At 69.1% G+C, this 115,343-nt stretch carries 103 protein-coding genes, 1 pseudogene and 1 riboswitch (1 of these 105 running past the window's edge); of the genes and pseudogenes, 54 read left to right on the top strand and 50 right to left on the bottom strand.

Going from position 1 to position 115,343, the window contains the following annotated elements; translation table 11 throughout:
• From SBI80_RS07385 to fadD5, 4 genes are all read right to left on the bottom strand, one after another.
• On the bottom strand, positions 1 to 499 hold the 5' end (the start) of the coding sequence (locus SBI80_RS07385; protein ID WP_318973833.1) for an MCE family protein. Its footprint begins 731 nt before the window's first position; the window shows 499 of its 1,230 coding nt (coding positions 1-499); the start codon lies at positions 497 to 499; its stop codon lies beyond the left edge, outside the window.
• 3 nt (positions 500 to 502) lie between these two features.
• The gene (locus SBI80_RS07380; protein ID WP_318973832.1) at positions 503 to 1,372 is read right to left on the bottom strand and encodes an MlaE family ABC transporter permease; all 870 of its coding nucleotides are present in this window, start codon (positions 1,370 to 1,372) and stop codon (positions 503 to 505) included.
• Between the two features lies 1 nt (position 1,373).
• On the bottom strand, positions 1,374 to 2,174 hold the full coding sequence (locus tag SBI80_RS07375) for an MlaE family ABC transporter permease (RefSeq protein WP_318973831.1): 801 nt from the start codon (positions 2,172 to 2,174) through the stop codon (positions 1,374 to 1,376).
• Positions 2,175 to 2,398: 224 nt separating this feature from the next.
• Complete coding sequence (gene fadD5, locus SBI80_RS07370; protein ID WP_318973830.1) at positions 2,399 to 4,042, bottom strand: fatty-acid--CoA ligase FadD5; 1,644 nt, start codon at positions 4,040 to 4,042, stop codon at positions 2,399 to 2,401.
• Between the two features lie 153 nt (positions 4,043 to 4,195).
• Between fadD5 and SBI80_RS07365 the strand changes: the two genes are divergently transcribed.
• Entirely contained in the window at positions 4,196 to 4,888 is a 693-nt protein-coding gene (locus SBI80_RS07365; protein WP_318973829.1) for a GntR family transcriptional regulator, read from the top strand.
• On the opposite strand, the gene SBI80_RS07360 is transcribed toward SBI80_RS07365, so the two are convergent.
• On the bottom strand, positions 4,889 to 5,329 hold the full coding sequence (locus SBI80_RS07360; RefSeq protein WP_318973828.1) for an SRPBCC family protein: 441 nt from the start codon (positions 5,327 to 5,329) through the stop codon (positions 4,889 to 4,891).
• Positions 5,330 to 5,356: 27 nt separating this feature from the next.
• Positions 5,357 to 5,812, bottom strand: coding sequence for an acyl-CoA thioesterase (locus SBI80_RS07355; protein ID WP_318973827.1), 456 nt, complete (start codon positions 5,810 to 5,812; stop codon positions 5,357 to 5,359).
• A gap of 65 nt (positions 5,813 to 5,877) precedes the next feature.
• Here SBI80_RS07355 and SBI80_RS07350 point away from each other — a divergent pair, with 65 nt between their 5' ends.
• Positions 5,878 to 6,978, top strand: a complete 1,101-nt coding sequence (locus SBI80_RS07350; protein WP_318973826.1) for an alcohol dehydrogenase catalytic domain-containing protein — start codon at positions 5,878 to 5,880, stop codon at positions 6,976 to 6,978.
• Here the strand turns inward: SBI80_RS07350 and SBI80_RS07345 are convergent.
• Complete coding sequence (locus tag SBI80_RS07345; RefSeq protein ID WP_318973825.1) at positions 6,975 to 7,628, bottom strand: TetR/AcrR family transcriptional regulator; 654 nt, start codon at positions 7,626 to 7,628, stop codon at positions 6,975 to 6,977. The two genes, SBI80_RS07350 and SBI80_RS07345, sit on opposite strands and share 4 nt — an antisense overlap.
• 169 nt (positions 7,629 to 7,797) lie before the next feature.
• Here SBI80_RS07345 and SBI80_RS07340 point away from each other — a divergent pair, with 169 nt between their 5' ends.
• Positions 7,798 to 7,911 (top strand): hypothetical protein, encoded by a 114-nt coding sequence (locus tag SBI80_RS07340; protein WP_318974354.1) that lies wholly within the window; start codon positions 7,798 to 7,800, stop codon positions 7,909 to 7,911.
• 12 nt (positions 7,912 to 7,923) lie between these two features.
• Here the strand turns inward: SBI80_RS07340 and SBI80_RS07335 are convergent, their stop codons facing one another.
• From SBI80_RS07335 to SBI80_RS07325, 3 genes are read right to left on the bottom strand one after another with little or no spacing between them, the layout of a single operon-like run.
• On the bottom strand, positions 7,924 to 8,697 hold the full coding sequence (locus tag SBI80_RS07335; protein ID WP_318973824.1) for an ABC transporter ATP-binding protein: 774 nt from the start codon (positions 8,695 to 8,697) through the stop codon (positions 7,924 to 7,926).
• The gene (locus SBI80_RS07330) at positions 8,681 to 9,709 is read right to left on the bottom strand and encodes a taurine ABC transporter substrate-binding protein (protein WP_318973823.1); all 1,029 of its coding nucleotides are present in this window, start codon (positions 9,707 to 9,709) and stop codon (positions 8,681 to 8,683) included. Before SBI80_RS07330 ends, SBI80_RS07335 begins: the two co-directional genes overlap by 17 nt.
• Entirely contained in the window at positions 9,706 to 10,569 is an 864-nt protein-coding gene (locus SBI80_RS07325) for an ABC transporter permease (protein WP_318973822.1), read from the bottom strand. The genes SBI80_RS07330 and SBI80_RS07325 overlap by 4 nt, the downstream gene beginning before the upstream one ends.
• 505 nt (positions 10,570 to 11,074) lie before the next feature.
• Between SBI80_RS07325 and SBI80_RS07320 the strand changes: the two genes are divergently transcribed.
• Complete coding sequence (locus tag SBI80_RS07320; RefSeq protein WP_318974353.1) at positions 11,075 to 11,881, top strand: SigB/SigF/SigG family RNA polymerase sigma factor; 807 nt, start codon at positions 11,075 to 11,077, stop codon at positions 11,879 to 11,881.
• A 66-nt stretch (positions 11,882 to 11,947) separates the two neighbouring features.
• On the opposite strand, the gene SBI80_RS07315 is transcribed toward SBI80_RS07320, so the two are convergent.
• Complete coding sequence (locus SBI80_RS07315) at positions 11,948 to 12,286, bottom strand: hypothetical protein (protein WP_318973821.1); 339 nt, start codon at positions 12,284 to 12,286, stop codon at positions 11,948 to 11,950.
• A 169-nt stretch (positions 12,287 to 12,455) separates the two neighbouring features.
• Between SBI80_RS07315 and SBI80_RS07310 the strand changes: the two genes are divergently transcribed.
• Positions 12,456 to 13,466: a magnesium transporter CorA family protein gene (locus tag SBI80_RS07310; RefSeq protein ID WP_318974352.1), complete on the top strand. Its 1,011-nt coding sequence runs from the start codon at positions 12,456 to 12,458 to the stop codon at positions 13,464 to 13,466.
• A 7-nt stretch (positions 13,467 to 13,473) separates the two neighbouring features.
• Here the strand turns inward: SBI80_RS07310 and SBI80_RS07305 are convergent, their stop codons facing one another.
• Positions 13,474 to 13,962, bottom strand: a complete 489-nt coding sequence (locus SBI80_RS07305; RefSeq protein ID WP_318973820.1) for a MarR family winged helix-turn-helix transcriptional regulator — start codon at positions 13,960 to 13,962, stop codon at positions 13,474 to 13,476.
• 82 nt (positions 13,963 to 14,044) lie between these two features.
• On the opposite strand from SBI80_RS07305, the gene SBI80_RS07300 reads away from it, so the two are divergent.
• The 3 genes from SBI80_RS07300 to pntB all read left to right on the top strand — a co-directional run bounded on the left by SBI80_RS07300 (position 14,045) and on the right by pntB (position 19,150).
• Positions 14,045 to 16,099 (top strand): MMPL family transporter, encoded by a 2,055-nt coding sequence (locus tag SBI80_RS07300; protein ID WP_318974351.1) that lies wholly within the window; start codon positions 14,045 to 14,047, stop codon positions 16,097 to 16,099.
• 42 nt (positions 16,100 to 16,141) lie between these two features.
• A complete protein-coding gene (locus tag SBI80_RS07295; protein WP_318973819.1) occupies positions 16,142 to 17,665 on the top strand; it encodes a Re/Si-specific NAD(P)(+) transhydrogenase subunit alpha in 1,524 nt (507 codons plus the stop codon).
• A gap of 63 nt (positions 17,666 to 17,728) precedes the next feature.
• On the top strand, positions 17,729 to 19,150 hold the full coding sequence (pntB, locus tag SBI80_RS07290; RefSeq protein WP_318973818.1) for a Re/Si-specific NAD(P)(+) transhydrogenase subunit beta: 1,422 nt from the start codon (positions 17,729 to 17,731) through the stop codon (positions 19,148 to 19,150).
• Between the two features lie 15 nt (positions 19,151 to 19,165).
• On the opposite strand, the gene SBI80_RS07285 is transcribed toward pntB, so the two are convergent.
• Genes SBI80_RS07285 through SBI80_RS07270 form a run of 4 tightly spaced genes read right to left on the bottom strand, consistent with a single transcriptional unit; the run spans position 19,166 to position 23,062 of the window.
• Positions 19,166 to 20,353 carry a sensor histidine kinase gene (locus SBI80_RS07285; RefSeq protein WP_318973817.1) on the bottom strand — a complete coding sequence of 396 codons (1,188 nt, stop codon included), beginning with the start codon at positions 20,351 to 20,353 and terminating at the stop codon, positions 19,166 to 19,168.
• 2 nt (positions 20,354 to 20,355) lie between these two features.
• Positions 20,356 to 21,000 carry a response regulator gene (locus SBI80_RS07280; RefSeq protein ID WP_318973816.1) on the bottom strand — a complete coding sequence of 215 codons (645 nt, stop codon included), beginning with the start codon at positions 20,998 to 21,000 and terminating at the stop codon, positions 20,356 to 20,358.
• A gap of 26 nt (positions 21,001 to 21,026) precedes the next feature.
• Positions 21,027 to 21,614 carry a MarR family transcriptional regulator gene (locus SBI80_RS07275; RefSeq protein WP_318973815.1) on the bottom strand — a complete coding sequence of 196 codons (588 nt, stop codon included), beginning with the start codon at positions 21,612 to 21,614 and terminating at the stop codon, positions 21,027 to 21,029.
• Positions 21,611 to 23,062 carry a pyruvate, phosphate dikinase gene (locus SBI80_RS07270; protein ID WP_318973814.1) on the bottom strand — a complete coding sequence of 484 codons (1,452 nt, stop codon included), beginning with the start codon at positions 23,060 to 23,062 and terminating at the stop codon, positions 21,611 to 21,613. Before SBI80_RS07270 ends, SBI80_RS07275 begins: the two co-directional genes overlap by 4 nt.
• Before the next feature lie 233 nt (positions 23,063 to 23,295).
• On the opposite strand from SBI80_RS07270, the gene SBI80_RS07265 reads away from it, so the two are divergent.
• Genes SBI80_RS07265 through SBI80_RS07250 form a run of 4 tightly spaced genes read left to right on the top strand, consistent with a single transcriptional unit; the run spans position 23,296 to position 40,341 of the window.
• Positions 23,296 to 35,778 carry a type I polyketide synthase gene (locus SBI80_RS07265; protein ID WP_318973813.1) on the top strand — a complete coding sequence of 4,161 codons (12,483 nt, stop codon included), beginning with the start codon at positions 23,296 to 23,298 and terminating at the stop codon, positions 35,776 to 35,778.
• 5 nt (positions 35,779 to 35,783) lie between these two features.
• Positions 35,784 to 38,261: a PEP-utilizing enzyme gene (locus tag SBI80_RS07260; RefSeq protein WP_318973812.1), complete on the top strand. Its 2,478-nt coding sequence runs from the start codon at positions 35,784 to 35,786 to the stop codon at positions 38,259 to 38,261.
• A 47-nt stretch (positions 38,262 to 38,308) separates the two neighbouring features.
• Complete coding sequence (locus tag SBI80_RS07255; RefSeq protein WP_318973811.1) at positions 38,309 to 39,535, top strand: acyl-CoA dehydrogenase family protein; 1,227 nt, start codon at positions 38,309 to 38,311, stop codon at positions 39,533 to 39,535.
• Positions 39,535 to 40,341, top strand: coding sequence for a tyrosine-protein phosphatase (locus SBI80_RS07250; protein WP_318973810.1), 807 nt, complete (start codon positions 39,535 to 39,537; stop codon positions 40,339 to 40,341). The genes SBI80_RS07255 and SBI80_RS07250 overlap by 1 nt, the downstream gene beginning before the upstream one ends.
• A gap of 3 nt (positions 40,342 to 40,344) precedes the next feature.
• Here the strand turns inward: SBI80_RS07250 and SBI80_RS07245 are convergent, their stop codons facing one another.
• On the bottom strand, positions 40,345 to 40,665 hold the full coding sequence (locus tag SBI80_RS07245) for an EthD family reductase (protein WP_318973809.1): 321 nt from the start codon (positions 40,663 to 40,665) through the stop codon (positions 40,345 to 40,347).
• Positions 40,666 to 40,969: 304 nt separating this feature from the next.
• Here SBI80_RS07245 and SBI80_RS07240 point away from each other — a divergent pair, with 304 nt between their 5' ends.
• The gene (locus tag SBI80_RS07240; protein ID WP_318973808.1) at positions 40,970 to 41,284 is read left to right on the top strand and encodes a hypothetical protein; all 315 of its coding nucleotides are present in this window, start codon (positions 40,970 to 40,972) and stop codon (positions 41,282 to 41,284) included.
• Between the two features lie 92 nt (positions 41,285 to 41,376).
• On the opposite strand, the gene SBI80_RS07235 is transcribed toward SBI80_RS07240, so the two are convergent.
• From SBI80_RS07235 to SBI80_RS07205, 7 genes are all read right to left on the bottom strand, one after another.
• Complete coding sequence (locus SBI80_RS07235; protein ID WP_318973807.1) at positions 41,377 to 41,859, bottom strand: DUF456 domain-containing protein; 483 nt, start codon at positions 41,857 to 41,859, stop codon at positions 41,377 to 41,379.
• A 4-nt stretch (positions 41,860 to 41,863) separates the two neighbouring features.
• Positions 41,864 to 42,571 (bottom strand): haloacid dehalogenase type II, encoded by a 708-nt coding sequence (locus SBI80_RS07230; protein WP_318973806.1) that lies wholly within the window; start codon positions 42,569 to 42,571, stop codon positions 41,864 to 41,866.
• Complete coding sequence (locus SBI80_RS07225; protein ID WP_318973805.1) at positions 42,568 to 43,533, bottom strand: NADPH:quinone oxidoreductase family protein; 966 nt, start codon at positions 43,531 to 43,533, stop codon at positions 42,568 to 42,570. The genes SBI80_RS07230 and SBI80_RS07225 overlap by 4 nt, the downstream gene beginning before the upstream one ends.
• Before the next feature lie 4 nt (positions 43,534 to 43,537).
• Positions 43,538 to 44,401: an SDR family oxidoreductase gene (locus SBI80_RS07220; protein WP_318973804.1), complete on the bottom strand. Its 864-nt coding sequence runs from the start codon at positions 44,399 to 44,401 to the stop codon at positions 43,538 to 43,540.
• Positions 44,402 to 44,458: 57 nt separating this feature from the next.
• Complete coding sequence (locus tag SBI80_RS07215) at positions 44,459 to 45,865, bottom strand: aldehyde dehydrogenase family protein (protein WP_318973803.1); 1,407 nt, start codon at positions 45,863 to 45,865, stop codon at positions 44,459 to 44,461.
• Positions 45,866 to 45,935: 70 nt separating this feature from the next.
• Entirely contained in the window at positions 45,936 to 46,865 is a 930-nt protein-coding gene (locus tag SBI80_RS07210; protein WP_318973802.1) for a class I SAM-dependent methyltransferase, read from the bottom strand.
• A gap of 86 nt (positions 46,866 to 46,951) precedes the next feature.
• On the bottom strand, positions 46,952 to 47,587 hold the full coding sequence (locus SBI80_RS07205; RefSeq protein WP_318973801.1) for a TetR/AcrR family transcriptional regulator: 636 nt from the start codon (positions 47,585 to 47,587) through the stop codon (positions 46,952 to 46,954).
• A 189-nt stretch (positions 47,588 to 47,776) separates the two neighbouring features.
• On the opposite strand from SBI80_RS07205, the gene SBI80_RS07200 reads away from it, so the two are divergent.
• Both SBI80_RS07200 and SBI80_RS07195 read left to right on the top strand, forming a co-directional pair.
• Positions 47,777 to 48,340 (top strand): TetR/AcrR family transcriptional regulator, encoded by a 564-nt coding sequence (locus tag SBI80_RS07200; protein WP_318973800.1) that lies wholly within the window; start codon positions 47,777 to 47,779, stop codon positions 48,338 to 48,340.
• A 24-nt stretch (positions 48,341 to 48,364) separates the two neighbouring features.
• Complete coding sequence (locus SBI80_RS07195; protein WP_318973799.1) at positions 48,365 to 50,518, top strand: FUSC family protein; 2,154 nt, start codon at positions 48,365 to 48,367, stop codon at positions 50,516 to 50,518.
• Between the two features lie 10 nt (positions 50,519 to 50,528).
• On the opposite strand, the gene SBI80_RS07190 is transcribed toward SBI80_RS07195, so the two are convergent.
• Together SBI80_RS07190 and SBI80_RS07185 are read right to left on the bottom strand one after the other, a co-directional pair.
• Positions 50,529 to 51,503, bottom strand: coding sequence for a pirin family protein (locus SBI80_RS07190; RefSeq protein ID WP_318973798.1), 975 nt, complete (start codon positions 51,501 to 51,503; stop codon positions 50,529 to 50,531).
• Positions 51,504 to 51,573: 70 nt separating this feature from the next.
• Positions 51,574 to 53,295: a putative PEP-binding protein gene (locus tag SBI80_RS07185; RefSeq protein WP_318973797.1), complete on the bottom strand. Its 1,722-nt coding sequence runs from the start codon at positions 53,293 to 53,295 to the stop codon at positions 51,574 to 51,576.
• 102 nt (positions 53,296 to 53,397) lie between these two features.
• On the opposite strand from SBI80_RS07185, the gene SBI80_RS07180 reads away from it, so the two are divergent.
• The 11 genes from SBI80_RS07180 to SBI80_RS07130 all read left to right on the top strand — a co-directional run bounded on the left by SBI80_RS07180 (position 53,398) and on the right by SBI80_RS07130 (position 66,535).
• Complete coding sequence (locus SBI80_RS07180) at positions 53,398 to 54,177, top strand: DeoR/GlpR family DNA-binding transcription regulator (RefSeq protein ID WP_318973796.1); 780 nt, start codon at positions 53,398 to 53,400, stop codon at positions 54,175 to 54,177.
• Positions 54,174 to 55,151, top strand: coding sequence for a 1-phosphofructokinase (gene pfkB / locus SBI80_RS07175; protein ID WP_318973795.1), 978 nt, complete (start codon positions 54,174 to 54,176; stop codon positions 55,149 to 55,151). Before SBI80_RS07180 ends, pfkB begins: the two co-directional genes overlap by 4 nt.
• A 40-nt stretch (positions 55,152 to 55,191) precedes the next feature.
• Positions 55,192 to 57,201 (top strand): PTS fructose transporter subunit IIABC, encoded by a 2,010-nt coding sequence (locus SBI80_RS07170; RefSeq protein ID WP_318973794.1) that lies wholly within the window; start codon positions 55,192 to 55,194, stop codon positions 57,199 to 57,201.
• Positions 57,202 to 57,234: 33 nt separating this feature from the next.
• The gene (locus SBI80_RS07165) at positions 57,235 to 57,492 is read left to right on the top strand and encodes an HPr family phosphocarrier protein (RefSeq protein WP_318973793.1); all 258 of its coding nucleotides are present in this window, start codon (positions 57,235 to 57,237) and stop codon (positions 57,490 to 57,492) included.
• A 239-nt stretch (positions 57,493 to 57,731) separates the two neighbouring features.
• A complete protein-coding gene (gene mycP / locus SBI80_RS07160) occupies positions 57,732 to 59,078 on the top strand; it encodes a type VII secretion-associated serine protease mycosin (RefSeq protein ID WP_318973792.1) in 1,347 nt (448 codons plus the stop codon).
• Positions 59,075 to 60,472 (top strand): type VII secretion protein EccE, encoded by a 1,398-nt coding sequence (gene eccE, locus SBI80_RS07155; protein WP_318973791.1) that lies wholly within the window; start codon positions 59,075 to 59,077, stop codon positions 60,470 to 60,472. The genes mycP and eccE overlap by 4 nt, the downstream gene beginning before the upstream one ends.
• 47 nt (positions 60,473 to 60,519) lie before the next feature.
• Positions 60,520 to 62,097 (top strand): PPE domain-containing protein, encoded by a 1,578-nt coding sequence (locus SBI80_RS07150; protein WP_318973790.1) that lies wholly within the window; start codon positions 60,520 to 60,522, stop codon positions 62,095 to 62,097.
• Complete coding sequence (locus SBI80_RS07145; protein WP_318973789.1) at positions 62,094 to 62,435, top strand: YbaB/EbfC family nucleoid-associated protein; 342 nt, start codon at positions 62,094 to 62,096, stop codon at positions 62,433 to 62,435. Before SBI80_RS07150 ends, SBI80_RS07145 begins: the two co-directional genes overlap by 4 nt.
• A gap of 131 nt (positions 62,436 to 62,566) precedes the next feature.
• Positions 62,567 to 62,830, top strand: a complete 264-nt coding sequence (locus SBI80_RS07140; protein WP_318973788.1) for a hypothetical protein — start codon at positions 62,567 to 62,569, stop codon at positions 62,828 to 62,830.
• Positions 62,831 to 63,056: 226 nt separating this feature from the next.
• A complete protein-coding gene (locus SBI80_RS07135; protein WP_318973787.1) occupies positions 63,057 to 64,208 on the top strand; it encodes an ESX-1 system-associated protein in 1,152 nt (383 codons plus the stop codon).
• Positions 64,209 to 65,119: 911 nt separating this feature from the next.
• Positions 65,120 to 66,535 (top strand): EspK C-terminal domain-containing protein, encoded by a 1,416-nt coding sequence (locus SBI80_RS07130; protein ID WP_318973786.1) that lies wholly within the window; start codon positions 65,120 to 65,122, stop codon positions 66,533 to 66,535.
• Between the two features lie 10 nt (positions 66,536 to 66,545).
• Here the strand turns inward: SBI80_RS07130 and SBI80_RS07125 are convergent, their stop codons facing one another.
• The 5 genes and pseudogenes from SBI80_RS07125 to SBI80_RS07105 all read right to left on the bottom strand — a co-directional run.
• Positions 66,546 to 66,854: a type VII secretion target gene (locus SBI80_RS07125; RefSeq protein ID WP_318973785.1), complete on the bottom strand. Its 309-nt coding sequence runs from the start codon at positions 66,852 to 66,854 to the stop codon at positions 66,546 to 66,548.
• The gene (locus tag SBI80_RS07120) at positions 66,851 to 67,630 is read right to left on the bottom strand and encodes a hypothetical protein (protein ID WP_318973784.1); all 780 of its coding nucleotides are present in this window, start codon (positions 67,628 to 67,630) and stop codon (positions 66,851 to 66,853) included. Before SBI80_RS07120 ends, SBI80_RS07125 begins: the two co-directional genes overlap by 4 nt.
• Before the next feature lie 14 nt (positions 67,631 to 67,644).
• Positions 67,645 to 69,174 (bottom strand): type VII secretion integral membrane protein EccD, encoded by a 1,530-nt coding sequence (gene eccD / locus SBI80_RS07115; RefSeq protein WP_318973783.1) that lies wholly within the window; start codon positions 69,172 to 69,174, stop codon positions 67,645 to 67,647.
• Positions 69,171 to 70,553, bottom strand: coding sequence for a MinD/ParA family ATP-binding protein (locus SBI80_RS07110; protein WP_318973782.1), 1,383 nt, complete (start codon positions 70,551 to 70,553; stop codon positions 69,171 to 69,173). Before SBI80_RS07110 ends, eccD begins: the two co-directional genes overlap by 4 nt.
• Positions 70,546 to 71,202: pseudogene (locus SBI80_RS07105) on the bottom strand (ESX secretion-associated protein EspG); the annotation flags it as partial. The pseudogene SBI80_RS07105 and the gene SBI80_RS07110, both read right to left, overlap by 8 nt.
• 738 nt (positions 71,203 to 71,940) lie before the next feature.
• Between SBI80_RS07105 and SBI80_RS07100 the strand changes: the two are divergent.
• Positions 71,941 to 73,350, top strand: a complete 1,410-nt coding sequence (locus tag SBI80_RS07100; RefSeq protein WP_318973781.1) for a MinD/ParA family ATP-binding protein — start codon at positions 71,941 to 71,943, stop codon at positions 73,348 to 73,350.
• A gap of 6 nt (positions 73,351 to 73,356) precedes the next feature.
• Here SBI80_RS07100 and SBI80_RS07095 read toward each other — a convergent pair whose 3' ends face one another.
• A complete protein-coding gene (locus SBI80_RS07095; protein WP_318974350.1) occupies positions 73,357 to 74,049 on the bottom strand; it encodes a transcriptional regulator in 693 nt (230 codons plus the stop codon).
• 68 nt (positions 74,050 to 74,117) lie between these two features.
• Positions 74,118 to 74,243 (bottom strand): hypothetical protein, encoded by a 126-nt coding sequence (locus tag SBI80_RS07090; RefSeq protein ID WP_318973780.1) that lies wholly within the window; start codon positions 74,241 to 74,243, stop codon positions 74,118 to 74,120.
• Between the two features lie 355 nt (positions 74,244 to 74,598).
• Here SBI80_RS07090 and SBI80_RS07085 point away from each other — a divergent pair, with 355 nt between their 5' ends.
• The 4 genes from SBI80_RS07085 (at position 74,599) to SBI80_RS07070 (ending at position 77,014) form a co-directional block, all read left to right on the top strand.
• Entirely contained in the window at positions 74,599 to 74,940 is a 342-nt protein-coding gene (locus tag SBI80_RS07085) for a WhiB family transcriptional regulator (RefSeq protein WP_318973779.1), read from the top strand.
• Positions 74,941 to 75,299: 359 nt separating this feature from the next.
• The gene (locus SBI80_RS07080; protein ID WP_318973778.1) at positions 75,300 to 75,749 is read left to right on the top strand and encodes an EVE domain-containing protein; all 450 of its coding nucleotides are present in this window, start codon (positions 75,300 to 75,302) and stop codon (positions 75,747 to 75,749) included.
• Entirely contained in the window at positions 75,746 to 76,699 is a 954-nt protein-coding gene (locus SBI80_RS07075) for a pirin family protein (protein ID WP_318973777.1), read from the top strand. The genes SBI80_RS07080 and SBI80_RS07075 overlap by 4 nt, the downstream gene beginning before the upstream one ends.
• A 12-nt stretch (positions 76,700 to 76,711) precedes the next feature.
• Positions 76,712 to 77,014: a GNAT family N-acetyltransferase gene (locus SBI80_RS07070; protein ID WP_318973776.1), complete on the top strand. Its 303-nt coding sequence runs from the start codon at positions 76,712 to 76,714 to the stop codon at positions 77,012 to 77,014.
• 40 nt (positions 77,015 to 77,054) lie between these two features.
• Here SBI80_RS07070 and SBI80_RS07065 read toward each other — a convergent pair whose 3' ends face one another.
• Positions 77,055 to 77,558, bottom strand: a complete 504-nt coding sequence (locus tag SBI80_RS07065) for a pyridoxamine 5'-phosphate oxidase family protein (RefSeq protein WP_318973775.1) — start codon at positions 77,556 to 77,558, stop codon at positions 77,055 to 77,057.
• Positions 77,559 to 77,695: 137 nt separating this feature from the next.
• Here SBI80_RS07065 and SBI80_RS07060 point away from each other — a divergent pair, with 137 nt between their 5' ends.
• The 3 genes from SBI80_RS07060 to SBI80_RS07050 all read left to right on the top strand — a co-directional run bounded on the left by SBI80_RS07060 (position 77,696) and on the right by SBI80_RS07050 (position 80,958).
• Complete coding sequence (locus SBI80_RS07060) at positions 77,696 to 79,126, top strand: neutral zinc metallopeptidase (RefSeq protein ID WP_413232670.1); 1,431 nt, start codon at positions 77,696 to 77,698, stop codon at positions 79,124 to 79,126.
• Between the two features lie 94 nt (positions 79,127 to 79,220).
• The gene (locus SBI80_RS07055; RefSeq protein ID WP_318973773.1) at positions 79,221 to 79,544 is read left to right on the top strand and encodes a histone-like nucleoid-structuring protein Lsr2; all 324 of its coding nucleotides are present in this window, start codon (positions 79,221 to 79,223) and stop codon (positions 79,542 to 79,544) included.
• A 463-nt stretch (positions 79,545 to 80,007) separates the two neighbouring features.
• Positions 80,008 to 80,958, top strand: coding sequence for a cation diffusion facilitator family transporter (locus SBI80_RS07050; protein WP_318973772.1), 951 nt, complete (start codon positions 80,008 to 80,010; stop codon positions 80,956 to 80,958).
• Between the two features lie 17 nt (positions 80,959 to 80,975).
• Here the strand turns inward: SBI80_RS07050 and SBI80_RS07045 are convergent, their stop codons facing one another.
• Complete coding sequence (locus SBI80_RS07045) at positions 80,976 to 81,329, bottom strand: ArsR/SmtB family transcription factor (protein WP_318973771.1); 354 nt, start codon at positions 81,327 to 81,329, stop codon at positions 80,976 to 80,978.
• A 90-nt stretch (positions 81,330 to 81,419) separates the two neighbouring features.
• Here SBI80_RS07045 and SBI80_RS07040 point away from each other — a divergent pair, with 90 nt between their 5' ends.
• Positions 81,420 to 83,342, top strand: a complete 1,923-nt coding sequence (locus SBI80_RS07040; RefSeq protein WP_318973770.1) for a heavy metal translocating P-type ATPase — start codon at positions 81,420 to 81,422, stop codon at positions 83,340 to 83,342.
• 7 nt (positions 83,343 to 83,349) lie between these two features.
• Here the strand turns inward: SBI80_RS07040 and SBI80_RS07035 are convergent, their stop codons facing one another.
• Positions 83,350 to 84,825: an AAA-type ATPase lid domain-containing protein gene (locus SBI80_RS07035; RefSeq protein ID WP_318973769.1), complete on the bottom strand. Its 1,476-nt coding sequence runs from the start codon at positions 84,823 to 84,825 to the stop codon at positions 83,350 to 83,352.
• A 192-nt stretch (positions 84,826 to 85,017) separates the two neighbouring features.
• On the opposite strand from SBI80_RS07035, the gene SBI80_RS07030 reads away from it, so the two are divergent.
• From SBI80_RS07030 to SBI80_RS07015, 4 genes are read left to right on the top strand one after another with little or no spacing between them, the layout of a single operon-like run.
• Entirely contained in the window at positions 85,018 to 86,067 is a 1,050-nt protein-coding gene (locus SBI80_RS07030) for an amidohydrolase family protein (protein WP_318974349.1), read from the top strand.
• Position 86,068: 1 nt separating this feature from the next.
• Complete coding sequence (locus SBI80_RS07025) at positions 86,069 to 86,821, top strand: metal-sulfur cluster assembly factor (RefSeq protein WP_318973768.1); 753 nt, start codon at positions 86,069 to 86,071, stop codon at positions 86,819 to 86,821.
• A gap of 11 nt (positions 86,822 to 86,832) precedes the next feature.
• Positions 86,833 to 87,858 carry an NAD(P)-dependent alcohol dehydrogenase gene (locus SBI80_RS07020; protein WP_318974348.1) on the top strand — a complete coding sequence of 342 codons (1,026 nt, stop codon included), beginning with the start codon at positions 86,833 to 86,835 and terminating at the stop codon, positions 87,856 to 87,858.
• A gap of 16 nt (positions 87,859 to 87,874) precedes the next feature.
• Positions 87,875 to 88,195: a putative quinol monooxygenase gene (locus tag SBI80_RS07015; RefSeq protein WP_318973767.1), complete on the top strand. Its 321-nt coding sequence runs from the start codon at positions 87,875 to 87,877 to the stop codon at positions 88,193 to 88,195.
• A gap of 10 nt (positions 88,196 to 88,205) precedes the next feature.
• Here SBI80_RS07015 and SBI80_RS07010 read toward each other — a convergent pair whose 3' ends face one another.
• Positions 88,206 to 88,487, bottom strand: a complete 282-nt coding sequence (locus tag SBI80_RS07010) for a hypothetical protein (protein ID WP_318973766.1) — start codon at positions 88,485 to 88,487, stop codon at positions 88,206 to 88,208.
• Positions 88,488 to 88,691: 204 nt separating this feature from the next.
• Between SBI80_RS07010 and SBI80_RS07005 the strand changes: the two genes are divergently transcribed.
• From SBI80_RS07005 to SBI80_RS06995, 3 genes are all read left to right on the top strand, one after another.
• Positions 88,692 to 89,615: an undecaprenyl-diphosphate phosphatase gene (locus SBI80_RS07005; RefSeq protein WP_318973765.1), complete on the top strand. Its 924-nt coding sequence runs from the start codon at positions 88,692 to 88,694 to the stop codon at positions 89,613 to 89,615.
• Between the two features lie 231 nt (positions 89,616 to 89,846).
• On the top strand, positions 89,847 to 91,376 hold the full coding sequence (locus tag SBI80_RS07000; protein ID WP_318973764.1) for an LCP family protein: 1,530 nt from the start codon (positions 89,847 to 89,849) through the stop codon (positions 91,374 to 91,376).
• 146 nt (positions 91,377 to 91,522) lie between these two features.
• On the top strand, positions 91,523 to 93,397 hold the full coding sequence (locus SBI80_RS06995; RefSeq protein ID WP_318973763.1) for a pyruvate kinase: 1,875 nt from the start codon (positions 91,523 to 91,525) through the stop codon (positions 93,395 to 93,397).
• A gap of 10 nt (positions 93,398 to 93,407) precedes the next feature.
• On the opposite strand, the gene SBI80_RS06990 is transcribed toward SBI80_RS06995, so the two are convergent.
• The 4 genes from SBI80_RS06990 to SBI80_RS06975 all read right to left on the bottom strand — a co-directional run bounded on the left by SBI80_RS06990 (position 93,408) and on the right by SBI80_RS06975 (position 98,304).
• Positions 93,408 to 94,697, bottom strand: coding sequence for a Dyp-type peroxidase (locus SBI80_RS06990; protein ID WP_318973762.1), 1,290 nt, complete (start codon positions 94,695 to 94,697; stop codon positions 93,408 to 93,410).
• Positions 94,694 to 95,926 carry an iron uptake system protein EfeO gene (gene efeO / locus SBI80_RS06985; RefSeq protein ID WP_318973761.1) on the bottom strand — a complete coding sequence of 411 codons (1,233 nt, stop codon included), beginning with the start codon at positions 95,924 to 95,926 and terminating at the stop codon, positions 94,694 to 94,696. Before efeO ends, SBI80_RS06990 begins: the two co-directional genes overlap by 4 nt.
• Positions 95,916 to 97,511: an iron uptake transporter permease EfeU gene (efeU, locus tag SBI80_RS06980; protein ID WP_318973760.1), complete on the bottom strand. Its 1,596-nt coding sequence runs from the start codon at positions 97,509 to 97,511 to the stop codon at positions 95,916 to 95,918. The genes efeO and efeU overlap by 11 nt, the downstream gene beginning before the upstream one ends.
• Positions 97,512 to 97,668: 157 nt before the next feature.
• Positions 97,669 to 98,304 (bottom strand): FMN-dependent NADH-azoreductase, encoded by a 636-nt coding sequence (locus SBI80_RS06975; protein WP_318973759.1) that lies wholly within the window; start codon positions 98,302 to 98,304, stop codon positions 97,669 to 97,671.
• Positions 98,305 to 98,411: 107 nt separating this feature from the next.
• Here SBI80_RS06975 and SBI80_RS06970 point away from each other — a divergent pair, with 107 nt between their 5' ends.
• Positions 98,412 to 100,052 (top strand): peptide chain release factor 3, encoded by a 1,641-nt coding sequence (locus tag SBI80_RS06970; protein WP_318973758.1) that lies wholly within the window; start codon positions 98,412 to 98,414, stop codon positions 100,050 to 100,052.
• A 266-nt stretch (positions 100,053 to 100,318) separates the two neighbouring features.
• Here the strand turns inward: SBI80_RS06970 and SBI80_RS06965 are convergent, their stop codons facing one another.
• Both SBI80_RS06965 and SBI80_RS06960 read right to left on the bottom strand, forming a co-directional pair.
• The gene (locus SBI80_RS06965; RefSeq protein ID WP_318973757.1) at positions 100,319 to 100,585 is read right to left on the bottom strand and encodes a hypothetical protein; all 267 of its coding nucleotides are present in this window, start codon (positions 100,583 to 100,585) and stop codon (positions 100,319 to 100,321) included.
• The gene (locus SBI80_RS06960; protein WP_318973756.1) at positions 100,582 to 100,776 is read right to left on the bottom strand and encodes a DUF1737 domain-containing protein; all 195 of its coding nucleotides are present in this window, start codon (positions 100,774 to 100,776) and stop codon (positions 100,582 to 100,584) included. The genes SBI80_RS06965 and SBI80_RS06960 overlap by 4 nt, the downstream gene beginning before the upstream one ends.
• A gap of 66 nt (positions 100,777 to 100,842) precedes the next feature.
• On the opposite strand from SBI80_RS06960, the gene SBI80_RS06955 reads away from it, so the two are divergent.
• The 3 genes from SBI80_RS06955 to SBI80_RS06945 are packed head-to-tail and all read left to right on the top strand — an operon-like array spanning position 100,843 to position 103,092.
• On the top strand, positions 100,843 to 101,829 hold the full coding sequence (locus SBI80_RS06955; RefSeq protein WP_318973755.1) for a prenyltransferase/squalene oxidase repeat-containing protein: 987 nt from the start codon (positions 100,843 to 100,845) through the stop codon (positions 101,827 to 101,829).
• A gap of 47 nt (positions 101,830 to 101,876) precedes the next feature.
• Positions 101,877 to 102,482: a ClpP family protease gene (locus SBI80_RS06950; RefSeq protein ID WP_318973754.1), complete on the top strand. Its 606-nt coding sequence runs from the start codon at positions 101,877 to 101,879 to the stop codon at positions 102,480 to 102,482.
• Between the two features lies 1 nt (position 102,483).
• The gene (locus SBI80_RS06945) at positions 102,484 to 103,092 is read left to right on the top strand and encodes a ClpP family protease (protein WP_318973753.1); all 609 of its coding nucleotides are present in this window, start codon (positions 102,484 to 102,486) and stop codon (positions 103,090 to 103,092) included.
• A gap of 7 nt (positions 103,093 to 103,099) precedes the next feature.
• Here SBI80_RS06945 and SBI80_RS06940 read toward each other — a convergent pair whose 3' ends face one another.
• Positions 103,100 to 103,435, bottom strand: a complete 336-nt coding sequence (locus tag SBI80_RS06940) for a helix-turn-helix domain-containing protein (protein WP_318973752.1) — start codon at positions 103,433 to 103,435, stop codon at positions 103,100 to 103,102.
• A 237-nt stretch (positions 103,436 to 103,672) separates the two neighbouring features.
• Here SBI80_RS06940 and SBI80_RS06935 point away from each other — a divergent pair, with 237 nt between their 5' ends.
• Positions 103,673 to 103,828 (top strand): hypothetical protein, encoded by a 156-nt coding sequence (locus SBI80_RS06935; RefSeq protein ID WP_318973751.1) that lies wholly within the window; start codon positions 103,673 to 103,675, stop codon positions 103,826 to 103,828.
• 324 nt (positions 103,829 to 104,152) lie between these two features.
• Here the strand turns inward: SBI80_RS06935 and SBI80_RS06930 are convergent, their stop codons facing one another.
• Together SBI80_RS06930 and SBI80_RS06925 are read right to left on the bottom strand one after the other, a co-directional pair.
• Positions 104,153 to 104,551: a hypothetical protein gene (locus tag SBI80_RS06930; protein WP_318973750.1), complete on the bottom strand. Its 399-nt coding sequence runs from the start codon at positions 104,549 to 104,551 to the stop codon at positions 104,153 to 104,155.
• A 39-nt stretch (positions 104,552 to 104,590) separates the two neighbouring features.
• The gene (locus SBI80_RS06925; RefSeq protein WP_318973749.1) at positions 104,591 to 104,869 is read right to left on the bottom strand and encodes a hypothetical protein; all 279 of its coding nucleotides are present in this window, start codon (positions 104,867 to 104,869) and stop codon (positions 104,591 to 104,593) included.
• Position 104,870: 1 nt separating this feature from the next.
• Between SBI80_RS06925 and SBI80_RS06920 the strand changes: the two genes are divergently transcribed.
• On the top strand, positions 104,871 to 105,977 hold the full coding sequence (locus SBI80_RS06920; RefSeq protein ID WP_318973748.1) for a C39 family peptidase: 1,107 nt from the start codon (positions 104,871 to 104,873) through the stop codon (positions 105,975 to 105,977).
• A gap of 62 nt (positions 105,978 to 106,039) precedes the next feature.
• Positions 106,040 to 106,708, top strand: coding sequence for an RsiV family protein (locus SBI80_RS06915; protein WP_318973747.1), 669 nt, complete (start codon positions 106,040 to 106,042; stop codon positions 106,706 to 106,708).
• 156 nt (positions 106,709 to 106,864) lie between these two features.
• On the opposite strand, the gene SBI80_RS06910 is transcribed toward SBI80_RS06915, so the two are convergent.
• Positions 106,865 to 107,842 (bottom strand): GGDEF domain-containing protein, encoded by a 978-nt coding sequence (locus SBI80_RS06910; protein WP_318973746.1) that lies wholly within the window; start codon positions 107,840 to 107,842, stop codon positions 106,865 to 106,867.
• Between the two features lie 228 nt (positions 107,843 to 108,070).
• Here SBI80_RS06910 and SBI80_RS06905 point away from each other — a divergent pair, with 228 nt between their 5' ends.
• Positions 108,071 to 108,436: a nuclear transport factor 2 family protein gene (locus tag SBI80_RS06905; RefSeq protein WP_318973745.1), complete on the top strand. Its 366-nt coding sequence runs from the start codon at positions 108,071 to 108,073 to the stop codon at positions 108,434 to 108,436.
• A 10-nt stretch (positions 108,437 to 108,446) separates the two neighbouring features.
• The gene (locus SBI80_RS06900; RefSeq protein ID WP_413232687.1) at positions 108,447 to 109,034 is read left to right on the top strand and encodes a DJ-1/PfpI family protein; all 588 of its coding nucleotides are present in this window, start codon (positions 108,447 to 108,449) and stop codon (positions 109,032 to 109,034) included.
• 6 nt (positions 109,035 to 109,040) lie between these two features.
• On the opposite strand, the gene SBI80_RS06895 is transcribed toward SBI80_RS06900, so the two are convergent.
• From SBI80_RS06895 to SBI80_RS06885, 3 genes are all read right to left on the bottom strand, one after another.
• Positions 109,041 to 109,763, bottom strand: coding sequence for an MgtC/SapB family protein (locus tag SBI80_RS06895; protein ID WP_318973743.1), 723 nt, complete (start codon positions 109,761 to 109,763; stop codon positions 109,041 to 109,043).
• Positions 109,764 to 110,024: 261 nt separating this feature from the next.
• Positions 110,025 to 110,209, bottom strand: a riboswitch (M-box (ykoK) riboswitch).
• 119 nt (positions 110,210 to 110,328) lie between these two features.
• Positions 110,329 to 110,490, bottom strand: a complete 162-nt coding sequence (locus SBI80_RS06890; protein ID WP_318973742.1) for a hypothetical protein — start codon at positions 110,488 to 110,490, stop codon at positions 110,329 to 110,331.
• Positions 110,491 to 110,599: 109 nt separating this feature from the next.
• Positions 110,600 to 111,076 carry a hypothetical protein gene (locus SBI80_RS06885; RefSeq protein WP_318973741.1) on the bottom strand — a complete coding sequence of 159 codons (477 nt, stop codon included), beginning with the start codon at positions 111,074 to 111,076 and terminating at the stop codon, positions 110,600 to 110,602.
• Between the two features lie 408 nt (positions 111,077 to 111,484).
• Between SBI80_RS06885 and SBI80_RS06880 the strand changes: the two genes are divergently transcribed.
• From SBI80_RS06880 to SBI80_RS06870, 3 genes are all read left to right on the top strand, one after another.
• The gene (locus SBI80_RS06880; protein ID WP_318973740.1) at positions 111,485 to 113,452 is read left to right on the top strand and encodes a hypothetical protein; all 1,968 of its coding nucleotides are present in this window, start codon (positions 111,485 to 111,487) and stop codon (positions 113,450 to 113,452) included.
• A gap of 540 nt (positions 113,453 to 113,992) precedes the next feature.
• Positions 113,993 to 114,904, top strand: coding sequence for a hypothetical protein (locus SBI80_RS06875; protein ID WP_318973739.1), 912 nt, complete (start codon positions 113,993 to 113,995; stop codon positions 114,902 to 114,904).
• A 112-nt stretch (positions 114,905 to 115,016) separates the two neighbouring features.
• Complete coding sequence (locus SBI80_RS06870; RefSeq protein ID WP_318973738.1) at positions 115,017 to 115,325, top strand: hypothetical protein; 309 nt, start codon at positions 115,017 to 115,019, stop codon at positions 115,323 to 115,325.
• Positions 115,326 to 115,343: the final 18 nt, after the last annotated feature.

Below are 115,343 nucleotides of genomic sequence, written 5' to 3'. Positions count from 1 at the left end.
CCTTCTGCGTCACCGACACCAGCGTCTCGAACAACGTGTTGAACTCGGTGGTCACCCCGGAGGCGATGATCGGAGTGGACGACGAGACCCGCTGCGGCGACGGGTTCTTCGGCGAGGAGAACGCGATGTACTTGTTGCCGAAGACCGTCGTCGCCTTGATCTGCGCGTCCACGTTCTGCGGAATCAGGTTGGTGAACTGACGGTTGACGTCGAGGGTGACCTTGGCCGCGGGCTGGCCGTCCTGCTCGATCGCCGAGACGTCGGAGACCCGGCCGATCTCGACCCCGTTGTATGTCACCTTGGAGCCGGGATCCATCGAAAGGCCCGACCGCGAGGAGATGAGCTCCAGCTTCTCCGGGTTCTGGAAGTCGCCGCGGAACTGCAGCCAAACCAGGCTGACGACGATCGCGACGACGATGAGGAGCACGACGCCGGCGATCTTGAAGGGTGGCGTCCGTGGCTCGTTGACGGGCAGCTGGTTCTGGCCTGGTGCGGTCATCGGCTACACCGTCAGGTTGAAGTTGGCGTTGGTGCCGTAGAGCGCCAACGAAGCGAACAGGACGACCAGCACGATCGCGATCAGCGAGGCGCGCATCGAGCGACCGACCGCCTCGCCGACGCCGACCGGGCCGCCGCTGGCGTAGAAGCCGTAGTAGCAGTGGTTCAGCATCACGATGACCGAGATGATGATGGCCTGCACGAACGACCAGGCCACGTCGTCGGGCCGCAGGAACGTCCGGAAGTAGTGCTCGTAGGTGCCGGTGGACTGGCCGTAGAACAGCGTCGTGGTGACCTGCGCGGACAGGAAGCTCATGATGATCGCCATCGCGTACAGCGGGATGATGACCACGAAGCCGGCCATGATGCGCGTCGACACCAGGTAGCTGATCGACTTGATGCCCATGACCTCCAGCGCGTCGATCTCCTCGCTGATGCGCATGGCGCCCAACTCGGCGGTGGCACCGGCCCCGACGGTGGCTGCCAGCGCCTGGCCCGCGACCACCGGTGCGGCGATGCGCACGTTGACCAGCGCGGCGAAGAAGCCGGTGAACGCCTCGACGCCGATGTTGCCCAGCGACGCGAAGCCCTGGATGGCGATCAGGGAGCCGCCGGAGAGGGTGACGAAGCCGACGATGGCGACGGTGCCACCGATGACGGCCATGGCGCCGGTGCCCATGCCGATCTCGGCGACCAGCCGCAGCATCTCCTTGCGGTAGTACCGGAACGCGTGGCCGATGGAGCCGACCGCGGTGACGACGAACCAGGCGATGTGGCCGGTGCTGTCGAGGAAGCGGGCTGGCGAGCCGGCCAGCTTCTGCGCGCGCGGGACGGCCCGCGGGAACCGCTGGCGAAGGACTGCGGAGGTCGACATGTCAGCGCCCCGTTCCGAATCGGACGCCGATGGTGGTCATCACGACGTTCACCGCGAACAGCGCGATGACGCAGAGCACCAGCGTCTCGTTGACCGCGGTGCCGACACCCTTGGCGCCACCGGAGACCGTCAGGCCGCGATAGCACCCGACCAGGCCGGCGATCAACCCGAAGGTCAATGCCTTGACCACCGAGATCAGCACCTCGGGCAGGCCGGTGACCAGCGTCAGCGTCGAGACGTAGGCGCCGGCCGAGATGTTCTGGATGTAGACGCCGAAGACGAACCCGCCGACGAGGCCGATGGTGATGACGGCGCCGTTGAGCAGGAAGGCCACGAAGGTCGAGGCGATCACGCGCGGGACGACCAGGCGGTGGATCGGATCGATGCCGAGGACCTCCAGCGCGTCGATCTCCTCGCGGATGGTTCGGGCGCCGATGTCGGCGCAGATCGCGGTCGAACCCGCGCCGGCAACGACGAGCACGGTTACCAGGGGGCCCAGCTGGGTGACCGCGCCCAGCGCGGCGCCGGCACCGGAGATGTCGGCGGCGCCGAACTCGGCGAGCAGGATGTTCAGCGTGAAGATGATGAGGACGGTCAGCGGGATGGCGACCGCGATGGTGGGCAGGAATGCCACCCTCATCAGGAACCAGCCCTGCAGGATGAACTCGCGCCACTGGAACGGCCTGCGGAACAGCGCCTTGCCGGTCAGGACGCACATCTTGACGAAGCCGCCGACGGCCTCGAGGCCCGGCCGTACCTGGCCGCGGACGTAGTCGAAGAGGCCCGGATTCTGCGCCGTCACAGGTGCGGTCTCGCGATCTCGCGCCCGACGAATCCGCGATCAATGCGGAGCGGGGGCAAAACCTCTCGCATGCCGCCTCCTAGTCCGAGTTCGGTGTCTGTGACAACTGTCTCCCTACTCGCGGGTAGTAAGGCGGACCACAGGAGAGTACCCGATGCAATCGGGCGCCTGCGCCGCATCGGCAAGATTGAGGGTGTAACCGTTGGCAAAGACACCGGCACGGATCATCCTTCCGTTCGGGCGACTGAAACCGTTGGAGCAGAAGAACTTTCGCCAGCGTCAGCGGAACGGGCCGCGCCGAATCGGGTCCTCAGTTCCGTCTTGAGCACTTTGCCGGCCGGATTGCGGGGCAGCGCCTCGACGATTTCGAGGGCCTTCGGATGCTTGTACCTGGCCAGCCGTTCGGTGAGGAATTCGTCGAGATCGGCCAGCGTCAGCGCGGACTGCGCGGCCGCGGTCAGGGCCACCACGGCTACGGGAACCTCGCCCCACTTGTCGTGCGGGCGGCCGATCACCGCGGCCTCCCCGATCGACGGGTGGGCGGCCAACGCGTTCTCCACCTCGGCGCAGTAGATGTTCTCGCCCCCGGAGATGATCATGTCCTTCTTGCGGTCGACCACCCAGACGTAGCCCTCGTCGTCCTGGCGAACCAGATCGCCGGAGTGAAACCAGCCGCCCGCGAACGCCTCGGCCGTGGCCCTCGGGTTGTTCCAGTACCCCGCCATCAACGTGGGCGCCCGGTAGACGATCTCGCCCACCTGCCCCGTCGCGACGTCGTTCATGTCCTCGTCGACGACGCGCGCCGACACCGTCGGGATGACCTTGCCGACCGAGCCCAGCTTCCTGATCGCGTCGTCACCCAGCAGCATGCACGTCACCGGGGACATCTCGGTCTGCCCGAAGGCGGCAAGGATCTGACAGCCCGGGAAGGTCTCGCTCATCTCCCGAAGCAGGGTGTCCGACGCCGGGGCCGCACCCCACGACAGCGTGCGCAGGTGCAGCTCTCGTGGCTTGGCCCGCTGCGCGGCGCACACCGCCTGCCACTGCGCCGGCACCAGGAAGATGCCCGTGACGCGCTCGCTCTCCAGCACGTCGAGCAGGGCGCCAGGATCGAACGCACCGAGTGGGTAGATCACCGTCGGGCGGCCGAGCAGCAGGCCGGTGATGGTGTTGCCGACCCCAGCGATGTGGAACAGCGGGACGCCGATGAACCCGACGTCGTGGTTTAGGTCGGCGCCGCTGGTGAACAGGTGCGTCATCGCCTGGCCGGCCAGGTTGACGTGGGTCAGTACCGCGCCCTTGGGCCGGCCGGTGGTGCCCGAGGTGTACATGATCAGCGCGGGCGAGTCGTTGGGAACGTCGACCGGAGCGGGGGCGGGCCCGGACTCGGCCAGCAGGTCCTCGTATCCCAGCAGCCCGTCCTCCGTACCGCCGCCGGCCACGACGACGTCGGCGAGCGTCGGGTCCAGCTCGCGGACGGCCGCCGCGACCCCGGCCAGCACGGGTTCGGTGATGACCACCCTCGCCTCGCAGTCGCCGACGAGGAAGGCGATCTCCGGTGGTGTCATGCGGAAGTTCACCGGCACCGCGATTCCGCCGAGGAGGTTGGTCGCCAGGATCGACTCGACGTACTCGGCGCGATTGAGCATCAGGATCAGCACCCGGTCGCCGACCCCGACACCGCGGCGACTCAGGGCGCCCGCGAGCGCCGTGACGCGGCGGTCCAGCTCGGCCCAGGTCGTCGTGTGGCCGAGAAACCGCAACGCCGTCGCCTCGGGCTGCATGAGCGCGTGCCGGGTGAGCTGGGTGTTCCAGTTCTGTCGGCGCGCCAGATACGGCTGCTCGACCGGGGCTGGTGCTGTCGTCAACGTCTGAATGCTCCCCTGTTGGCTAGCGCAGGTTGCGCGGCGTTGATATTTGATCAAACATGGCGTAACCCCGGTCACACTAGGGCCTCGGCGGCCGAGGGACAACCCCACGGCACGGGCGATGCCACCGGGCATTCGAGGGGGGTTCGCGCCATGAACGCACCAGCCACGCCACGGACGAATCAGCGTCGCGGAGTGCGCCGCGAGCAGCTCTCCGACGAGGTCGCCGGGCATCTGCGGGTGCGCATCATGTCCGGACTGCTGCGGCCCGGCACGTTCATCCGGCTCGACGAGACGGCCGCCGAACTGGGCGTCAGCATCACCCCCGTGCGCGAGGCGCTGCGGACGTTGCGCGGTGAGGGCATGGTCCAGCTCGAACCCCATCGTGGCCACGTGGTCTCACCGTTGACCCGCGACGACATCGAGGACATCTTCTGGCTGCAGGCCGTCATCGCGGCTCAGCTGGCGCGATCGGCCGCCGAGCGGATCACCGACGAGCAGATCGACGAACTCGAGCAGCTCGCCGGTGCCGCCGCCGACGCCATCGAACGTCACGACACCGATGCGGTGATCGAGTCCGAATTCGCCTTCCACCGCACCTTCAACCGGGCCTCGGGCCGGATCAAACTCGCCTGGTTCCTACTGCACGCCGCCCGGTACCTGCCCCCGCACATCTACGCCAGCGACCCGCAGTGGGGCCGGCACACCGTGGTCAATCGGCGCCGGCTGATCCAGGCGCTGCGCCGCCGCGACGTGGACACCGTGGTCCGGCTGACCGACGCGCAGTTCTCCGACGGAGCCCGGCGGCTGACCGCGCGGCTCGACGAGCTGGGACTCTGGACCTAGCTAGGCCGAACCCAGGCTCTCGGCGCGCTTCTTCAAGTTGTCGGCGAGGTGCTCGAGTGCGTCGTTGACGACCTTCTTGACCATCATCGCGGGCACCGGCATGGACACCTCGACGTCGAGGTCGACGGTCAGCAGGCTGGTCGGGCCCATCGCGACGACCGCGAATCGCTGCTCCTGCTTGGAGAAGAGGTCGCCCTGCTGCATGACGGTCTGGATCTGGTTCTCGCCCGGGTAGTAGACGGCCTGGATGTAGGTCCCGTCCATGCCCTGCACCGAGGTGTCCAGGCGCAGCTGGCTGGGCCGCCCGTCGTCGTAGCGGGCCAGGATCCAGCAGCCCTTGATCTCCTCGTTCCACTGCGGGTAGGCCTCGAAGTCGGCGACGATCGCCATGATCGATTCGGCCGGGGCCGTCACTTCGACGGTCTTGCTCACGAGCGGCATCGGGCGAGCATATCGGGTGCGCTCCGCTCAGCCGACCAACGCCGTCTGCAGCAGGGACCGGATGGCGTCGGGGATGGGGACGGGACGACGCGTCTCGCGGTCGATGTAGACGTGCACCCAGTGCCCCACGGCGGCAACGGGTTTGGCCGGTCCGGCTGCCTCGGGCGGCGCGAAGACGGCCAGCCGGTAGCTGACGCTGCTGGTGCCGAGCCGCGTGACGGCAAGCCCGACGACGAGCGGGTCGGGGAACCGAAGCTCGGCGAAGTAGCGGCAACCGGATTCGGCGACCACCCCGAGCCACGGCGCGGTGACGGGGTCCAGGCCCGCGTTGGTGCCCAGCCAGGCGTTGATCGCGGTGTCGAACAGCTCGTAGTACACGGCGTTGTTGAGATGACCGAACATGTCGTTGTCCGTCCACCGCGTCAGCACCGGCCAGTGCACCGGGAAGTCCCGGGGCGTCAGCTCCCGCTCGGTCGTGCTCATCGGGCAAGTGTTTCAGGTGGCCCATGTGTCTTAGGTGGTGAGGGCGGGGCTGGCAAGCTGGTGGCGTGAAGATCCGTGGAGCCGTCCTCGATCGGATCGGGGCACCGCCCCGGTATGCCGAATCCCGCCCGCTGACCGTCACCGACCTAGAGCTCGCACCGCCGGGTGACACCGAGTTGCTCGTCCGCATCGAGACCGCGGGGCTGTGCCACTCGGACCTGTCCGTGGTCAACGGCTCCCGCGTGCGGCCGGTGCCGATGCTGCTGGGCCACGAGGCGGCCGGCATCGTCGAGCAGGTGGGCGCGGCGGTGGGCGACGTCGCCGTCGGCCAGCGCGTCGTGATGACCTTCCTGCCGCGGTGCGGGGAGTGCAGCGCCTGCGCCACCGACGGCCTGGCGCCGTGCCAGCCGGGCAGCGCCGCCAACGGCGCCGGCGTCCTGTTGAGCGGCGGCACCCGGCTCGTCGGCGAGCACGGACCGGTGCTACACCACCTCGGGGTGTCCGCCTTCGCGACCCATGCCGTCGTGGACCGGCGCTCGGTGGTGCCGGTGGATGCCGACGTGCCGCCCGTCGTCGCCTCCCTGCTTGGTTGCGCGGTACTCACCGGCGGTGGCGCCGTGCTGAACGCGGGCCAGCCCCGGCCCGGTGACACCGTCGCGATCGTCGGGATGGGTGGGGTCGGCATGGCGGCGCTGCTGACCGCGCTGTCCTACGACGACGTCGAGGTGGTGGCCGTGGACCGCCTGCCCGAGAAGCTGGCGCTGGCCAAGAGCCTTGGTGCCCACCGGGCCGTCAGCCCCGACGACGTGGGCGAGCTCGAGGCGCGGATCGCCATCGAGGCGGCGGGCCACCCGGCCGCGCTGGAGACGGCGATCGCCATCACCGGGCCCGGCGGCCGCACCGTGACGGTCGGGCTGCCCAGCCCCGACGCGCGGATCAGCGTGTCGCCGTTGGGTTTCGTCGCCGAGGGCCGCTCGCTCATCGGCAGCTACCTGGGTTCCGCGGTACCCGCCAGGGACATTCCGCGCTTCGTAGCGCTGTGGCGGGACGGCCGGCTGCCCGTCGAGTCACTGGTGTCGGCGACCATCGCGCTCGACGACGTCAACGAGGGCATGGACCAGCTCGCCGACGGACGGGCCGTGCGCCAGCTCATCGACTTCACCTAGCGCCGGGGATAGCCGACGTCGATGCCGAGGGGTTCCTGGGTCCGCACCGTCTCGTCGCGGATCAGACCGCGCAACAGCGCCGTGCTGAACTCGACCGCGATCTCGGGGGCGGTGCGGCGGCCCTGCGGACGCAGCCACCGGTAGGAGCCGAGCGTCATCCCGATGTAGCCGAGTGCCAGCACGTGCGAGTCGCAGTCGTAGAACTCACCGCTGGCGATCCCGCGGTCGATGAGGTCGCGGACGTGCTCGTACACCGTCGACTCCGCCTTGCGGATGTAGGCGACCTGCTCCTCGGTGAACCACTCGGTGATGTAGGGCGCCTCTTGGAAGTAGACCGCGCCGCGCTCGACGTCGCTGGCGATGCCGACCAACAACCTGCGGGTGAAGTGGTAGATCATCTCCCGCGCCGACGCCGACGGATCGTCGTCGAGGGCCCCGACGGTGAAGTCGGCGGCGCTCTTGCAGATGTCGAACAGGATCAGTGACTTGCTGGCGTAGTAGTGGTAGACCGTGGCCTTGTTGAGCCCGACGGCATCGGCGACGTCGTCCATCCGGGTACCGTGATACCCCCGCGCCGCGAACAGCTTGGTGGCGACGGCGAGGAGTTCCTCGCGGCGGGTGAGGCCGTTCGGTGGTGATTCGGTGGACATGACGCTCACTATGCAGTCGGGACGGGTACTCGGGTGGCGGTTCGCCGGACCCCCGCCCGGCGAACCAATCAACTGGTTGGCCGTCAGTCTATGCAAAGTGCCCAGACCGGTGTCCGCGCTCGACTACTTCGGTCTAGACTTCGGCCAAAGGTCATCCCGCTTGGAGGTAATGATGGATCCGAATCCGGACTACGACGCCAGCGACGAGATCGAATACTTCTTCAACTTCGTGCCGTGGGGTCTGCGTGGCGTGTACCCGCCCCCGGCCTACCCGCCGGTCTAACCCGCGCGTGAACTAGGCGGCTGCGGCCTTGACGGCCCGGCCAACCTCGGCGCGCAGCCTGGTGTACTCCGGCGAGCGGCGCAGTTCGTCGGGGTCGACGCCGGTGCGAGGCAGGTCGACGGGCAGATCCAGCGCCACCTGACCCGGCCGGCGCGTGAGCACGACGATGCGCGAGCCGAGGAAGGCGGCCTCGTCGGCGCTATGGGTCACGAACACCGTGGTGCGTCCGGTCTCGGCGCTCACCTGGCGGACGTCCTCCTGCAACCGTTCCCTGGTGAGCGCATCGAGCGCCGCAAACGGCTCGTCGAGCAGGAATAGCGGTGTCTCGGCGGCCAGTGCCCGCGCGATTGCGACGCGCTGCTGCTGACCGCCGCTGATCTCCCAGATCTTGCGATCCGTCGTCCCCTCGAGGCCGACGCGCTGCAGCAGTCGATCGCGACGCTCGGTCCGCTGGTCCTTCGGCACCCCGGCGTACTTCAGCGCGAGGTCGACGTTGCCGCCGACGGTGCGCCACGGAAACAGCCGGGGCTGCTGGAAGACGACACCCGCCGTCACCCCCGGCGTCGGCGCGTCACCCGCGACCTGCACGCTGCCCGCGCTCGGCTCCTCGAATCCGGCGATCAGGCGCAGCAGGGTGCTCTTGCCGCACCCGGAGGCACCCACCAGCACCAGGAAGGCCCCGGGTTCGACGTCCAGGTTCACCGGACCGAGAGCGGTCACGTCGCCGTAGCGGTGCGCGAGGTTCTCGATGCGCAGTCCGCCACGGGCCTCACTGCTTGAGGGCATCGGGCAGACCCTTGGTGTAGATGGCGTCCTGGAACGTCTTCAGCGGGGCGGCCGCCGGAATCTGCTTCTGCGCCGCCAGGAACTGCGAGGCACTCTCCAGGTTCTCTGCGATCTTGCCAGGGGCTCCGTCGGTTCCGAGCCACTCCGGCGAGGTCAGCTCCGCCGGCGTGAGGTAGATGCCCTGCTTCAGTTGTCCGGCAACGGCTTCCGGCGTCAGACCGATCTCGGCGGCGATGGCCTTGGCAGCGGCGTCGGGATCGTCGGCGATGGTGTCGAGCGCGCGGGCCTCCTGCTGGCGCCAGGTGTCGACCACCTCCGGATGGGCCGAGGCGAAGTCGTCGGCGACCGCGCCGAGATCCAGCGTGGGCTTGCCGTCCTTGGCCAACTGACGGCTGGTGATCAGGTCCTTGCCGGTCTTGCGCAGATCGTCCAGCGTCGGCAGCCAGGTGTAGGCGGCGTCGATGTCGCCGCGCTCCCACGCCGCCAGGATGGCCTGCGGCTGCAGGTCGACGAGCTGAACGTCACTGGGAGACAGGTTGTTCTGGGCCAGCGCGGCCAGCAGGCTGTAGTGCGCGGTGGACGCGAACGGCGTGCCGACGCGCTTGCCCTTCAGGTCGGCGATGGTGTTGACCCCACTGCCGTTGCGGGCCACCAGCGCCTCGTTGTCACCGGCCACGTCGAGCACGAAGGCGACCTTGTACGGAATGTTCAGCGGCGCGGACAGACCGCGCGCCACCGGGCTGGAACCCAGCGCCCCGAAGTCGAGCTCCTTGGCGATGAAGGCGGTGTTGATGTCGGCACCCGAGTCGAACTTGACCCACTTGATGTTGTAGTTGGGCAGCGCCCCTTCGAGCCACTTGTTGTTCTTGACGATCAGGTCACCGCTCGGAAACGTCTGGTAGCCAATGCGAATGGTTGGCTTGGCCGAGTCCTGCCCGGAGTGGTCCACCGAGCAGCCCGCCAGCCCCAGGGTGGCGACGGCGACCGCGGCGACGAGAGCCTTGAGCTTCATATCTTTCCTCTCCATGGGACGGCGCGGCGTTCGACCGTGCGCAGCAGACCGTCGATCACCAGACCCGAGAACCCGATCGCGAAGATGCCGACCAGGACGACCGGGGTGTTGTTGTAATTGCTGGCGTCCTTCACCAGGCCGCCGATGCCGGGAATGCCGTTGAAGAGTTCGGCCGCGACCACCGACGAGTAGGCCATGCCGACGGCAAGCCGGATGCCGGTGAACGTCTCGGGCAGCGCCGAGGGCACCACGACGTCGCGGATCACCTGCAGCCGCGTGGCGCCGAGTGCCCGGGCCGCCTCGGTGAGGCCGACTGGCGCGGCGACCACCGCGGCCGTCGTCGCGACCGCCGCTGGCGGCAGGGCGGCCAGCGCGAGCAGCGTGATCTTGGGCGCCTCGTCGATGCCCAGCCAGATGACGAGCAGGAAGAAGTAGGCCAGCGGCGGCAGCGCCCGCAGGAACGTCAGCCACGGTTCGAGCACGCTGCGCACCCAACCGATCGACCCCATGACCAGTCCCAGCGCGACGCCGACGCCGACGCCGATCACGACGCCGACCAGCACCCGGCGCAGGGTCATGTACAGGTGCTCCCACAGCAGGTAGCCGGCGTAGCCGCGGGTGCCGTCGTGGGTGGTGGAGACGTCGATGAAGGCCCGCCAGACGGTGCTGGGGTATGGCACGAAGGTCTGATTCCAGATGCCGCTGGCTGCGGCCAGTTGCCATGCGACACCGAAGACGGCGACGGACAGCAGGGGTAGCGCAGCGCGGGTCAATCGGCCGCGCCACTTGCCGTTACCAGCGCCCTTGGCTGGCGAGTCGGCACGCGACTCCTCGGGCACGACATCGACGAAGACGGACACTGTTCCTACGGCTTTCTGCTGGCTGGGCTGGGCGAATGCGCGTCAGCGACAGCAGGGTTCCGCAGGCGCCGTGAACACCCGATGTTTCTATCCGTGAACGACGATCCTGTGGAATGGCTGAGATCACGGCGAGTTTTAATCCTTGGCTTCCGGGCAGTTGCCGGAGGGCGTAGGGTGAAGGAGTCCACACGGACATTCCCGTTTAGTGCAAAGCGGGCACCAAGCCCCGCGATTCTTCTGGGTTCGCACCTCACTCGTAGAGACTCCTGCGCGAGATTGCACCCACACCGCCCCGCGTGGTCACGGCAAATTGCCGGTTCCGTCCTCGACGGAAGGGGCATTGCGCCGCACCGACTTCGGTCTTCGCGCGCTCTGCCCAGGGACGCCTGTTAGGGGGTCCACCAGTGGAAATCAACTGCTGCACAACCGAACTCATCACCACCCAGCTCGTCACCAGCCAGGTTTGGGAGGTGTGACCTTGACCGTCGAACTAGAACGACCGAAATTGGAACGACAAGAGTCGACTGCACCCGTAACCGAGGTACCCGAACCGACGGCCAACGTCGACGAATACGCCGACGTGATGGAGATGTTCGTCGCCATGAGCGGCGACGTCCCCGAATCCGCAGAGGTGGCCCGCCAGCGTGAGGCGATCTTCAATCGCTGCCTCGCCCTGGCCGACCGCATCGCGCGGCACTATGGCGGCCGCGGCGAGGACATCGAAGACCTGACCCAGGTCGCCCGACTGGGCCTGGTGAAGGCCGTCAACCGGTTCGACCCTGCGAAGGGATCGCACTTCGTCGCCTTCGCCGTGCCGACCATGATGGGCGAGGTCCGCCGTCACTTCCGGGACCACGGCTGGTCGATGCACGTGCCGCGCCGACTCAAGGATCGGCACGGACACATCACCGGGGCGACGACCGAGCTGACCCAGTCACTGGGCCGGGCGCCCACCGCTGGCCAGCTGGCCGACGCTCTGGACATGAGCCGCGAGGACATCGTCGACAGCATGCTGGCCGCCGAGGCGTACCGAGTTCACTCGATCGATGCGCCCGTCTCGAGCGGAGATTCGGCCCCGCGGATGGTGTCCGACACCGTCGGCGAGGTCGACTTCGAATTCGACAGGATCACCGACCAGGAGACGGTGCGGCCGCTGCTGAGCGCGCTGCCGGAGCGCGAGCGCACGGTGCTCTACCTCCGCTTCTTCGAGTCGATGACCCAGAGCCAGATCGCCGAGCAGATCGGGGTGTCTCAGATGCACGTCTCGCGCATCCTTGAGAAGACCCTGCGGGAGCTGCGCAACCAGCTGTAGTCCCGCACCCGATGAGGCCCCTTCCTGGTACCCGGGGAGGGGCCTCGCTCGTCTCGGGCCGTGCCGTTACCGGTGGAATTCGGTCAGTGCGTGGGTGATTCGCGTCACCCGTGCCCAGGTCGACCGCATGGCGTCGGAGGCCCTGGCCCGCTGGCTGGTCAGCCAGGCGACCGCGCGTCGCCTGCGGAGTTCGAACGGAGTCGGCGCCACGATGGGCGGCAGGACGGCCACCGCGTCGACCGCGGCGGTGAAGTCGGGCGCGACGGGTGCGTGCACCTCGCAGTAGTCCTCGCCGCACCGGCTGCAACGCACCTCGTAGCGAATGGAATTGGGTCCCGACTCGACGAAGGCGTAGTCGGCGACCGCAACGCATCGTGGACAGCGCGCGAGTCCACGTTCAACCACCACACTCACGGCAGCAGCACTCCATTCGTCGAGCCAATGAATCACTGGTTGCCATCGTGCGGCCACGGGGTGGCCCATGGCACTAGGCCGGGGAGTCTCGATGCGAGATCGGTGCGAATTCGAGATGACCGACGCGGCAGCGGTACGCAGGGCCGGGGATGATGGCGGCATGACCGAGGTGCACGGACGGATCTGGCGATCGGGCGAACCAGTGGAGGGCTTTGCGTTCTCGGCCATCTCGGATTGTCTCGGGGCCGACGACACCCTGGTGTGGGCGGACATCTTCGACCCGGACCACGACGCCCTGTCCGCACTCGCCGACGAACTCGGGCTCAACGTGTGGGCCGTCGAGGACGCCACCGCGCCCAGGGAGCGCACCAAGGCCACGGTCTACCGGACCCACACGTTCTTCACCGTCTACGCGATCCAGATCCTGGAGCCCGCGCCCGGTGACGACGTCACGCCGACGCTGACCAAGCACCGCATCTCGGCGTTCGTGCTGCCACGCGGGCTCATCACCGTGCGGTTGCCCCCGACCAACGGGGGTGACCCGAGCTTCCCCGTCGACGAGGTGTCGCGGCGGTTCGACGAACTCGGCGGGCAGCAGTACGGGGTCGGCGCCCTGGTTCACGGCCTGCTCGACGTCGTGGTGGACGGGCACTTCGATGCGGTGCAGGCGCTCGACGACGACATCGAGTCACTCGAGGACGAGCTGTTCGACGACGACGGTCCGCGAAAGGGCCTGCAACGTCGTACTTTTCGCTATCGCAAGGACCTCGTCGAACTGCGCCGCGTGGTCCTGCCGATGCGAGAGGTGGTCAGCGCCATCAAGAGCCGACGAATGGACTCCAAGACCGCCCCTGAGCTCGATCCGCTCTACGACGATCTCTACGACCACGTGCTGCGGGCCTCGGAGTGGACGGAGTCGTTGCGCGACATGGTCACCACCGTCTTCGAGACCAACCTGTCACTGCAGGACGCCCGGCTCAATACCGTGATGAAGAAGCTGACGGGCTGGGCGGCCATCATCGCGGTGCCGACGGCGGTGACCGGGTTCTACGGCCAGAACGTCGAATACCCGGGCATCAACACCGTGACGGGCTTCATCGCCAGCACCGCGGTGATCGTGCTCGTCGTGGCGCTGCTGTACGTGATGTTCAAGCGGCGCGACTGGCTCTGAGTCCGATTCAGCCGTCGGCGCGCAGCTCCGCATTGAAGACCCGCAGCGACTCGAGCACCGCGGCCAGCACCCGGTGCGCGGTCGTCAGCTCGGCAGTGGAGAAGTCGCGCAGCTCGGCCTCCATGTGTTGGCCCAGCGGCGTGAAGAACGACCGGGCCACGGCGCTGCCGCGCTCGCCGTAGCGCAGCAGCACCTTGCGGCGGTCGGCCGGATGGGGTTCGCGACTGAGGTGACCCGAGGCCACCATCCGTTCGACCAGATAGGTGATGGCGGCGCCGGATACCCCGATGCGCTGGCCTAGTTGGCTCTGCGTGAGCGGAACGCCGTCCCGTTCGGCCACCATGACGTTCAGGAGGGCGCGAAAGTCGTTGGGGCCGAGATCGTGTCGGGCACAGAACACCCGGCCAAGCTCGTCGGACTCGGCGGAGAGGGCCTGCACGTCGGACACGATCGACTCCTCGGCGGCGTCGCGCGCGGTCGGCGGCGTGGACTCCACGTCACTACTCCTTAACTTGATTAATCATTAAGAGTCTTAATATACTCGGGTCATGAGTTGCTGGGATCGATTCTCCGCTGCCGTGTGCGCCAGGTGGTCGTGGGTGATCACCCTGGTCATCTTCGCCGCCGGTGGCCTCCTGATCGGGCTCGCCGGTAGCAATGCCGGGGCCACCCAATCCCCGGTGCCCGTACCCTCGTCGGCCGAGTCGGCCAGGGCCGCCGCACTCGCCAGGGACTTTCCCGCCGGCGACACGGCCCCGGTCATCCTGGTGGCCTCCCGCGCGGACGGCGCCGCGCTATCCCCGTCCGACGTGGCCGCCATCGACGCCTCCCGCCAGCGGGTCCTGGCCCGCGCGGCGACCCCCGCGGCCCCACCCGTCACGGTCTCCGAGGACGGCGCCGTCGCGCTGGCGCCCGTGCCGATCGCCGCCGACCTGTCCGGATTCGAGCTGCGCGATACCGTCAAGGGTTTGCGTGCCGCCGCCAACGATGGTGCACCCCAAGGCCTTCGGCTGCAGATCACGGGCGGTCCAGCCTTCGGCGCCGACATCGCCGATTCGTTCTCCGGTGCCAACGTCACCCTGCTGGCGGTGACCGCCGCGGTCGTCGCGCTGCTGCTCATCGTCACCTACCGCTCACCGATCCTGTGGCTGGTGCCGCTGATCGTCATCGCGATCGCCGACCAAACGGCGGCCGCCGTGGGCGCCAAGGTCTCCGAGCTGACGGGGCTGACCGCCGACGGGTCAACCACCGGCATCACCAGCGTGCTCGTCTTCGGAGCGGGCACCAACTACGCCCTATTGCTGATCTCCCGCTACCGGGAGGAACTGACGCGCGCCAGGGCGGGAGCGCCGCACCGCGACGCGCTGCGCATCGCGGTGCGCCACGCCGGCCCCGCGATCCTGGCCAGCAACGCCACCGTGGTGCTGGCGCTGCTGACCCTGCTGCTGGCCGTGGTGCCGTCGACCCGGAGCCTCGGAGCCCAGGCCGCCTGCGGACTGGTGGTCGCCGCGCTCTTCGTCCTCGCCGCGCTGCCACCCCTGCTCGCACTGTTCGGGCCGCGACTGTTCTGGCCGTTCGTCCCGCACCACGGAGACCACGAAGCCACGAAACCCGGCCCCTGGTACCGGGTGGCGACGTGGGTCAGCGGCCACGCCGGCCGCGTCGCGATCGGCAGCATCGCGCTGCTCGCCGTGCTCGGCGGGCTGCTGCTCGGCACCCCGGTGGGCCTGTCCCAGACCGAGCAGTTCCGGGTGAAGTCCGAGTCGGTGGCGGCCTACGACACCCTGGCCGCACACCTTCCCGGCGGATTGACCGACCCCACCCGCGTCATCGGACGCACCGACCGGGCCGCCGAGCTGCGGGCCGCCGCGCAAGCCACCCCCGGCGTGGTGTCAGTGACCGAGGCGGGCCGCTCCGCCGACGGCCTGACGCAGTTCTCGGTCGTCGTCGACGCCCCGCCTGCCTCACCGAAGGCGTTCGAGGTGGTCGCCGCGCTGCGGGGGTCGCTGCATGCCGTCGATCCGGATGCGCTCGTCGGCGGTTCCGACGCCCAGGCCCTCGACGCCCGCAACGCCGCCGAGCGCGACCAGCGCGTGGTCATCCCGGCGATCCTGGCCGTCGTGCTGCTGGTGCTGTACGCGCTGCTGCGAGCCGCGCTCGCACCGCTGATCCTGGTCGGCGTGACGGTGCTCAGCGCGCTGGCTGCCCTCGGCCTCGGCGGATGGGCCAGCGTGCACGTCTTCGGCTTCCCCGCACTGGCCGACACCACGCCGCTGTTCGCCATCCTGTTCCTGGTCGCCCTCGGCGTCGACTACACGATCTTCCTGGTCACCCGCGCCAGGGAGGAGACCCACGCCAACGGCACCACCGACGGAATCGTGCGGGCCGTGGCCGCCACCGGCGGCGTCATCACCAGCGCCGGCATCGTGCTGGCCGCCGTGTTCGCCGTCCTCGGCGTGCTGCCCCTGATCGTGCTGACCCAGATCGGCATCATCGTCGGGCTCGGCATCCTGCTGGACACCTTCCTGGTGCGCACCGTCATCATCCCGGCGCTCTTCACCCTGATCGGGCCTCGCATCTGGTGGCCGGCCGCCGTCGACCCGATGGCAGCGCAGGCACCGCGTACCGGCTGAGGGGCGCGCACGTGTTCGGAGAGCAAATGCGAGACTCATCGAATGCAGATCGGGATACCCCGCGAGTCGCACCCCGGTGAGACGCGCGTCGCCGCCACGCCGCAGACCGTCGGAGCGCTCGCCAAACTGGGCTACACCGTCGTCGTCGAATCCGGTGCCGGTGACGCCTCCAGCTTCTCCGATGCCGCGTACGTCGAGGCAGGCGCCGAGATCGGCGAAGCACTCGAGGCCGACATCGTCCTCAAGGTCAACGCGCCCAACGACGCCGAGATCGCCGCGCTGGCCGACCACGCGACGCTGGTCAGCCTCATCTCACCGGCGCTGAACCCCGAGCTGGTGGAGAAGCTCTCCGCCCGCCCGATCACGGTGCTGGCGATGGACGCCGTCCCCCGCATCTCACGCGCGCAGTCGATGGACGTGCTCTCCTCGATGGCGAACATCGCCGGGTACCGGGCCGTCGTCGAGGCCGCGCACGCCTTCGGCCGGTTCTTCACCGGCCAGGTCACCGCCGCGGGCAAGGTACCGCCGGCCAAGGTGCTGGTCGTCGGCGCGGGCGTAGCCGGACTGGCCGCCATCGGCGCGGCGGGCAGCATGGGCGCCATCGTGCGGGCCACCGACCCGCGGCCCGAGGTCGCCGACCAGGTCAAGTCACTGGGCGGGGAGTACCTGTACGTCGACCCGGCCGCCGCGGAGGTCTCCGCGACCGGTTACGCCAAGGAGATGGGCGAGGACTACAAGGTCCGCGAGGCGGCGCTGTACGCCGAGCAGACCAAGGACGTCGACATCATCATCACGACCGCGCTGATCCCGGGCCGGCCGGCGCCGCGGATCATCACCGCCGAGATGGTGGCCTCGATGAAGCCGGGCAGCGTCATCGTCGACATGGCCGCGGCCAACGGCGGCAACGTCGAGGGCACCGTCAAGGACCAGGCCATCGTCACCGACAACGGCGTGACGATCATCGGCTACACCGACCTCGCCGGCCGGCTGCCCGCGACGGCCTCCCAGCTGTACGGCACCAACCTGGTCAACCTGCTCAAGCTGCTCACCCCGGAGAAGGACGGACAGCTCGTCCTGAACTTCGACGACGTGGTGCAGCGCTCGGTCACCGTGGTGCGCGAGGGTGAGACCACCTGGCCGCCGCCCCCGGTACAGGTCTCCGCCGCCCCGGCGGCGGCCGCTGCCGCACCCGTGGAGCCCAAGCCGGTCAAGGAGCCCATGACGGCTGGCCGCCGGCTGGGCATCACGTTCGTCGCCGCCGCGGTGCTCTTCGCGCTCATCGCACTCTCCCCCGCCGCGCTGCAGGTGCACCTGACGGTCTTCGCCCTGGCGATCGTCATCGGCTACTACGTGATCGGGCACGTGCACCACGCCCTGCACACGCCGCTGATGTCGGTGACCAACGCGATCTCCGGGATCATCGTCGTCGGCGCGCTGCTGCAGATCGGCCATGGCGATCCCGTCATCACCGCGCTGGCCTTCGTGGCGATCCTGCTCGCCAGCATCAACGTCTTCGGCGGCTTCGCGGTCACGCGTCGCATGCTCGCGATGTTCTCGCGCAGCTGAGAACGCCTGCCCTAGCTCCCCAGCCCTTGCCCCTCCCGCCTTCCTGAGACTGGAACGGACTGCATGTTCACCCTAGAGACCACCGCCACCGCGGCCTACGTCGTCGCGGCTCTGCTGTTCATCCTGGCCCTGGCCGGGCTGTCCAAGCACGAGACCTCACGCTCGGGCAACACCTTCGGCATGGCCGGCATGGCCGTCGCGCTGATCGCCACCATCGCGCTGGCCCTGTCCCGGCACATCGAACCGCTCGGCCTCGGCCTGCTGGTCGCCGCGATGGCGATCGGCGCCGCGATCGGCCTGTGGCGTGCCCGCGTCGTCGAGATGACCGGCATGCCCGAGCTGATCGCGTTGCTGCACAGCTTCGTCGGCCTGGCCGCGGTGCTCGTCGGCTGGAACGGCTACCTGCACGTCGAACGCGACCTCGCCGGCGCCGAGGCCGCGGCGCTGGACGGGCAGAACCTGCTGGGCATCCACTCCGCCGAGGTGTTCATCGGCGTGTTCATCGGCGCGGTGACGTTCACCGGCTCGATCGTGGCCAACCTCAAGCTGTCGGCGCGGATCAAGTCCACCCCCTTGATGCTGCCTGGCAAGAACTTCCTCAACGTCGGTGCGCTGGTGCTGTTCCTGGCGCTGACGGTGTGGTTCGTCATCTCCCCGCAGCTTTGGCTGCTCATCGCCGTCACGGTGCTGGCCCTGCTGCTGGGCTGGCACCTGGTCGCTTCGATCGGCGGCGGCGACATGCCCGTCGTGGTGTCGATGCTCAACAGCTACTCGGGCTGGGCCGCCGCGGCGTCGGGCTTCCTGCTGTCCAACGACCTGCTGATCGTGACCGGCGCGCTCGTCGGCTCGTCCGGTGCCTACCTGTCCTACATCATGTGCAAGGCGATGAACCGGTCGTTCATCTCGGTCATCGCGGGCGGTTTCGGCATCGAGGCCGGGCCCGCCGACGACAAGGACTACGGCGAGCACCGCGAGATCACCGCCGAGGGCGCCGCCGAACTGCTCGGCTCGGCGAGCTCGGTGATCATCACCCCCGGCTACGGCATGGCCGTCGCCCAGGCCCAGTACGGCGTCGCCGACCTGACCCGCAAGCTGCGCGAGCGTGGCGTGAACGTCCGCTTCGGCATCCACCCCGTCGCGGGCCGGCTGCCCGGCCACATGAACGTGCTGCTCGCCGAGGCCAAGGTGCCCTACGACATCGTGCTGGAGATGGACGAGATCAACGACGACTTCGACGGCACCAGCGTCGTCCTGGTCATCGGCGCCAACGACACCGTCAACCCGGCGGCATCGGAGGATCCCGGCAGCCCGATCGCGGGCATGCCGGTGCTGACGGTGTGGAACGCCGACAACGTCATCGTCTTCAAGCGCTCGATGGCCTCGGGGTACGCAGGCGTGCAGAACCCGCTGTTCTTCCGCGAGAACACCCAGATGCTGTTCGGCGACGCCAAGGACCGGGTCGACGCGATCAACGCCGCGCTGTAGGACGGCCTCGACGCGCTACGAGTCCTCGGGCGGGGACGTCACGCTCACCACCGTGCCCCGGCCCGGCGTGGAGTCGATCTGCATCTCGCCGCCCATCGAGTCGAACCGCGCCTGCAGCGACGCCAGGCCGATGTGTCCCTCGGTGACGCGCTGCTCGACGATCTCCGGCGCGAAGCCCGCCCCGTCGTCGGCGACGATGAGCACGACGCGAGCGCCGCGACGGAACATCCGAACCGTGACGGCGCTGGCCCGCGCGTGCTTGATGACGTTGGCAAGCAGCTCGCGGGCCGCTCGGTAGAGCAACGCCTGCGACACCGGCTTGCCGACGTCCTCGAGTTCGGCGTCGATGGTGATGCCACCGCGGCCGTCGTACTGCCGCACCAGCTCACGCACCCCGGCGGTGAGCCCGAGCTGCGCGAGCACCTGCGGATGCAGCGCCGTCACCGTGGAGCGCAGCCCGGCCGCGGTGTCGTTGAGCGCCGCGTACACCAGGTCCAGCGCGGGATCGGGCATGCGCTCGCGCACCTCGTCGAGTTCCAGGCGCGCCGCAAGCAGGGTCTGCAACGGCCCGTCGTGCAGATGCTCGGCCAGCTCACGGTTGGTGCGCTCGTCGGCCTGCATCGACTCGGCCACCAGCCGCTTGCGCACCTCCAGCAGCGCGGCCACCCGCGCCGCCCGCCGGGTCAGCACGAAGCACAGCGCCGTCGTCGCGACTGCCAGCCAGATCAGGAAGCCGACCTGCAGGTAGACCACGTCGGGCAAGCCGACGTGGTCGTCGCGCTTGGAGTAGACGATCCAGGCGCCCAGGTAGCACGCCGCGGTGCTGATGCCCAGGACACCGGTGAACACCGGCCGATCTCCGAACGCCACCGATAGCGGCAGCAGGAAGAACACCGGGAGCAACGCCGCCGTCGCCCCGCCGGACACCACGCACAGTGCGACGACGGCGAGCACGTCGACGCCGGTGGACAACCGACCGCCCCACGACGGCACTGGCCCGCGGAACACCGCCACCGCCCACAGCACGGCCGCGATCGAGTAGGTGCCGAGGATCGCCGCGTAGACCTCGGGCAGCCAGCTGTTGACCTCCCAGATCCACACCAGGAAGCCGATCAGGCCGATCAGCGGAATCCGCAGCAGCGCCGAGACGCGAACGGGTTCGGCGGCGAAGTAGTCGACGATCTGCCGGGACGCGCGGTCCACGGCTATTCCAGCAGTCCGCGGCGCATCGCCTCGGCGACCACGGCACCGCGATCTCCCACGCCCAGCTTCTCGTAGAGCCGCTGCACGTGGGTCTTGACCGTCGAGGGGGCCAGGAACATCTCCTTGGCCATCGCCGGAATGCTCTGACCGGCGGCGATGTGGCCGAGCACCTCGCGCTCGCGGGCGCTCAGCGTCGGCGCGTCGGACTCGTTGCGGCGCTGGATCTCGCCGACCAGGCCCGCGGCCAGGTTGGGGGCGACGACGTCGCGGCCCTTCGCGCAGCTGAGCACCGCCTCGACCAGCTCGGAACGGCTGGACTCCTTGGAGATGAAACCCGCCGCACCCTCCTGCAGCGCGCTGTAGACGATGGCCGACTCGTCGTGCGCGGAGATCAGCAGTACGCGGGTGGCCAGGCCGTCGCGGCGGACTGCGGCCGCGACCTGGGCGCCGTCGAGGCCGGGCATCCGGTAGTCCAGCAGCGCCACCCGCGGGGTGTGCTCCCGGATCAGCGCCAGCGCCGCCACCCCGTCGTCGGCCTCGGCCACCACGTCGATGTATCCGCTGGAGGTCAGGGCCCGCACCACGCCATCGCGGAAGAGCGGGTGATCGTCGCCGACCACCACGCGCACCTTGTCACCCGTCGACACGTGCGAAAGCTTCGCACAGACCGGGTTCAGTCGCCCTCGGTTGCGCGCGTCCGGCCTGCCGCGCCGATCAGTTCCTCGTGCAGCTCGAACCACACCGTGTGATACGAGTCCACCATCGGGCGGGTCAGCCACGACGGGTCGCCGTCCTTGGCTCGCCGCAGTGCCTGATCCAGGCGCCCGGCATATCCCGCGAGCCGCGGGACCAGGGCCGCCGCGGCATCGATCACCGGCACCACCTCGCCGTGCAGTCGGTCGACGTCGGCCAGCACGGCCGCCACCCCGTCGGCACCCGCGGTGTCCCGCTCCTGCTGCCAGCGCGAGATCACGGCCTTGAACTCTCCGTTGACGGCCAGGAAGCGCTGGTAGACCGCCTCGGCGGCGGCCGGGTCGACGTCGGCGCGCTCCTCGGCGAGCAGCTCGGTCAGCCGGCCCCGGCCCGGCTCGGTCAACCGGACCAGCGGACCGTCGGCCAGCAGTCCGGCCGCCACCAAACCATCGACCACACCATCGGCCAAACCATCGCCGAAGCCATCGACGGCCCCGTCGAGCTCGGCGCGGCCGACCCGGCCCTTGAGCCGCACCGTCTGAAGCGCGGCCAGCTCGGCTCCGCTCATCGGCCGCTCACCCGGCGCGCGACGTCGGTGAATCGCTGCAGCTCGACGTCGAGCAGCGGAGTCCGTGCGACCTCGGGAGTCTCAGGGGCGCCGGCCCGCACCTCACCGGCACTCCCGTCGACGGTGACGGTGCGACCCGCCAGCAGGGTAGTCAGTCCGGCACCGCAGCCGACGACGGCCGGGATGCCGAGTTCCCTGGCCACGATGGCGGCGTGGCTGCTGGCGCCGCCGACCTCCGTCACCACGGCCCTGGCCGACATCAGCCCCGCGACGTCCTCCGGGCTGGTGGTGGGCCGCACCAGGACGACGTCGCGACCTTCGTCGGCTGCGGCGATGGCGTCCTCACTCGTCGTGCAGACCAGCCCCGTCGCCACACCGGGGCAGGCGGGCAGGCCGGTGGCCAGCGTCGGCCCGGACGGCTGCGGCTGCGATCGCCCCGCGGTGACCGCGGCCAACTGCTCGGCGGTGACCCTGGCGAGCATCTCGTCGTCGTCGATGAGGCCCTCGTCGCGCAGTGCCAGCGCCAGGCGAAGCGCGGCGCGCGGGGCCCGCTTGGCCGCCCGCGACTGCAGCAGCCACAGCTCGCCTGCCTGCACGGTGAACTCGACGTCCTGGACGTCGGCGCCGGCCCGCTCCAGCCGGCGGCCCGCCGCGAGCAACTCGTCGTACACCTGGGGCAACCGGTCGGCGAGCCGGGTCAGGGGCAGGCAGTCGCTGGTGCCGGACACCACGTCGTCCCCCTGGGCACGGGGCAGCCACTCGCCGAAGGGGTCGGCCGCACCCGTCGCGGGGTCGCGGGTGAACAGCACCCCGGTTCCGGAGTGCGCGTCCAGGTTGCCGAAGACCATGGCCTGCAGCAGCACCGCGATGCCGCCGCGGTCCACCCCGCGGTGCGCCCGATAGGCGGCGGCCCGGCTCGACGACCACGACGCGACGACGGCACCGATCGCGTCACGCAACTGGGTCAGCGGGTCGGGGAGGACGGCCCGGCCACCGCGATGGGCGCGCTCTGCGAGGTCGGCGGCGAACGCGGCACCGTGGCTGCTCGCGAACGCGGCCAGCACGCCGTCGTCGACACCCACGTTCAGGACCGTCTCGAGCATGCCGGGCATCGAGGTCTGCCCGCTGCTGCGCACCGAAAGCAGCAGCGGCCGTGGCCCGCGACCGAACGTGCACCCCGTGCGCGCCTCGAGTTGGGCGAGGCCGCCGAGCACGTCGGGCCAGACGAGGTCGACCAGCGCGGCGGGATCCCGTCCGCATTCGTCGCACCATTCGCAGGCCACGCAGAACGCGGGCGGTACCGGCAACCCCATCGCCACCATGGCCGCGATCGCGCGCCCCTTGCCGCCGACGAGGACGCTCTCGGCATCGCCGAGGTCGGCGTCGAGTGCCACCGCAACGTGCCGGTGCACTGCGTGCGCGCGGCCGCCACCTGCGCCGAGTCTCATCGCCATACCCCGTGACTTCGCCCGATGATGGTCTCCACGTTCCCAGGAGAGCCCGAGTGTAAGCAGGTAGGTGATTACAGGCCCGACCCAGGGAACACAGACCCAGGGAACACAATGAGCTGACACCGTTCGTGCACGCCGCCCGCAGCTCTACGCTCATCCGGCAGGCGCCTAGTGCCGAATACTTGGGAGCCACTGCGCGCGCAGTGGCCCAGACAGGGGTTTCACACCGTATGGCCGATCAACTCGCACATGCCACGGAGGCGCTCCGCCGGGCGCTGGTCCAGAACGACCGGCTGAAGTCCCAGAACAGGGCGCTGCTGGAGCGGTCGGGTGAGGCGATCGCGATCGTCGGCATGTCGTGCCGGTTCCCCGGTGGCGTGAACTCCCCCGAGGACCTCTGGGACATGGTGGCCACCGGCCGCGACGTGGTGACGGGCCTGCCCGACGACCGCGGCTGGGACGTCGCGGGCCTGTACGACCCCGATCCTGACGCGCCGGGCAAGTCCTACGCCCGCTCCGGTGGCTTCGTCGAGAACGTCGGCGACTTCGACGCCGGCTTCTTCGGCATCGCGCCCAGCGAGGCGCTCGCGATGGATCCCCAGCAACGCATGTTGCTCGAGCTTTCGTGGGAGGCGCTCGAGCGGGCCGGCGTCGACCCCACGTCGCTGCGGGGTAGTGCGACGGGCGTGTTCGCGGGCGTCATCGCCGGTGGGTACGGCATGTCCGCCGACAGCATCGAGGGCTACCGGCTGACGGGCATGACCTCGAGCGTCACCTCGGGCCGAGTGGCCTACGTGCTCGGCCTCGAGGGTCCCGCGGTGTCGATCGACACCGCGTGCTCGTCCTCGCTGGTCGCCCTGCACATGGCCGTGCAGGCCCTGCGCCTCGGCGAGTGCGACATGGCGCTGGCGGGCGGCGTCACCGTCAACGCCACCCCGACGATCTTCGTGGAGTTCAGCCGCCATCGCGGGCTGGCCACCGACGGCCGCTGCAAGCCGTACGCGGGAGCCGCCGACGGCGTGGGCTGGGCCGAGGGCGGCGGCGTACTCGTCGTCGAACGCCTCTCCGACGCCCAGCGGCTCGGCCACCCCGTGCTCGCCGTGGTGCGCGGCACCGCCGTCAACCAGGACGGCGCCTCCAACGGGCTGACGGCGCCCAACGGCCCGTCGCAGCAGCGCGTCGTGCGGGCCGCGCTGGCCAACGCCGGCCTGTCGACCGCGCAGGTCGACGTCGTCGAGGGCCACGGCACCGGCACCCCGCTCGGCGACCCGATCGAGGCCCAGGCCCTGCTCGGCACCTACGGCCAGGAGCGGAGCCAGCCGCTATGGCTGGGCTCGATCAAGTCGAACATGGGGCACACCCAGGCCGCGGCGGGCGTCGCCGGCGTCATCAAGATGATCATGTCGATGCGGCACGAGACGCTGCCCCAGACGCTGCACGTCGACGCCCCCAGCCCGCACGTCGACTGGACCGCGGGCGCGGTGTCGCTGCTGACCGAGCCGCAGCCGTGGCCCGCCGGTGAGACGCCCCGGCGCGCCGGCGTCTCGTCGTTCGGCATCAGCGGGACCAACGCTCACGTCATCGTCGAGTCGGCGCCCGAGCCCGCCGACGACGCGGTCGACGCCGCCCCGCCCCCCGCCGTGCTGCCGTGGGTGCTGTCGGCGAAGTCGCCCGCAGCGCTGCGCGGTCAGGCCGCCCGGCTCACCGAGCACCTGGACCGCCATCCCGAACTGGACCCCCGCGACGTGGCCTGGACCCTGGCGGGCCGGTCATCGTTCGAACACCGCGCGGTGGTGCTCGGCGGTGACCGCGCCGGGCTGCTGGCCGGCGTGTCCGAGCTGGCCTCCGACGGTGAACCGCTGTCGACCATTCGCGGCACGGCCACCCCTGTCGGCAAGGTCGCCTTCGTCTTCCCAGGCCAGGGCAGTCAATGGCTCGGGATGGGCATCGAGCTGATGCAGACCTCTGCGGTGTTCGCCGAGCAGCTGACGGCCTGCTCGGAGGCGCTCGCCGAGTTCGTGGACTGGTCACTGCTGGACGTACTGCGCGGCGAGCCGGGCGCTCCCGGCCTCGACCGCGTCGACGTCGTGCAGCCGGCCCTGTTCGCCGTCATGGTCTCCCTGGCCGAGCTGTGGCGGTCGATCGGCGTCACGCCCGACGCCGTGATCGGGCACTCGCAGGGCGAGATCGCCGCCGCGTACGTCGCGGGCGCGCTGACCCTGCGCGACGCCGCGCGGGTGGTGGCGCTGCGCAGCAAGCTGCTCGTCGAGCTGTCCGGGTCCGCCGGCATGGTGTCGCTGGCCTGCGGCGTCGACCGCGCCCGCGAGCTGCTGGTCGGCCTCGAGGACCGACTGGGCATCGCCGTCGTCAACGGCCGCTCGGCGGTCGTGGTGTCCGGTGAGTCCGCCGCCCTCGACGCGCTGGTTCAGCAGTGCGAGGCACTGCAGATCCGGGCCCGACGCATCGACGTCGACTACGCGTCGCACTCCGCGCAGGTCGAGGCCATCGACGGCCGGCTTCAGGAGGCGCTGGCCGGCATCGAACCTCGCTCGACGCGAACCGCGTTCTTCTCCACCGTCACCGGCGACCTGATCGACACCGCCACCCTCGACGCCGGCTACTGGTACCGCAACATCCGCCAAACCGTGCAGTTCGACCAGGCCGTCCGCGCCGCGAGCGCGCACGGTTACCGTGCCTTCGTCGAGGCCAGCCCGCACCCGGCGCTCATCGCGGGCATCGAGGACACCGTCCGCGACGCCACCGACGGCGCGGGAGAACCGGTCGTCGTGCCCACGCTCGGCCGCGACGAGGGCGGCTGGAACCGCTTCCTGGCGTCGGCCGCACAGGCCTTCACCTCCGGTGTCGCCGTCGACTGGCGCGCGACGTGCCAGGGTGGCCGGCTGGTCGAGGTCCCCACCTACGCCTTCGACCGTCGCCGCTTCTGGCTCTCCGGGGGCGGCACCGCCACCTCGGATGCCTCCGGCTTCGGCCTCAACGGCGCCGCGCACGCGCTGCTCGGCGCGGTCGTCGAGGTGCCTGAGACCGGTCAGGTCGTGTTGACCGGCCGGCTCTCGGTGGCCACCCAGCCCTGGTTGGCCGACCACGCCGTCGGTGGCGTGATCCTTTTCCCCGGTGCGGGTTTCGTGGAGTTGGCGATCCGCGCGGGTGACGAGGTGGGGTGCTCGGTCGTCGAGGAGCTCACCCTGCAGGCCCCGCTGGTGGTGGCGCCCTCTGGCGTGCCCATCCGGGTGCTCGTCGGGTCCGCCGGCGAGTCAGGATCGCGCGCGGTGTCGGTGTTCTCCAGGACCGACGACGGCGAGTCTGCGTGGGTGCTGCACGCCGAGGCGATCGTCGGGACCGGGGTCGACGCCCCGACCGCCGATCTGACGGCGTGGCCGCCGCCGGGGGCCGTGGCCACCGACGTCACCGACGCCTACGAGCTGCTCGCCGCCCGCGGTTACGAGTACGGCCCTGCGTTCCGCGCCCTGACCGCGATGTGGCGCCGAGGCGACGAGGTCTTCGCCGAAGTCACCGTGCCGCAGGACGTCTCGACCTCCGAGTTCGGCGTGCACCCGGTGCTGCTGGACGCCTCGATGCACGCCATCGCGCTCGCGGTCGGCGAGCACGAGCTCGCGCTGCCGTTCTCCTGGCAGCGGGTCGCGCTGCACGCGGCAGGGGCATCGTCGGTGCGGGCCAGGATCGCGCCCGCCGGCCCCAACGCAGTGTCCATCGAATTGGCCGACGGGCTGGGCCTGCCGGTGCTGTCGGTGGGCACCATGACCACCCGACCCGTCAGCGCCGAGCAGCTGGCGCTCGCCGGCCGGGCCGCCGGTGACGGTGAGCTCTTCGAGGTGGAGTGGTCCTCCGTCACCCTGCCCGAGCCGTCGGTACCCGCGCCCGACGTCTCCGTGTACGAAACCGGTTACGTGGCAAGCGAATCGCTGGATCTAGCCGCCGAGGTGCACGACACCGTCAACCGCGCGCTCGAGTACCTGCAGACGTGGCTGGCCGCGCCAAGCGATGCGCAGCAACCCGCCACCCTGGTGATCGTGACCCGGGGCGCCGTCGCACTGCCCGGCGAGGACGTCACCGACCTGCCAGGTGCCGCCGTGTGGGGTCTGGTGCGCGCCGCCCAGAACGAGAACCCGGGGCGCATCGTGCTTCTCGACGCACCCGGGGACGTCAGCCCGGAGGCCGTCGCGATCGCGGTGGCCGTCGGGGAGCCCCAGGTCGTGCTGCGCAACGGCGTGGCGCACACCGCCCGGGTGGTGGCCAGCCGCGCCGCCGAGTCGATCCTGCAGCCGCCCACCACGGGCAAGCCGTGGCGGCTGGGCATCGCCACCGCCGGCACGTTCGACGACCTGGCGCTGGAGGAGGTGCCGCACGCCGAGGAGCCGCTGCGGGCCGGGCACGTTCGCGTCGAGATGAGCGCCGTCGCCGCCAACTTCCGCGACGTGATGATCACACTCGGCATGTTCACCCACGACGCGCTGCTCGGCAGTGAGGGCGCGGGCGTCGTGGTCGAGATCGGGGACGGAGTCTCGGACTTCGCCGTCGGCGACCGGGTGATGGGTTTGTTCCCCGAGGGCACCGGCACGGTGGTCCAGGCAGACGCCCGGCTGGTCGCGCCGGTGCCCACCGGATGGTCCGACTCGCAGGCGGCCGCCACCCTGGTGGTGTTCACCACGGCCTACTACGGCCTGCGCGAGCTGGCCGACGTTCGACCCGGCCAGTCGATCCTGATCCACGCCGCCACCGGTGGTGTCGGCCTCGCCGCGGTGCAGCTGGCCAGGCACTGGGGCATGGACGTCTACACCTCGGCCAGCCGGCCGAAATGGAACACGTTGCGCGCCTTGGGCTTCGACGACGACCACATCGGCGACTCCCGCACGCTGGAGTTCGAGCAGAAGTTCATGGACATCACCGGCGGCAAGGGATTCGACGTCGTCCTCGACTCGCTGGCCGGCGACTTCGTCGACGCGTCGCTGCGGCTGCTGCCGCGTGGCGGTGCCTTCCTGGAGATGGGCAAGACCGACATCCGCGACGCCGACACCGTCGCCGCCGCGCATCCGGGCGTACGCTACCGCGCGTTCGACCTGTTCGAGCCGGGCCGCCCGCGCATGCACGAGTACATCGTCGAGCTGTCCCGGATGTTCGAAGAGGGGGTCTTGACCCCACTTCCGGTGACCACGTGGGACATTCGCCGCGCCCCCGCGGCCCTGCGCCATCTGAGCCAGGCCCGCCACGTCGGCAAGATCGTGATGACCATGCCGCAGGCCTGGACCCGCGGCACCGTCCTGATCACCGGTGGCACCGGCATGGCGGGCGCCTCGGTGGCCCGCCACGTCGTAGGCCACCACGGCGTGCGTCGACTGGCCCTGCTCTCGCGCCGCGGGCCCGACGCCCCCGGCATCACCGAGCTGGTCGCCGAACTGACCGAGTCCGGTGCCGAGGTCCGGGTACTGGCGGCCGACGCCGCCGACCGCGATGCCCTGCGCGCCGCGCTCGCCTCGCTCGACGTGCCGCCGTCCGCGGTGATCCACGCGGCGGGCGTGCTCGACGACGCCGTCGTCGGATCGCTGACCCCCGAGCGCGTCGACCCCGTGCTGCGGGCCAAGGTCGACGCGGCCTGGAACCTGCACGAGCTGACCCGGGACTCGAATGTCGCTGCGTTCGTGATGTTCTCGTCGATGGCTGGCGTGGTGGGCTCGGCCGGGCAGGCCAACTACAGCGCGGCCAACACGTTCCTGGACGCGCTCGCCGCCCACCGCCGCGCCAACGGACTGCCCGGTACGTCGCTGGCGTGGGGGCTGTGGGAGCAGGCCAGCGCGATGACGGGTCACCTCGGCGATGCCGGCGTGTCCCGGCTCGGCCGCGACGGCATCCTGGCGATGACCACCGACGACGCGATGGCACTGTTCGACTCCGCCCTGGTGGTCGCCGAGCCACTGCTGGCACCCGTGCGGATCGACCGAGCGGCACTGCGGCTGCGGTCTGCCGAGGGTCTGCTGCCGCCGATTTTCGCGCAGCTGGCCAACGCCTCCGGCCGCCGCCGGGTCGACGACTCGCTCGTGGCGGCGAAGTCCAAGTCGGCGTTGGCGCAACGCCTGCACGGTCTTGCCGAGGATGCCCAGCAGGCCTTGGTGCTGGATCTGCTGCGTTCGCACATGGCGGCCGTGTTGGGCAACACCGAACCCGACGCCATCACCGCCGAATTGGCGTTCTCCGATCACGGCTTCGACTCGCTGACCGCCGTCGAGCTGCGCAACCGGCTCAAGACGGCGACCGGGCTCGCCCTGTCGCCGACGCTCATCTTCGACTACCCGACGCCGCTGGCGCTGGCGGGTTACATCCGCCAGGAGCTCGCCGGGGCGCCGCAGGAGGTCACCCAGGCGGCGACGCAGGCGTCGGTGATCGACGAGCCGATCGCGATCGTCGGCATGTCCTGCCGCTACCCCGGTGGCGTCGACTCGCCAGAGGCGTTATGGGACATGGTCGCCGAGGGCCGTGACGTGCTGACCGACTTCCCGACCGACCGCGGCTGGGACCTGGCCGACCTGTTCAACGCCGACCCCGACGCGCCGGGCAAGTCCTACGCCAGTACCGGTGGCTTCCTGGCCGACGCCGCCGACTTCGACCCCGCCTTCTTCGGCGTCTCCCCCACCGAGGCGCTCGCGATGGACCCCCAGCAGCGGCTGTTCCTCGAGCTGGCGTGGGAGGGTCTCGAGCGGGCCGGCATCGACCCGACGTCGCTGCGCGGCAGCGCCACCGGGGTGTTCGCCGGCGTGTACGCCCAGGGGTACGGCGTCGGCGCCGACGGCGCGGAGGGCTTCCGGCTGACCGGCCAGGCCTCGAGCGTCGCGTCGGGCCGGGTGTCCTACGTGCTCGGCCTCGAGGGGCCGGCCGTGTCGGTCGACACCGCCTGCTCGTCGTCGCTGGTCGCGCTGCACATGGCCATTCAGGCCCTGCGCCTCGGCGAGTGCGACCTCGCCCTGGCCGGCGGCGTCACCGTCAACGCCACCCCGGACATCTTCGTCGAGTTCAGCAGGCAGCGCGGTCTGTCCTCGGACGGCCGCTGCAAGTCGTTCGCCGCGGCGGCCGACGGCACCGGATTCGCCGATGGCGGTGGCATTCTCGTCGTCGAGCGACTGTCGGACGCCCAGCGGCACGGCCATCGCGTGCTGGCGCTGGTGCGCGGTTCGGCGATCAACCAGGACGGTGCGTCCAACGGCTTGACCGCGCCGAACGGCCCGTCGCAGCAGCGCGTGCTGCGGGCGGCGCTGGCCAACGCCGGGCTCTCCCCAGCCGACGTCGACGTCGTCGAGGCCCACGGCACCGGCACCACCCTCGGCGATCCGATCGAGGCGCAGGCGCTGCTGGCGACCTACGGCCAGGACCGCAGCCGCCCGCTGTGGCTCGGCTCGATCAAGTCGAACATGGGTCACTCCCAGGCCGCGGCCGGCGTCGCGGGCATCATCAAGGTCGTCGAGTCGATGCGCCACCAGCAGCTGCCCGCCACGCTGCACGTCGACGAGCCCACCCCGCACGTGGACTGGTCGATGGGTTCGGTCGCCCTGCTGACCGAGCCACGGCCGTGGCCGGAGAACGGGACGCCGCGGCGCGCCGGAGTGTCGTCGTTCGGCATCAGCGGCACGAACGCCCACGTCATCATCGAGGCGGCGCCGCCGCAGACCCCGGCCGCACCCCCGGCACACCCCGCCGTCGTCCCATGGCCGCTGTCGGCGAAGTCGCCGGAGGCCCTTGCCGCCCAGGCTCGCCGGATCGCCGACCACCTCGAGGCCAACCCCGAGCTGGACCCCGTCGACGTCGGCTGGACGCTGGCCGGGCGGGCGTCCTTCGCGCACCGCGCCGTGCTGCTTGGCGCCGGCCGCGGCGACCTGGTAGCCGAACTCGAGGCGCTGGCCGCCGACCAGCCGGGCCCGGGCACCATCCGCGGTCGCGCCACCGGATCGGGCAAGACCGCGTTCGTCTTCCCCGGGCAAGGCGCTCAGGCACTGGGGATGGGCCGGCAGCTGCACGCCGAGTACCCGGTCTTCGCCGAGGCGTTCGACGCGGTGACCCGCGAGCTGGACCGGCATCTGCTGCGGCCGATCCGCGACGTGATGTGGGGTAGCAATGCGGCGGTGCTCGACTCGACCGAATTCGCACAGCCCGCGCTGTTCACCGTCGAGGTGGCGCTGTTCCGTCTGCTCGAATCATGGGGTCTGCGACCGGACTTCGTGCTCGGTCACTCCATCGGCGAGCTGACCGCCGCGCACGTCGCCGGGGTGCTGTCACTGGAGAACGCCGCGGCACTGGTCGCTGCCCGCGGCAGGCTCATGCAGCGGCTGCCCGACGGCGGTGCGATGGTGGCGGTGTCCACCAGCGAGGCTCAGATGCGGCCGCTGCTACGCGACGGCGTCGGCATCGCGGCCGTGAACGGGCCCGATTCGGTCGTCATCTCCGGTCCGGAGGACGCCGTGCTCGCCATCGCCGCGCAGGCGCGTGCCACGGGCTGCCGGGTGCACCAGCTGGCCGTCTCGCATGCCTTCCACTCCACGCTCATGGAGCCGATGCTTCTCGAGTTCGGCACGGTGGCCCGCGGAATGTCGTTGGCAGCGCCGACGATTCCGGTGATCTCCAACCTGACCGGCGAGCTGGCCGGACCGGACTTCGCATCGGCCGACTACTGGAGCCGCCACGTCACCGAGGCGGTCCGGTTCGCCGACAGCGCCAAGTACCTCGAGTCGGCGGGTGTCACCCGCTTCCTGGAGGTGGGCCCCACCAGCGGTCTGATGGCGTCGATCGCGTTGTCGCTCACCGAATCCGAGCCGGTTACGGCGTCGACCATCAAGAAGGACCTCGCCGAGCCGACGACGCTCCTCACTGCGCTGGCCGAGCTCGCCGTGTCGGGTGTCGACGTGAACTGGCAGTCAGCCTGTGCCGGCGGCAGTCTGGTCGACCTGCCGACGTATGCATTCCAGCGCCGCCGGTTCTGGTTGAACGGCGGCTCCACGGGATCCACCGACGCCGCGGGCCTCGGCCTCGGTGGTACCGATCACGCGTTGCTTGGCGCGGTCGTCGAGTCGCCGGAGTCCGGCGGCGTCGTCCTCACGGGCCGGCTGGCGGTGTCGACGCAGCCGTGGCTGGCCGATCACGCCGTCGCGGGTGTCGTGCTGTTCCCGGGTGCGGGCTTCGTCGAGTTGGCGATCCGCGCGGGTGACGAGGTGGGCTGCTCGACGGTCGACGAACTGATGCTGCACGCCCCGCTGGTGCTGCCGCCCGAGGGCGTCGCGGTGCAGGTCGTGGTCAGTGCTGCCGACGAGGCGGGTGGCCGCGTGGTGTCGATCTTCTCGCGCGCTCAGCAGGATTCGGCCGCGTGGATCCTCAACGCCGAGGGTGAGCTCGGCGTCGCGGCGACCGCGCCGGGGGCTGACCTGTCGATCTGGCCACCGGTCGGTGCGGTGCCCGTCGACATCGGCGAGACCGCCGACGCCTATGCCGAGATGTCGGCGCGCGGTTACGAATACGGTCCGGCATTCCAGGGCCTCAAGGCCATGTGGCGGCGCGGTGACGAGGTGTTCGCCGAGGTGGCGATGCCGCGTGAGCTGCCGGCCGCCGGCTTCGGCGTGCACCCTGCGCTGCTCGACGGTGCCCTGCACGCCGTGGTGCTCAGCCGCGACGACGCCGAGGGTGAGATGGCGCTGCCGTTCTCCTGGCAGAAGGTCTCGCTGCACGCCTCCGGCGCCTCGGCGGTGCGGGCCCGACTGGCCCCCAACGGCACCAGCTCGATGTCGATCGACCTGGCCGACGGCCTCGGGCTGCCGGTGCTGTCGGTCGAGGCCATGGTGGCCCGTCCGGTGACTGCGCAGCAGCTGGCGGCCGCGGTCGGCGGCACGGACGGTGGCGAGCTGTTCGAGGTGGTGTGGTCCGCCGCGGCACCGTCGGAGGCGAGCGCCGATGCCGCGTTCGAGGTATTCGAATCCGTCCCCGCCACCGGCGATTCCGATGATCTCGCCGAGGTCTACGGCGCGACGCACCTGGCGCTGCAGCGCCTGCAGTCCTGGCTGGCGGCGTCCGCCGAACCGACGGCGCCCGATGCGGGCGGGCCTGCCACGCTGGTCGTGACCACGCGCGGCGCGGTTGCGCTGCCCGGTGAGGACGTCACCGACCTGGCCGGGGCCGCGGTGTGGGGTCTGGTGCGTGCCGCGCAGACCGAGCACCCGGGGCGCGTCGTGCTTGCCGACCTGGACGCAGCCTCGGCCGAGGTCGACCCGGCCGCGATCGTCGCCGTCGGCGAACCGCAGGTGGTGGTCCGCGACGGCGTACTGCACACGGCGCGGGTGCTGCCCAGCCGGGCGGCGGAGTCGCTGCTGATGCCTCCGCCGGACGACGCCCCGTGGCAGCTCACCGTCTCCGAGACCGCCTCGACGGGCACGTTCGACGACCTGACGCTGCGGCAACTGCCCGACGCCGACGAACCGTTGGCGCCCGGTCGGATTCGCGTCGCCGTCCGCGCGATCGGCGCGAACTTCCGCGACGTCATGATCGCACTCGGCCTGTACCCGGGCGGCGGGGTGATGGGCATCGAGGCCTCCGGCACCGTCGTCGAGGTCGCCCCCGGCGTCACCGAGGTCGCCGTCGGCGACCGCGTGATGGGGCTGTTCCCCGAGGGCACCGGCTCCGTGGCCACCACCGACGCCCGCGTCGTGCTCCAGATCCCCGCCGACTGGGGTTACTCGCAGGGTGCGGGCTTCACCGTCGGGTTCGCCACCGCGTTCTTCGCCCTTCGCGGGCTGGCCGACGTGCAGCCGGGACAATCCGTGCTGATCCACGCGGGCACCGGTGGCGTCGGCATGGCGGCGGTGCAGCTGGCCAGGCACTGGGGTCTGGAGGTGTTCGCCACCGCCAGCCAGCCCAAGTGGGACACGTTGCGCGCCATGGGATTCGACGACGACCACATCGGCGATTCGCGGACCCTGGACTTCGAGCAGAAGTTCCTGGCCGTGACCGGTGGTCGCGGTGTCGACGTCGTGCTGGACTCACTGTCCGGTGACTTCGTCGACGCGTCGCTGCGGTTGCTGCCGCGCGGCGGGGTGTTCCTGGAGATGGGCAAGACCGACATCCGCGACGCCGACACCGTCGCCGCGGCCCATCCCGGTGTGCGCTACCGCGCCTTCGACCTGTTCGAGGCCGGAGCCGACGGCGTCGGCCGCATCCTGGCCGGGGTCGCCGAGCTGAACGACGCGGGTGCGCTTCGGCCACTGCCGGTCTCGGCGTGGGACGTCCGCCGCGCGCCTGCCGCACTGCGGCACCTGAGCCAGGCCCGCCACATCGGCAAGGTCGTGCTGACCATGCCCGACGCCTGGGCCCGCGGCACCGTGCTCATCACCGGCGGCACCGGCATGGCAGGCGCCTCGGTCGCCCGCCACGTCGTCGAGAACCACGGCGTGCGGCACCTGGTGCTGCTGTCGCGACGAGGGCCGGACGCCCCCGGCGCGGCGGAGCTGGTCGCCGAGCTCACCGAGGCCGGGGCCCACGTGCAGGTGGTCGCGGCCGACGCCGCCGACCGCGACGCGCTCGGCAAGTGCCTCACCGGCATCGCGCACCAGCACGCGCTGTCGGCGGTCATCCACACCGCCGGCGTCATCGACGATGCCGTGGTCACCTCGCTGACACCGGACCGCGTCGATGCGGTGCTGCGGGCCAAGGTCGATGCGGCGTGGAACCTGCACGAGCTGACCCGCGACCTCGACCTGTCGGCGTTCGTGATGTTCTCGTCGATGGCCGGGTTGGTCGGCGCCTCCGGGCAGGCCAACTACTCGGCGGCCAACGCCTACCTCGATGCACTGGCCGCGCACCGGCGCGCCAACGGCCTGCCCGCGATGTCGCTGGGCTGGGGACTGTGGGAGCAGGCCAGCGGCATGACCGGGCACCTGCAGGACGTCGACCTGGCGCGGCTGCACCGCGACGGCATCCTGGCCCTCGCGCTCGGTGACGCCCTGGCGCTGTTCGACGAGGCCATGAGCGTCGACGAGCCGTTCCTGGTGCCGGCGCGCATCGACCGGGCCGCGCTGCGCACGAAGTCCGCGGCCGGCACGCTGCCGCCGATGTTCGTCGACCTGATCTCGGGCCCCGCCCGCCGTCAGGTGGGCGACTCGCTGGCCGCCGCGCAGTCGCGATCGGCACTGTCGCAACGTCTTTCGACGCTGCCGACCGATGAGCAGCACGACCTGCTGCTGGACCTGGTGCGCTCGCACATGGCGACGGTCCTCGGGTTGCCCAATCCGCAGGCGATCGCCCCGGATCTGGCGTTCCAGGATCACGGCTTCGACTCGCTGACCGCGGTCGAGCTGCGCAACCGGCTCAAGGCGGCCACGGGCCTGACGCTCTCGCCGACGCTGATCTTCGACTATCCGAACCCGTCGGCGATCGCGGAGTACTTCCGCACGCAGCTCGTCGGCGAGGCCGAGAAGTCCGAGACGACCAGCTCCGTCGACGACGAGCTCCAGCGGGTGGTGGCGTCGATCCCGGTCAAGCGGCTGCGGCAGGCCGGCGTGCTCGACATGCTGCTCAACCTCGCCGCCCAGGGCAGCGGGGCCGACATCGCCGAGGCCACCGCCTCGACCGAGCCGGCCCGGACGCAGGACATCGCCGACATGGATCTGCAGGATCTGCTGGCGGCGTTCAGCGACGACGACGAGGACGCCTAGCCGCCATGAGGATCGTCGTCACCGGCGCCGACCGCGCCGTCGGTCGCGGCGTGGCCGCACGCCTGGTCGGCATGGCCCACGACGTCGTGGGCGTCGGCGCTCGCCGGCCCGAGAGTTGGCCCGGCCCAGTCGACTTCGTCATCGACACGGCATACGAGGCGGACGTGCTCAAGGGCGCCGATGCCGTCCTGCACTGCGGCGGGTCTGCCACTCTGCCGGCGCTGCTCGACGCGATGACCACGGCCGACGTCGCCCGGCTGGTCGCGGTGTCCCCGAGCTGGCCCGACGGCGATGCCGAGGCGACGGCCGAGATCGTCGAGCGATCCGGGGTCGAGGCGGTCGTGGTCAGGACGGCAATCGTCCTCGGCCGCCACGTGGATGACGCGGTGCTGCGGCTGGGCACCTCCGCCGTCTTCATCGACGTGGCCGGCTCGGCCGACCGACCGATTCGGGTGGTGCACGCCCATGACGTCGAGCGGGTGCTCGTCCGCGCGCTGCTGGATCCCGGCGTGCCGTCGGGTCCCGTCGACGTCGCCGCCGACGGGCACACGACCTTGCGGGCGGTCGCCGCCGCGGTCGGCCGACCCGTCCTCACCATTCCGGGAGCCATTCCCCGCCGACTACGGCGCCTGGTCCAATCGCCGCAGCCGGCGCTACCCGACCTCGACACGACGGCGTTGCAGCGGCGCTGGGGCTTCACCCCGGGATACGACGTCGCCGGCGCCCTCGCAGACTTCGCGCTGGCGTGCCGCGGCCGTGTCGCGATCGGCCCCGCCGTGCACGACGTGCCGTGGCGACTACCGCGGGTGCTGCAGGTCCCGGCGTACGACGCGCCCGCCCCCGACGGGGTGCAGCCCGTGCCCGCGAGCTCCGGTGCGGCCAACGGGGAGTTCGACACCCCGATCGATCCCCGGTTCCCGGCGTTCATCGCCACCAACCTGTCCGAGGCCCTGGCCGGACCGTTCTCGCCGTCGTCGGCGTCGGTCACGGTGCGGGGCACCCGCGCGGCGGGCCTGGTGATCTCCCAGCGCCTGCGTCCCGGCGGCGCGGTGCAGCACGAGATGTCGGTGCGCACCACGGGCGTCTTCGGGCATCGGTTGTACGCCGGCATCACCACCGGTCACTTCATGGCGCACACCGTGCCCTTCATCAACCCGGACCTGGTGCTGTCCGGGTTCTTCGGGCACACCGAGGACGGTCTGGAACTATTCGGCGAGCACCTGCCGCCCGTCGAGCCCCGTGGCGTCCTGCGCCAGCTGCGCGGCGGGTTGACCTTCGCCAACTGCCTGATCGGACTGTCGGCGGGATCGAGGCGCGACACCGGGGACTTCGTCGCCGACGTCGCCCGCCTCGAATCGGCGTGCGAGGACCCCGCCCGGCTCGACGACCGGCGGTTGCGGGAGCTGATCCTGCTCGCCCGCGACCACGTGGTGCACGGCTGGGTGCTGTCGTCGGCCTCCATCCTGTTGTGTGCCGGCTACGGCGTGGTGATGCGTCTGCTCTGCGGTCGCGACGTGATGCCCGCCGCGGGCGACGAGCTGGTCAGTGCGCAGGCGCTCGGCGCCGTCCACCGGCTGGCCGCAGTGGCCCGGCGCGAGCCCGCGGCCATGCGCCTGCTCGCCGAGCCGGCGATCGATGCGACCGCGCTGAGCGCCCAGGCCCCGGAGTTCTCCGCCGCGCTGCGCCGCGAGCTGACGCTGATCGGGCACCGCGGCCCCGGTGAGGTCGAGATGCGCTGCGCCACCTACGCCGACGACCCCACGCTGATGATCCGCATGGTGGCCAAGGCGCTGGTATCGGAGCCCCGCGACCTGCCCGTGCTGCCGAAGGTACCGCTGCCGGGCCGGCCCGTCGCGGTGGCCGCCGCCGCCCAGATCCGCGAGCGCGAGGTGCGACGCGACCGGATGGTCCGCGCGATCTGGCTGCTGCGGCGACTGCTGCGCGAACAGGGCAGGCGTCTGGTCGACACCGGCGAGCTCACCGAGGTCGACGACGTGTTCTACCTGCTGGTCGACGAATTGGACGCACCACCACCGGATCTGGCGGGGATCGTGGCCCGCCGCAGAGCCGAACAGGCGCGCTTGCAGCAGCTCGATCCGCCGGAGGCGTTCAGTGGCCGGTGGGTGCCGACGGATGCGCCGGCGGCCCACGTCGAAGGTGGTGAGGTGCTGCACGGCATCGGGGTGTCCGGCGGACGGGTCCGCGGGCTGGTTCGCGTCGTGGGCGCCGAGACCATCGACGATCTGCTGCCCGGTGAGATCCTCGTCGCGAAGGTCACCGACGTGGGTTACACCCCGGCGTTCGCCTACGCGGCCGCGGTCGTCACCGAGCTCGGCGGCCCGACGTCGCACGCCGCCATCGTCGCGCGGGAGTTCGGCGTTCCGTGCGTGGTCAATGCGCGGGGTGCCGCGGCCCGACTGTCGACCGGCACGATGATCGAGGTCGACGGCGCGACGGGCGACGTCACCGTGCTGGGGGCCTGAACCGGCCGCCCCGTCGAGCATCCTGACGGGTGTCATATCGTGGCCCCATGGACTTCGCGATGTCGGCAAAGGCGCAGGACTATCACGCACGGCTCACCGACTTCATGGTCGAGCACGTCTTCCCCGCCGAGCATTCCTACGATCAGTACCGCCTGCAGGCCGGCCCGCACGACCACACCGTCCCACCCGTGGTCGAGGAGCTCAAGAAGCTTGCCAGGGAGCGGGGTCTGTGGAATCTGTTCCTGCCCGCGGAGTCGGGGCTTACCAACCTCGAGTACTCCCCGCTAGCCGAGCTGTCGGGCTGGAGCATGGAGCTCGCACCGGAGGCACTGAATTGCGCCGCCCCCGACACCGGCAACATGGAGACGCTGCACCTGTTCGCCACCCCCGCGCAGAGCAAGCAGTGGCTCGAGCCGCTGCTGAACGGTGAGATCCGCAGCGCGTTCGCGATGACCGAACCCGCCGTGGCCTCCAGCGACGCGCGCAACATCGAGACGACCATGCTGCGCGACGGCGACGACTACGTCATCAACGGCCGCAAGTGGTGGACCTCCGGTGCCAACGACCCACGCTGCAAGATCCTGATCGTGATGGGCCGCACCAACCCCGATGCCGCGTCGCATCAGCAGCAGTCGATGATCCTGGTGCCCATCGACACCCCTGGTGTCGAGATCCTGCGCTCGCTGCCGGTCTTCGGCTGGCAGGACCAGCACGGGCACGCCGAGATCGTGTTCGACGACGTGCGGGTGCCGGCGACGAACCTGCTCGGCGAGGAGGGCGGCGGATTCGCCATCGCCCAGGCCCGCCTCGGTCCCGGGCGCATCCACCACTGCATGCGAGCCATCGGCGTGGCCGAGCGGGCGCTGGCGCTGATGGTGGACCGGGTCAACAAGCGCATCGCGTTCGGCAAGCCACTGGCCGAGCAGGGCGTGGTCCAACAGCAGGTTGCGTTGTCCCGCAATGAGATCGATCAGGCTCGGCTGCTGTGCGAGAAGGCAGCGTGGACCATCGACCAGCATGGCAACAAGGCAGCCCGCAACCAGGTCGCGATGATCAAGGCCGTCGCGCCGCAGATGGCCTGCAACGTGCTCGACCGCGCCATCCAGGTACACGGGGGCGCCGGTGTCACCGACGACTTCCCGCTGGCGCGGCTCTACGGCTGGCACCGGGCGATGCGGTTGTTCGACGGTCCGGACGAGGTGCACATGCGCAGTATCGCCCGGGCCGAACTGGGTCGCGAGAAGAGCGCCCTCGCGGCGGCGGTGACCACGTAGTGGTCTACACCGGCGATGAGCTCTCCGGTGCGTGGAACTTCCGCGACGTCGCCGAGGAGACCGGCATCGCACCGGGTCGGTTGTTCCGGTCCAGCGAGCTGAGCAACCTCGACGACGACGGCCGGTCCACGCTGGCGCAGTTGGGGATCGGTGACGTCGCCGACCTGCGGTCCCTGCGCGAAGTCGAGCGACGCGGCCCCGGTCTGGTGCCCGACGGCGTCGAGGTGCATCTTCTGCCGTTTCACGAATTGGCGGCCGATCAGCCGGACGCGCCGCACGACAGCGCCTTCGAGAAGATGATGACGTCCGAACCCGACGACGAGGACCTGACGGTCGCGGCCAGCCGGTTCATGACCGAGGAGTACCTGCGCTTTCCCAACCTTCCAGGCGCGAAGACCGCTGTGCAACAGGTGATCTCGCTGCTGGCTGACCAGCGCCCGGTGATCGCGCACTGCTTCGCGGGCAAGGACCGCACGGGTTTCACCGTGGCGCTGGTGCTGGATACCGTCGGCGTCCCGCGCGAGGCCATCGTTGCGGACTTCCTGCGCAGCAACGCCGCCGCCCCCCGGCTCCGCGAGCGGATCCTGGAGTCGATCCGCAACCGAGCTGCCGAGTCGACGACGCCCGAGATCGTCACCTTCGCCGAGGCGCGCCTCGGCGACGCGGTGCTCGGGGTGCGGGAGGAGTACCTCGACGCTGCGTGGCGCACCATCGAGGCGGACTACGGGTCACCGGCGAACTACCTTGCCGCCGTGGGCGTCACGGCCGACGAGGTGTCCCGGCTGCGCGATTATCTGTCGACCTGAGCGTCAGTGCTGCGGCACCTCGACGTCGGAGAACAGCACGCGGACACCGCCGGTCGCGATCTGGCCCAGCGCCTGGAAGAAGGCCCCGAACTCCGGTGTGGTGACGGCCGCGCTGGCCGCGTCGTAGTCAGCGAAGTACCAGTCGATCATCCGGTACGCCGGGGTGGGTGAGCCGTCCTCCTTGGGCCATACCTTGGACGCCTCGAAGCGGACGTATCCTGGCACCTTGCGGGCGGTCTCCAGCTGGTCGGACACGTAGGCGGCTTCGAAGGCAGCGGGGTCGGTGGGGTTGTCGTAGATGACCGTGATCTTGGTTTCTGACACGAGTTCGATCATCCTCCCTCCGCCGACGCCCCGCACGCGCTCTGCCGAACCACATGAAGTTGCCCGCCTCCGAGCGAATCCGGGCCCTCTCGGCGCTGCCCACGCCACGCGCCGCTCCCCACCCACACGTCTCATTGCCCGCCTCCGAGCGAAAGCCGTCTACCCCAGACTCCGCGCCACCCTCACCCCAGACCTGCGCGCCACCTTCGAACACGCCTCCGCGGCACCCTCAAACCACAGGTGCAGTTGCCCGCCTCCGAGCGAATCTGGCCGTGGTGTCGGAGGGTCGTGCGACTTTTTGGTCATGGACGACTCACTGGTGTTGCGCGGCACCGAACTCCGGTACGCGCTCGTGAACTATCTCTACCAACACGGACGCGCAACCATCCCCGAGCTCATCGCGGCGCTCACCGAGCAAGGCTTCGTCATCGTGGGGCACCCGCCCAAGTCGGTTTCCGACGCCCTTCGCTGGGAGATGGGGCATGTCAGGGTCTGCAGAGTGGGGCGCGGCGTCTACGCGCCGTTCGAAATGCCCCGATCGACGGAGTACAGGATCCACCACCGTGTGCTCGCTCTACGTGAGCAAGCCCGCCGCATTCGCTCGGAGGCGGGCACCTAGGTAGGCGGCAGGAGGGCCATAAGCCCACCAGCGCGCCGGCCGCCCGCCACATTCGCTCCAAGGGGGCCACCAGGTAGGCGACAAGACAGCCATCAGCTCACCAGCACGCCGGCCACCCACACCATCGTCGCGAGCAGCGCGCCCGCCATCTCCACTCCGACCGACAGGGCAACACCCTTGATGGCGTGCACCGTCGACGCCCGGGCCAGCCTGGAATTGGCGCGCGTCGCCAGCTCGGCAAGGAAGATGCCCGCCACGAACCCGATGACGAGCCCGACCACGGGGATCACGAAGAACCCGACGATGCCAAGCACTGCGCCCGCCGACAGACTCCACGTGCCGACGTCGGCCTTGCGCATCCGTTTCATCGGCCACAGGTACTTCACCAGCAGGGCGACCACCAGGATCGCCGTCGCCAGACCGAACGTCACCCAGCCCATGGCCGTCCGTTCGACGAACGCCCACACCGCGATCGCCCCGAACACCAGCACGCTGCCGGGCAGTAGCGGCACCAGGATGCCAACCAGTCCCACGGCGATGACCAACGCGACCAGGACGATCCCGCCGGTACTCACCGCGTCATGCTCCGAGCTGGCGCGCGAGGTCGAGGAAGTCGGTTGCCGCGACGTCGAATTCGCCGTCGTCGTACTCGGGCGGCGGACGGCCCGGTCCGCGTTCGAGTGGACGTGCGACGTAGGCCGTCATCAAGCCCGCCGCTCGGGCCGCCCGGAGGTCGCTGGGGTGCGCCGCGACGAGCATCAGCTCCCCCGGAGCGACGTCGAGCAGGTCGGCGCAGCCGAGGTAGGCCTCGGGATCGGGTTTGTAGTGGTGGAACAACTCCGCCGAGATCACGCAATCCCACGGCAACCCGGCACGTTGGGCCATGTCGGTCAGCAGGGACACGTTGCCGTTGGACAGCGTGGTGATGACGAACCGCTCCTTGAGCCGCGTCAGACCCGGCACCGCGTCCGACCACGGGTCCAACCGGTGCCACACGCGATTGAGCTCGGTGACGTCCGCGTCGGGCAGGTCCGTGAAACCCGCGTCGTCGAGGAGTTCGTCGAGGATCAGCCGGTGCAGTGCATCGATCTTCAGCCAGGGCAGTTCACCGGTGCGCACCCGGTTCATCGCCTCCGGGTAGCCCGCCCGCCACCGGTCGGCGAAGCGCGGCCAATCCTCGGCCACCCCATGGGTTTCCCCGAACATCTCGAGTTCGTTGATCACGCTGCCCCGCCAGTCCACGACGGTGCCGAAGACGTCGAAGGCCAGCGCACGGGGATTGCTCACGGCTCCAGGACGACCTTGCCCTTGATCCCACCGTCGGCCAGGCTCTCCAACGCCGCGCGGCCCTCCGACAGCGGGTAGCGCACGGGCGGCGGCGGCCGCAGGCCCGCCTCGACCAGCTTGCCGAGCCCGGCACCGATCTCGACCTGCGCCCCGGGGGTGCGATTGATGAACTCACCCAGCCCGACGCCGACGACGCTGACGTTGCGCAGCAGCAACCTGTTCACCTTCACGGTGGGAATGCCACCACCCGAGGCGAATCCGAGCACCAGCAGCCGGCCCTCGGTGGCAAGCACCCGGATCGCGTCGTCGAAGGCCGGCCCACCGATCGGGTCCACGACGAGGTCCACACCGCGGCCGTCGGTGTGCTCGCGCACCGCCTGCGCCCACCCTTCGGTCAGCGGAAGCACCACGTCGGCACCCAGGGACTCGACGAACTCTTCTGCTCCCGGCCGGTGCACCATCGCAATAACCTTGGCGCCCAACGCCTTGGCGATCTGAATGGCGGCCGTCCCGACTCCGCCCGCGGAGCCGAGCACCAGCACCGTCTCCCCCGCCAGCAGGCCGCCGCGGCGCACCAGCGCGAAGTACATCGTGTAGTAGTTGCCGAGCAGGCAGACCGCCGCGCCGTCGTCCAGGTCGTCCGGCGTCGGCAGCACACTCGCCACCGGAAGCGCGACCCGCTCGGCCCACGCCCCGAGCATGCTCAGCCCCGTCACCCGCTGCCCGACGGTGAAACCCGAGCCGTCGGGCGCCGAGCGAACGGTACCCGCGACCTCGGTGCCGGGAATGAACGGCGGGTCGAGCTTGAGCTGGTACTCGCCCTTGAGCAGCAGCAGATCTGGGAAGCTGACACCGGCAGCGCCGACGTCGACGACCACCGCGCTCGCAGCCACCGGTTCGTCGACGTCGACGTAGGCCAGCCCCGACGGGCCCGAGAGTTCCTGCGCGACAAGCGCCTTCACGGGCTCAGCCCAACTTGAAGCTGGCAGAATGAGCTGCCGACAGATCGGTGATCTCACCCCACTTGGACGCCACGTCGTCGACCGAGGGCACTTGGGAGAACGTCACGCCGTCGTTCTGGAACAGCGCGGTGCGCTGCACCTTGCCACCACCGACGATGAAGATCGAGTCGGTGTCCGTCAGCTCCTCGGTGCACAGGTAGGCCACGACGGGCGCGACGTACTCGGGCGTCAGCTTCTCGAACACCTCGGGCGGCAGGATGTCCTGCGTCATGCGGGTCGCGGCGATCGGCGCGACGGCGTTCGCCTTGATGTCGTACTTGGCACCTTCCTGGGCCAGCGTGTTGATCAGGCCCACCAGGCCCAGCTTCGCAGCGCCGTAGTTGGCCTGACCGAAATTGCCGAACAACCCGCTGGTCGAGGTGGCGACCACGACGCGGCCGAAGCTCTGCTCACGGAAGTGCGGCCACGCCGCCCGCAGCACGTTGTAGCCGCCGTAGAGGTGCACCTTGAGCACGGCGTCCCAATTGTCGTACGTCATCTTGTGGAACGTGCCGTCGCGCAGGATGCCCGCATTGCTGACGACGCCGTGCACCGCCCCGAACTCGTCCACGGCGGTCTTGATGATCTTCTCGGCGCCCTCGGGCTCGGCGACGCTGTCGTAGTTGGCGACGGCGCGTCCACCCGCCTCCTTGATCTCGGCAACCACCTGATCAGCCATGTTGTGCCCGGCGCCCGATCCGTCGCGCGATCCGCCGAGATCGTTGACCACCACGCTGGCGCCCTCGCGGGCGAGGGTCAGGGCGTACTCCCGTCCGAGACCTCCACCGGCACCGGTGACGACGATGACGCGATCCTGCACTCCGGGCATTGCGTTCCTACTCTCTCGATCTTCGTTGATGAGTCCTGCGGCTGGCCGACGGCGGGTCTAGAGCAACCTGCGCGCCAGTTTCCACGCCCTATCTGTATACGGCGGATAGATGATCGCCGACACGTCGGGTCGGGTCGGCTTGGTCAGCACGGACTTTCGGTGGCTGAACTCCTCGAACCCGAACTTGCCGTGATAGGCGCCCATCCCCGACGGTCCCACGCCGCCGAACGGCAGCTTCGTGGTGGAGAACTGGAACAGCAGATGGTTGACCAGCATGCTTCCCGACGAGACCTCCTTGACCACCCGCTCGCGAACGGCCTTGGTCTTGGTGAAGACGTAGGCCGCCAGCGGCTTCGGCCGCGCGTTGACGAAATCGATTGCCTCGTCCAGGGATCCGACGGTCACGATCGGGAGAATGGGCCCGAAGATCTCGTCGGTCATCAACGGTTCGTCCAGCGCCGGGTCGACGACGACGGTCGGCTCGATCTCGATGGAAGCGGCATTGGAGCCACCACCGACCGCGACGGTGCCCTTGGTCGCCGCCAGCGCGGTGGTCAAGCGGTTGAAGTGTCGCTCGTTGACGATGCGCTTGCCGGAACTGCCGGCCTCGAACGTGGCGACGGCCTCGGCGATCTTGGCGACCAGTTCGTCGCGAATCTTGGCGTCGGCCAACACGTAGTCCGGTGCGATGCAGATCTGCCCGGAGTTGATCAGCTTGGTCCACGCGATCCGCTTGGCGGCGACGGCGATGTCGGCATCGTCGGCGACGATCACCGGGCTCTTGCCGCCGAGCTCCAGCGTGACGGGTGTCAGCTGCGCTGCCGCACTCTCGTAGACCCTGCGGCCGATCTCGGTGCCACCCGTGAAGCACAGCTTGTCGAAACCCTGGGCGATGAGTTCCTGGCTGACCGCGCCGTCACCCTCGATCACCGTGATCGCATCGGGGTCCAGATAGCGCGGCACCAATTCGGCCATCAGCGCCGATGAGGCCGGGGCCACTTCGGACGGCTTGAGCACCACGGCATTTCCCGCGGCGATGGCGCCGACGGCAGGGCCGAGCGTCAGCGCGAACGGAAAGTTCCACGCGCCGATGATCAGCACCGTGCCGTAGGGCTCGTACTCCACCCAGGCGCGGCCGGGCAGCTGCGAGAACTCCAGCAGCCGGTACTTGCGCCTGGTCCACTTGCCGACGTTCTTCGCCGCATCGGCTGCCTCCCCGGCCGTGGTGATGACGTCGGCCAGCCATGACTCGAACGGCTTGCGCCCGAGATCGCGTGCCAGCGCATCGGCGATGGCCGGCTCGTTCTCGGTGATGAGCTGCTCCAGCGCCTCAAGCTGGCGTCTTCGCCAGGCGACGTCGCGCGTGCGGCCGCTGGTGAAGGTCTTGCGCAACCGGGCGACGGTCGCCGGGATGTCGACGGCGGCAGCGGGTGAGGTGGGTGGAGCGGTCGCTTCGGTGGTCATCGGAGTCCTTCCACGGGGTCCGGGTGCGCTCCTCGCGATCGTAACCAACCGTTCGGTTGGCCGACAGGCTTCAGCGGCGGCCGACCACGAAGTCGGAGAACGCCCGCTGGTCGGCCTCGTCGGGCAGCTCCCAGCGGCCCAGGCGGCGCATCTCGTCGCGCGAGGCCACCGCCGTCGCGGTCCAGCCGTGACCATTGAGCCATTCGGCGACGTCGGCGCGGTCCTCGTCGTGGTACATCAGATCACCGACGTCGACGGCGTCCTCGATGCCGAACTGCACGGCGATCTGCTGGAAGCGCTTGCGCATCTCGTCCCGGCGGTCCTTGGCCTGCACGCCCATCGTCTCGACGGCGACCTGACTGCCCGGTGCACTCAGCTCGCTCACCTGGGTGAACAACCGATCCTGGGCCTCGGCCGGCAGGTACATGAGCAGTCCCTCGGCAAGCCATGCGGTGGGGAGCGACGCGTCGAAACCCGCCTGCGTCAGCGCGGCGGGCCAGTCCTGGCGCAAGTCGACGGGCACCTCGTGCAGAGCCGCCGACGGCCGCGCCCCGTGCGCGGCCAGGGTCGTCGCCTTGTACTCGAGGACCTTGGGCTGGTCGATCTCGTAGACGTCGGTCCCGGCCGGCCAGTCGATGCGGTAGGCCCGCGAGTCCAGACCCGACGCCAGGATGACGATCTGACGAATGCCCGCAGCCGTTGCGTCGGCGAAGAACGCGTCGAAGAAGTGGGTGCGGACGGCTTGGTAGCTGCCCATGTGCTCGAAGATCACCGCCACCTCGGGGTCGGCCTCGGCGACCTTCGCGACGAAGGCGTCGTCGAGCATCAACTCCCAGACACCGGTGCCCGCACCCTCGACCAGGATCTTGGCGAAGGGATCGCGGATCAGCGGCTGCGCGCGCTCGGTCTCACCGGCGCGGGCGGCAGCCACCATCACCGCAGTAGATCCCACGCTGGTCGCGATGTCCCAGCTGTCGTCGTTCGTGCGCAAGGAACCCATGGACGGCGATGATACCGAGGAACTTAGTCGAGCTATCCGGTCATGTGGGTGACGTCACCGCAAGCTCGCCGCGCCGTGTTGCCGAGTTACTCGGCGAGCTTCCACAGTTTGTTCGCCAAGAGCAGTTCCAGCTTATCGACGATGGTGGGCAGTTCGTCGTGGCCGCCGACGTAGCCAGCGTAGAAACCCATGCCCCACATGACCGCGACGAGCAGCTCCACCAACGTGGGGACGTCGGTGTCGGTGGTGAGCTCGCCGTTCTGGATGGCCTCGGTAACAGCCCAGGTCACGAAGGCCCTCGAGGTCTTGAGCGAATTGTGCTCGTCGCGGCTGAGATCGGGGTGCCGCTGGGACTCCAATATCGACGTCACCAGGAAGGCGGCCGCCGAACGGTCCCGCGAATCGGTCTGCATGGCGGCCGAGAAGAACGCCGACAACCGCTTCAGCAGGGACGTCTGCCCGTCGGCCTTGGCCAGGCCCGCGGCAACGACCATCTCGTTGGTCTTCTCGACCACCTCGGCGTACAGAACACGCTTGCTGGCGAAGTAGTGATTGATGGCCGGACGGGTCAGGTCTGCACGTATGGCGATGGCTTGGAACGTCGCTGCGTCATATCCAAGTTCGCTGAAAACCTCACGCGCCGCTCGCACGATGCGCTCACGGGTCTCCGCCGCCTTCGCTGCTGGCGGACGCCCAGGACCTCGGGTAGCGGTGTACGGCACTGTTGAATTGTGCCACATCTCACCTGGCCGTCCAGAACCAAATCGTTGCGGTGCCGTAAAGATGTGAAATCCAGCAAACCATCCGCGCCGTCAACGGATGGTGTTCGGTCCAAATCTTACGAATTGGCGACATAGCTGGGCGCCACCGTCCGCGTGCACTAACGGCCACGGACACTAGGGTTCTCATTCATGGCGGGTGTTGCATCTCGAGAGTCATACTTCGAGACCGGCCTCGACGTGCTCTCCGATCTTGGTTACGGCGGTCTGAAACTCGCCGTGGTGTGCAACCGCCTCGGGGTGACGACCGGATCCTTCTACCACTACTTCCCCAGCTGGTCGGCCTACACCAGAGACCTCGTCGGGCACTGGGTCCGTGAACGCGAAACCGGCATGGCCGCGGCCTGGGCCGAGCCCGACCCCCGTCGGCGCGTCGACACGATCATCGAGCACGCATTGGCACTGCCGCACGGCGCCGAGGCGGCGATCCGGGTGTGGAGTTCGATCGACCCCGAGGTGCGCGCCGTGCAGTCGACGGTCGATCGGCAGCGGTACGACGCCCTCTTCAGTGCGGCCTTCGAGATCCTCGACCACAAGCACCAGGCCCAGGTGTTCGCGTCGTGGGGGATGTACCTGTTGATCGGATACGAGCAGTCCACGATGCCCAGTGAGACCAAGGACCTGCGCTGGATCGCCGACCAGCTCCTGGACACCCTCGACGCCGGTCGCTTCGGCTCGGTGCCCGACGCGGGCTGAGGGCGCCGTCTACCATCCGGTTTCATGCTGACCCCGGCGAGCCCGATCCGCCGGGCCAGGCAGCGGATTGCCGACCGGGACCCGGAGCACGACGCCGCGCGACGGGCGCTGCGCGCAGCAATCGTGCTGCCGCTGGCCGCCGCCGCCGGCTTCGCCGTCGGAAGTGGCTCGCAGACCATCCTGTTCGCGATCTTCGGCTCGGTGGCGCTCCTGATCACCGTCGACTTCCCCGGTAACCGTCCGGCCCGGGCCCTGGCCTACGCCGGGCTCGGGGTCAACGGCTACGTCCTGATCATCCTCGGCACGCTGGTGGCACCCATCCCGTGGCTGGCCGTGCTGACGATGTTCGTGCTGGCGGTGGTGGTGACGCTGTCGGGGGTGCTCAGCGAGATCGTCGCGGCGGGCCAGCGCTCGACGCTACTGACGTTCGTCCTGCCGACGTGTACGCCCGCCGGTCCCATCCCCGAGCGTCTGCTCGGCTGGACCATCGCCCTGTCGCTCGCCGTCCCCGCGGCGCTGTTCCTGCTGCCCCCGCGCCACCACGACGAACTGCGGCGCCACGCCGCCCTGGTGTGTCAGGCGCTGGCCGACCGCCTCGACGGGATGGCCTCGGCCGCCGACACGAGCGCCGCCATGGACGCCCTGCGGTCGAACTTCCTCGGAGCGGACTTCCGGCCGGTGGGTCTGACCGCGGGCAGCCGCGCGCTCGTTCGCGTCGTCGACGACCTGCAGTGGCTGTCCGATCGCGTCACCGAGGGCAGCGGCGACCTGCTCGCCGAGATGCGCGATCCGGTCGTGCGGGTACTGCGGGAGAGCGCCCAGGTGCTCGGCACCGACGTCGGCCACCGCGACGCCCACCGGGCGAACCTGACATCCGCGCTGGCGGTGCACAAGCTGGTCGCCCAGAGCCGCTACCGCGAGGACATCCTCGAGATCCTCGCCGAGCCCGACGACGCCACGGCCATCGGCGTCGGGCGCCGGCTGCTGACCCGCAGGACCATCTCCGGTTGCGTGGGCACCACCGGCCGGGTCATCGGCATCGCGGCGGCCGCCGACGCCCGCCCCGTCTGGGCCAGGGTCCTCGGCCGCCGCCTCCCCACGGCGGGAGCCGCCGAGCGTCTGCTGTCGGAGTCGCAGGCTCTGACGTCGCTGCCGGGTGGCTTCCTGGCCACCAGGGCCGTCGTCGTGCGCAACAGCGTGCGCACCGGTCTCGGACTGGCGCTCGCGGTGACCGTCACCCACGTCTTCCCCGTGCAGCACGGCTTCTGGGTGGTGCTCGGCGCCATGTCGGTACTGCGCAGCAGCGCACTGACCACCGGCACCCGGGTGGTGCGCGCCGTGGTGGGCACCACGATCGGCTTCCTGCTCGGCGTGGTCTTCATCGAGTTGATGGGCGTCGATCCGGTGGTGCTGTGGCTGACGCTGCCGGTGGTCGCGTTCGGGTCGGCGTACGTGCCCGAGGTCGCGTCGTTCGTGGCCGGCCAGGCGATGTTCACGATGATGGTGCTGATCATCTTCAACGTCATCAACCCCAGCGGCTGGCAGGTGGGCCTGATCCGGGTGGAGGACGTCCTCGTCGGCGCGTCGGTGGGCGCCGTCGTGTCCGTGCTGCTATGGCCGCGCGGGGCGGCCGCCAGGGTGTCCCGGTCCATCGACGCCGCCGTCGACTCGGGTTCGACGTACCTGACCGCCGCGGTCAAACGGGTGACCCGCGGTGCCTCGGAGGCAGCCAACGACCGGGTGTTCGCCCTTGGACACTACGCGATGACCGTCTCGCGCACCCTGGATGATGCGGTGCGCCACTACCTTTCGGAGAGCGGTGGTTCCACCGATCAGCGAGCGCCCATCGTCAGGGCCGCCAACCGGGCCGTGCGCGTACGCACGGCAGCCGAGCTGATCGCCGACGTGGCGCCACCACCGCTGACCGTCTATCCGCGGGTGCGGGAGGTGCTCGAGACGCACACCACCACGATCCGCGAGCGCCTCCATGGCCGCCGACCGGTTCGCGACCTCGGCCCCATTTGCGACGGCTTCGTGCTCGCCCTGCGCGCCGAGTCCGACGGCTCCGAGCTGTCGATCCGCGCGGCCCTACCCCTGGTCACCGTGGCGGCCAACCTCGGCGAGCTGGAGCTGCTCTACCCGGACCCGGCGCGACCGGTGGCGCTGCAGGAGACCTGAGGACCGGGCCCTACCGCGTGGAGGTGTGCGGCATCAGGGCATTCGGCGGGATGGTGCCGAACTTGCCGGCGTCGAAGTCCTCGAGGGCCTGGATCAACTCCGACTTGGAGTTCATCACGAACGGCCCGTAGTGGAAGACGGGCTCGCGAATTGGCTTGCCGCCCAACAGCAGTACCTCGAGTGCGGGATTGCGGGAATCCTGGCCGGCATCCGCCGTGACGGTGATGCGGTCACCGGGTCCCAGCACTGCGAGCTGACCCTGGTGGATCGGCTTGCCGACCGGTCCGACGGCGCCCTTGCCTGCCAGCACGTACACCAGCGCGTTGAAGTCGCGGTTCCACGGCACGTCCAGGCGCGCACCCGGCGCAATGGTGGCATGCGCCAACGTGATTGGCGTGTACGTTGCACCAGGACCCTGCTGGCCGTCGATGTCGCCGGCGATGATCCTGACGAGCGCCCCGCCGTCGTCGGAGGCCAGCAGCTTGACCTGTCCACCCTCGATGGCCTGGTAGCGCGGAGCGGCGAACTTGTCCTTGCGCGGCAGGTTGACCCAGAGCTGGATGCCGTGGAACGTGCCGCCGCTCTCGACGAGTTCGGCCGGCGGCGTCTCGATGTGCAGGATGCCCGAGCCGGCGGTCATCCACTGGGTGGCGCCGTCGGTGATCAGGCCACCGCCGCCATGGGAGTCCTGGTGGGCGAACCGGCCGTCGATCATGTAGGTGACGGTCTCGAATCCGCGGTGCGGGTGCCAGTCCGTGCCCTTGGGCTGACCGGGCTCGTATTCGACCTCGCCCATCTGGTCCATGTGCACGAAGGGGTCCAACGCCGCGGCGCTGACGCCCGCGAACGCGCGGACGACGGGGAAGCCCTCGCCCTCGTACCCACGCGGGCCGGTGGTGACCGACCGCACGGGACGCGAGGTATCGGCCGCGCCGGGGCCGGTGATGCGGGGCAGGGTCAGGGTGTCGGCGGTAATGGCGGGCATCGGTACCTCCTCGATAGAACGTACCCAGATTAACCGGACCGTAGTCCGATTTCTTCCCGGCCGTTGGTCGCTACACCAGCACGGCGCTGGCGGCGACGCGGGCCTGCGCTGCGGTGGCGGTGGCGAGCGCGGCGTCGGCGGCCTCCCGGCACTGCGCGAGCGTCACCTGGGCGAGCTTCGCTCCGACCGCCGACACGGCAGCGGCCGCCGCCGACAGCGAGGAGACCCCCAGCCCCACCAGCACGCACGCCAGCTGCGGGTCGGCGGCGGCCTCACCGCACACGCCGACGGGCTTGCCGACCGCCACCCCGGCCTTGGCAGCCATCGCAACCAGCGCCAGCACCGCGGGCTGCCACGGGTCGGTCAGGGTGGCCAGTTCGGCGGACATCCGGTCGGCGGCCATCGTGTACTGGGTCAGGTCGTTGGTGCCGATCGACAGGAAGTCGACGTGCTCGAGGATGCGGTCGGCGAGCAGTGCGGCCGCCGGCACCTCGATCATCACGCCCGGCACCAGGCCGTGGGCGCGGGTCTCCTCGGCGAACGCCTTGGCCTCGGCGGGCGTCGCGATCATCGGCGCCATCACCCATGGTGCGCTGCCCGTGTTCTTCGCCGCGGCGGCGATGCCCTCCAACTGGCGGGTCAGGATGCCGGGGTTGCCGTCGGCGATCCGGATGCCGCGCACGCCGAGCGCGGGGTTGGCCTCGTCGGGGTGTCCGACGAACTTCAGTGGCTTGTCCGATCCGGCGTCGAGGGTGCGGATGACGACCTTGCGGTCGGCGAACGCATCGAGCACCTCGCCGTAGATCTGGGCCTGCTCGTCGACCGAAGGCTCCGTGGAGCGATTCAGGAAGCACAGTTCGGTGCGGAAGAGTCCGACGCCCTCCGCGGGCGTCTCGGCGGCGGCCCGCGCAGCAGCGCCGTCCTGGACGTTGGCCAGGATCGCGACGACGTGGCCGTCGGCGGTGGCGCCTGGCCCGCTCCAGCTCTTGGCGAGGTCGGCCTCTCCGCGGGCGACGTCGACGGCACCCCTGGCGACGGATTCGTCGGGTGAGACCGTCACGGTGCCGAGCGTCCCGTCGACCATCACCATCGTGCCCGCGGGGACGGCGTCCAGCCCGTCGACCGCGACCACGCAGGGGATGCCGAGCTGGCGGGCGATGATCGCGGTGTGGCTGGTCGGGCCGCCGAGCGTGGTCGCCAGCGCCACCACCAGGGAGGCGTCCAGACCTGCCGTGTCGACCGGCGCGAGATCCTCGGCGCACAGGATCGACGGCACCTCGGGCACCGGGATGCCCGGTTCGGGCAGCCCGCTCAGTTCGGCGATGACGCGATCCCGGATGTCGCGCAGGTCGGTCACGCGCTCGGCCATCAGCCCGCCGAGCTGGGTGAACATGACGACGAACTGGTCGACCGCCCCGGTCACGGCCCGAACGGCAGGGTTGCCCTGACCGATCCGCTTCTCGGTCGCCGCGATCCAGGCGCGGTCCTGCGCCAGCTGCGCCGTGGTCGCGAGCACCTCCGACGCGGCGCCGGAGGCGTTCGCCGCCCGTTCGCGCAGGCGGTCGGCGACCGCCGCGGCCGCCGCGGTGAAGCGCGCCGCCTCGTGCGGCCGATCCGCCTCGTCGACGTCGGCGCCAGTCGACGCGTCGTCGACGGTCGGCCGCGTCCCCGGTCGGATCACCGGGGCGTACTGCACGCCTCCGACGGCCGGGATGCCCTGGAGCACCGTGCCCGCTGCGGGCGCGGTGACGTCCGCGGCCTGGAGTGACGTGGAGGATGGTGTCGCGCTCATGTGAACTAGGTTACAGATTTCCATTGACAAGTCAACATAGTCAGGGGTAAAACCAACGATATCAACATTTCAATCCCACATATCCCACACAGACGGAGTGTCATGTACGCCGAAGAGCGCCAGCAAGCGATCGCCGAACTGGTGATCAGCCGGGGCCGCGCCTCGGTGGCCGAGCTTGCCCAGGCCTACGACGTCACCACCGAGACCGTACGGCGTGACCTCGCCGTCCTCGACCGCGCCGGGGTCGTGCGCCGGGTTCACGGCGGCGCCGTCCCCACGCGCACCCTGCACCTCGTCGAGCCTGGCGTCGGCGAGCGGGAGACCACCCGCGCCGACTACAAGGACGCCATCGCCGAAGCCGCGACCGAGTTCTTCCCCCTCGGCGGCGCGAGCGTGCTGCTCGATGCCGGCACCACCACTGCGCGCATCGCCAACCACCTGCCCACCGACCGCGACCTGGTGGTCGTCACCAACTCGGTGCCGATCGCCGCGCGGCTGGCCGCCATGCCGTCGGTGACGCTGCAGCTGCTCGGCGGACGCGTCAGGGGGCTCACCCAGGCCGCGGTCGGCGAGCAGCCGCTGCGGGTGCTGGACAACCTGCGCGTCGACATCGCGTTCATCGGCACCAACGGCATCACCGCCCGCCACGGGCTGTCCACCCCCGACAGCGAGGAGGCCGCGGTGAAGCGGGCGATGGTCGCCTGCGCCAACTACGTCGTCGTCGCCGCCGACTCCACGAAGGTCGGCCGGGAGGACTTCGTCAGCTTCGCGCCGATCTCCAGCGTCGACACCCTCATCACCGACATCGAGATCTCCGACGCGGATCGGCGCCAGCTGACCGACGAGGGCGTCGAGGTCATCGCCACGGGAGCCCCGGAATGATCCTCACCGTCACGCCCAACCCGAGCATCGACCGCACGGTCGGGTTGGGCACCCCCCTGACCCGCGGCGCGGTGCACCGCGTCACCTCGGCCACCAGCGAACCCGGCGGCAAGGGCGTCAACGTCGCCCGCGCCCTGACGCTGGCGGGGCTCGAGACCGTCGCCGTCCTGCCCGCCGCCGAAGGCGACCCGATGTTGGCCGCCCTGCAAGCCGCCGGCATCACCTTCCGGACCGTGCCGGTCGACGGAGCCGTGCGCACCAACCTGGCGATCACCGAGGCCGACGGCACCACGACCAAGCTCAACGAGCCCGGCGCACGCCTGGACGCGGCTGCCCTGGACGCGCTGACCCGCGCCGTCGTCTCCTACGCCGAACGGGCGTCGTGGATCGTGCTGTCCGGCTCCTTGCCGCCCGGGGTGCCCGACGACTGGTACGCCGAGGTCGTCGCGCGGTTGGCGTCGGCCCCCTGCCAGGTGGCCGTCGACACCTCCGAGCGTCCGCTGGACGCGCTGGCGGCCGCCTTCGAGCGGTCGGCTCCGGACGTCATCAAGCCCAACGCCGAGGAACTCGCCGGCCTCGTCGGCGCGTCATCCGAAGAGTTGGAACAGGCTGCGGCCCAGGGCGATCCGGCCCCCGTGGTATCCGCGGCCAACCGGCTCATCGAACGCGGCGCCAAGACGATACTGGTCACCCTCGGTGCGGCGGGAGCCGTCCTGGTGGACCCGACCGGCAGCTGGCTCGCCACCCCGCCGCCCATCGCGCCGCGCAGCACCGTCGGCGCGGGTGACTCGGCGCTGGCAGGATACGTCCGCGCCGCGGTCGGTGGTGCCGAACCACCCCGCCGCCTGCAGATGGCGGTGGCCTACGGCAGCGCGGCGGCGGCGCTGCCCGGTTCGGCCCTGCCCGCACCGTCCGAGATAGATCTGAATGCCGTTCGGGTGTATGCGATTACGCCCGCGTCCACCCGTCCCTGACCCCACGACCGGTCCCGAACCACCCAAGAGGAAGAGAACAATGTCCATCATCACCACCGACCTCGTCGCCATCGACGTCGACGCAGGCGGCGACAAGGAGGCCGTGATCGGCCTGCTCGCCGCACGTCTCGCCGATGCCGGGCGCTCCTCCGACGGTGCCGGCCTCGTCGCCGCCGCCATGGCCCGCGAAGCGCAGTCCGCCACCGGGCTACCCGGCGGCATTGCGATCCCGCACTGTCGTTCGCCGTACGTGGACCAGCCCACCATCGGCTTCGCCAGGCTGTCCCCGCCCGTCGACTTCGGGGCGCCCGACGGCCCCGCGGACCTGGCCTTCCTGATCGCCGCGCCGGACTCCGGTGGCGCCGAGCACATGAAGCTGCTGTCCAGCCTCGCGAGGGCGCTGGTGCGCAAGGAATTCGTCGAATCGCTGCGCAACGCCGCCACCGCCGCCGAGGTCGTCGACCTGGTCGAGGGCGTCGTGAACCCGGCTCCGGCCGCTCCTGCCGCGGCCGCCCCCGCACCGGCCGAGGCCGCCGCGGGCAAGACCATCGTCGCCATCACGGCCTGCCCGACGGGCATCGCCCACACCTACATGGCCGCCGACTCCCTGGTCGCCGCGGGCAAGAAGGCCGGCGTCGACCTCGTCGTCGAGACGCAGGGCTCCTCGGGCAGCACACCCCTGCCCGCCGAGACCATCGCCAAGGCCGCCGCCGTCATCTTCGCCACCGACGTCGGGGTCAAGGACCGCGGCCGGTTCGCCGGCAAGCCCGTGATCGCCTCCGGCGTGAAGCGCGCGATCAACGAGCCGGACAAGATGGTCGCCGAAGCCCTTGCGGCCGCGGACGATCCGAACGCCGCCCGAGTCGAGGGCACCGCCGGTGGCGGGTCCGCTGTGGCCGCGCCGTCGGGTTCCGGCGGGGTCGGGTGGGGCACCCGCACCCGACAGATCCTGCTCACCGGCGTCAGCTACATGATCCCGTTCGTCGCCGCGGGCGGTCTGCTCATCGCGCTGGGCTTCCTGCTGGCCGGCTACGACATCGCCAACAAGCCCGCCGGCTCCACGCAGTCGCTCGGCAACGTCATCGCCGCGGGCAACTCGCTGACCAACCTGCCCAGCGGCGGGCTGGTCCAGTACCTCGGTGCCGTGCTGTTCACTCTTGGCGGCCTGGCATTCTCGTTCCTGGTGCCGGCGCTGGCCGGTTACATCTCCTTCGCCATCGCCGACCGGCCGGGCATCGCCCCCGGCTTCACCGCCGGTGCGGTCGCGGTCTTCGTCGGCGGCGGGTTCATCGGCGGCATCGTCGGCGGTCTGATCGCCGGGTTCGCGGCGCTGTGGATCAGCCGTATCGCAGTACCCAAGGCGTTGCGCGGCTTGATGCCCGTGGTGATCATCCCGCTGTTCGCGTCGCTGTTCGTCGGCCTGCTGATGTTCCTGCTGCTGGGCCGCCCATTGGCCGCGATCACCTCGGGTCTCACGCATTGGCTCGGCGGCCTGTCCGGCAGCTCGGTGATCCTGCTCGGCATCATCCTCGGGCTGATGATGTGCTTCGACCTCGGCGGCCCGGTCAACAAGGCGGCCTACGCCTTCGCCACCGCGGGACTCAACGTCGCCGACCCGTCGTCACTGCGCATCATGGCCGCCGTGATGGCGGCCGGCATGGTGCCACCGCTGGCGATGGCACTCGCCTCGACCGTGCGGCCGGGCCTGTTCACCGAGCCCGAACGCGAAAACGGCCGGGCCGCATGGTTCTTAGGCGCAGCGTTCATCTCCGAGGGCGCCATCCCGTTCGCCGCGGCGGACCCGCTGCGGGTCATCCCCTCGATGATGGCCGGTGGCGCGGTGACCGGCGCCTTGATCATGGCGTTCGACGTCACGCTCAAGGCACCCCACGGTGGCATCTTCGTGTTCTTCGCCATCGGCAACCTGCTCTGGTTCCTGGTCGCACTGGCCGCCGGAATGCTCGTCGGCGCGGCCGCGGTCATCACCGCCAAGCAGTTCTCCAAGCCGAAGGCCGACTCGGAAACGTCCCCCGAGCTCGTCGCCGCCTGACATTCTCGACACCATTACAGAAGGAGATCTCCCATGCCCACCAAGACCGTCATCGTCGGCTCGTCGATCGGCCTGCACGCCCGCCCGGCCGCGATCATCGCCGAGGCCGCCGTCAACGCCGGAGTTCCGGTGACCCTGTCCGTGGACGGCGGTGAGCCGGTGGACGCCGGATCCGCGCTGATGATCATGACGCTGGGAGCCGGCAACGGCGCGCAGGTCACGGTGGCGTCCGACGACGAAGCCGCCGTGTCCACCATCGCCGAGTTGGTCCAGAAGGACCTCGACGCCTAACTAGCTGGGAACACGGCCCACGTCGAGGCCGATCGACTCGGGGGAGGCGCTCTCGCGCCTCCCCCGAGTCCGTTCAGATACGTGCATGCCGAGCGTCTACGGCCCCGTAAGATTGCCCTGGTGCACGGGGTCAGGGGGCTTGACGTGAGGGAATGCGCCGTCCAAGGGGCGGTTCGAGTTTTGCCATCGGCGGTTCGGCTGCAGCTGGAGCGACGCGAGGGCGAGGGGCTCGGCAGCTGATGCGCAAGGTCGTGATGCTGCTGGCCGTGCTCTGCCTGGCATTGTTCGGCGCGCCGCCGGTGTTTGCCATCGAGCCGCCCGCGATCGACCCGGGCGCCATGCCGCCCGACGAAACCGGCCCCGATCAGCCCACCGAGCTCCGCCGCGTCTGCTCCGCGCCGACCATCCTCCCGGGCGCCAACTTCGCCGACAAGCCGTGGCCCAATGACTACCTGCGCATCAGCGACGCCCAGAAGTTCGCGACCGGTGCGGGCGTCACCGTCGCGGTCATCGACACCGGTGTGAACGGATCCCCACGCGTGCCCGCCCTGCCAGGCGGCGACTTCGTCGACAAGGCCGGCGACGGGATGAACGACTGCGACTCGCACGGCACGCTGACCGCGTCGATCATCGCCGGGCGCCCCGCCCCCACCGACGGCTTCATCGGCGTCGCACCCGATGCCCGGCTGCTGTCGCTGCGCCAGACGTCGGACAACTACCAACCCGTCGGCGCACGGGTCGACCCCAACGACCCCAACACGACCCAAACTGCCGGCTCGTTGCGCAGCCTCGCGCGCTCGATCGTTCACGCCGCCAACCTCGGCGCCCAGGTGATCAACATCAGCGAGGCGGCGTGCTACAAGATCACGCGCCCGATCGACGAGAAGAGCCTCGGCGCCGCGATCGAATACGCGGTCACCGTCAAGAACGCGGTCATCATCGTCGCGGCTGGCAACACAGGCCAGGACTGCACTCAGAACCCGCCGCCGGACGCGTCCATCCCATCCGACCCGCGCGGCTGGAAACAGGTGCAGACCATCGTCTCTCCCGCCTGGTACTCACCGCTCGTGTTGACCGTCGGCGGCATCGGCCAGACCGGCCAGCCGAGTACGTTCTCGATGTCCGGGCCGTGGGTCGACGCCGCCGCGCCCGCCGAGAACATCGTTGCGCTGGGCTATGACGGCAACCCCGTCAACGCCCTGCAGGGTCAGGACGGCCCCATCCCCATCAACGGGACGTCGTTCGCCGCGGCCTACGTGTCGGGTCTGGCGGCCATGCTGCGGCAGCGCTTCCCCGATCTCACCCCGGCACAGATCATGTACCGGATCACGGCGACGGCGCGGCATCCCGGTGGGGGCGTGGACAACTACGTCGGCGCCGGCGTGATAGATCCCGTCGCGGCGTTGACGTGGGACGTCCCGCCGGGCCCGAAGACGGTGTCCTACAAGGTCCATCAACTTCCGCCACCGGTCTACGTGCCGCCGCCCGACCGAGGACCCATCACGATGGTGGTGGTGACCGGTGTCAGCCTCGCGGTAGTGCTCGGGATCGCCGCCCTGGCGAGGCGTGCGCTGAGGCGCCGATGAAGAAGCTGGCGTCGGTCTTCGGTCTGCGATTGACCACGGGCCACCTGCTGTGGGCAGCCGTGCTGATCCCGGCCTGTCTGGTGTTCTTCATCCACATCCACCTGACGTGGCTGGCCATCACCTTGGCCGTATTGATCGCCATCGCAACGGTATTGACGGTGCGCGGCCGTCGCATCACCGGGTGGATCGCGGTGGTGTTCGCGTGGCGCCGGCGCCACCAGGTGCCCCCGGCAGCGCCGTCGGAGCCCGCCGTCGGTGCGACGGTGATGCCGGGTGACCACGTCGCGGTGCGCTGGCAGGGTGAGCACCTGGTCTCGATCGTCGAGCTGGTACCCCGGCCGTTCACGCCGACGGTCATCGTGTCCGGTGAGGCGTTCACCGACGACGTGTTGGACACCCAGCTCGTCGAAGAACTAATCGCGACCTACTGTCCCGATCTGGAGGCCGACGTCGTATCTGCGGGATATCGGGTCGGCAAGACCGCGCCGTCGAGCCTCGTCGCGCTCTACGAGCAAGTCGTGGGCCCCTATCCAGCACCGGCCAATCGCCGCACGTGGATCGTGTTGCGCGCCAAGCCAGAAGAGACGCGTCGGTCGGCCCTTCGGCGAGAAGCGGGGGTTGCGGGCCTTGCGCGGTACCTGGTCGCCTCCACCACCCGCATCGCCGATCATCTGGCCAGCAACGGGATCGACGCGCGGTGCGGACGCAGCTTCGACGACTTCGACCGGGCCACCGAAATCAGCTTCGAACGCGAGGCGTGGTCACTAATCAAGGGCCGCAGCACATTCACGGCCGCCTACACGGCGCCGGGTGGCCCGGACGTCTGGTGGTCGGCACGGGCGGATCACACCATCACCCGGGTCAGGATCCGGCCCGGAAGGGCGCCCACCACGACGGTGCTGCTCACGACGCTGGCGGAACCCTCGACACCACGCGGATTTTCGTGCCTGTTCGGCGGACAGCGCGCCGCGCTGCACGGTGAGAGTCCGACCACGGACCGCCACTACGAGCTGCCCATCGGCTCGGCGGGCGTACTGGTCGGCGAGACGGCCGATCGCTACCCGGTGTACATGCCGTTCGACGACGTCGACGTCAGCATCAACCTCGGTGACGCGCGATTGTTCACCCAGTTCGTCATCCGCTCCGCGGCTGCCGGTGCGATAGTGACGCTGGGACCACAATTTCGCGAGTTCGCGGGATTCATCAACGCCCGCGTCGGAACGGTCGCGAAGGTCTCCTGGCCGAACGCCACCACCTATCTCGGCCCGCATCCCGGCTTGGGCCGGGTCGTGTTGCGGCAGAACTTCATCGACACTCCGCGCCACCGTCAGCTGCCGATCCGGTTGATCAATCCGCGCGAGGAGAGTCGCTATCAGACGGTGCTGGAGCAGTGATGCACGACGTGCTGCGCCCCAGTGCGGGCAGGGTGTGAGGAGGACCCATGGGCGATGGCATCAAGGTCGATACCGCGGATCTGCGCGCCAAGGCGAGGCAGGTCGAGAACGTCGAGTTCGCCGATCCGGCTGGCCTCGCAGCCGGACTCCAGGCACCAGATAGCCTGCCGCACACCAAACGCAACATCGAGCACCTGCAAACCAACGCGAAGTACCTGGCCGACCTGCAGGCCTACGCCAAGACCGAACGGCAACGGTTGGCCGACACGCTGAACTCGGTCGCCAAGGCCTACGACGACTTCGACGCCGCCGCGCGGCACAGCCTGGACTCCGGAGGACCCGCACCGGCGCCCGTCGTGCCGCAGGGAAGTGGCACCCCCGAACCCAAGGCACCCGGCCCGCTGGCCTCGCCGTCGCGGACGAGCAGCGGTGACAACCTGTTCATCGACCTCGCCCAGGATGCGCTGGGCAATGGTGACCACGGTGCCTCGCTGGAGGAGGCGCGCAACAAGTGGGACGCCACCGGCGTCAGTCTCCAGAAGGCGGGGGCGACGTTCATCGCACCCATCGTCAACTGGGAGGGTGAGGCGGCCGACGAGGCGTACGGCAAGTTCTTCAACTACGGCAACTGGATCACCCAGCTGGGCCAGAAATGGCAAAAGTTGGCCCAGGAGGCGCAGAAGGTGTGGGACGCGCACCTGCGGGCGGTCGGTGAACACAATCCGGTGTACGCCCAGTACAAGTCGCTGGAAGACAACATGACCACGGCCAATCAGCACGCGAGTTTGGTCGCGATGGAGAAGCTGGTCAAGAAGTCCGAGGAGATCCAGGACACCTATACGGCCACCGCGGCCGTCGAGCGCGTGACCGTCGACGAGCCACCGCCTCCGGTCGGCGCACCATCTGCACCGGTGGCGGCCAACGGCGACCCACGAAAGCTGCCGTCCGACTGGAACCAGGGCGGCGCGAATCAGGCTCCCACGGCCGGTGCGGGTGGGGGTGGCGGCGGGGGCGGCGGCCAGTCCCCTGGCGGTGCGCCGTCGATGCCGCAGACCCCGTCGCACGGTGTCTCGCCCATGTCGGCCGACAAGGCGGCGGGCGAGTCCCCGGCCGGCCAAGGGGCGGGTGGTGGTTCACCGTCGGGCGGAGGCTCGCCTTCGGGTGGGTCGCCCACCGGCGGGTCGCCGTCCGGTGGCATGCCCAGCCTTCCCGGCGGCGGTGCCGGTGACCTTGCCGGATTGCCAGACGATCCGGGTATCAGCCCGGCCGCGGCCGACGCCGGCGGCGGTGCGGGCGGTGGGGCCGGGGGAGGCGCCGGCGGCGGTGCGCCGTCGATGCCGTTGCAGCCCAGCGTCGGTGGCGTCTCGGTGGGCCCGGGGCCAGCTGGCGCCGGAATGCCCGGTGGCGCGGGTGCAGGACCTGGAGGCCCGGGCGGCGGTGCGATGGGCGGTGGCATGGGCGGCGCGCCGATGCACGGCCAAGGAGCGGGTCAGGGCAAGGAGAGGAAGCGCACGCCGGGCCTGTCGCCCGACGAGAGTCTCTACGTCGAGGATCGTGAGTACACCGAAGAGGTGATCGGCGCCCGCAAGCGCAGAACCGTTCAGGACCCGAAGGATCCGAAGTGACCGAGGACATGCATCCGCAGGTGGCTGCGGTTCTGCGGCAGGCGCAACGCCTGCAGTCGCTGATGGACGAGCAGCTGAACAAGATGGCGACCGAATCCTTCACCGCGACCGACGAAGCCGAGACGGTCGAGGTGACGTTGAACGGTCACCAGTGGCTGACGGACGTGTTCATCGAAGACGGGCTGTTGCGGCTCGGCGCGGAGACCGTCGCGGCGCGGGTCAACGAGGCGCTGCAGAATGCCGGGGCCACTGCGGCGGCATCGATCGAGGCCGACCGCGAGCGCATCGACACCGCGGTCGCCGAGATCACCTCAGAGCTCAACGACGGCCGCGACTGAAGTCGGCGCGGGAGGCGATTTGGTGCGCGATCCGAGTAGGTTTTCGTTCTACGGTGTGGACGTGCACGCGAGGGCGTCGTGCGCCCGGGCGGGGGTGTAAGAGTGAAGAGGCGAGGCGGGGGGAACCTACGGTGAGCACTGCTCCTCAGGACGATTGGCAATCATCTCAGCAGTGGGGCTCGGCTGCCGATCAGGGTCCGCTCTACGGGCAGCCCTTCGATCCGACGGCGTCGAACCCGCGCCAACAACCCCCGCCGCCGGGCTGGGAGCAGGGAGCGTGGACGCAGCACGGACACCCGGCGGACTCGAACGTGACTTCGCCGACGTGGCTGCTCATAGGCGTTGGCGTCGTGGTGCTGCTGGTGATCGCCGGTGTGATCCTGTTGGTCGTGTAACGGATTGCGATGCGATCGACGTCCAATTCGCAGACGTCGTCGCCGGCGGACGGAATTCGCTTGCCGCAAACTGTCGGCCGGTTGGCTGCTGAACGGAATTTGATGCGTCCGCACCCCCATTTCCTGACTTAGGCTGGGGAAGGAGGTGCGTCGGTAAACTCCGGTACGTGACGAGCGGATCTTGTGGGGGTGCGGCAATGGATCGGCCAGCCGGGAACGGGCTCGCATGAGCGTGCCCCCGCAAGGCAACTGGCCGCCGCCGCAGCAGCCGGGCAATCCCGCCAGTTCGGGTCAGCCCTACGGCCCACCCGGCAACCAGCCGGGATACACGGCATCGCCGCCCGGATGGCAGCAGGGACCGTGGCAACAGCCTCCTGGTCCGCCACCGCAGAAGGGCAATGGCCTCAAGTGGCTTCTGATTGCGGTCGCGATCCTGCTCGTGATCGGCATTAGCGTCGGCGCCACCCTGATCTTCACGCGGGGTGATGGTGGCGGCGGGTCGAGCCCCACCTCGGGAGCCGCCAGCGACATTGCCAGCGCCAACGACACGGGGCCGGTGAGCATCATTCTGGATGAGCCGACGTGCCAGTCTTTAACCGCGATCAACAACAGCCTGGCGTCGGCGCAAGCAAACGGGTGGGCGGATCAACGTGAAACCCTCGGGCCGGTCGCCTCCTGGACACCTGACCAACGCACGCAAGTCGAAGATGTCGCAAGAGCTATGCGCAGCGCTGCGGACCGGGCTGTTCCACTTGCAAAACAGACTCCCCACCGCGTCGTAAGGGAGCTTTACGAGCAGTTTATTGCCTATAGTCGCGCTTATGCCGACAGCGTATCCACCTATAGTCCTGAAGATAACGCTCTGGCTACTGCAAACATAAGCGCAAGTTCGGCTTTAGTCGGAATCTGTAACGCAATTGAACAGGGTGCCACTAGTCGTGCACTCTCCATTGGCGCAGTTCCCGCACCAAGCACGATCGCACCGGCCGGAGATCCGGCCAATCCAAAGCGTTTCGTCACGTCAGCGGACTCGACGTGCTCGAAATGGGTCGAGCGCTTAAATACCTTCAATTCCCAGACTTCTCCTGATTGGCAGAATCGCGATTCCAGTATTCCGGCATCCCAATGGGGTCCTGAGCGGCAGGCCATTGAAAAGGCTGCACAGCCACTACTTTCCGCCTACGCCAGCGATATCGAAGACGCCGGTCGAGGCAGCGGCAACCCCCAATTGGAGGATTTTGCCAACACCTCAGCGCTGTACATTCGCGCGTACCTATCGGCGGAGGATAGCTACGTTAGCAGCGACGGCTGGCTCAACTACGCAGCATTTCAGATCGCCAATTTCGTGTCTGCGGCCTGCACGGCGGCTAGAAGCTAGCGATCATGGCAATCCAGCGGCCGACCGGTGAATACAAGAGTCAGATGACGACACCGCCGGACGCATGGCCGGAGAGCGACGAGGACCTACATGCGCAACGCAGCGCTGACCTCCTTGGCGTCGACCTCAAGTTGCAAGCGGCGGCAGATGCTTGGGGCCAGAGTTATTCTTCGATCTTCGACGGCCGTACATGGGTCGGAGCGGCTGCTAACGCGGGAAGGAGCAAGGTCGAGAATTCTTCAAATTGGATCGAGACGGTTGGTCGAGCGCTAGCATCAGCAATTGTATTTCACAAGAGTTCGTACACATCAATCGTAAATGCGAAGAATCAGATTGTGGCCAACTGCGATGCCGCGCAATCGGTAATCGACGGAATGAACTCCCAAGCGCTATCGCAGGACGACAGTGCCAAGCGCACCGACGCTATACGAGCTGTTGTCGATCAGGCACTGAAAGCAAACAAAGCAGTAGTCGCAACAGCTGGTAACGCCATTGCCGCTGGCCAAGAATTTCCACCCATGTCAGATAAGGCGGTTCCGAATTTCGCGGAAAACGTCCCGCAGTTCGCGGTGAGTACCCGAAATGGGGCGGGTGGACTTCCCGGGTATTCGCGCCCTCCGAGCTCAGCCCCTCCCTCGACCACGACCGCGTCTAGGGGCAACACCCCTACAGCCCAAGGTGGAAATCCTGCCCCTGCTACAACCGTGGCTGCCAAAAGCAACAGCCCTGCGGGGGGAGGCGGGGCCGGGGCGCGAAGCACGCCTCCCCCTACCACAACCGCATCGTCAGGTAATACAGAGAAGCTCACCGGTGGTGCCACACAGCAGTTCCCACCGCGCTCAACGCTCGCGCCGCCACCGAGGTCTGCGGCCGCGCCCAGCGTCCCCAGCATGGGCGGAGGTGGCGGAGGCATGGGTGGCGCACCATCAAGCTCCGGTGGCGCACCGTCGAGCGGATCGCCGAGCACCGCTGCGAGCAGCATCTCCTCCGGTTCGGGGCCCAAGGCTCCATCGGCGTCAGACCTGCAGGGCGCCAAGGCAGATGCCGATACGAAGGCGACGCCGGCGAGCGCCAGCGCCGGTGGTGGCGGCGGCGACAAGGCCCCCACCGACCAGTTCGCCAAGGGTTTGACCTCGGCCCAACCGACCGCCCAGCCCACCATGTCTCCGGCGGCCGCCTCCTCCGCGCCCGTCGCACCCGTCACCACCCCCACCGATCCCGCCGCGGCCGCACCCATTCAGCACACTGCGGCATCCACCTCTGGCGGCGGCGCCGGCGCCGGCGGTGGGACGGGCGGCTTCCCCGGTGGCGGGACCGGCGGCGGCTCCCTCGGATCGCCGAGCACCCCGGCGGCACCACCCGTGCCGCTCGGACCGCCGGCGACTCCGCCACCGGCCGGTCCTCCCCCGCCCACCGGGGCATCCCAACCGGCTGCGGCCAGTACCGGTCCGGGCGTCAACCCGGCGTCGACGGGCAAGACCGACGCCGCGGGCGTCGCAGCCATGCCGGTGTCCTCCGCGCGGATGGAACGCGACGCGGCGCTCTCGGCCTCGACGGCGGGCGCGCTTCAGCGGCAACGCGGCAACGCCAGCGCCGCACTGATGCAGGCCCGTCGCATCGCCGCTGCCTTGAACATGGGTACGCCCGTGTACGGATTCTTCTGGGTGACCGGCCTGGCCACCGACGGCTCGATCGTCGTCGCCAACAGCTACGGCCTCGGCTACATCCCCGATGGCGTGGAACTGCCGCCGCAGGTCACCCTGGCCTCCGCCGACGAGTCGATCGCCCCCGGCGAGCGCGCCAAGTGGGTGACGTATCCGATTCTCGCGCTTCAGGGTTGGGCCGAGGCGCACGGCCATAAGCTGCGCGCAGTGATCGCCACAGCCGAGCAATTCGCGAGCTTCGATCCCGGCGTGCCAAAGATCGTGCTCAAGAGCGACGACATCCCCGAGGGCGGGAAGATGGTGGGCCGCAGTCGTCTCGAGGTGATCGCGCCCGCCGCCGCCGCGCGGCTCGCCTCGGTGGCCGACGGTGCGCTGCAGGAATTGCTACCGGTGGCTCCCGCGGACGCGACACCTCCCGACGACCAGTCGGCGAAGTTGTGGTTCGAGCTCACCAAGCCCCTGATGAGCACCGCCGCCAACCGCGGCCTCGTGCATCTCGAGGCGTTCGTCAAGTACGCCGAGCACATGCAGGAGCTCGCACTCCACAAGGCACACAACGCCTTCGATGCCACGGCGCAGCGGTCCGCCATCGCCGATTGGGTCTACTGGCAACACCTGGGTGTGCTGATGTCCGACGCCGTCGGCGCTGACGCCACGGTCTGAGCGCCGGGCCTCAGCTCGGAAATTGCACGTCGTCGACGGCACCCGCGGCGGCCTGGTCCTGCCGCACGTACTGCGACGCGGCGGATCCGAGATTCGAGCCGAACGCGTGGGCCGCGTCAGCGGCAGCCTTGACGTCCGCGGACACCGTGGCCTCGGCTGCGTGGCACGCCGCCGCCGTCGCCAGCTCCGGTACTCCCGACGCGGCACGACCCAGCGCGGCGCCCGCGTCCAGACGGCCGATTTCGTCGCCAGCCCGCCCGAATGCTTGGCCCGCGCCCTGCAGCGCCTGCGGGTCGACCTTGAGTACGGGGCCGGTCACAGGTTCACCCCGGGGTCCGGGGCGGCATGGCGCGGTGAAGTCGGTTGCGGCGCGGGCATCGCCGCTAGCGGGGGATGCTTCGGCGCGGGCTCGGGCGCCCGTTCGGTCGTGGGATCGCCCGCACCGGCACCGTCGGGTGCCGCGTGCTTTGCCGCCTTCTCCTCGTCCCGCCGCTCCTCGTCGCGCGGATCCTCTGGCGGTGCAGCGCCGTCCGCGGTCGGCTTGTCCGCGGATCCAGCGGCGCCAGGCGACCCACCGGAACCACCCAACCCTCCGGCCATCTGTCCGATCTGCTGAACGCCCTGCATGATGCCTTGCGGTACCGATGACACCGCACTCATCGCCTGCATCGGCGCTTGCGCCACCTGGCTGGCCATCTGCATCGGCATGCTCATCAGCTGGCCCATCTGACCCATCGCCTCCGAACCACCGCCACCGGCACCACCGCCGGACGCGCCGCCGCGCACCGAATCGAACTGGTGCTTCTCGTAGTCCGCCGCGAGCTGCGCGTCCGTACTGGAGTACTTGCCGGCCGCGGCCACGACGTTGTCCGCAGTGGTCGACGCCTCGTTCTTGAGGTGTGGCAGCGCGTCCTGGATCGGTCCTTCGATACCGGGCAGTTTGTCGGCGATCGCGGTGCTGATGGCGTCGGTTCCCGTGACGGTAAACGGTGGGGGAGCCTCGGGGATGGTGCCGGCCGCCGCCTGCAGCTGACCACCCAACTTCGCCAGCTGTTCGGGATCGACCTTCAACGGCGGTTGACTACCGGTGCTCATTCAACCCACCTCGCTCAGAACCGAATGTTGCGCAAGACGTCGTAGACACCGGCGATCCACAGCAGCAACGGAATCACCGCCGCGATCGCCGCACCGTCCACCAGCTCGAGGATGCGCTTGGTCACCGGCGAGACCCGGCGGACGCCCTCGGTGGCGCCGACCAGGATCAGTGCGACGACGGCGATCGCCACGAAGATGCTCAAGACCAGCCAGGCATCGCCGGGATACCACAGGCACAGCCGCACGACGACACCGGTGGGAATCACCACGGCCGCCGCGAGAAGTGACCAGGCACACCATCGTTCGGCATACAGCCGGGACCGGAACCCACAGACCGTGGTGACCAACCCGGCGACGATCAAGCTGTGGATGAAGAAGTGTCCCTGCACGACGACCGCGACGGCGCCCGCAGCAAGCACCAGCGAACCTGCGGCCAAGAAGCCCACCAGGAGCTGCTTGGCCAGATGGCTTCGTTCGGTGAGCCTAGCCGCCGACTCGGGCACCGACGCGATGATGGCCTGCCAGGTCGGCGACTCCTCATCGGAGGCATCATTCGTCGAGATCGGGTCCAGCAGCTCGTCGTTGGCGACGGTTTCACCCGGCGCGGGGATCGGAGGCAGAGCGATGCGTGCCACCGCCACCGTCAACTTCGCGGCGTTGGTGACGACGATCATGCCGAAGGCGATCGCCCCGGCTGGCACCCATTCCTGCCAGCCGTAGCCGAACGCCACGGCGGCCGCGGTGACCGCAATGGTGCCAACCGCCAGGAAGGACGCGACCTCCGCCCGTTTGCGCGGCCCGCCACGCGTGGCCAGCACGACGAACAGCACGACGGCGGCGGCCCCCGCCACGTTGGGCGCACCCAATCCGCTCACACCGGTGGGGAGTGGGACGGCCAGCGCCGCGGCCCCGGCGAGCGGCGCCAACGACGCGACCAGCAGGCTCTCGGATGCGCTGGGGTTCTCATACCGGTTCTTGGCGACGAAGCTGCCGATGAGCAGGCCGACACCAAGTACCCCAAGCGCCAGCGTCCACCACCAGCTGTGTCCGGTCTGCGACCAGCTCAGCACCGATAACCCAGCAACCGCGGCGGCGACGATCGGAATCGTCAGGCCGACGAAGCGATTCAGCGCGGTCCGGTCGAACTCGGGCGATTCGTCGAGTACGGCGATCGCGTCGATGACGTCCTCGACCAGCGGTCGGTACCGCTCGGTGCGGCTGACCGAGACCAGGGTGAGCAAGGCGCCGTCCACGACACCCGCATCATCGAGCGACTCGGACGCCTTCAACGGCGGCGCACCGGGTCGCGCGAAGGCCCATTCACCCTGAGCCTTGAAGTCGAAGCCCGCCAGGACGTCGGCCGGTGTGTCCTCGAGCATCTCCCCGAGCACGGTCACCGTCTCGTCGATGTAGGTCTCGACCGGTGCTGCGGCCGGCAGCACCAGGTCCGTCATGCGCCGACCGGTGAGGATCGTGACGCGGGTGGTCGACGGACGGCCGGGCGTGACGCCCGACGAACTAGGTGCGGCGGCCGTGGTGGTCAACGACGTTCGAGCCTGTCGAAGTCATCGGACAGCGCGGCAGCGAGTTCGGTTACCCGCCTGCGGAATACCGGGCCGAGCAGGTCGAGCTGGATCTCCGTACCTGCGGCGATGTGCTTGTCCCAGGGCAATACGATGACCCGTCCCGCGGGCACGTGTCGCTCGAACTGTTGAACCAGATCGTCGACGTCGATGTTGGGCTTGCCGGGCACGACGTGGTTGATCACCACGCACGACCGTCCCAGCAGGTCCTGATATCCGTTCTGCCGCAACCAGTCCATGGTCACGGCGGCCTGCCGGGCCCCGTCGATCGAGGCACTGGCCACGATCACCAGACCCGACACCGTGGACAGCACACCGCGTGAGGCGGGCTGGAAGAGTCCGGCACCGCAGTCGGCGAGCACCAGGTTGTAGTACCGCGACACGATGCCGACGGCACCCTTCCAGTCCTCGTCGTTGAACTCGCGCCGGGCGCCGCTGTACTCCTCCGACGACAGCACCTCGAGGTTGGAGGAGTTCATGCTCGTGTACGCGCGAATGTCGTTGTAACGCGACAGCTCCTGGTCCGACAGCAGGTCCGCTACCGTCGCGGCGGACTGACGCCCGGCTCGGTCGGCGAGATTGCCGCCATCGGGGTCCGCGTCGACGGCCAGGATGCGATCCCCGCGGATCTTGCTGAGCGACGATCCAAGCGCCACGGTGACAGCGGTCTTGCCGACGCCACCCTTCAGACCGAAGACTCCGATTTGGTACGAGTCGCGGGCGTTCCGGCGGATCCTGGCGTGCAGGTCCATCTCGTACAGCTCATCGGGCGACAGGCCGAGGTTGATGCGGGTCAAGAGGTAGACCCAGTGACGCCAGCCGCGTTGCGACGGCATCTTCACCGCGGAGCGAACGCCAACGTGGGAGAGCGCGTCGATGGCGCGGTGGTTGCCCATCGTCGCCGCCGAGGTGGGACCCGGCTGCTGGGGCAATGGAGCCGCGGGCCATGCCGGCCGGCTCTCCGCCTGGGCGTCGGCGGCGTGGTGCACCCCGGCCGTCGGCGATGACGCCGAACGCGGCTGTGCCGCAGGGGCAGCCGTGCGAGGTTCGTAACGCGCACCTGTCGAGGTGGCCGTCTGCGGGCTCCGCATCATGCCGTTCTGAACGCGCGGCGCTCCCGCCTTGGTGGGTGGAATCTGCGTGGTCACCTCGGTGGCCCGTGGCGGTGGGGCACTCGTCGGTGCGGCGGCCGTCTGGGTCGGAGCCACCGGAAGTGGACCGGACGGCGCCTCGGCACGTCCCGGCGGGTTGGACTGTGCGGCCGGCGCTACCGAATCGCGGTCGACACCAGCGGCCTCCTCGTCGGGCTGCGCCGCGTCCGAGGAGTGGAAGGCTGCCATAGAGCTCGCCGTTCACGTGGCGCGGAAGCGACACGATCCTGCCGTGGCGGGAGTCGAGCACGCCGGCGGCGACCTCGGCCTGGGTATAGGTCCCGCCGGGATGCCGTTCGTTGGCCGTGATCTCTACCCAGCTGTCCGGCGCGGCGGTGATCTCCGCATACAACCGGGCCGAGGGCGGGTCGATGCCGAACTGCGCCAGCTGGTTCGCGGTGGTCGACTGGCCGAGCTTGCTCGCGACGCCGGTAAGGGGTTCGACGTCGGCGGGCGTCGCCGATCCGAGGATCGCCGTCACCATGCCCGCCAACCCGACCTGGGGAGCGATGCGCTGCAACACGATCATGTCGCCGTCGCGAGCGGCGATCACGTGGCGGTCGCCCTTGCGGCAGATGGCGAAACGGACCATCTTGCCGCCCACGTCACGGCGCCACCACCGGCCCTCCATGGTGCGATCGGCCCGGCTCAAGGTGTCGACCATGCCCGCGACTTCCGGGTGCGGCGCGCCGAATACGTCGAGCACACCCTGAGCGGTCAGGTCGCGGGCCACCTGGTCCCACACGACGTTGCGCAGTTCGAGCTGGGGAATGTTGGGCCGGATGCCCAGGGCCGGCGGAAACTCCATCATGTGGAGGCGGTCGGCGATGACGAGCATCCCGTCGATGGTCACCTCGACGGCGACGACGTCGTCTACGTGGGTGCGGCCGTTGGCGAACGTGGACACGGTCAACACACCCCCGCCGCGCTGGCCACCGGCAGGGTCAGCCGCGACGCGTCGATGCGCATGGGTCCGGACATGTCGATACCCCCCTCTCCCTCATCTTGCTACGTCGTACCCGACGGCGGCGGCCCGATTGGACGTTCAGCTCCCGTCGATCGCGCGGCCTTGCAACGGATCGGCCCGCTTGCTCACGATCGGCGACACCTTTGCCCATGGCGATTCGAGTTTGCCATGGGCAACCGCGAACCCGATGGGAAAGCAAGTTTGCCCATTCCGCCCGGGTACGAGGTTACCAGCGGTCCGGCGTGCTCAGGCGCACCAATCGGGGAGCACGAGGGCGTCCGTGGTCCCGCCACACGACTCTCGACAGACTGTCTTGAGCTGTGGAGACGGTGTGCCTCACCAGGGAGTGACGGCGGTGGGCACACTCCGGTGGCCGCGCCTGCCCAAACCGCAGAGTCCCCACCGCGAGCTGCCAGCCAGATCGCGACGGCCGTGATCCCGCCACGTCTTGCCGCTATCGGACATCAATTTGCTGGTTGCTAGGCCGGCGTTGGCGGGCGCGGGAGACCGAGGTCGCCGGAGCAGCCGAGTGGTTGATACTGGGGTGAAGCCGGATGGCGCTTCGTTTGATCGAATGGGTTCGACCGAATCGGAAGGAGCCCTGGTGCCGTGAGTGACCGCGACGACGCCCTGCGCAGACAGCTTGGCTGGACCGGACCCGAGGAGTCGAACTACGAGCCCGCATCAGGCGATCCGTCGCCGACGCCGGCACCCCCGCCGCTGCCAACCCGTCCGCCGGTCGACTTCGTGCCGCCGGAGCAGGAGCCGGAGCCCGCGCCGCCCGCCGAACCCCCGACCCCGCAGGTTCCGATCGAGCAGTCCAACGCGGGTCTGCGGCCGCCTCAACGCTTCGGCCCACCGGTGCAGGGACGGCCGCCCGAACCACCGCCGCAGTGGGGCCCGCAGCCGCCGAACCACCAGCCGGCTCCGCACCAACCCGCTTGGCAGGGCCGTCAGCAACGGCCCCTGCCACCGCAACCGGTTCCGGGACCGCCGCCCGGACCACCCCAGTACGCGGCCTGGCAGACGCAGCCGTTCACTCACGATCCTCGCCTCGCGCCACCGCAGCCCGGCTCGTATGCGGATCGCATCCGGGCCGACGAACTGGTGCCCAGCCGCCGCATCGTTCCCGCCCGCGGTTGGCGGAGGGCGGTCTACAGGTTGACGTTCGGACTGATCAACCCCGGGCAGTCGCCCGACGAGATCCGTCAGGCCGAGCTCGAGGCCCGTATCAGGGTGGCCCTGCGCGGTCACTACAAGGTGGGGGTGATGGGCAAGGGCGGCGTCGGCAAGACGACCGTCTCGGCCAGCATCGGCTCGGTGTTCGCCGAACTACGCCAGGAGGACCGGGTCGTCGCGATCGACGCCGACACCGCGTTCGGAAAGCTCGGCAGCCGCGTGGATCCCAAGGCCGTCGGGTCTTACTGGGAGCTGGCCGGCGACCAACACCTCGAGACGTTCGCCGACGTGCGCAGCCGCGTCGGCAACAACTCCGCCGGGCTGTTCGTCCTGGCGGGCGAGGGCAGCCCCGCCCGCAGGCGGGTGCTCGATCCCGCGATCTACCGCGAGGCCACGGCTCGGCTGGATCGCTACTTCTCCATCACCGTCGTGGATTGCAGCTCCACGATGGACACCCCCGTCACTCAGGAGGTGCTGCGGGACCTCGACGCACTGGTCGTCGTCTCCTCGCCGTGGGTGGACGGGGCCGCGGCCGCCGGGCAGACGATGGACTGGCTGGCCAACCGCGGTTTGACGAACCTGTTGCGCCGCACCGTCGTCGTGCTCAACGACTCGGACGGTCATGCCGACAAGCGGACCCGGTCGATCCTGGCCCAGCAGTTCGCCGGCCAGGGCCAGGTCGTGGTGGAGGTGCCATTCGATCCGCAGCTGCGACCCGGCGGCGTGATCGACGGAACCGCGGTGATGTCGACCCCGACCCGACGCAAGTTCCTCGAGATCGCCGCCGCCCTGGCCGAGCACTTCCCCGCGCACGACGACCGCGCTCGCGAACGTCACTGACCCCCCTCAGGCGAGGTCCGCGATCAATGTCTCGAGGACGTCCACCGCGGATGCGGGGGCGGGCAGCTCGGATTCGATCCCGGCGACGACGTCCTCTGCGACACCTGCCGCCTGCGCCGTCTCGGCGATCGTCAGGTTGGCGTTGCGGCGCGCGGCGTACAACCGCTGACCGAGAGTCGCCCGGTCTGCCGTCGCCGCCAGCATCGTCAGCTCGTGCAGCCGACCCCGCACGGCGCCCAGCGCCCTGATCAGCGTCGGGGTTACCCGGCCGATGCGGGTCGCGCGGGCGGCGACCGCCTCCAATTGCCGCAGGTCGGACAGGATCGCGGTGATGCGCGGGGTGAAGTCGGGGTCGGTGGCCGGAGGCAGCGCGTCGATGGTCGAGCCGAGCGTGTTGACCGCCGCGACGACGGCCTGGGCGATGAGCGATCCCTCATCGCCACCGCCACTGCGACGGAGCTCGTCACCTTCGACGTCGGCGCCGGTGACGCCGGCTCCGGTCCTGAGCTGGTTGATCGTTCCCGGCGGCCAGCGCAGCACCTCCTCGAGCTTGGCGCGCGTCTTGTCCCGCGGCCAGCTCCTCCCCTTCTCGAACGAGATGAGGGCACCCGCGTTGATGATTCCGCTCGCGGCCAGGCTGCGCTGGCTGATGTCGAGTTCGCGGCGGCGGGCTGCTGCCGCGGCACCCGCCCGCGCCATGCCGGGATCCACCGCGGCGGTGTCGTCGGGCTCGTCTTCCCCAGGGCCGGGTGGCGTGGTCGCGGACGTCACCTGGGCGCGCACTCCGACGCCTTCATGGGATCGCCGAGCTGCAGTGTCGACGGTGAGAACGTCATCTCCGGTAATTCCTCGATGCCGGCAGGCGGGCTGAAGGGTAGGGCAATCGTAGCCAACAGCCTAAGTGATGTTATGGCCAAACCCCGCACAGCGACCGTAGCAGCCGACGGCGAAACCGCTGCGGATTCACGCCGAAACCATTTCGACGCTACGTCCCGCTGGCGATGCCTCGCATCCTCGGCCGGTAGCCGTGTGAACCGACGTAGAAGCGGGTTGAACTGGTCAGACATCCACCCAGATGAGATGACGACGGCATTCACGCCGAGACGCGACGGGTATCGACCCGTGCCAGCGGGTACCCACCCACCACGGTCAACCGACGCATTAACTGTTGCATCGCTACGGTTACTGCTATACATTCGCTTCAACGCGACGCGCACGACGGCGACGCCCGGACGAGGAGCAGACGACATGGCGGCAGGGAGTGAAGCGGTGGGAATCGGACCGGTGACGACTCCGGTGGGTCTCGACGGACTTCCCCTCGGCGAGTGCACCAGAGATCCCGAACGGTGGACCACGGCCGCCGACGAAGACGCCAAGTCCATCTGCCGCTCCTGCCCGCGTCGATGGCCCTGCGCCCGCGAGGCCGTCGAACTGCCGAAGGCCGAGGGCCTCTGGGCCGGCATCGTCGTCCCGGAGGCCGGCCGCGGTCGCGGCCATGCGCTGCGCCAGCTTCGCGAGCTGGCCGAGCGCAACGGCTACCCGGTCCGCGCGCGACGCGTCTTCCTGGAGCCCGTGCTCGAGTCTGCGTGACCACTAGCTGGGGGAACGAACCGTCTCCGCTGCCGCGCCCGGGGGGTCGGCAGCGGAGACGGTTCGGTGGGGAAGATCTCAGAACACCGGTTGGAATACCCAAGGGCCGATCCGTGGTTAAGCTATAGCCGACGGTGCCGGACATGCCCCGGGTACCAACTAAATTCGTCGCCTAGAGCGACCACTTGCCGTGAGGCGCCATGGCGGTACCGTCGCCCGAGCCGCCGATGCATCCGCATCGGCGGCTTCGTGGTATCTGCGGCCCGTGGACCGAGGCTGGTTGACTGCAGTCCGTGGATGGATCTCGGTCTGTGGATGAATGACGCCGGTTGTCGGAGCCGGCTCGTAGCTTCGCTCGCATGAGTACGCATTGGATCAACACCGTCAGCCGTGGCCACGTCCAACGGGGCGTCGCGGGCGGTTTCACACAGGCCAATCACGGCAAGCCCCATATGCTTCGCAAGATGGCGCGTGACGACTGGATCGTCTTCTATTCCCCGCGGACCGACTATCCCGACGGACCGCCACTGCAGGCCTTCACGGCAATCGGCCGGGTGGTCGACGACGAGGTCTATCAGGAGGACTTCGACCCGCAGTTCCAGCCGTGGCGCCGGCGCGTCGAGTTCTTGCCCTGCATCGAGACGCCGATCCGGCCGCTGCTCGACGAACTCGACTTCATCGTGAACAAGGCGCAGTGGGGATACCGCTTCCGGACCGGTGTGTTCAAGATCGACGTACGCGACTTCGAGGTCATCCGCACCGCCATGACGGGAGCCATCCCGGAGCCGGGGGTTACTGTGGAGGGGTGAGCAACACCGAGCTGGCGCCCGACCAACTCGCCTGTGGTGCTTCGAGATTCACCGGGGTGCTGCACCCCCGCGAGGTCCCCCTCGGCGGACCGCGGGCCATCCGGGTCCGGCGGACCCTGCCGCAGCGTGACCGCACGCTGATCGGTGCCTGGTGCTTCGTCGATCACTACGGTCCGCACGACCTGGCGACGGGCCCCGGCATGGACGTCCCGCCGCACCCCCACACCGGGCTGCAGACCGTCAGCTGGTTGTTCAGCGGTGAGATCGAGCACCGCGACAGCGCGGGCGTGCACGCGATGGTTCGGCCCGGCGAGCTGAATCTCATGACCGCCGGCGCGGGCATCTGCCACTCGGAGGTGTCGACGGGCAGGTCGCCCATCCTGCACGGGGTGCAACTGTGGGTGGCCCTACCCGACGCCGACCGCGACACCGGTCGCGACTTCGTGCACTACGCGCCGACCGTCCACACGGCCGATGGCACGCGGACCAGGGTGTTCCTCGGCGAGCTCGACGGCCTCCGGTCGCCGGTGTCCACCTTCACGCCGCTGCTGGGCGCGCAGATCGACCTGGCTCCCGGTGCCGCGGTCGAGCTGGCCGTGGATCGCACCTTCGAGCATGGCGTTCTGCTGGACCGGGGCGCCGTCGAGGCCGGCGGAACCGCACTCGACGTCGCCGACCTCTGGTACCAGGCGCCGGGCCAGGACACGCTCGCCCTTGCCAATCGCGGTGCGCGGGCCGCGAGAGTGCTTCTGCTGGGCGGGCTTCCGTTTCCCGAGCAGCTAGTCATGTGGTGGAACTTCGTCGGCCGCAGCCACGCCGACATCGTGGAGTACCGCCGTCTCTGGCAGGAGCAGGACGACCGCTTCGGGGCGGTGGCGGGCTATCCCGGCGCGCGACTGCCCGCCCCGCCGCTGCCCAACACCACGCTGTTGCCCCGCCCCAACCCGTAGCCCAGGAGCGCCATGACCACCACCGACAAGACCGGGGCCGAGACCACCGTCACCGCCGAGCCCGGCCGCTTCACCATCGCGGTCGACGGCCAGACCGTGGGTCTTGCGGAATATCACGACCGCGACGGACGGCGCACGTTTCCGCACACCGAGGTGGGGCGCGCGTTTCAGGGTCGCGGATTGGCCACCATCCTGGTGGGCGAGGCGCTGCGGGCCACGCGCGCGGAAGGGCTGCGCGTGGTCCCGGCGTGCTCGATGGTGGCCGACTACGTCGACAAGCATCCCGAGTTCGCCGACATCACCGACCCCGTCTGACGGCAGCCAACCCGGTGAAGTCGGCGATCGGCCGACGCCGTCAGTCGAGGTACTGGGCGGTCGATCCGGAGACGGGCATCGCCGGGATGCCGAGCTTGCGATGATCCCAGCTGCGTCGCCGGGTCGGCACCACCCGCACCGCGATCCGGTTGTTCATCATCTGCTCTACGAATGGCTTGACGTCCTCGCTGTACGGACCGGTGTAGCGCTCCCACACGCTGATGCCCACGCGCAGAAGCAGATCGGGATCGTCGTCCACGATCTCGGCGTGCCCGTCGATCGACACCCCGCGCAGGGTGTCGTAGGTCTTGCCGTCCTCGATCAGCACGGTGACGGTCGGATCGCGGCGCAGGTTGACCGCCTTCTGCGACTTCGCCTTGGTCTCGAACCAGATCTCACCGTCGATGACGGCGTACCACATGGCGACCAGATGGGGCTTGCCGCCGGCCGACAACGTCGCCATCGTCGCGGTGCGACTGTGATCGATGAATTCGGCGATCTCGTCGTCGGTCATCACGATCTTGGAGCGCTCGTTCTTTCCCATCGTCAATGCCTATCAGCGTCGGTGGGGCAGGCCGCCACCGGGATGCCCGTGCGCGAGCCCACGCCCGACCGTAGCCGCCGGTATACGCTCGCATCTCGATCGACGACACATCGCGGGCATGATTCGGAACGGGACCAATGGGCGGAGTGAAGGCCTTCGTGGCCGCCGGTTGCGTGGCGCTGTCGATGACCGGCTGCGGATTCACGACGCAGGGACATGCGGTCTCTCCGCTCTACGACCCGTTCCGCGCCGGCGGCCTGCCCGCCGAGGACGGTCCAAGCGGAATCCGCGAGGATGCGCCGGCACCCGAGGAAGGCGTCCAAGGCACCGACGGTGGCGACGCCGACCGGCTGGCCACTCTTGCCGTCGACGACGTCTCGCAGTTCTGGAAGGAGAACTACGGCGCCTCGTTCGACGGATCCTTCACGCCCGTAACGGATCTGGTTTCCTACGACTCCGAGAACCCCTCGAGCCCGGAGATCTGCGGCGGCGAGACCTACGGCAATCCGAACGCCCTGTTCTGCCCGAAGGACGACCTCATCGCCTGGGACCGCGGCGTCATGGTGCCGCTGGGTCAGCAGTTCTTCGGGGACACCTCGATCGCCGCGTTGCTCGCGCACGAGTACGGGCACGCCGTCCAGGGCATGGCCCACCTGGTCGACGGCGACACCACCACCATCGTCAGCGAGCAGCAGGCGGACTGCCTGGCCGGCACCTACGTCCGGTGGGTCTCGGAGGGCAAGTCCCCACGGTTCGAGCTCAGCACCGGCGACGGCCTCAATCACGTTCTGGCCGGCGTGCTGACGCTGCGCGATCCGACCTACCTCGCCGACGATGCGCCCTACCTGGAGCAGGGGCACGGCACGGCGCTCGACCGGATCAGCGCCTTCCAGATGGGACTCACCTCCGGCGCTTCGGAGTGCGGCAAGATCGATGCGAAGGAGATCGCAGAGCGCCGTGGGGATCTCCCGCTGACGCTTCCGGCGGACCGCAGCGACGGTTCGCCGGCCGGTGACGTGGCGGTCACCGAGGACGTCGTGAAGTCTCTGGTCGGCGTGCTGGGTCAGGTGTTTCAGCCGAAGCAGGCGCCGGCCCTGTCATTGGAGACGCCGTCGTGCGCCGATGCCAGACCCAGCCCGCCAGCGTCGTACTGCCCACAGACCAACACCATCTTCGTCGACGTCAAGGCACTGGCCGAGATGGGCCGGCCCGCCGACCGCCAGGATTACACCCTGCTGCAGGGGGACAACACCGCGCTGTCGGTGGTGACGTCCCGGTACGCGCTCGCGGTCCAGCACGAACGGGGCCAGGCGCTCGACACCCCGACCGCCGCGCTGCGCACCGCGTGCCTGACGGGTGTGGCGCAGCGAGCGATGTCGGAGAACAAGGGGCTGGATCTGGTGCTGACCGCAGGCGATCTGGACGAGGCCGTAGCGGGTCTGCTGACCAACGGCCTGGTGGCAAGCAATGTCGACGGACAGACGGTGCCCGCCGGGTTCACCAGAATCGTCGCGTTCCGTTCCGGATTGGCCGGCGACGAGCAACTCTGCGACGCGCGCTTCGCCTGATCGCTACGAGCATTTCGGGTTTGCCGGGTCCAGTGATGGCTATCATGAAGCCACATTGCAATGGGCGCATCGACAGCAAAGGGGTCCGTGAGCGGTGGCGAGAAGGACCGTCGTCGAATGGATCGACGACATCGACGGAACCGCGGCGGCTGAGACGATGACCTTCGCGATCGATGGAATGCACTACGAGATCGACCTTTCCACGAAGAACGCGGCCAAGTTCCGTGGCGTCATGGCCCGCTGGATCGAAGCGAGCCGCCGGTCGAGTCAGCGCCGCTCGCGTGGCGAGAGCGCCGGAGTCGATCTTGCGGAGGCCACGAAGGCGCGGCAGTGGGCCATCGAGAACGGTCTCGACGTGGGCCCCCGCGGGCGCCTACCCTCCGACATCCTCGAGGCCTACCGGTCCAGCGGAACCTGATCCAAACATGCTGTCGCGCAGACCTCTTCGCTAGCTCAGGCGTGGCGTAGCCAGCCGACCGTGACTCACCGGCCAGCGCCACGAATCCGGTTGGTACCGCGCGCCTGCCGTGCAGCCTGGCGGCCCGGTCGTTGGCCGACATCTCCACCAGCCGATCGACGGATCGAACAGCACTGCGAACCAACGGAAGTCGAGACATGGCCGTCGCCAGCGCGCGCAGGAGCATCATCGGATCGAGGTGCCCACCGTGCAGGTGGGCGCGCTCGTGGGCGAGTACCGCCGCGCAGATCGCGGTGTTCACGAGCCGCGGTCCTACTTCGCGCGCATCTTGCGCAGGGCCGCCGCAACCGCTCATCTCGGCGAGGAAGTCGCAGATGAACGACAGGGAAACATGTCAACATTCGCATGTATTGATGTATGCTCGGCTCGTTCATCGCGGAACAAGCGAAGGGGAAGACCGCACATGAGCGAGACCGAGCACGCTCACGGTCATCAAGGGCACTCCCACGGGATGTCCGCCGATGCCGACCGCAAGTGGTTGACGCTGTCACTCGTCTTGATCGTCGGCTTCATGATCGCCGAGGTGACGGTCGGCATCATCGCCGGTTCGCTGGCCCTCATCACCGACGCCGGGCACATGTTGACCGACGCGGCATCGATCGTTCTGGCGCTGGTGGCCATTCGCCTCGCCGCCCGGCCGGCCCGCGGTGACTACACCTACGGCCTCAAGCGCGCCGAGATCCTCTCGGCCCAGGCGAACGGGATCACCCTGCTCCTGCTTGCGGCCTTCTTCGTGTTCGAGGGCGTACGCCGGCTGTTCGATCCCGGCGAGGTCGAGGGGTTGCTGGTCTTCGTCACCGCACTGGTCGGCATCGTCGTCAACGTCGCGGCGACCTGGTGCATCAGCAAGGCCAACCGGACGAGCCTGAACGTGGAGGGGGCGTTCCAGCACATCCTCAACGACCTCTACGCATTCATCGCGACCGCGGTCGCCGGTGCGGTCGTGTGGCTCACCGGGTTCGCCCGCGCCGACGCGATCGCCGCCCTGATCGTCGCGGGCCTCATGGTCAAAGCCGGCTGGGGGCTGGTGCGCGCGTCGGGCCGCATCTTCCTCGAGGCGGCGCCCAAGGGGGTCGACCCGGGCGGAATCGGCGCCGAGCTCGCCGCCGTCGGATTCGTCGTCGAGGTGCACGATCTGCACATCTGGGAGATCACCTCGGGCGAGGCCGCGCTCTCGGCCCACGTCATCGTCGGCGACGGCGCCGATTGCCACGCCATTCGCGGGGATCTGGAACGCATTCTGCGCGAAAGACATCACATCGGGCACACGACGCTCCAGGTCGACCACGTCTGCGCCGACGATCCCGACGAGCACTGCGTCGAGCCGCACGGTCAGTCCTACCGCGGCGACTGACGGCGGTCAGGCGGCGGTCAGGCGGTGGTATCGCGGGCACCCAGCCGCAGATGGTCGATGTGGTAGACGGCTTCGTCGAGCAGCTGGGCGACGTGGTTGTCGTACAGGCGGTAGACGATGTTGCGGCCGTTGCGTTCGCCGGCCACCAGCCCGAGAGCGCGGAGCAGCCGTAACTGATGCGAGACGGCGGGCTGTTCCATGCCGACCGCGACCGACAGCTCGGTCACGGTGCATGGCGCCTGGCGCAGGCGGGTGAGGATCAGCAGGCGATTCGGGGACGCAAGGGCCTGAAGGGTTTCCGCGACCTTGGCCGCCGACTGCGCATCGAGGGTGGCCGGCGGCGTCAGCCGGCCCTCCACGCCATGACCCATGCACTCATTCAAACACGGGTCCGCCCACACAGATGACACATGTAGAACTTCACATGTATACATATCTACGTGCACACACTCTCACCGCCGGTGAAGGCTGGTACCGAATCGACGTCGAGGCGCAGCCGGCTGGCCGCCGCCTGGTCGGTGCCCTCGCTGCGATGGGCGGGCGCGGCGCTGCTCGCCTTTGGCCTCGGGGCAATGGCACAGTCGGCCGGGGCGCCTGCCTCGCTGACCTGGGCGCTGTACCTGACCTGCTACGCGGCCGGTGGTTGGGCGCCGGCGCTCGAGGGTCTGCAGGCCCTGCGCGACCGGCGGCTCGACGTGGACCTGCTGATGATCGTGGCCGCCATCGGCGCCGCCGCCATCGGGCAGATCTTCGATGGTGCGCTGCTGATCGTCATCTTCGCCAGCTCAGGGGCCCTCGAGGACCTCGCCACCAAGCGCACCGCGGAGTCGGTCGACGGGTTGTTGAACCTCGCTCCGCAGAACGCGATTCGCGTCGACGAGGCTGGCCTCGAGACCAGGGTTGCGGCCGCCGACCTCCGCATCGGTGATCGGGTCGTGGTGCGCCCCGGCGAACGCATCTCCGCCGACGGAACGGTCGTCGGCGGCAGCTCGGACGTCGACCAGGCCTCGATCACGGGCGAGTCGGCCCCGGTCGCCAAGACCGGCGGGGACGAGGTCTTCGCCGGCACGATGAACGGCTCCGGAGTGCTGCACGTCGAGGTGAACCGGGATCCGTCCCGGACGGTCATCGCGCGCATCGTGACGATGGTGGCCGAGGCATCCGCGACCAAGGCGACCACGCAGCTGTTCATCGAGAAGGTGGAGCAGCGGTACTCGGCGATGGTCGTGCTCGCCACGCTGGGGCTGTTCGTCATTCCCCTGCTGCTGGGTCAGGGCCTGCAGCCGACCTTGCTGCGGGCGATGACCTTCATGATCGTGGCCTCACCCTGCGCGCTGGTACTGGCCACGATGCCGCCACTGCTGTCGGTCATCGCGAACGCGGGCAGACACGGCGTGCTGGTGAAGTCGGCGGTCGCGGTGGAGCATCTCGCTGACGTCGATGCCGTCGTCCTCGACAAGACCGGCACGCTGACGACCGGCACCCCGCGCGTCACCACCGTGCTGCCGACCGGCCCCCTCGAAGCCGACGCGCTACTCGAGATCGCCGCCGCCGCAGAACGATACAGCGAGCATCCCCTCGGCCGCGCCATCGTCGCCGCCGCCCGTGAGCGTCACGTCGCCATCCCCGCGGCCTACGACTTCGCCGCCTGGCCCGGCCGCGGCGTGCGGGCCACGGTGCGTGGCGCGGAAGTGACCGTGCGGGCCCCGGCCGATGGTGACCACCCGCCGCACGTGACCGAGCTGCGCCGAACCGGGGCTACCGTGGTGGTCGTCGCCATCGACGGCCGGACGGTGGGCGTACTTGGGCTGACCGACCAACTCCGCCCGGAGGCCGCCGGCGCCGTCCGCACCCTGGCCCGGTTGACGGGCGCTGCACCGCTGCTGCTGACCGGGGACCACCCGGCAGCCGCTCACGAGGTGGGGCGACGAGTGGGCATCGACGACGTCCGGGCCGGATTGTTGCCCGACGAGAAGGCCGGGGCCGTCACCGAACTCCGCCGCTCCGGCCGGCGCACGCTGGTGGTCGGGGACGGTGTCAACGACGCCCCCGCGATGGCGGCGGCCCACGCGTCGATCGCCATGGGCCGCTCCGGCGCCGACCTGAGCATCGAGACCGCCGACGCGGTGTCGGTGCGCGACGACCTCACCGCGGTCGCGGCCGTCGTTGCACTGGCCCGGCGCGCCCGCCGGGTCGTGCAGGCCAACCTGGCCATCGCCGCGGCCGTGATCGTGGCGCTGGTGGTGTGGGACCTCGTGGGTGAGTTGCCACTGCCCATCGGCGTCGCCGGCCACGAGGGTTCGACGATCCTGGTCGCGCTCAACGGCCTTCGGTTGCTCACCAACCGTGCGTGGCGCACGGCCGCCGCCCCATCTCCGGGATGACGCCCCGCTAGACGCGCACCTTGATGCCGTACTGACTCATCTTGCGGTACAACGTCGCTCGGCTCATCCCCAGCTCCTGCGCCGCCTGCGCCATGGTCGGGCCGGCACGCGAGGTGAGCACCCGGATGATCTCGCCGCGTTCGAAGGCCTCGATCCGGCTGAGGTGCCGCGACGGGCCGGCCAGCACCTCCGGCGGCAGGCTGCCCACGTCGATGACGTCGGTGCGGTTGGCGGCGTGCGCGACCACCCTGGCGAGCTCGTCGACGTTTCCCGGCCAGCCGTAGCTCTGCAGTGCGCGCGACGCAGCGGGGCTGATGACGACCTCACGGCCCCTGGCGCGCTTGGCGATGTGCGCGGCCAACGGCAACACGTCCTGGGCACGGTCACGCAGCGGCGGCACCTCGACCACGGTGTCGATCAGGGCCGCCAGCCCCGCCGGAATGTCCTCGAACCGTTCGGCGGTGACGGCGAACGGCACCGTCACCTCGCGACTGGACCGGACCACCAGATCCCGCAGTTGGTCGGCGACCCACGTCGGCAATTCGTCCACGTCGCGGACGACGACGGCGGTGTGCTCCTTGCCCAGCTCCGGTGTCCACAGCCCGAGCCAGGTCTGCACGTCGGCGGCGTCCGGTGCGCTGGCCGACAGGATGCGGTCCCGCGGGTGGGTGTGCCGCGCCGCCTGCGCGAGCAGCGTGGACCGGCCGGCGCCGGGCTCCCCGATGGCCGCGACGATGCTGCCCGCGGCCATCGCCTGCTCCGCCACCCCGACGGCTGCGTTCCACGCGTCCGACAGGTCATGCAGGCTGCCCGAACCGGGTTCCAGACGCGGCACCTCGACGCGGAACACCTGCCCCCGCGGCGTCCGCCGGGGGCGACGTCCGTTGGACCTGGCCAGCATCAGCGCGGCGGTGTTGCTCGCCGCCGAACGGGCCAGCGCCAGCAGCAGCTCACTCGAGGATTGCGACCACGTGGTCAGGTTGACGCACCCCTCCAGCCGCCCGGTCGACGCATCGAGGACGGGCACCGCGGCGCAGGTGAAGGTGCACAGGCTCGCGGCGTAGTGCTGATCGGCGCGCACCAGCGTCGGCGTGCGGTCGGCGAGGGCGAGGCCGAGCCCATTCGTGCCGACGTCACGCTCGGAGTAGCCGAAGCCAGGCGCCAGGTGCACCTCGTCGAGGGCCTGCAAGAGATGGTGATCACCGCTCATCCGGCTGAGCACGACGCCCTCCGAATCGGTCAGCATCATGCTGACGGCCTCATTCGAAAGCGTCCGGTGCAGGTCCCGCAGCACCTCGTTGCCGCATTCGACGAACAGCGACTCCAGGTTCTCGGTGCCGGTGAACACGGGATCGACGCTGTCGGGGGGCACCCCGTACTCCTCGCTGCGCTGCCAGGACGCCAGCAGACGCCGGGGCACCTCTGGCGCCTCGGCGTGCTGCAACTGATGCAGCTTCACTCGATCGGGTAGTCCGTCTGACACGCTGTGATCCACGTTACAAGCAGCCTGCCCGCCGCCGTCCCGAGTCGCGCGAGGTCCCCGTCTCAGATTGAGACATTCCAGGTCTCCGCGGCTCCCGCGGCTGACCATAGGCTCCGGTCAGTTGGTGTGACAGCCCTCACATCCGCTCATCGCGCCAAGCCATCAGCCACCACAGCAGCCAGGGAGAACCGGATGTACCGCAAGGACGGCAACAGCTACTTCATCGTCGACGCTCACGTCGCGCTCTGGGACGCCCGGCCGGAGAACCAGCGCAACATCCACGGCAAGCAGTTCATCGACTGCTTCTACGACTATCACCGCAACCTCTCGCCGGAGACCGAGGTCTGGAGCTACGAGGACTACCTCTACCAGGGTGGCCAGCGCCTGATGAAGGACCTCTTCGAGGACGGCTACGTCGACCACGCGATCTTCCAGCCGGCCGCGCTCGGCGAGTTCTACTACAAGGGGTTCGGGCAGACCGACGAGGCGTCCGAGCTCGCCAGCAAGCACCCCGACAAGCTGACCTACAACCACAACTTCGACCCCCGCAACGGCGAGGCCGGCCTCGACCAGTTCCGGGAGGACGCCAAGAAGTTCGGCCTCAAGGGCGTGAAGCTCTACACCGCCGAGTGGCACGGCGAGTCCCGAGGCTGGCGCCTCGACGACCCGTGGGCCTACCGGTACTTCGAGGCGTGCCGCGAGCTCGGCGTGCGCAACATCCACGTCCACAAGGGTCCGACGATCCGGCCGCTGGACCGCGATGCCTTCGACGTGGCCGACATCGACCACGTGGCATCGGACTTCACCGACCTGAACTTCATCGTCGAGCACTGCGGGCTGCCGCGCCTGGAGGACTTCTGCTGGATCGCCACGCAGGAGCCCAACGTGCACGCCGGCCTCGCCGTCGCGATGCCCTTCATCCACACCCGGCCCAAGTACTTCGGCCAGATCATGGGCGAGCTCCTCTACTGGATCGGCGAGGACCGCATCCAGTTCTCGTCGGACTACGCGATCTGGACGCCGCGCTGGCTGGTCGAGGCGTTCGTCGACTTCCAGATCCCCGCCGAGCTCGCCGAGTACGCGCCGATCACCACCGACCAGAAGAAGAAGATCCTCGGGCTGAACGCGGCCAAGATGTACGACATCCCCGTGCCCGCTGAGCTGCAGCTGGCCTCCCCATCCGATGCAGCCGACGAGACCGCCACCGGGCCGCGCGGCGCCGACGCCCTCGTCGAGGCCTGACGTGGATCGGGAACTGTTGCGGGAGGCCGTCCTTCGGGCGTTGGACGCGGTGATCGATCCAGAGCTGGACGAGCCGATCACCGACCTCGGCTTCATTCACACGGTCGACGTGACCCCAGCCGGCGACCTGGAGGTGCACCTGCGGCTGCCGACGTCGTTCTGCGCGCCCAACTTCGCCTACCTGATGGCCTCGGACGCCAAGGACGTTCTGGTGGCGCTGGACTGGACGCGACGGGTGGTGGTCGAGCTCGACGACCACCACGACTCCGACATCATCAACACGGGGCTGGCCACCGACGCCGGGTATCGGGGCACGTTCGCCCACGAGGCCGAGGAGAACCTCGACGAGCTGCGCACCACGTTCCAGCGCAAGGCGCACACCGCGGCGATGGAACGCTGCCTGACGGGGCTGTTGCGGGCCGGGCACCCGGCCGAGTCGCTCGCGTCGGTGACGCTCGCCGAGCTGCCCGACGACGATGCCGCCCGTGCGCTGCGCCGTCGCCGGGCCGCGCTCGGGTTGTCCGCCGCCGCAGACTCGCTGGTGCTCGTCGACCACGACGGCCAGCCCCCAACGGATCCCGAACTGGCGCTGCGCCGGGCCCGGTCGACGCGCATCTCGATCGACGGCAACGCGCACTTCTGCCGGGGGCTGCTGCGCACTAGGTACGTCGACGGTGGCAGCGAGAGTCTCTCCATTGCAACCTCACAACGAGCCATGCCACTAGAACTCACGGTCGTCGGAAGGAACGCCTAGTCATGAGCACCATGAGAGCAGTACAGGTCGTCGGGTATCACCAGAACCTGGAGATGGCCGAGGTCCCTGTCCCCACCCCGGCGGGCCCGTTCGACGTCATCGTGAAGATCGGCGGCGCCGGTGTCTGCCGCACCGATCTGCACATCCTCGAGGGGCAGTGGGCCGAGAAGTCGCAGGTGCAGTTGCCGTACACGATCGGCCACGAGAACGCGGGCTGGGTGCACGCCGTCGGGTCGGCCGTCACCAACGTCGCCGAGGGCGACAAGGTCATCGTGCATCCATTGATCACCTGCGGGTTCTGCCGGGCGTGCCGGTCCGGGGACGACGTGCACTGCGAGGCCAACGCGTTCCCCGGCATCGACACGAACGGTGGCTACGCCGACTACCTCAAGACCTCGGCGCGCAGCGTGGTGAAGATCGACGACGCGCTGGAGCCGTCCGACGTCGCCGCCCTCGCCGACGCGGGCCTGACCGCCTACCACGCGGCGGCCAAGGCGGCCAAGCGACTCACCCCACGCGACAAGTGCGTCATCATCGGCGCAGGAGGCTTGGGCCACATCGGCATTCAGGTCCTCAAGGCGCTGACCCCGGCCGAACTCGTCGTCGTCGACCGCAACCCCGAAGCCCTCAAACTGGCCGAGGCGATCGGCGCCGACCGCGGCGTCGTCGCCGACGGCACGCAGGTCGAGCAGGTGCTCGAGCTCACCGGCGGCAAGGGCGCCGAGGCGATCGTCGACTTCGTCGGTGAGGGTGGTGCCACCAAGGAGGGCGTCGCCATGCTGCGCGGCGCCGGGGACTACTACGTCGTGGGTTACGGCGAGAACATCGACGTACCGACCATCGACATCGTCTCCAGTGAGATCAACTTCATCGGCAACCTCGTCGGCTCGTACAACGACCTGTGCGACCTGATGGCGCTAGCCGCAAGGGGCTCGGTCAACCTGCACACTCAGAAGTACGCACTCGACGACTTCCAGTCGGCCATCACCGATCTCGAAAACGGCAACGTCCGCGGGCGCGCCATCCTCATCCCCTAAGGAGCAGTGAATCACCGTGATCTTCATCGTCGTGAAGTGGACGCCGAAGCCCGAACACGTCGAGGACTTCCCGAACCTCGTGGCCGACTTCACCAAGGCCACTCGGGCAGAACCGGGAAACCTCTTCTTCGAATGGTCGCGCAGCCTGGAGAACCCGTCGGAATACGTCCTGGTGGAGGGGTTCCGCGATGGTGACGCCGGCGGCGAACACGTCAACAGCGAGCACTTCAAGACGTTCGTCGCCGAGGCACCCGCGATCCTGGCCTCCACGCCGCTGATCATCAGCCACTCGATCGACGCGACCGGTTGGTCGGAGATGGGCGAGATCAAGGTCTGAACTGGCGGGCTCAGGAACACAGCGCGAGTTCGCGGTCCCCGTCGCCGGCCTCCAGTGGGGCCGGCGACGGGTCCGTCCGCGCGCGAATCCACGCGACGAGCGCCGCGACGACGCCGAGCTGCGCGGCGGCGAGCACCAGCACCGGCCACAGCAGCCCGGCCACCAGCGCGAGCACCGCGGCGGTGCCGGGCGCGGAGACCGAGCGGCGGCCTGCCCGGTGCGCGACGCCCAGCGCGGCGAGCGTCGTCAACACCCAGCCGCTCGCGTAGATGGCGAGAATCACCGCCGTCATCTCCCCTCCAACCGTCGTGTGATTCACGGTCCACCCCGCTCCTGGGAAGACACCTTGACTGCCTTATGAATGTCCGCTGAAATCGCGGATCTCGGTACTCCCCCGCGGTGACGCGACCGCATCCAGCAAACTCACAGGCCAGCCCGGGACGATTGCCGCGGTCGGTGCGCGGTCCGCACACCCAACCTGGAGGAGTCCCCGCAGGTGAGCAGTCTGAGCTATCTCGAGGCGACCGTCGTTGGCTTGTTCCAGGGAGTGACGGAGCTGTTCCCGGTCTCCAGCCTTGGGCACTCCGTGCTGATGCCCGCGCTGATCGGCGGCCGGTGGGCGCGCGACCTGGACGTCTCGTCACCGGAGTCGCCGTATCTGGCGTTCATCGTCGGCCTGCACGTCGCGACGGCCGCGGCACTGCTGCTGTTCTTCTGGCGGGACTGGGTTCAGATCATCACGGGTTTCTACACGTCGATTCGGCACCGCAGGATCGAGACCACCGGTGAGCGGCTGGCCTGGCTGATCGTCGTCGGCACCATCCCGGTCGGGTTGTGCGGGCTCGCCCTGGAGCACACCTTCCGCACCACCCTCGGCAAGCCGATCCCCGCCGCTGCGTTCCTCGTCGTCAACGGCGTGATCCTGTACGCCGGGGAACGATTGCGCCGGCGCGGCAGCGTCCCTGCCGAGTCGGCCGCCAGCGCCAATCCGATGCTGGCGACCCGCGACGCGGATCCCGACGGCATCGACGAGCGCCTCGCGCGAACCAGTCTCGGGCGGGGCGCCCTCATCGGGGCGGCGCAGACCCTGGCGCTGTTGCCGGGGATCAGCCGCTCTGGTGTGACCATGACCGTCGGCCTGCTGCGGGGACTGGACCACGACGAGGCGGCGCGGTTCTCGTTCCTGCTGGCCACCCCGGTGATCCTGGCGGCCGGGGTGTTCAAGATCCCCGATCTGTTCGGCCCGCTGGGAGCGGGCATCGGTGGTCAGGTGGCGGCGGGCAGCGTGGCCTCGTTCGTCAGCGCGTACCTGGCCGTGCGGTTCCTGACCAACTACTTCCACACCAGGACACTCACGCCGTTCGCGGTGTACTGCGTTCTGGCCGGCGCCGGCAGCCTGCTGTGGCTCACCCTGCGCTGAGTCCGCCCCGCGGGCGTTGGTGGCCGCGGCGTCGAGTGGCGACGAACGGAACGGTCGAACTATCCTGTGACCTGCGTACGGCCAGGCGTGGTGACCTAGCCACCGCCGTGGCCGGGCCGGGATCAGCGATCCCGGCCATCCGCCGCTGGTGATTACCACCACACTCCCAGCCGGGCCACGAGGTTCCTCACGCATGGTGAAGGCCCCAGTGATCGAACGAAGGCGGCGGTGATGGGTGGACAGGCACGTCGCCACTCGATGCCGACGTCGTCGCGCCTGCGCCCGTCTCGGATCCTGCGCGCCGGCGTGGCGCTGGTCGCCGCCGTGGTCCTTGCCGCCACCGGCGCCGGCTGGTGGACCTTCCGCGGGATGCTGAGTGGCATCACCGTCTCGCAGGCCCTTGGTGCCGATGCACCGCGGTCCACCGGGGCCTCGATAAACATCCTGCTGATCGGGCTGGACTCCCGCAAGGACCAGAACGGCAACGACCTGCCGCAGGAGATGCTGGACCAGTTGCACGCCGGGGACTCCAGCTCCGGCGGGTACAACACCAACACGTTGATCCTGGTGCACCTGGCGGCCGACGGCGCCGTCGAGGCGTTCTCCATCCCACGCGACGACTACGTCAAGGTCTCCGGCATCGTCCCGGGTTATCAGCACATCAAGATCAAGGAGGCCTACGGCCTGACCAAGGCCGACGAGGAGCAGAAGCTCGCCGACGACGGCGTCACCGATCAGGCCACCCTCGAGAAACAGGGCCGGGAAGCGGGCCGCAAGGCGACGCTGGCGGTGGTCCGCGCGTTGACCGGCGCCCCGATCGACTACTTCGCCGAGGTCAACCTCGCCGGTTTCTACGACGTGGCCGCGAGCCTCGGCGGCGTCGAGGTCTGCCTGAATCACGCCGTGCACGACGACTACTCCGGCGCCGACTTCCCGGCCGGCCGCCAGACCCTCGACGCGCAGCAGGCGCTCGCCTTCGTCAGGCAGCGCCACGGTCTGGACAACGGCGATCTGGACCGGACCCATCGCCAGCAGGCCTTCCTGATCTCGGTGATCCGCCAGCTGCAGGATTCCGGGTCGTTCAGCGACGTCGGCAAGCTCAACGCGCTGATGGACGTCGCCCGCAAGGACATCGTGCTCTCGGCCGACTGGGACCAGAGCCTGTTCCAACGCATCGGCGAGCTGGCCGGTGCGCAGGTGCGCTATCAGACGTTGCCGGTGGTGCGCTATGACAACGTCGACGGACAAGACGTCAACATCGTCGATCCGTCGGCCATCCGCGCCTTGGTGGCCAGCACGTTCTCCGACGGGTCGGTCCCCGCGACCCCGGCGCCGCTCGCGCCCTCCGACGTCACCGTCGACGTGTTCAACGCCAGCGGCGTCACCGGCATGGCCACCGAGACGTCGAACATCCTGACCAACAACGGTTATCGCGAGGGCGACGTCCGCGGTCCCCTACCCGTCGAGCCGACGACCGACGTCGAGTACGGCACCGGCGCCAATGCGCCGGCCCAGACCATCGCCACGATGCTTGGCATCATCGCGCCCCCGCGCCCGCGGCCCGACCTGCCGCCAGGTCACGTCCGGGTCATGCTGGGGGACGGTTACCAGCTGCCCGCCGACGTCAGCAGCCTGGCGACGGCGCCGTCGGGCGGGGAATCGCTCGGCATCGACGTCGGCGCGTCCGACGCATCCTCCGATACCCCGGCTCCCGACCAGGGTCTGCCCATCAGCGGCAGCGGCATTCCCTGCGTCAACTAGCGGAGATCTCGGGCACGTACCCGCGACCCTTGCACCCGTGACCTAAGGCCCTAGGACCACTGGCCGCAGTCCAACGAACATCATCGGTGCAACCGCCACCCTCCAATCGTCGAGCGTCCGCGACGACTGCGACAGCAGGAGAGCCCGTGCCGACTCCGAAGAGCGACACCGCCACCACGTTGACTCAGATGCGCGCCGACGTCGACCACCTCCTGGCCGATCTGGCCGAGGCCGAGACGTCCTGGTCCCAGTGGCTGGCGGACGTCGCCCCCAAGTACCGGTCCAGCGCTCGAAACATGGTGCACTACTGGGCGATTCGCCAGTCCGACCTACGGGATCTACAGGGCAGGCTGGCGGCCCACGGGCTGTCGTCGCTCGGGCGCAGCGAACCTCACGTCGAGGCGACCCTGCGACTGGTGCGCTCGGCAATCAGCGCCATGCTCGACGATGACTGGCACGAGCCCGCCCCCGCGGGCGTGCGCCTGGACGAGGGCTCCGAGCTGCTCCGGCACCGGTCGCGGGAGTTGCTCGGCCCCGATCCCGTCGGGCGGGCCGCCCGCATCATGGTCACGCTGCCGTCCGAGGCCGCAACCGACCCCGACCTGGTGCGCGGACTGGTCGGGGCCGGGATGAACGTCGCCCGGATCAACTGCGCTCACGACGACGCGACGGCGTGGCGCGCGATGGCGCGGAACGTCGCGCTGGCAGCCGCCGCGACGGGTCGCCCCTGCCGGATCGCGATGGACCTCGCCGGACCGAAGCTGCGCACCGGTCCGCTCGAACCAGGACCGCGGGTCGTCAAACTCAAGCCCCACCGCAACACCCTCGGCCAGGTGGTCACGCCGGCGCGGGCGTGGCTCACCGCCGCGGAGAACCCGGCGACACCACCGGAGGCCGGGATGACGACGCTGAAAGTCGACGGACGGTGGTTACGGCGGCGGCGCGGCGGGGACGTGTTGATCCTGCACGACACCCGCGGTTCCAGGCGCCGACTGGTGCTGCACACCGTGGCCCAGAAGGCCGGAACGCCAAACGGTTTCGTCGTCAGCTGCTGCCAGAGCAGCTATCTGGCCACCGGGACGGTACTGCACGTCGAGGGTGCCGACGACCCGATGCACGTCGGCGAACTCCCCCAGGTCGAGCAGAGCCTGCTGCTGCGCCGCGGGGACGTCCTCGAGTTGACCAGGGACTGCCTGCCCGCGCCGGTGATCGCCGGCGGGGTCCCGCACATCGGCTGCACCCTGCCGGAGCTCTTCGACCAGGTACGAGTGGGGCAGACGGTGCACCTCGACGACGGTCGCATCCGCGGCATGATCGTCAGGACGAGCCCGATGGCACTGCGCCTGCGCATCGACCACGCGGCGGACGGAGGTTCCCGGCTGCGCGCCGACAAGGGCATCAACGTGCCCCAGGCCGACCTCGCGGTCTCCGCACTGACCGGCAAGGACCTCGACGATCTCGCGACCGTCGTGGAAGTGGCCGATCTGGTCGAGATGTCCTTCGTCCGAGACCCGGCCGACGTCGCGCGGTTGCTCGAGGAGCTGGACCGGCGCGGCGGCGACACGCTCGGAGTGGTGCTGAAGGTGGAGACACGCAAGGCCTTCGAGAATCTCCCGCAACTGCTGCTGACCCTGATGCGGCACCCCCGCGTCGGGGTGATGATCGCGCGCGGTGACCTCGCCGTCGAGTGCGGTTATGAGCGGCTCGCCGAACTGCAGGAGGAGATCCTGTGGTTGTGCGAATCATCGCATCTGCCGGTGATCTGGGCGACGCAGGTGCTCGAGCAGCTCGCCAAGACCGGAAACCCCTCGCGCGCCGAGATCAGCGACGCCGCGCTCAGCGAACGCGCCGAATGCGTGATGCTGAACAAGGGGCCGCACGTCACCGAGGCGGTCGACGTCCTCGACGACATCCTGTGCCGGATGGCCGACCACCACTACAAGAAGACCGCGCTGATGCCGTCACTGCATGCGTGGCATCCGGGTCGAGCCGCCGCCGCCCGATCGGCGCTGCCGGCGTGACCCGTCGTGCTCAGGTGAAAAGCGGCTGCGCCAGATAGTGACCCCGTTCCGGCGCTGGCGGGATCGCGAAGATCGCCGACCCGACGTGCCGGATGTACTCGTTGAGCAGATCGTGGCCGCCGAGCCGGTTCTGCAGACGGATGAAGTGTTCCGGGTCGTTCTGGTAGGCGATGAAAAGCAGTCCGGCGTTGAGTTCGCCGTTGGCATCCAGGCCGTCGGTGTAGTTGTAACCGCGACGGCGAATCATGATGCCGGCGTTGTTCTCCCGTGCGGCCAGCGCCAGATGCGACAGTGGATCGATGACCGGATCGCCGGCCGGGCCCTTGGCGGTGAAGTCGGGGGCGTCCATCTCGGCGGTGCCGGTCAGCGGTGCGCCCTGGTCCTTGTGGCGTCCGATGATGCGCTGCTGGTTGCCGACCCGATCGGCGTCCCAGGTCTCCAGCAGCATGCGAATCTTGCGCACCACCTGGTAGGTGCCACCTTCCATCCACGGTTGATCGCCGTCGTGCACCCAGACGAATCGGGCGTACTGGTCGTCGGTCTCGACGTTGCGGGTTCCGTCCTTGAAGCCCAGCAAGTTTCGTGGCGTCTGCTGACCAGGCCCCGCCGAGGCCCTGCCGAAGCCCAGCACGGCCCAGAACGGTGTGACGACGCCGCGGCCGATGCGGGCCAGATTGCGCACCGCGTGATAACAGACCTGGGGATCGTCCGCGCACGCCTGCACGGACAGTTCGCCGCCGGTGAAGTTCGGGTCGAGCACGTCTCCGTTGAGGGGCGGCAGGGCGGAGAACGCGGCGGGCCGGTGCGGAGCCAGCCCGAAGCGCCCGTCGAACAGTGCCGGGCCCAGCCCGATGGTCACCGTCAGGCTGGCGGGGCTCAGGCCGAACGCTTCGCCGGTGTCCTTGGGCGGGGCCACCTCGTCGTCGGGCTGCACCGAGCCGACGGGATCGCCGCCCTGGAGCACTGCGGCCGCCGCCGACCACCTCGCCAGCAGCGTCTGCAGTGCCGTCTTGGTGACCGCATCGGCCAGTCTGAACGTCATGAACATCGTGTGCCGCTGCGGTTGCGTCGCGATTCCGCCCTGGTGGCCGGTCCCGTAGAAGGGGTAGCTGCGGGTCAGGTCGACGGTGTCGGCGTCCTGCGCCGACGCGGCGTTCGAGGAGGCCAGCGCCCAAGCCATCGAACTCCCAGCGGTGGCGCCGGCAGCCGCGCCGCCGAGACCTGCGAGCAACGCGCCGGAGAGCACGCCGCGCCGGGACACCCCCGGCGCGGCAGCAGCGGACGGATCATCAGTCGTCAACTGGCCGAGACCACCTTCTGCGCAACGGTCGCCAGGCTCTCGTGCAAGGGCTGGATCACCGCGGTGAGCTTGGGGGCGTCGGTGCCGCGCAGCTGTGGCGTCCACACCCGGTAGCCGCCGGGCGCCGAGGGATCGCGGTAGGCGTCCAGCGTCGTCAACACGGTCTGGAATTGCCCGTCCAGCGTCGTGGCCAGCGCCGGATCGATCTTCTGCAGGCCGGGTCGCAGCGAGGCGTAGGCCTGCTGCGCGCCCTCCACGTTGCCGGCGAAGTCGACGAGGTCGATGTGGCTGAAGGCCTCCTCCTCGCCGGTGATCTTGGTGTTCTGCACCTCCTCGATCAGGTCCGCCGCGCCGTTGGCGAGATCCTCGGGCTTGTACTGCAGCGGCCCCACGACGGCCACCAGGTGACCGACGTTGCCCACCAGCTCGGTGCTCTGTGCCTTGGTGCTCGGCGTGATCGCGTTCCCCTGGTATAGATCTCGCTCGATGGCGTGGAAGCCCTTCCAGCCGACCTTCGCGTCGACGGGCGTGGACTCGCGCATGTCGATCAGGTAGTCGAGGTTGCCCGCGTTGTCGTCGACCGCGAACCCAGGCAGCACGAAGCCCTCGACGCTGGACTCGGCCCGCTCGTAGAACGGTCGCGCCTTGGCGTAGGCCGCCTTGGCCGCGGCAAGGTCACCCGACTGCACGGCGGCGTCGAGTGCCTTGACCCCGCTGTCGAGCTGGTCGACCTGGTCGACCACGTAGGCCGAGTAGTCCTTGGTGCCCTGGCTCAGGATCGTCGCCACGGTTCCGGTCGGGGCGGAAGCCGCCTGACCCGTCACCGCGAAGTCGAGGTACTCGTTGCTCGCACCGGGGCAGTAGATCTTGTACTGGCCACCGTCGAGGGTGGCGGTGAACGTGACGGGATCCAGGCCGGGTGCGAGGTTCTCCTTCTCGCCGACGATGCGCTGGTCCTTCAGCAGCTCCATCTCCGTGATGCCGGGCGCACTGGAGTTGGTGACCTTGAAGGTGACCGGACCGGCGGGCACGCTCGTGGTGTCGACCGCGCACGCGTCCTTGCCGCCGTCGTTGGACAGCGTCACGTCGACCGTGCTGATGCCGTTGACGGTGCTGGGTCCGCTGGCAGTGGCCGTGCTCTTCGCGGCATCGGTGCTCGACCCGCACGCGCTGAGCACGAGGGCGGTCGCAAGGGCAGCAGGTGCCGCGAGGAGAATGCTACGAGACACCGATCTCGTCGGGGGTAGGTGAATCATGTAGTCGTCGTTGCCTTTCGGTTGTCGAACTGGTGCGGTATCGGCGGGCTGCGGTGAGCACGAGCAGGACGGCGGCGCCGGCGAACACCGTCGGCAGCCACACCGTCCAGAGCGCGCGCTCGGACCGGTCGCGGGTCGATTGGGTGAGCTGAGCGGTGACCGCTCGGTCGTCCCCGGGTGCCGTCGCCCAATCGGCGGCGAGCCCACCGAGGCTGACGGTCTTCGGGCTGGTCAGGCCGCCGCCGCGCAGCGTCGCGACCCGGGTGCTGGCCCGGTCGGCGGTGACCACGTCCGTCCCGTGGGCCAGCACGGTGTAGACGGTGTTCGCGCTCCACTGCGCGTCGAACGGGCCGGGCGTGCGGGCCGAGCCCAATCCCACCGGGAGCCGTCCACCGGCCAGTTCCGCCAGCTGGCCGAGGGTGATCGGGTTGGTGGTGACGCCGGGGTCGGCGGTCACCGTCGCCTGCCACACGTCGACGTCGACCCCGTCTACCGACTGCTGACCCGCGGCCTGCAGCGCGATGCTCTGCAAGCGGCCCCCCGTGGGACCGACGACGAGGACCGGGCCCGCCCCCTCGACCCGCAAGGTGGCCGTCAGCGAATCGCCGGCTGCGGTGGTCGCGGTGCGGGTGGGCCCCGGCTGGGCGCCGCCCCCGGCGGGGATCAGCAGCGCCATGGCACCGGCGAGCACCGCCAGCGCGGTCGCGGTGATCCAGGTGATCCGCTGCTTCGCGGTCGGCCCCGGAGCCCATCGCGCCGGCCAAAGGAAGACGATCAGCACGGGAATCGCGTAGAGCAGCCAGCCGACGACCTCGATCAGGCGCGGATCGGCGGGGATTCCGAACATCCCCGTGATGAAGGCCCCCACAACGGATTTCGCGGGCATCCAGGACGAGAAGTCGAACGCGCGGGCCTGCCCCACGTCGATCCAGCCGGCCTCGTGCGCCGTGCGCAGGCAGCTCATCACCAGGCCCGCCGCAATGAACACCAGGAAGACTCCGGTGATTCGGAAGAACCTGCCGAGGTCGAGTTTCAGGCTGCCGAGGTAGATGCCGACGCCGATTGCGACGGCCACCACCAGGCCCGCCACGCCGCCGACCACCGCGAACCAGCGGTTGCCCTGCGACGCCTGGGCCGCCGCCAGCAGGAAGACAGCCGTCTCGAACCCCTCCTTGAGGACGGCGAGGAATGCCATTGCGGCCAACGCCAGGGCTCCCCCGTCGTTGATCGCTTGGGCCGCTTCGCGTTCCAGCTCGCCCTTCATCCTGAAGGCGTTGCGATTCATCCAGATGATCATCGTGGTCACGAACACCACGGCGACGGCGCCGATGACCGTCTCCAGCATCTCCTGCTGGCGCTGAGGCAGCGAGGTGGAGAGCACGTCCAGCCCGACGCCGACGGCGATGCTGATCGAGACGGCCAGCCCCACTCCGATCACCATCGGGCGCACCGGTTTTCCGTTGCGGGCCAGGAACGCGCCGATGATGCCGACGATCAGGCTGGCTTCCAGGCCCTCGCGCAGGCCGATCAGGAACGTGCCAACGAAGATGCCCTGCACGTTCCTCCCGTCACTTCCCAGACCGGAGGTTAGGTTAGGCTCGCCAATTGATCGATGGCTAGGGCGGGGCGGCGACCCGAAGTCAACTCACAGGACGTCGCCCAGGCAACGTCAAGCAGACGGGGACTGCGCCGGCTGGGCAGGACGGACGCACTCGCTACCGGTTGGCCAGCGCCTCGAGTTCCACCTGCGCCTTGGCCAACCCGGTCCGGTGCTCGGCGATGAACTCACCCATCGCCGGAATACGTTGCGCCAGAGTCAATTCGGCGACGACGAAGGTCACGTCCATGCCGAGTGCCGCACCGAGCACCTGGGTGAGCACCGGCGTCACGAAATCCAGGCCGGCGTTCGGCGTCCCGGCACCGTAGCGGTCCCCGCGGCTGCAGACGACGACCACGGGCTTGCCCGCGAAGGGCAGCGTCGGCTCGTCGTACGGAGCCGTCACACCGGGCACGTGCAGGTAGTCCAACCACGCCTTCAAGGTGGACGGAACAGTCCACTGGTACATCGGCGCGCCGATGACGAGCACATCCGCCGCCAGCACCTCGGCGATGAGCGCCTGCTGGAGTTCCTCGGCCCGCGGGTCGGCGACCTCACCCTCCGCGCGCAGGCGCGGCGCCCAGTGCAGGGCGTTGGTCGGAAGATGCGGCAGGGGGTCGCGGTGCAGGTCGCGCCGCACCGCGGTGTACTCCGCACCTCGGGCGCGCCAGGTGTCCGCGAAGTGCTCGGTCAGCGAGCGGCTCGTCGAGTGCAGGAGGTCGGCGGAGGAATCCAGATGCAGCAGTGTGGGCATGACCCAATCCTTGCTCGTGCGGGGCGTCTGACGTGCGACTCGACGGGTCCGGAGCCCCGACGGCGATTTATCGAAACGGTCCACCGGCGAATACCATCGATGGCGCAATGACCGACGATTCCAGCCCCGACGCCGCCCCCGTCTCCACCACCGGCGGCCGCATCACCGCAGAAGCCGGGCGGCGCCGGACGTTCGCCGTCATCAGCCACCCCGACGCGGGCAAGTCCACGCTGACCGAGGCCCTGGTCCTGCACGCCAACGTCATCACCGAGGCGGGCGCCATCCACGGCAAGGCCGGCCGTCGCTCCACCGTCTCGGACTGGATGGAGATGGAGAAGGCCCGCGGCATCTCGATCACCTCGACCGCGCTGCAGTTCCCGTACCGCGCCCCCAGCGGGCAGGACTGCGTCATCAACCTGCTCGATACCCCCGGCCACGCGGACTTCTCCGAGGACACCTACCGCGTCCTGACCGCCGTCGACTGCGCGGTGATGCTGATCGACGCCGCCAAGGGCCTGGAACCCCAGACGCTCAAGCTGTTCGAGGTCTGCCGGCTGCGACGCATTCCGATCATCACCGTGATCAACAAGTGGGACCGTCCCGGTCGCGACCCGCTGGAACTGATGGACGAGATCCAGGCGCGCATCGGGCTGCGTCCGACGCCCCTGACCTGGCCGGTCGGCATCGCCGGTGACTTCAAGGGCGTGCTGGACCGGCGGACCGGCAACTTCATCCGATTCACCCGCACCGCCGGCGGCGCGAAGGCCGCGCCCGAGGAGCACATCGCGCCGGAGCGCGCCCACGACGCAGCGGGCGACGACTGGGACAACGCGGTCGAGGAGTCCGAGCTGCTGTCCGCCGACGGCTCCGACTACGACCAAGAGACGTTCCTCGGCTGCTCGACCACCCCGGTGCTGTTCACCTCGGCCGCCCTGAACTTCGGCGTCAACCAGCTGCTGGACGTGCTGGTCCAACTCGCCCCCTCGCCGCACGGTCAGCTCGACGTCGACGGCCGACGCCGTCCGGCCGACGCACCGTTCAGCGCGTTCGTGTTCAAGGTGCAGGCCGGCATGGACTCCGCCCATCGCGACCGCATCGCCTACGCGCGGGTGTGCTCAGGAACGTTCGAGCGTGGCGAGGTGCTGACCCACGCCACCACGGGCAAGCCGTTCGTCACGAAGTACGCGCAGTCGGTCTTCGGCCAGCAGCGCTCGACGTTGGACACCGCATGGCCTGGTGACGTGATCGGGCTGGCCAACGCCAACGCCCTGCGTCCCGGTGACACCCTCTACCGGGACACCCCCGTGGTGTACCCGCCGATCCCCAGCTTCTCGCCCGAGCACTTCGCGGTCGCCCGCGGCACCGACCCCAGCAAGCACAAGCAGTTCCGCAAGGGCATCGAGCAGCTCGAGCAGGAGGGCGTCGTCCAGGTCTTGCGCTCGGACCGCCGGGGTGACCAGGCGCCCGTGTTCGCCGCCGTCGGACCGATGCAGTTCGAGGTGGCGACGCACCGGATGGCCGCCGAGATGAGCGCGCCCATCTCACTGGAGCCGCTGCCCTACACCGTGGCCCGGGCTGCAGATCCCGACGACGTCGACTTCCTCTCACGGCAGCCGTCCGTCGAGGTCTTCACCAGGACCGACGGCGTGATCCTGGTGCTCTTCTCCACCAAGTGGCGGCTCGAGGGCTTCCAGCGCGACAACCCCAACGTCAAGCTGCAGTCGCTGGTTGCCGCCGGCGACGACTGAGCCGCCATCGCCCGCTGGGCGCCGCTTGCATGCCGTCCGGATGAGATTGGCCGACGATTCGTACCAAGAGGCCTGAATTCCTCTTGACCTCGGGGTAACGGGACGGTAAATATCTTACCGAGGAGTAAGTTATTTCTGGCCCGCTTCCCGAGGTGGCGCCGACTCCCTCCGAACGACTTCGATCTTCCCGACGGGGGCAACGGTGCCAACGAATTGGACTGCTTCGAGACCCGGGCACTGCCGATGGTGAGCGCCATCGTCGGCGGCTATGCGGTGGGCTGGGTGGCGGCCGCGACCACGTTCGCGGTGGCGGTCCGGCTGACTCGGCGCGGCACCCACCGGCCCCGGCCGCTGTGGGCACTCGTCGCGGCGACGCTGTGGCCGGTGCTTGCCGTTGGCGTCGTCCAGTTGGTCCTCGTCGCGACGGTCGTCGAGTTCGCCCAGCTCGCCGGCCGGGTGACCACGACGCCGGCGGCCCGCGGCGCCGCTCGCCAACCCGCCGGCGGCGCGAAGGTGTTGACGCTGGAGCTCACACGTACCGCACGACCTCGTGCCAGACGACCGCTTGAGCCACCACGGCTCGCCCGCCGTCCAGGCTTATCGCCGGGTCGCCGTAGAGCTGATACCCGAGTTCGAGCGCCTCGCTGACGCGTCGACAGAAGGCCTCGTCGTCCGCACCGGTCAGGAGGCGGTACCTGGGCAGTCCGTTGGGTGGTTCCGTCATGCCCCGATGGTGCCACGGGCGTTGCCGCTCAGTCGATCTGGTGCCGAGCCGCGTTAGAGTCCAGCGATGACGGCAGAGCGCCCGACGGCCTGGCTCCTCGATTCCGACCCGGCCCTGCGCTGGCAGGTCGAGCGTGACGTCACGGGGGCGGCGCCCGCGGTGTGGCAGGCCACCCGCGCCAGGGTCGCGACCGAGGGGTACGGGGCCCGCCTGCTCGCACTTCAAGACGCCGACGGGCAGTGGGCGGGCGGTGCGTTCTTCCCTGCGGACTTCGACGGCGACGGCCCCGAGGCTGATGAAGGGCAGCCCTGGACGGCGACCACCTGGACCATGAACTCGTTGCGGGAGTGGGGCCTGGACCCGGCCGTGCTCCGGGAGCGCCGGACCGCCGAACTGCTCGCCGAGAACAGTCGCTGGGAGTACGAGAACCTGCCGTACTGGGGTGGCGAGGTCGATTGCTGCATCAATGCGTGGACGGTCTCGAACGGGTCGTGGTTGGGCGTCGACGTCACCGCGATCGTCGACTGGTTCCTCGAGCGTCAACTCGCCGACGGTGGGTGGAACTGCGATTGGATCGAGGGTGCGACGCGGTCGTCGTTCCACTCGACGCTCAACGCGCTCAAGGGTTTACTGGACTACGACGCCGCCACGGGCGGTTCTGCGGAGACGCGCCAGGCCCGACGCCGGGGCACGGACTACCTGCTGACCCGCGGGCTGTATCGCCGCCTGTCGACCGGAGAACCGGTGGGGCCATGGGTGGATCGGTTCGCCTACCCCGAGCGGTGGCGCTACAGCGTGCTCAACGCCGCCGAGTACCTGCGCCGCGCGGCACTCCTAGACGGCTCGCCGCCCGATCCGCGCATGGGTGACGCCATCGCGATGATCCGCGCCGCCCGCCAGCCCGACGGCACCTGGCTACAGGCCGGCCGGCTGCCGGGACGGGTCTGGTTCGAGGTCGACGTCGCGGCGGGTGAACCGTCGAAGTGGTTGACGCTATCTGGGATTCGCGTGCTCGACTGGTGGGACGCCGCTGCTGTCAGCGGATCTGCCTGAGGCAGATTCACTGGCCCGAATGAGCTAGGCGCTGCGATCGTCGGGGCATGACATCGACGACCCTGCCCGATCCAGTGACCGATCACCTGCTGACCCGCCTGCAGAACCAGCGCATCCTCCAGCTCGGCCAGGAGGTGGACGACGCGATCGCCAACAAGCTCTGTGCGCAACTACTGCTGCTCGCCGAGGACGATCCGCGGCGCGACGTCCTCTTCCTCGTCAACTCACCTGGCGGCTCGGTCTCCGCGGGGCTGGCCATCTACGACACCATGGTCGCGATCAAGCCCGACGTCGTCACCGTCGCCATGGGCCTGGCGGCCAGCATGGGCCAGGTGTTGCTCGCCGGCGGCACGCCGGGCAAACGATTTGCGTTGCCGCACAGCATGATTCTCATGCACCAAGGCTCGGCTGGCGTCCAGGGGACTGCCGTCGACGTGGAGATCCAGGCGAAGAACCTGGAGCACACCAAGGCCGTGATGAACAGGTTGAACAGCCAATTCACCGGGCAGTCGGTGGAGCGGATCGAGGCGGACTCCGACCGCGACCGATGGTTCACCGCCGAGGAGGCGCGTGAATACGGCTTCGTCGACGCGGTGGTGTCCTCGCTGGACGCCATCCGGCCCGCCGGTCGCAACAGCGGACTGGGGTACTGACATGGGTCACTACGCGATCCCGAACGTCGTGGAACGCACCGCCGGCGGTGAACGCGTCGTCGACGTGTACTCGAGGCTGTTGTCGGACCGGGTGATCTACCTCGGCACCGAGATCGACGACGACGTCGCCAACGTCGTGGTCGCCCAACTGCTGCACCTCGAGTCGGACTCCCCCGACCAGCAGATCAGCCTGTACCTCAACTCGCCAGGCGGGTCGATGTCGGCCACCATGGCGATCTACGACACCATGCAGTTCATCCACTCCCCGGTCGCCACCACCTGCGTCGGACAGGCGGCGTCGGGGGCGGCGGTATTACTGGCCGGGGGTGCCGACGGCGATCGCGCCATGCTTCCGCACGCCAGGGCGCTGCTGCATCAACCGTCCATCGGCGGCCGCGGCACCATCTCGGACCTGACGCTGCACACCAAGGAGGTGTTGCGGGTACGCGGCCAGATGAACGAGGTCCTCAGTGCGCACACGGGTCAGTCTCCCGACACGCTGCTGCGAGACACGGAGCGCGACAAGGTCTTCACCGCCGAACAAGCCGTCGCCTACGGGCTCGCCGACCGCATCGTCCCGCCACGGAAGGTTCGCCAGACGGCCGCGTGAGCACCCGTCACGCGGCGAGCAGCACCGGACCCGACGGCGGACGCGCGGCGCGTTCCCGGGTCGGGCTCGCCAGCCGGAGCCGGCGTCGCGCAAGGTGGCGGTCCCCGGCGCGCAGCAGGTCGACGAGTCGCAGACCGAGGGCGCCGCAGATCGAGGCAAGCATCTCCGAGGATGGCTCCTTGAGGCCGCGCTCCACCTCGGAGAGGTACTGCGGCGAGATGCCGGCACGCTGCGAGACCTGGCCTAGCGTGCGGCCCTGGCTGGTGCGCTCCTCGCGCACCAACCGACCGGCCAGCTCGCGCCACAGCGGTTCGACGTCGGCGGATTCGGACTCGGGGCTCATCGCCTCACCATAGGACCGACCGGTCGAACGTGTGCGTCGTCGGCGACACGGTTCGCCACGAGCTGAAGGGCATGCCGCCTTCTCGTCGTCGGAAATTCGGTTGCGCGCGAGCATGACTCGGTTCGACCATGGAGCAGGGAGGGAAGCCATCAGACGAGCACGCGCAGCTCACTGGGAGGAATCATGCGCAGATACAAGCGAGGGGACAAAGTAACTGCCCGGTCCGCGATCGACGGCATGAACGTACCCGACGTGCCGGCGGGTGCGGTCGGCACCGTCGTCGCCACGACTCTGCTCGGCCGGCCCAAGACGGTCCACTTCGCGCTGAATACGCCGTGGGGATGCAAGCAGTTCCACGTCGGGGTGCATCGGCGCAAGGTCGATCTGGAGTGAGTGGAAAGGTGTCGCGACGAGTCTGCGGCGCGTGACGTCGGTGGCGGATTCGAACGTAGCCGGGCTAATGAGCGGTTGGGCGCACCGCGCCGTCACTAGCCATCTCTCGAATTTGCCAGAATGGATCACTTCGTTCGCTGACATTCAGTTCTTGGGTCGGTGCATATAGTGGCACCGGTCTAAGTACCGCTTTCGAACTGCCGCGAATCGCATAGTCGCTCGGCTTTGCGTTCGACGCCGCAAACCGGCAGCTTGCCGGATATCCACCAAGCATTCGCTTGCGAGGCCGTGCCCCGGCCCCTTATATTCGCTGACGGCGGTTACTTACGCAGTCGCTAATTTGGGGGATGGCAGCAAGGTGGGGGGCGTTTCGATGATTGCAGGCACTTCTCGGCCCGCCCGATGGGCACGAATGTCCCTCGGCGCCGGAGTGATCACGCTGGGAGTGGCAGCGGCGCTCGCGGCTGGTTCCGGCGTGGCCGCCGCCGAAACGGGTTCGAGCGACTCGCCGAACAGCTCGAGCGCCAGTGGCTCCAGCTCGACCAGCACCGCCTCGACGGGCGGCACGGCGGAAGCGTCGACTCCCGCGACGAACACCGCCGGCGAGGTCGGTGCCAGCACCATCGCGCGCAGCGGCGATTCAGAACACGGTTCCTCGGGCCCGGCGTCGACAGCCGACATCGCGCGCAGTGGGATCGTGTCCGCGTCGACGGTGAAGATCACCTCGTCGGCTGCGGCGACGGCCAGTGACTCGGCAACCAGTCAGCACGTGGAGACCACGACCAGCACCCCGACCCGGGCAGCGATCGAAGCGGCGAGCACCCCGAGAACCTCGGACAGCGAGGCCAACTCGCCCGCAGCAGCCGCGGTCGACGCAACGAAGGAAGCCGCGCACCCCGAGCCCGTGTCGACCACCGGTGATGCCGTCGAGACCACGGCGTCGCCGCCGGCCTCCAGCAGCGGCTCCGCCGTGCCCGTCGTCTCAGCATCACCATCGACCGCGGCGCAGGCGAAGTCGGGCTCCGCGACGCGGGTTGCCACCGTGGCTGCCGATCCCGAGCCCGCCGCATCCCAGCTGGCCATCGCGCCCGAGCCCGTCACGCTGCAAGCCCTGCTCGCCGGCTTCGTCGCGCAGATGCAGTACATCTTCTTCAATCAAGCGCCGACGATCACGCTGCCGACGAAGGCTCCGACGGGGCAGGGTGCGGTCTCCGGGACGATCGCGGCTACCAGCGGGAACGGACAAGCCCTGACCTACACGGTGGTCGAGCAGCCGAAGTACGGCTCGGTCGTCCTCGATGCTCACACCGGCGCCTACACCTACACTCCGATGGACGTGTTGGTGACACCCGGAATCACCGACTCGTTCACCGTGTCCGTCGACAACGGCGCCGCCTTGCGCCTCTCCGGTCTCGCGGGCTTCGTGCAGCAGGCCCTTCACTCGGTGGCCCAGGGGCTGCGCCTGGCCGGGTCCGATACGGCGGCGGCCCGGGTCGCGATCACCGCGACCGGCACGGGCCTCTACGGCGATTCCACCGACTCCAAGTACTGGCAGCAACAGTCCTACGGGGATTGCCAGATGATGGCGACGGCCGCCGTCATCGGTCAGCTCACCGGCGATCTACCGACCGAGAACAGCATCCTCACCACGGCGTCGCAGATCAGGAGCGTCGTCCACACGGGTTACATCTGGGACTTCGCGAATCCCGACAGCGGTACCAACGCAGAGGACGCCGTGACACTGCTCAAGAAGTACGGCATCACCGGGGTGCTGACCGAGTTCAGCGACGCCGAGGCCACCTTCGCCAACGGCGTCCTGCAGTTGGAGGGTCTGAAAGCCGCACTGGCGCAGGACAAGGCCGTCATGACGATGGTCAACGCCAACACCCTGTGGGCGGCCAGCAACTTCGGCAGCGACGGTTCCAGCTTCACCGACCCCAACCACGCCATCGTCGTCATCGCGGTCGACGCCAACAACGGCATGGTGACGGTGAACGACAGCGGTCCGAACATCGGGGCGGGCCTGCAGGTGCCGATGGGAGCGTTCCTGTGGGGATGGCAGTCCACCGGGTTCCAGATGATCGTCGCCCAGCGCGACGAGCCGGTAAACACCGCCGACGCAGCGGCCAACTACGTGCTGGCCGCCTGATGGGACCGGGCACACGCCGCAGGATCGTCGGCCGTCTCACCGTAGCCGCCGCCGTAGCGGCGATGAGCCTTTGCGTCACCGGCATCGCAGCGGCCGAGACGGCCTACCAGTTCTGCACCCCGGACACGGTGCAGTCCGATGGGCTTTGTCACTTCGATGCCACCAATCTGGTGTTTCCCTCCGACATCACGGTCAAGATCCCGGCGAACTATGCCGACCAACGCGCGGTCGAGGACTACTTGAACCGGACGGTCGACGACTACGAGAACGACGTCCGCTCGCTGCAGCCGACTCCGGACGGGAGCTCGTTCACCGCGTCCGGGGCGTTCTACGAATCGCCAAGGGCCGGAATGCAGTCCGACGTGTTGCGGATCACCGAGAACGTCTCTGGCACTGCGCATCCGACGACGTTCTACAAGTCGTTCACCGTCGATGTCGCGTCACGTCAACCAATTGGCCTGGACCAGCTGTTCACCCCCGGTACCCGGCCGGCCGAGGTCCTCTACCCTCTGGTCGCCAAGCAGCTCGCATCTCCGTCGCGGTTCGGCGCGGACTTCGCCATCCCCGCCGGCATCGGGCTCGACGAGGCCACCTACCAGAACTTCGCCGTGACCGACGACGCCATCCACCTGTTCTTCGGCCAATACGATCTGGGTGCCAGGGCGGAGCCGGTCGAGGTGATCCTCACCAAGGGAGCGCTGGCCGGACACCTCGCTCCCGGAGTCGGCTAGAAGACGCGGCGGTGAGGGGCGATCCCGCAGCGGCGTCAGACGATTGGCAGGGATCGCAGCAGCGGAGGTCACGCCATCGTGGCGGCTGCCGTCTAGTTACCACGCGCTCGTCGTGACCGGCCGCGCCGCCTGAAAGACACTGCTGCGCAGGCGGTGTCAGCCGCGATCGTCGTGCAGGGGCCGTCCCCGGCCGCGGTAGAGCGCGGCGTCGGCGCGGGTCAGCAATTCTGCCACCGACGCATTCCGGGAGTCGTCGGTGACGGTGCCGACGCTGACCCCGGGGGTGTTGCGGCGAATGTCGTCGAGGAACTCCTCGACGGTCGCGGGGTCCGCGTCCACGATGCAGGCGGCGAACTCGTCACCGCCCAACCGCGCCAGGACGGCACCGCCTGGCGCGGCCCGAATCCACCGGTGGGCGTAGTCCACGATCCGCTGGTCTCCCGCCGCATGACCGAACGTGTCGTTGATCGCCTTCAGACCATCGATATCCAAGGCAAGGACCGTGACCGAGGTCGCCGTGTTCTTGGAACGCACCAGAAGATCGGCGATTCCGATCTCCCAGCCGGCGCGGTTGAGCAGACCCGTCAACGGGTCGGTGCACGCCGCGACGAACGTCGCGCGCATGAGCAGGCCGAAGGATTCGGCGGCCCCCGATATCGCGATGGCGATGATGAGCAGCGTGATGACGCCGAGGTGCGGCGCTGGGCTAACCACGACCGCGACGATGCAGGCGGCGATCAGAGCGGTGATCGCCAGCAGGGCCTGCCGCGGTGGATGGAATGCCCGCAGATACATCGCGAGGAACATCGGTGCGATCAGGCACACGTACTCCGCGGTGAGGGACACGTGGAAGGCCATCACGATCGGGGTTGCGAACATGGCGGCCACGGTGACGAGGCCCAGACGATCCGGTCTGACGGCCAGCGAGATCAGCGCCGAGACACCGAGCACGATGGCGACGATCCCGCCGCGGGGATTTGCGTACGTCAGATCGGTACGCACCGGGAACAAGGTGAAGACCACGCCGTAGAGGTAGAGAAACGTGGTGGCGCCCAGGTAGATCCGCAACATGCGGACCCGCTGCTTGCCGAAGTCGCCGCTGCGAGCGCCGGCGAGCGAACTGAGGAAATGCACGATGCCAACCTGTCCGTCGCTGCCTCGGCACCTCAGGCAGTGGGGTGCGGTGGCACGTTCGCCCCACCCATGCGAACCGACGACACGATAACTGACGCCCACGACAACCCAGGCCCCACCGGATACTAACCAGCGGTGAATCGATGTGCCAGCGTCCTAGGCGGCCGGGCGCCTCTGCGACGCCAAAATCGGTGGCTGGCTGCCGCGTCGCGTGGCTACAGTGCTCCGATGTATCTCGATGCGACGGCCTTCGGTGAGCAGTGGGTGCGGGCCTGGAACGCCCACGACGTCGAGGCGGTCCTCCGACACTTCGGCGAAGACGTCGTGTTCACCTCGCCCGTGGCGGCCAGGGTCGTGCCAGAATCGACCGGGGTGGTTCGCGGCAAGCCCGCCTTGCGCACGTATTGGCACGTCGCCTTGGCGCGCGTGCCCAATCTCCACTTCACCGTTCAAGGCGTCTACCAGGGAGTCGACACGGTCGTGATCAACTACCGCAACCAGGACGACGGCCTCGTCAACGAGGTCCTCAGATTCAGTGGCGGCCTCGTCGTCGAGGGCCACGGCACGTACCTCGTTGCCCCGCAGGGTGTTTGACGTGAACGAGGTGAGACGGATCGGGATCGTGCTGTTCCCCGACGTCGAGGAACTCGACGCCGTCGGGCCCTGGGAAGTGCTCGCCGCGTGGACGCGTCAGTTCCCCGACGATGGATACGTCGTCACCTCGCTGTCCCCGGCCGGCGGGCTGGTCGGGTGTGCGAAGGGGCTGACGGTGAAGGCCGAGCACTCCTTCGCCGACGCCCCTTCGCTGGACGTGCTGATCAACCCGGGCGGTCAGGGCACGCGGCCGCAGCTGCGCGACGACGCCCACCTGGGTTGGGTGCGCCGCCAACGCGATGAGGTCCCCCTGCTGACCAGCGTCTGCACCGGCTCCCTTGTCTTCGCTGCGGCGGGCCTGCTGTCCCATCGCCCCGCGACCACCCATTGGTCGGCCCTCGATCTGCTCGCCGAGTTGGACCCCACCATCGACGTCCGGCGGGAGGAACGCTTCGTCGACGATGGCGACGTCATCACTGCCGCAGGCGTATCGGCGGGGATCGACATGGCACTGCACCTCGTCGCACGGCTTGTCGGCGTCGACCGGGCTCGCGAGGTTCGGCGCTACATCCAGTACGACCCCGCCCCGCCGGTGTGACCGCGGTCAGCGCTCGGCATCCCCGGCCCCGACCAGCGGACTGTCGGCGGCCCACCGGATCGCGCTGACCGACGGCTCGAGGCTCAGCCTGCTGACGGCCGACTCCATCTGGCGATCGTCGCGACGGTCGCCGACGAGTTCGGCGCGGACCTCGACGTGGCCGGCGGTGTCGGTGTTGGTACTGGCGATCGAGACGACCCGGAATTCGGTGCGGGTCAAGGCCTGCACGAGCAGTGCGCGTACGTGGGCTTCCTGCTCGTCGCGGGTGACGGCGTAGAACGTGTAGGTGGTGGGCTGCTCGTCACCGGTGTTCGGTCGGCGGTCGATCACCCGGCCCACGACCCGCAGGGCGACGTTGACGGCGACCACGCCGACGGTCCCGGCAAGCGCCGTCGGGTACATGCCAGCGCCGGCCAACGCACCCACGGCAGCCGCACACCATAAGGTGGCGGCGGTGTTCAGGCCGCGCACGTTCAGCCCGTCCCGCAGGATCACCCCGGCGCCGAGGAAGCCGATCCCGGAGACGATCTGCGCGGCTACCCGGGTGGGATCGGCTGTGGCACCGGAGAATCCGTTGGCCGAGAGCAACACGAACAGCGTGGCCCCGGCGGCCACCAGGGCATTGGTCCGCAACCCGGCCATCCGGGCCCGGTACTGGCGCTCGATTCCGATGACGGTGCCCAGTCCAATGCCGGTGCCCAACCGCAGCATCATCTCGACGGTGCTCATGATGTCCTCCGAAGGTCGTTGAAACAGCGGCGGTCTGCAGTGGGCAGCCGCCGGCGGCACACCGCGGAAGGCGCGGTGCGCGTGAAAGGTGTTTGAGGAGAGTCGTTTAGCGCTCGACTGGCGAAGCTTGTCCTCTTGGCGGGCACGCCGTCGGACGCGGTCTATCACTGGTACTCAACGGTGTTCCTCACCTCCTCGCAGCCAGGACGCGCGTGGGCGTCGTATCGGAAGCACGGGGAGATGATGCGGACGTATGCCGCACCGACACCCCTCTCGTCAGAGCTTTGGCACTGCACGGCGTATCGGCCACCAGGAACACCTGGTGGCCGAAGCCACTTGGGCTCGACCCTTGAGCCGGGAGGAGCTGTCCTGACCCTGGGGCGTCTCTCGACGTTTGGGGTCAGTGGCCTGTGTCCGTGCAGACGCCTCACCTAGCGAGGTGCTTGCCCCCCGATCATGGACCGAGATCCTGCACACGTCAAGCTGATTGCCGATACCACTCCGCAGTGCGCTCGCAAAGCTACCGGCCCTCTAACGCCGGCCGTCCTGCGCCGCAGCGACGCAATCACTCTGGGGCGGTGTTGACTTGCCCACTCATGGTGGTTGCGAAGACGCGGTAGAGCGCGAACACCACGAAGGTGAGCGCCATGAAGACGGCGCCGGGGCCGACCATCGGACAGGTGCCATCGGGCGTTCCAGCCGGAACGAACTGGGATAGGAACGGCAAAGAAGAAGGTCAGCTTCAGGTTTGGCGAGTTGATCAGGATGCGGTGGTGATGATCCCCAGCGCGGAACCCGGGCTGCTCGTGCAAGCGTACGACCGGGTTTGCCGTCATTCAGGTCCTCAGCAGTGGCTCCTGGGAACGCAGCAATCGCCCGTCTACGAACCTCCTCCCATCGCTCAGGTAGGCTCGGGCGAGGATGTCGACATAGCGAATCGGCGAATCACCCAGAACCCACAACACACGAGAACTGTGCTCGATGACAGAACGCGCGACTGGCAGTGGCGGGAAGATCAACTCCTCGGCCCGATAGAGTGCCGCTAGGCCGCCCAGATGTGCAGCGGCAATCTCGAGGTACGTGACAACCACCTCGGAGACTAAGTCGAAGCCAGCCGACATGTCGGCGCTGGAGACTGCCGGATCACGTTGCGACAGAATGATTTTCGCTCTCGCAGCTGGCGATCCCTCGCGCGGCTGCCAGAGTGATTCATCAGCTGTTGCCAAGAAGGAGATTCGGCACTGCTCGGCCACGTCGGCCAGTTCGTTGAGTCGAGCGGCGGCGGCACTGTTCGGTTTCTGTCCTCTGCCCATTAGGTGGGCTCCTAACTACGACGGATTCGTCGGCGGTCGTGGTCTGCCAATCGGCACGCGGGTACGTCGTATGTCGGCGCCAGTCATCATGCTGCCAGTCTCATCCAAATGTGGATCGGCTGTACTCGCGCGGATGCGGAGGAGCATGACGTCCGCTGGGCCCCCCGGCTCCGGCGGCTACCCATGCCTACGCTGGTAAGTAACGCGCAGACCCCTCTGGCCCTAACGGGTCGTGGGTCCCTGCCGTCGCGGCTGACAACCGGCTACAAGGCGGGGCTCGACGGATCGCAGTCCCTCTTAACCGAGCTGTTGGCATCGCGCCTGGATGGGTCTAGGGCGCGGGGAGTGCGCAGTACAGTCAACGGTGTCGTTGCGGTTCGCTGTGCGTAACCGAGAAGGGCAGAGGCTTTGTTCGAACAGCACTCGCGGTGGCTTGAGGAACTGCGCGAGTACATCAGTCGGAAGGAGCCGGTCACCTGCCGTGCCGGCTACATGCCGCTGACCGCCGTCACGCTGGAGATCACGGCCGCGGGTGCTGACCCCCGCCCACACGACGGCGTAAACATTGACAGCTGGACCTCGATGGCCGCCGACTTGTCCGACAGCCTGCAGTGGATCGGCCCCGAACTTCTCGCCTTGGTCGACACAGCGGCGCGAAGCGTTCATCAAGCCATCACCAACGGTCTCCTGGTGCCGCGGGCGGGCGCCTCCCGGCCGCGAATTGACGACACCCAACGACCCGCCGTCGCCAGGCAGGCCGCCGCGCTTGCGGCGTTGCTGGATCGCGACGACGCGCTCGTGGCCGCGTGGCGCGACCTGGTGGCCGGCTGCCAGGACATCAACCATGTTCTGTACCCCAGCGAGCGAATCGCGTACCTGCGCGACACCGTGGTGGGCCTCAGCGAATACCGTCGACAGGATCGCGCCTATTTCAGCCCCCTCCCGACTGCCGTTCAGGTGCTCATGGGCTACGCCAGCAGCGTGCAGCAGGCTCAAGCAATGGTCGGCGATCCTGTCGACCCCCGCCTCGACGACCCCCAGGCTCGGGCCAACCTCACCGACAGTGAATTGGCTAACCTTGCCGAGCGCTGCATCCTCAAGCGTCCGCCGACAGGTCAGTACGTGGTCTGGTTTCGCCTCAGCCCGGGGTATTTCCTGGGGAGCGATCCGTACGTGACGCATGGAGGTATCACCTTTTACGAAGCTCAGAGCCTCGCCACCTTGCTGATCCAGCAAGACCGGGCGCACGAGGTGCTGGGGGGCGTCGTCCCCGACGAATTGCTCACCGAGGAAATCCGCGACCTTCAACTGTCGGACAAGGTCGACGACACCACCGGATTCGAATACCTTCCGGCACTAGTCTATGCCCGCGTCGAGGTTCGCGACGTCGAACACCACCGTGCAGTGGCGGCGGCGAGGACGCACCTCGACGCGGTGCTGGCGGTGGTGGGCCATACGGATGGCATGTGGGAGGTCCTCGGTGGCCATCTCTTCTTCGACGGCTCTCCGTGGGCGCCGTCGATCCCTCGATGGGGATTGAAGTCCCCGCTACCCGAGCCTGACTTCTACCAGAATGACCATTTCGTCCAGGATTTGGCTAATTTCACCGCCAACGGGCACCTCATCACCGCCGACATCGCTGACGCGGTGCAGCCCGCGTTGCGTCTGTCAGCGGCACTCAAGAACACGCCGCGCACCGACGCAGAAGGCACGGTGATGGCTGCGGTCCGGGCCATCGAGCACTGCAACACCTGGATCGCACCGACCGGCGGCCTGCGGTGGTACACCTTCATCGATCAGTATTTGACCGACGGATACACCCTCACAGTGTTCGCCCGGCGAGTGGTGTTCGACGTCTTCGCAGCGGTGCAGCAGTACCGTCCCGACCGCGCCCCGGGTGCGTCAACTCCACCGGAACTCGCTGTGATCGAGGCTGACATCCTTCTTGACGGGGGATGGGGCACCCGCATCGACAGCCCCAGGACCATTGCCCACGTCGCAACCCTCCGAGGGATCTATGCCGATCACTGGCTGGCGCGCCGCCTCGCCGAGAGCGACGACATCCTGACCTCGCCCGCGACGATCAGCACCGCGTTTGACGAGGAGCGTCGCCGCGTCGATGCAAGAGTCAAGCGTCTCACCCGATCTCGCAACGCCGCGATTCATGGTGGCACCCTCTCGGAAGAGGCCTGCGCAACCATCACCGACTTGGCCGCGGTCTTGGCGCAAGACGCGCTGAACACCTCGATCTGGGCCCGCGTCACCGGACGACCACCCGAGGCTTACGCCACCAGTCGCGCCGACGAGCACCGACAGCGGATCGCCAACCTCAAGAGCGGCGGAAACTTGACCAACCTGTTCACCCTCGCTCCGTGAACCTCTGGCCTGGCCCTAGGTGATGCGGAGTCGAATTTCGTGGCTCCCAGCAGGGCATCGGTCCGGAGACTCGGCGGGTGAGAATTTCACTGTCGGTGGAGCGGAAGTCGGCCGACGTGTAGAGGGTGACACCGCCCGACTTCGTGCCCTGTCCACGCGGAATGATCTTCTCCAGCGCTCCGAGGTCGTTGTGGCCTTGCGTCCACGGCGTCCCATCTGCCAAGACGAGAACTGCCACGTCGATCACGTCGAAATCGGTGTTTTACAGCGCAGGTGGACCCGATCCGTGTAGCCCGCAGCGTCGGCTGGAGCCAGCCGGCAACTGGGCTCACTGCAGAAAGACACACATAGAGGTGCCGGTCCGCGCCACAGTGGTGACATCTTTGAGTCGACCGAAACCTGGCACTGTGTTCTCATTGGGGCTCGGACCGCCGGTGTCTGGCACGCGGCGTTAGGGCCGCCACCCGGGCAACGAGTTCCTCCGGCCGGAACCTCGACAAAGGTAGGCTGCCGAACCCCATCGCGACATACGGTCGATAGGTGCGAACAGACTACGAAGCTTTCTTCGCTGAGCTGGAACGGCGCAATGCGTACATGCTGGCACTACCAGGTGAGCGGCTCAGAGAGGACATGGAAGCTATGAAACGCTGCCTGTACACCTTTGGGCGCAACGAAGTAGAGCTATCCTCGCACGTCGACAAGTTCGTCCACTCGGAAACGCAGGCACCCGACGTTGATGGTGTCTACGTCGACGAACTAGTCCGTTTGCTGCATAACTTCCTCACCTCGGTCACCACCTACATCGACTCCCAACGGGTAGTAATGCGCCACCGTTGGCCCACGAAAGACGGGCCTTCGGAGTTCGAAGCCTCCGTTTACACACCCAAGCGGCGGGACATTTTCGAGACCGGCGAGGCCGAGTTCATGACGAAGCTAAGGAATTACTGCACCCACTACAGCATCCCAGTGCCCGGACTCAGTACGTCGATCTCATGGGACGAAAGCAGGCACGTCCAGCAGGCCAACAAGCTGCAACTAGACCGAGACGCACTGCTACGTTGGACCGGCTGGGACGGTCCCGCGACGAAATTCCTTGAAGCTCAACCTGAACAGTTCGACTTCCCGCCAATTATCGCGAGCTATGTCAAGGCAACTCAGGCATTTTTCGGATGGTTCTGGGACGCCATTAGCCGACATAGCGCAGCCCTCGTCGAGGATCGCAACTTCAAAGCCGCCGAGATACGTCTGTGGATCGAGGAATACGAGCCTCCGACCCCCCTATTAGCCGGTACCACTGATTTGGTCAACACAGGTGGAGGCGTTCAGCGCCTCCGCGCCGAGCGACGAGCACGCCGGTACGCGCACGGCACTCAAGGCTTTCGCATCTCAACCGTGGACGCGAGCGGCAACATCGTCGTGGGGTCCACTGACTGGGCGTCGCTTCCTCCATGAACTCACCAACGGCCCCCAACCCAGCACCAACCTGACCGCACGCAACCGTTCTGAGAAACGAGCTCCCCTGCATCGGCGCACGCCGTAACCTACCTACTCAAAGGGGGTTTACTTGGCTGTTCTTGGCATCAACGTCGCTGGCGCCGTGGCTTACTGCGCGATCCTCGAAGGAGCCTCGATCATTGAGTCCGAGCCATTCAAATTAGAAGCCGCCCCAGGAATGTCGGTCAGCGCAGGACTCAACGCGCTGGCCAATGACGTCGAGCTTCTGGTTTCGGAGCGGGCGATCACTCGGATCGTCATCGTCGGTCCGGAGAATAGCTACAAGGGGACTTACGTCGCATTGAAACGCCCTGGTTCTGTCGGAGGCTCGAGCTATTGGATTTCGACCAGGGTTTGGTCGGTCCGCTGTGCATCGTAGAATGCGGCTTCGAACTCG

The sequence above is a fragment of the Mycolicibacterium sichuanense genome, from assembly GCF_033741125.1.
In the GTDB taxonomy this organism is placed as follows: Bacteria; Actinomycetota; Actinomycetes; order Mycobacteriales; family Mycobacteriaceae; genus Mycobacterium.
The sequence above is the reverse complement of the archived record's forward strand: the minus strand, read 5'-3'. Positions and strand labels throughout refer to the sequence as shown.

Bases quoted from the DNA above. Each gene is read 5' to 3' on its own strand.
- SBI80_RS07380 (WP_318973832.1), bottom strand. From the start codon at position 1,372: ATGTCGACCTCCGCAGTCCTTCGCCAGCGGTTCCCGCGGGCCGTCCCG.
- SBI80_RS07365 (WP_318973829.1), top strand. From the start codon at position 4,196: ATGAACGCACCAGCCACGCCACGGACGAATCAGCGTCGCGGAGTGCGC.
- SBI80_RS07360 (WP_318973828.1), bottom strand. From the start codon at position 5,329: ATGCCGCTCGTGAGCAAGACCGTCGAAGTGACGGCCCCGGCCGAATCG.
- SBI80_RS07355 (WP_318973827.1), bottom strand. From the start codon at position 5,812: ATGAGCACGACCGAGCGGGAGCTGACGCCCCGGGACTTCCCGGTGCAC.
- SBI80_RS07345 (WP_318973825.1), bottom strand. From the start codon at position 7,628: ATGTCCACCGAATCACCACCGAACGGCCTCACCCGCCGCGAGGAACTC.
- SBI80_RS07340 (WP_318974354.1), top strand. From the start codon at position 7,798: ATGATGGATCCGAATCCGGACTACGACGCCAGCGACGAGATCGAATAC.
- SBI80_RS07335 (WP_318973824.1), bottom strand. From the start codon at position 8,697: ATGCCCTCAAGCAGTGAGGCCCGTGGCGGACTGCGCATCGAGAACCTC.
- SBI80_RS07330 (WP_318973823.1), bottom strand. From the start codon at position 9,709: ATGAAGCTCAAGGCTCTCGTCGCCGCGGTCGCCGTCGCCACCCTGGGG.
- SBI80_RS07310 (WP_318974352.1), top strand. From the start codon at position 12,456: ATGACCGAGGTGCACGGACGGATCTGGCGATCGGGCGAACCAGTGGAG.
- SBI80_RS07295 (WP_318973819.1), top strand. From the start codon at position 16,142: ATGCAGATCGGGATACCCCGCGAGTCGCACCCCGGTGAGACGCGCGTC.
- pntB (WP_318973818.1), top strand. From the start codon at position 17,729: ATGTTCACCCTAGAGACCACCGCCACCGCGGCCTACGTCGTCGCGGCT.
- SBI80_RS07275 (WP_318973815.1), bottom strand. From the start codon at position 21,614: ATGAGCGGAGCCGAGCTGGCCGCGCTTCAGACGGTGCGGCTCAAGGGC.
- SBI80_RS07270 (WP_318973814.1), bottom strand. From the start codon at position 23,062: ATGAGACTCGGCGCAGGTGGCGGCCGCGCGCACGCAGTGCACCGGCAC.
- SBI80_RS07265 (WP_318973813.1), top strand. From the start codon at position 23,296: ATGGCCGATCAACTCGCACATGCCACGGAGGCGCTCCGCCGGGCGCTG.
- SBI80_RS07260 (WP_318973812.1), top strand. From the start codon at position 35,784: ATGAGGATCGTCGTCACCGGCGCCGACCGCGCCGTCGGTCGCGGCGTG.
- SBI80_RS07255 (WP_318973811.1), top strand. From the start codon at position 38,309: ATGGACTTCGCGATGTCGGCAAAGGCGCAGGACTATCACGCACGGCTC.
- SBI80_RS07240 (WP_318973808.1), top strand. From the start codon at position 40,970: ATGGACGACTCACTGGTGTTGCGCGGCACCGAACTCCGGTACGCGCTC.
- SBI80_RS07220 (WP_318973804.1), bottom strand. From the start codon at position 44,401: ATGCCCGGAGTGCAGGATCGCGTCATCGTCGTCACCGGTGCCGGTGGA.
- SBI80_RS07215 (WP_318973803.1), bottom strand. From the start codon at position 45,865: ATGACCACCGAAGCGACCGCTCCACCCACCTCACCCGCTGCCGCCGTC.
- SBI80_RS07210 (WP_318973802.1), bottom strand. From the start codon at position 46,865: ATGGGTTCCTTGCGCACGAACGACGACAGCTGGGACATCGCGACCAGC.
- SBI80_RS07200 (WP_318973800.1), top strand. From the start codon at position 47,777: ATGGCGGGTGTTGCATCTCGAGAGTCATACTTCGAGACCGGCCTCGAC.
- SBI80_RS07195 (WP_318973799.1), top strand. From the start codon at position 48,365: ATGCTGACCCCGGCGAGCCCGATCCGCCGGGCCAGGCAGCGGATTGCC.
- SBI80_RS07190 (WP_318973798.1), bottom strand. From the start codon at position 51,503: ATGCCCGCCATTACCGCCGACACCCTGACCCTGCCCCGCATCACCGGC.
- SBI80_RS07185 (WP_318973797.1), bottom strand. From the start codon at position 53,295: ATGAGCGCGACACCATCCTCCACGTCACTCCAGGCCGCGGACGTCACC.
- SBI80_RS07180 (WP_318973796.1), top strand. From the start codon at position 53,398: ATGTACGCCGAAGAGCGCCAGCAAGCGATCGCCGAACTGGTGATCAGC.
- pfkB (WP_318973795.1), top strand. From the start codon at position 54,174: ATGATCCTCACCGTCACGCCCAACCCGAGCATCGACCGCACGGTCGGG.
- SBI80_RS07170 (WP_318973794.1), top strand. From the start codon at position 55,192: ATGTCCATCATCACCACCGACCTCGTCGCCATCGACGTCGACGCAGGC.
- SBI80_RS07165 (WP_318973793.1), top strand. From the start codon at position 57,235: ATGCCCACCAAGACCGTCATCGTCGGCTCGTCGATCGGCCTGCACGCC.
- mycP (WP_318973792.1), top strand. From the start codon at position 57,732: ATGCGCAAGGTCGTGATGCTGCTGGCCGTGCTCTGCCTGGCATTGTTC.
- eccE (WP_318973791.1), top strand. From the start codon at position 59,075: ATGAAGAAGCTGGCGTCGGTCTTCGGTCTGCGATTGACCACGGGCCAC.
- SBI80_RS07150 (WP_318973790.1), top strand. From the start codon at position 60,520: ATGGGCGATGGCATCAAGGTCGATACCGCGGATCTGCGCGCCAAGGCG.
- SBI80_RS07135 (WP_318973787.1), top strand. From the start codon at position 63,057: ATGAGCGTGCCCCCGCAAGGCAACTGGCCGCCGCCGCAGCAGCCGGGC.
- SBI80_RS07130 (WP_318973786.1), top strand. From the start codon at position 65,120: ATGGGTGGCGCACCATCAAGCTCCGGTGGCGCACCGTCGAGCGGATCG.
- SBI80_RS07120 (WP_318973784.1), bottom strand. From the start codon at position 67,630: ATGAGCACCGGTAGTCAACCGCCGTTGAAGGTCGATCCCGAACAGCTG.
- SBI80_RS07110 (WP_318973782.1), bottom strand. From the start codon at position 70,553: ATGGCAGCCTTCCACTCCTCGGACGCGGCGCAGCCCGACGAGGAGGCC.
- SBI80_RS07095 (WP_318974350.1), bottom strand. From the start codon at position 74,049: ATGGCGCGGGCGGGTGCCGCGGCAGCAGCCCGCCGCCGCGAACTCGAC.
- SBI80_RS07085 (WP_318973779.1), top strand. From the start codon at position 74,599: ATGGCGGCAGGGAGTGAAGCGGTGGGAATCGGACCGGTGACGACTCCG.
- SBI80_RS07080 (WP_318973778.1), top strand. From the start codon at position 75,300: ATGAGTACGCATTGGATCAACACCGTCAGCCGTGGCCACGTCCAACGG.
- SBI80_RS07070 (WP_318973776.1), top strand. From the start codon at position 76,712: ATGACCACCACCGACAAGACCGGGGCCGAGACCACCGTCACCGCCGAG.
- SBI80_RS07065 (WP_318973775.1), bottom strand. From the start codon at position 77,558: ATGGGAAAGAACGAGCGCTCCAAGATCGTGATGACCGACGACGAGATC.
- SBI80_RS07060 (WP_413232670.1), top strand. From the start codon at position 77,696: ATGGGCGGAGTGAAGGCCTTCGTGGCCGCCGGTTGCGTGGCGCTGTCG.
- SBI80_RS07050 (WP_318973772.1), top strand. From the start codon at position 80,008: ATGAGCGAGACCGAGCACGCTCACGGTCATCAAGGGCACTCCCACGGG.
- SBI80_RS07045 (WP_318973771.1), bottom strand. From the start codon at position 81,329: ATGGGTCATGGCGTGGAGGGCCGGCTGACGCCGCCGGCCACCCTCGAT.
- SBI80_RS07030 (WP_318974349.1), top strand. From the start codon at position 85,018: ATGTACCGCAAGGACGGCAACAGCTACTTCATCGTCGACGCTCACGTC.
- SBI80_RS07020 (WP_318974348.1), top strand. From the start codon at position 86,833: ATGAGAGCAGTACAGGTCGTCGGGTATCACCAGAACCTGGAGATGGCC.
- SBI80_RS07010 (WP_318973766.1), bottom strand. From the start codon at position 88,487: ATGACGGCGGTGATTCTCGCCATCTACGCGAGCGGCTGGGTGTTGACG.
- SBI80_RS07000 (WP_318973764.1), top strand. From the start codon at position 89,847: ATGGGTGGACAGGCACGTCGCCACTCGATGCCGACGTCGTCGCGCCTG.
- SBI80_RS06975 (WP_318973759.1), bottom strand. From the start codon at position 98,304: ATGCCCACACTGCTGCATCTGGATTCCTCCGCCGACCTCCTGCACTCG.
- SBI80_RS06970 (WP_318973758.1), top strand. From the start codon at position 98,412: ATGACCGACGATTCCAGCCCCGACGCCGCCCCCGTCTCCACCACCGGC.
- SBI80_RS06960 (WP_318973756.1), bottom strand. From the start codon at position 100,776: ATGACGGAACCACCCAACGGACTGCCCAGGTACCGCCTCCTGACCGGT.
- SBI80_RS06955 (WP_318973755.1), top strand. From the start codon at position 100,843: ATGACGGCAGAGCGCCCGACGGCCTGGCTCCTCGATTCCGACCCGGCC.
- SBI80_RS06950 (WP_318973754.1), top strand. From the start codon at position 101,877: ATGACATCGACGACCCTGCCCGATCCAGTGACCGATCACCTGCTGACC.
- SBI80_RS06945 (WP_318973753.1), top strand. From the start codon at position 102,484: ATGGGTCACTACGCGATCCCGAACGTCGTGGAACGCACCGCCGGCGGT.
- SBI80_RS06940 (WP_318973752.1), bottom strand. From the start codon at position 103,435: ATGAGCCCCGAGTCCGAATCCGCCGACGTCGAACCGCTGTGGCGCGAG.
- SBI80_RS06935 (WP_318973751.1), top strand. From the start codon at position 103,673: ATGAACGTACCCGACGTGCCGGCGGGTGCGGTCGGCACCGTCGTCGCC.
- SBI80_RS06915 (WP_318973747.1), top strand. From the start codon at position 106,040: ATGAGCCTTTGCGTCACCGGCATCGCAGCGGCCGAGACGGCCTACCAG.
- SBI80_RS06905 (WP_318973745.1), top strand. From the start codon at position 108,071: ATGTATCTCGATGCGACGGCCTTCGGTGAGCAGTGGGTGCGGGCCTGG.
- SBI80_RS06895 (WP_318973743.1), bottom strand. From the start codon at position 109,763: ATGAGCACCGTCGAGATGATGCTGCGGTTGGGCACCGGCATTGGACTG.
- SBI80_RS06885 (WP_318973741.1), bottom strand. From the start codon at position 111,076: ATGGGCAGAGGACAGAAACCGAACAGTGCCGCCGCCGCTCGACTCAAC.